General features: G+C 64.9%; 103 protein-coding genes and 2 pseudogenes (1 of these 105 only partly in view). 52 read left to right on the top strand and 53 right to left on the bottom strand.

Going from position 1 to position 114,435, the window contains the following annotated elements; translation table 11 throughout:
* Both P1U48_RS07920 and P1U48_RS07915 read left to right on the top strand, forming a co-directional pair.
* A protein-coding gene (locus P1U48_RS07920) for an ABC transporter ATP-binding protein (protein WP_301068404.1) crosses the window boundary here: on the top strand, positions 1-290 show its 3' end. Its footprint begins 484 nt before the window's first position; 290 of the gene's 774 nt are visible here — the last part of the coding sequence; its start codon lies off the left edge, out of view; it ends in the stop codon at positions 288-290.
* Complete coding sequence (locus P1U48_RS07915; protein WP_301068403.1) at positions 287-994, top strand: ABC transporter ATP-binding protein; 708 nt, start codon at positions 287-289, stop codon at positions 992-994. The genes P1U48_RS07920 and P1U48_RS07915 overlap by 4 nt, the downstream gene beginning before the upstream one ends.
* Before the next feature lie 104 nt (positions 995-1,098).
* Here P1U48_RS07915 and P1U48_RS07910 read toward each other — a convergent pair whose 3' ends face one another.
* Both P1U48_RS07910 and P1U48_RS07905 read right to left on the bottom strand, forming a co-directional pair.
* On the bottom strand, positions 1,099-1,854 hold the full coding sequence (locus P1U48_RS07910) for a phytanoyl-CoA dioxygenase family protein (RefSeq protein WP_301068402.1): 756 nt from the start codon (positions 1,852-1,854) through the stop codon (positions 1,099-1,101).
* A gap of 67 nt (positions 1,855-1,921) precedes the next feature.
* Positions 1,922-2,539, bottom strand: coding sequence for a PAS and helix-turn-helix domain-containing protein (locus P1U48_RS07905; protein ID WP_301068401.1), 618 nt, complete (start codon positions 2,537-2,539; stop codon positions 1,922-1,924).
* 78 nt (positions 2,540-2,617) lie between these two features.
* On the opposite strand from P1U48_RS07905, the gene P1U48_RS07900 reads away from it, so the two are divergent.
* From P1U48_RS07900 to pbpC, 13 genes are all read left to right on the top strand, one after another.
* Entirely contained in the window at positions 2,618-3,904 is a 1,287-nt protein-coding gene (locus P1U48_RS07900) for an acetylornithine deacetylase/succinyl-diaminopimelate desuccinylase family protein (protein WP_301068400.1), read from the top strand.
* Positions 3,905-3,943: 39 nt separating this feature from the next.
* Positions 3,944-5,434 carry an ABC transporter substrate-binding protein gene (locus P1U48_RS07895; RefSeq protein ID WP_301068399.1) on the top strand — a complete coding sequence of 497 codons (1,491 nt, stop codon included), beginning with the start codon at positions 3,944-3,946 and terminating at the stop codon, positions 5,432-5,434.
* A 148-nt stretch (positions 5,435-5,582) separates the two neighbouring features.
* On the top strand, positions 5,583-6,530 hold the full coding sequence (locus P1U48_RS07890; RefSeq protein WP_301068398.1) for an ABC transporter permease: 948 nt from the start codon (positions 5,583-5,585) through the stop codon (positions 6,528-6,530).
* Positions 6,527-7,408, top strand: coding sequence for an ABC transporter permease (locus tag P1U48_RS07885; protein ID WP_301068397.1), 882 nt, complete (start codon positions 6,527-6,529; stop codon positions 7,406-7,408). The genes P1U48_RS07890 and P1U48_RS07885 overlap by 4 nt, the downstream gene beginning before the upstream one ends.
* Positions 7,405-8,997 (top strand): ABC transporter ATP-binding protein, encoded by a 1,593-nt coding sequence (locus P1U48_RS07880; RefSeq protein ID WP_301068396.1) that lies wholly within the window; start codon positions 7,405-7,407, stop codon positions 8,995-8,997. The genes P1U48_RS07885 and P1U48_RS07880 overlap by 4 nt, the downstream gene beginning before the upstream one ends.
* A 100-nt stretch (positions 8,998-9,097) precedes the next feature.
* The gene (locus P1U48_RS07875) at positions 9,098-10,201 is read left to right on the top strand and encodes an aldehyde dehydrogenase family protein (protein ID WP_301068463.1); all 1,104 of its coding nucleotides are present in this window, start codon (positions 9,098-9,100) and stop codon (positions 10,199-10,201) included.
* Between the two features lie 12 nt (positions 10,202-10,213).
* On the top strand, positions 10,214-10,954 hold the full coding sequence (locus P1U48_RS07870; protein ID WP_301068395.1) for an SDR family oxidoreductase: 741 nt from the start codon (positions 10,214-10,216) through the stop codon (positions 10,952-10,954).
* A gap of 96 nt (positions 10,955-11,050) precedes the next feature.
* A complete protein-coding gene (locus tag P1U48_RS07865; protein ID WP_301068394.1) occupies positions 11,051-12,229 on the top strand; it encodes an MFS transporter in 1,179 nt (392 codons plus the stop codon).
* A 79-nt stretch (positions 12,230-12,308) separates the two neighbouring features.
* Positions 12,309-13,331 (top strand): aspartate-semialdehyde dehydrogenase, encoded by a 1,023-nt coding sequence (locus tag P1U48_RS07860; RefSeq protein ID WP_301068393.1) that lies wholly within the window; start codon positions 12,309-12,311, stop codon positions 13,329-13,331.
* A gap of 168 nt (positions 13,332-13,499) precedes the next feature.
* Entirely contained in the window at positions 13,500-15,548 is a 2,049-nt protein-coding gene (gene recQ, locus P1U48_RS07855; protein WP_301068392.1) for a DNA helicase RecQ, read from the top strand.
* Positions 15,549-15,577: 29 nt separating this feature from the next.
* On the top strand, positions 15,578-16,354 hold the full coding sequence (yaaA, locus tag P1U48_RS07850) for a peroxide stress protein YaaA (protein WP_301068391.1): 777 nt from the start codon (positions 15,578-15,580) through the stop codon (positions 16,352-16,354).
* Positions 16,355-16,728: 374 nt separating this feature from the next.
* Positions 16,729-22,185, top strand: a complete 5,457-nt coding sequence (locus tag P1U48_RS07845; RefSeq protein ID WP_301068390.1) for an alpha-2-macroglobulin family protein — start codon at positions 16,729-16,731, stop codon at positions 22,183-22,185.
* Complete coding sequence (pbpC, locus tag P1U48_RS07840) at positions 22,182-24,233, top strand: penicillin-binding protein 1C (RefSeq protein ID WP_301068389.1); 2,052 nt, start codon at positions 22,182-22,184, stop codon at positions 24,231-24,233. The genes P1U48_RS07845 and pbpC overlap by 4 nt, the downstream gene beginning before the upstream one ends.
* 91 nt (positions 24,234-24,324) lie before the next feature.
* Here pbpC and P1U48_RS07835 read toward each other — a convergent pair whose 3' ends face one another.
* Together P1U48_RS07835 and P1U48_RS07830 are read right to left on the bottom strand one after the other, a co-directional pair.
* The gene (locus P1U48_RS07835; RefSeq protein WP_301068388.1) at positions 24,325-25,503 is read right to left on the bottom strand and encodes an acetyl-CoA C-acyltransferase family protein; all 1,179 of its coding nucleotides are present in this window, start codon (positions 25,501-25,503) and stop codon (positions 24,325-24,327) included.
* A gap of 88 nt (positions 25,504-25,591) precedes the next feature.
* Positions 25,592-26,350: a metallophosphoesterase gene (locus P1U48_RS07830; protein WP_301068387.1), complete on the bottom strand. Its 759-nt coding sequence runs from the start codon at positions 26,348-26,350 to the stop codon at positions 25,592-25,594.
* A gap of 226 nt (positions 26,351-26,576) precedes the next feature.
* Here P1U48_RS07830 and P1U48_RS07825 point away from each other — a divergent pair, with 226 nt between their 5' ends.
* A complete protein-coding gene (locus P1U48_RS07825; protein ID WP_301068386.1) occupies positions 26,577-26,951 on the top strand; it encodes a hypothetical protein in 375 nt (124 codons plus the stop codon).
* A 64-nt stretch (positions 26,952-27,015) separates the two neighbouring features.
* Here P1U48_RS07825 and serA read toward each other — a convergent pair whose 3' ends face one another.
* Both serA and P1U48_RS07815 read right to left on the bottom strand, forming a co-directional pair.
* Positions 27,016-28,611, bottom strand: a complete 1,596-nt coding sequence (gene serA, locus P1U48_RS07820; protein ID WP_301068385.1) for a phosphoglycerate dehydrogenase — start codon at positions 28,609-28,611, stop codon at positions 27,016-27,018.
* A gap of 84 nt (positions 28,612-28,695) precedes the next feature.
* Positions 28,696-29,841 carry a phosphoserine transaminase gene (locus P1U48_RS07815; RefSeq protein ID WP_301068384.1) on the bottom strand — a complete coding sequence of 382 codons (1,146 nt, stop codon included), beginning with the start codon at positions 29,839-29,841 and terminating at the stop codon, positions 28,696-28,698.
* A gap of 224 nt (positions 29,842-30,065) precedes the next feature.
* On the opposite strand from P1U48_RS07815, the gene P1U48_RS07810 reads away from it, so the two are divergent.
* The 6 genes and pseudogenes from P1U48_RS07810 to P1U48_RS07785 all read left to right on the top strand — a co-directional run bounded on the left by P1U48_RS07810 (position 30,066) and on the right by P1U48_RS07785 (position 38,087).
* Positions 30,066-30,674: a CatB-related O-acetyltransferase gene (locus P1U48_RS07810; protein ID WP_301068383.1), complete on the top strand. Its 609-nt coding sequence runs from the start codon at positions 30,066-30,068 to the stop codon at positions 30,672-30,674.
* A gap of 51 nt (positions 30,675-30,725) precedes the next feature.
* Positions 30,726-31,601 (top strand): phosphoserine phosphatase SerB, encoded by an 876-nt coding sequence (gene serB / locus P1U48_RS07805; protein WP_301068382.1) that lies wholly within the window; start codon positions 30,726-30,728, stop codon positions 31,599-31,601.
* A 24-nt stretch (positions 31,602-31,625) separates the two neighbouring features.
* Positions 31,626-32,276 (top strand): annotated as a pseudogene (locus P1U48_RS07800) (IS3 family transposase); the annotation flags it as partial.
* A gap of 262 nt (positions 32,277-32,538) precedes the next feature.
* Positions 32,539-33,081 (top strand): molybdenum cofactor biosynthesis protein B, encoded by a 543-nt coding sequence (gene moaB / locus P1U48_RS07795; protein ID WP_301068462.1) that lies wholly within the window; start codon positions 32,539-32,541, stop codon positions 33,079-33,081.
* Positions 33,082-33,215: 134 nt separating this feature from the next.
* Positions 33,216-34,676: an HlyD family efflux transporter periplasmic adaptor subunit gene (locus P1U48_RS07790; protein ID WP_301068381.1), complete on the top strand. Its 1,461-nt coding sequence runs from the start codon at positions 33,216-33,218 to the stop codon at positions 34,674-34,676.
* A 3-nt stretch (positions 34,677-34,679) separates the two neighbouring features.
* A complete protein-coding gene (locus tag P1U48_RS07785) occupies positions 34,680-38,087 on the top strand; it encodes an efflux RND transporter permease subunit (RefSeq protein ID WP_301068380.1) in 3,408 nt (1,135 codons plus the stop codon).
* Here the strand turns inward: P1U48_RS07785 and P1U48_RS07780 are convergent.
* Positions 38,084-38,911, bottom strand: coding sequence for a protein-disulfide reductase DsbD domain-containing protein (locus P1U48_RS07780; RefSeq protein ID WP_301068379.1), 828 nt, complete (start codon positions 38,909-38,911; stop codon positions 38,084-38,086). The two genes, P1U48_RS07785 and P1U48_RS07780, sit on opposite strands and share 4 nt — an antisense overlap.
* A 185-nt stretch (positions 38,912-39,096) precedes the next feature.
* On the opposite strand from P1U48_RS07780, the gene P1U48_RS07775 reads away from it, so the two are divergent.
* Positions 39,097-39,675, top strand: a complete 579-nt coding sequence (locus P1U48_RS07775) for a YqgE/AlgH family protein (protein ID WP_301068378.1) — start codon at positions 39,097-39,099, stop codon at positions 39,673-39,675.
* A gap of 19 nt (positions 39,676-39,694) precedes the next feature.
* Here the strand turns inward: P1U48_RS07775 and P1U48_RS07770 are convergent, their stop codons facing one another.
* Entirely contained in the window at positions 39,695-40,642 is a 948-nt protein-coding gene (locus tag P1U48_RS07770; RefSeq protein ID WP_301068377.1) for an L-threonylcarbamoyladenylate synthase, read from the bottom strand.
* Positions 40,643-40,789: 147 nt separating this feature from the next.
* On the opposite strand from P1U48_RS07770, the gene P1U48_RS07765 reads away from it, so the two are divergent.
* The 5 genes from P1U48_RS07765 to P1U48_RS07745 all read left to right on the top strand — a co-directional run bounded on the left by P1U48_RS07765 (position 40,790) and on the right by P1U48_RS07745 (position 44,881).
* On the top strand, positions 40,790-42,505 hold the full coding sequence (locus P1U48_RS07765; protein ID WP_301068376.1) for an acyl-CoA dehydrogenase: 1,716 nt from the start codon (positions 40,790-40,792) through the stop codon (positions 42,503-42,505).
* The gene (locus P1U48_RS07760) at positions 42,502-43,542 is read left to right on the top strand and encodes an MBL fold metallo-hydrolase (protein WP_366142871.1); all 1,041 of its coding nucleotides are present in this window, start codon (positions 42,502-42,504) and stop codon (positions 43,540-43,542) included. Before P1U48_RS07765 ends, P1U48_RS07760 begins: the two co-directional genes overlap by 4 nt.
* A gap of 2 nt (positions 43,543-43,544) precedes the next feature.
* Positions 43,545-44,024 (top strand): DUF6173 family protein, encoded by a 480-nt coding sequence (locus P1U48_RS07755; protein WP_301068375.1) that lies wholly within the window; start codon positions 43,545-43,547, stop codon positions 44,022-44,024.
* Positions 44,025-44,125: 101 nt separating this feature from the next.
* Positions 44,126-44,260: an aa3-type cytochrome c oxidase subunit IV gene (locus tag P1U48_RS07750; RefSeq protein WP_301068374.1), complete on the top strand. Its 135-nt coding sequence runs from the start codon at positions 44,126-44,128 to the stop codon at positions 44,258-44,260.
* A gap of 108 nt (positions 44,261-44,368) precedes the next feature.
* Positions 44,369-44,881 carry a hypothetical protein gene (locus tag P1U48_RS07745; RefSeq protein WP_301068373.1) on the top strand — a complete coding sequence of 171 codons (513 nt, stop codon included), beginning with the start codon at positions 44,369-44,371 and terminating at the stop codon, positions 44,879-44,881.
* Positions 44,882-44,884: 3 nt separating this feature from the next.
* Here the strand turns inward: P1U48_RS07745 and P1U48_RS07740 are convergent, their stop codons facing one another.
* Together P1U48_RS07740 and P1U48_RS07735 are read right to left on the bottom strand one after the other, a co-directional pair.
* Entirely contained in the window at positions 44,885-45,211 is a 327-nt protein-coding gene (locus tag P1U48_RS07740) for an AzlD domain-containing protein (RefSeq protein WP_301068372.1), read from the bottom strand.
* Positions 45,208-45,945: an AzlC family ABC transporter permease gene (locus P1U48_RS07735; protein WP_301068371.1), complete on the bottom strand. Its 738-nt coding sequence runs from the start codon at positions 45,943-45,945 to the stop codon at positions 45,208-45,210. Before P1U48_RS07735 ends, P1U48_RS07740 begins: the two co-directional genes overlap by 4 nt.
* Positions 45,946-46,049: 104 nt before the next feature.
* On the opposite strand from P1U48_RS07735, the gene mobA reads away from it, so the two are divergent.
* Positions 46,050-46,667, top strand: coding sequence for a molybdenum cofactor guanylyltransferase MobA (gene mobA, locus P1U48_RS07730; RefSeq protein ID WP_301068370.1), 618 nt, complete (start codon positions 46,050-46,052; stop codon positions 46,665-46,667).
* Here the strand turns inward: mobA and P1U48_RS07725 are convergent.
* The 3 genes from P1U48_RS07725 to greA form a co-directional block, all read right to left on the bottom strand.
* Positions 46,664-47,149, bottom strand: coding sequence for a lytic transglycosylase domain-containing protein (locus P1U48_RS07725; protein WP_301068369.1), 486 nt, complete (start codon positions 47,147-47,149; stop codon positions 46,664-46,666). The two genes, mobA and P1U48_RS07725, sit on opposite strands and share 4 nt — an antisense overlap.
* 102 nt (positions 47,150-47,251) lie before the next feature.
* Positions 47,252-48,277, bottom strand: coding sequence for a hypothetical protein (locus P1U48_RS07720; protein ID WP_301068368.1), 1,026 nt, complete (start codon positions 48,275-48,277; stop codon positions 47,252-47,254).
* Positions 48,278-48,331: 54 nt separating this feature from the next.
* Positions 48,332-48,802, bottom strand: coding sequence for a transcription elongation factor GreA (greA, locus tag P1U48_RS07715; RefSeq protein WP_301068367.1), 471 nt, complete (start codon positions 48,800-48,802; stop codon positions 48,332-48,334).
* A 370-nt stretch (positions 48,803-49,172) separates the two neighbouring features.
* On the opposite strand from greA, the gene P1U48_RS07710 reads away from it, so the two are divergent.
* The 3 genes from P1U48_RS07710 (at position 49,173) to P1U48_RS07700 (ending at position 53,484) form a co-directional block, all read left to right on the top strand.
* Complete coding sequence (locus P1U48_RS07710; RefSeq protein ID WP_301068366.1) at positions 49,173-50,822, top strand: electron transfer flavoprotein-ubiquinone oxidoreductase; 1,650 nt, start codon at positions 49,173-49,175, stop codon at positions 50,820-50,822.
* A gap of 129 nt (positions 50,823-50,951) precedes the next feature.
* Positions 50,952-52,652: a tetratricopeptide repeat protein gene (locus tag P1U48_RS07705; protein ID WP_301068365.1), complete on the top strand. Its 1,701-nt coding sequence runs from the start codon at positions 50,952-50,954 to the stop codon at positions 52,650-52,652.
* The gene (locus P1U48_RS07700; protein ID WP_301068364.1) at positions 52,639-53,484 is read left to right on the top strand and encodes a 4-(cytidine 5'-diphospho)-2-C-methyl-D-erythritol kinase; all 846 of its coding nucleotides are present in this window, start codon (positions 52,639-52,641) and stop codon (positions 53,482-53,484) included. Before P1U48_RS07705 ends, P1U48_RS07700 begins: the two co-directional genes overlap by 14 nt.
* A gap of 4 nt (positions 53,485-53,488) precedes the next feature.
* Here the strand turns inward: P1U48_RS07700 and P1U48_RS07695 are convergent, their stop codons facing one another.
* The 4 genes from P1U48_RS07695 to P1U48_RS07680 are packed head-to-tail and all read right to left on the bottom strand — an operon-like array spanning position 53,489 to position 56,400.
* A complete protein-coding gene (locus P1U48_RS07695) occupies positions 53,489-54,094 on the bottom strand; it encodes a pyridoxamine 5'-phosphate oxidase family protein (protein WP_301068363.1) in 606 nt (201 codons plus the stop codon).
* Positions 54,063-54,824 carry a lysophospholipid acyltransferase family protein gene (locus tag P1U48_RS07690; protein ID WP_301068362.1) on the bottom strand — a complete coding sequence of 254 codons (762 nt, stop codon included), beginning with the start codon at positions 54,822-54,824 and terminating at the stop codon, positions 54,063-54,065. The genes P1U48_RS07695 and P1U48_RS07690 overlap by 32 nt, the downstream gene beginning before the upstream one ends.
* Positions 54,821-55,726: an FtsX-like permease family protein gene (locus P1U48_RS07685; RefSeq protein ID WP_301068361.1), complete on the bottom strand. Its 906-nt coding sequence runs from the start codon at positions 55,724-55,726 to the stop codon at positions 54,821-54,823. Before P1U48_RS07685 ends, P1U48_RS07690 begins: the two co-directional genes overlap by 4 nt.
* The gene (locus tag P1U48_RS07680; RefSeq protein WP_301068360.1) at positions 55,723-56,400 is read right to left on the bottom strand and encodes an ATP-binding cassette domain-containing protein; all 678 of its coding nucleotides are present in this window, start codon (positions 56,398-56,400) and stop codon (positions 55,723-55,725) included. Before P1U48_RS07680 ends, P1U48_RS07685 begins: the two co-directional genes overlap by 4 nt.
* Positions 56,401-56,561: 161 nt before the next feature.
* Between P1U48_RS07680 and P1U48_RS07675 the strand changes: the two genes are divergently transcribed.
* Positions 56,562-57,608, top strand: coding sequence for a zinc-ribbon domain-containing protein (locus P1U48_RS07675; RefSeq protein ID WP_301068359.1), 1,047 nt, complete (start codon positions 56,562-56,564; stop codon positions 57,606-57,608).
* Positions 57,609-57,682: 74 nt separating this feature from the next.
* Here P1U48_RS07675 and P1U48_RS07670 read toward each other — a convergent pair whose 3' ends face one another.
* From P1U48_RS07670 to argH, 5 genes are all read right to left on the bottom strand, one after another.
* Positions 57,683-60,325: a TIGR02302 family protein gene (locus P1U48_RS07670; RefSeq protein WP_301068358.1), complete on the bottom strand. Its 2,643-nt coding sequence runs from the start codon at positions 60,323-60,325 to the stop codon at positions 57,683-57,685.
* Positions 60,326-60,379: 54 nt separating this feature from the next.
* Positions 60,380-61,645: a diaminopimelate decarboxylase gene (gene lysA / locus P1U48_RS07665; RefSeq protein WP_301068357.1), complete on the bottom strand. Its 1,266-nt coding sequence runs from the start codon at positions 61,643-61,645 to the stop codon at positions 60,380-60,382.
* A 124-nt stretch (positions 61,646-61,769) separates the two neighbouring features.
* Complete coding sequence (locus P1U48_RS07660) at positions 61,770-62,084, bottom strand: DUF2834 domain-containing protein (protein WP_301068356.1); 315 nt, start codon at positions 62,082-62,084, stop codon at positions 61,770-61,772.
* Positions 62,084-62,236: an argininosuccinate lyase gene (locus P1U48_RS07655; protein WP_301068355.1), complete on the bottom strand. Its 153-nt coding sequence runs from the start codon at positions 62,234-62,236 to the stop codon at positions 62,084-62,086. The genes P1U48_RS07660 and P1U48_RS07655 overlap by 1 nt, the downstream gene beginning before the upstream one ends.
* A 12-nt stretch (positions 62,237-62,248) precedes the next feature.
* Positions 62,249-63,637 carry an argininosuccinate lyase gene (gene argH, locus P1U48_RS07650; protein ID WP_301068354.1) on the bottom strand — a complete coding sequence of 463 codons (1,389 nt, stop codon included), beginning with the start codon at positions 63,635-63,637 and terminating at the stop codon, positions 62,249-62,251.
* Between the two features lie 21 nt (positions 63,638-63,658).
* Between argH and P1U48_RS07645 the strand changes: the two genes are divergently transcribed.
* Both P1U48_RS07645 and P1U48_RS07640 read left to right on the top strand, forming a co-directional pair.
* Positions 63,659-64,237 carry a TlpA disulfide reductase family protein gene (locus tag P1U48_RS07645; RefSeq protein WP_301068353.1) on the top strand — a complete coding sequence of 193 codons (579 nt, stop codon included), beginning with the start codon at positions 63,659-63,661 and terminating at the stop codon, positions 64,235-64,237.
* Between the two features lie 427 nt (positions 64,238-64,664).
* A pseudogene (locus tag P1U48_RS07640) lies at positions 64,665-65,189 on the top strand (DDE-type integrase/transposase/recombinase); the annotation flags it as partial.
* 100 nt (positions 65,190-65,289) lie between these two features.
* Here P1U48_RS07640 and P1U48_RS07635 read toward each other — a convergent pair.
* Positions 65,290-66,696 (bottom strand): hypothetical protein, encoded by a 1,407-nt coding sequence (locus P1U48_RS07635; protein ID WP_301068352.1) that lies wholly within the window; start codon positions 66,694-66,696, stop codon positions 65,290-65,292.
* Positions 66,693-67,550 (bottom strand): IclR family transcriptional regulator, encoded by an 858-nt coding sequence (locus tag P1U48_RS07630; RefSeq protein WP_301068351.1) that lies wholly within the window; start codon positions 67,548-67,550, stop codon positions 66,693-66,695. The genes P1U48_RS07635 and P1U48_RS07630 overlap by 4 nt, the downstream gene beginning before the upstream one ends.
* A 176-nt stretch (positions 67,551-67,726) precedes the next feature.
* On the opposite strand from P1U48_RS07630, the gene P1U48_RS07625 reads away from it, so the two are divergent.
* Positions 67,727-69,109 (top strand): MmgE/PrpD family protein, encoded by a 1,383-nt coding sequence (locus tag P1U48_RS07625; protein WP_301068350.1) that lies wholly within the window; start codon positions 67,727-67,729, stop codon positions 69,107-69,109.
* A gap of 145 nt (positions 69,110-69,254) precedes the next feature.
* The gene (locus tag P1U48_RS07620) at positions 69,255-70,817 is read left to right on the top strand and encodes a CoA-binding protein (protein ID WP_301068349.1); all 1,563 of its coding nucleotides are present in this window, start codon (positions 69,255-69,257) and stop codon (positions 70,815-70,817) included.
* Positions 70,818-70,906: 89 nt separating this feature from the next.
* Here the strand turns inward: P1U48_RS07620 and P1U48_RS07615 are convergent, their stop codons facing one another.
* Complete coding sequence (locus tag P1U48_RS07615) at positions 70,907-72,100, bottom strand: acyl-CoA dehydrogenase family protein (protein ID WP_301068348.1); 1,194 nt, start codon at positions 72,098-72,100, stop codon at positions 70,907-70,909.
* Between the two features lie 179 nt (positions 72,101-72,279).
* Complete coding sequence (katG, locus tag P1U48_RS07610) at positions 72,280-74,475, bottom strand: catalase/peroxidase HPI (RefSeq protein ID WP_301068347.1); 2,196 nt, start codon at positions 74,473-74,475, stop codon at positions 72,280-72,282.
* A 140-nt stretch (positions 74,476-74,615) separates the two neighbouring features.
* Between katG and P1U48_RS07605 the strand changes: the two genes are divergently transcribed.
* On the top strand, positions 74,616-75,530 hold the full coding sequence (locus tag P1U48_RS07605; RefSeq protein ID WP_301068346.1) for a hydrogen peroxide-inducible genes activator: 915 nt from the start codon (positions 74,616-74,618) through the stop codon (positions 75,528-75,530).
* 127 nt (positions 75,531-75,657) lie between these two features.
* Entirely contained in the window at positions 75,658-75,840 is a 183-nt protein-coding gene (locus P1U48_RS07600) for a hypothetical protein (protein ID WP_301068345.1), read from the top strand.
* Positions 75,841-75,882: 42 nt separating this feature from the next.
* On the opposite strand, the gene P1U48_RS07595 is transcribed toward P1U48_RS07600, so the two are convergent.
* From P1U48_RS07595 to P1U48_RS07515, 17 genes are all read right to left on the bottom strand, one after another.
* Complete coding sequence (locus tag P1U48_RS07595; protein ID WP_301068344.1) at positions 75,883-77,082, bottom strand: CoA transferase; 1,200 nt, start codon at positions 77,080-77,082, stop codon at positions 75,883-75,885.
* A gap of 104 nt (positions 77,083-77,186) precedes the next feature.
* A complete protein-coding gene (locus tag P1U48_RS07590; protein WP_301068460.1) occupies positions 77,187-77,969 on the bottom strand; it encodes a DeoR/GlpR family DNA-binding transcription regulator in 783 nt (260 codons plus the stop codon).
* A 45-nt stretch (positions 77,970-78,014) separates the two neighbouring features.
* Positions 78,015-79,145 (bottom strand): CaiB/BaiF CoA-transferase family protein, encoded by a 1,131-nt coding sequence (locus P1U48_RS07585; RefSeq protein ID WP_301068343.1) that lies wholly within the window; start codon positions 79,143-79,145, stop codon positions 78,015-78,017.
* Complete coding sequence (locus P1U48_RS07580) at positions 79,145-80,308, bottom strand: acyl-CoA dehydrogenase family protein (RefSeq protein WP_301068342.1); 1,164 nt, start codon at positions 80,306-80,308, stop codon at positions 79,145-79,147. The genes P1U48_RS07585 and P1U48_RS07580 overlap by 1 nt, the downstream gene beginning before the upstream one ends.
* A 124-nt stretch (positions 80,309-80,432) precedes the next feature.
* Positions 80,433-81,569, bottom strand: coding sequence for an ABC transporter permease (locus tag P1U48_RS07575; RefSeq protein WP_301068341.1), 1,137 nt, complete (start codon positions 81,567-81,569; stop codon positions 80,433-80,435).
* Positions 81,566-82,543 (bottom strand): ABC transporter ATP-binding protein, encoded by a 978-nt coding sequence (locus P1U48_RS07570; RefSeq protein WP_301068340.1) that lies wholly within the window; start codon positions 82,541-82,543, stop codon positions 81,566-81,568. Before P1U48_RS07570 ends, P1U48_RS07575 begins: the two co-directional genes overlap by 4 nt.
* Positions 82,540-83,490, bottom strand: coding sequence for an HlyD family efflux transporter periplasmic adaptor subunit (locus P1U48_RS07565; RefSeq protein WP_301068339.1), 951 nt, complete (start codon positions 83,488-83,490; stop codon positions 82,540-82,542). Before P1U48_RS07565 ends, P1U48_RS07570 begins: the two co-directional genes overlap by 4 nt.
* Complete coding sequence (locus P1U48_RS07560) at positions 83,483-84,127, bottom strand: CerR family C-terminal domain-containing protein (RefSeq protein ID WP_301068338.1); 645 nt, start codon at positions 84,125-84,127, stop codon at positions 83,483-83,485. The genes P1U48_RS07565 and P1U48_RS07560 overlap by 8 nt, the downstream gene beginning before the upstream one ends.
* A 68-nt stretch (positions 84,128-84,195) precedes the next feature.
* Positions 84,196-86,793 (bottom strand): bifunctional lysylphosphatidylglycerol flippase/synthetase MprF, encoded by a 2,598-nt coding sequence (gene mprF, locus P1U48_RS07555; RefSeq protein ID WP_301068337.1) that lies wholly within the window; start codon positions 86,791-86,793, stop codon positions 84,196-84,198.
* A 362-nt stretch (positions 86,794-87,155) separates the two neighbouring features.
* A complete protein-coding gene (locus P1U48_RS07550) occupies positions 87,156-88,286 on the bottom strand; it encodes a DUF1513 domain-containing protein (protein ID WP_301068336.1) in 1,131 nt (376 codons plus the stop codon).
* A 1-nt stretch (position 88,287) separates the two neighbouring features.
* A complete protein-coding gene (locus P1U48_RS07545; RefSeq protein WP_301068335.1) occupies positions 88,288-89,304 on the bottom strand; it encodes an imelysin family protein in 1,017 nt (338 codons plus the stop codon).
* On the bottom strand, positions 89,301-90,869 hold the full coding sequence (locus P1U48_RS07540; RefSeq protein WP_301068334.1) for a di-heme oxidoredictase family protein: 1,569 nt from the start codon (positions 90,867-90,869) through the stop codon (positions 89,301-89,303). Before P1U48_RS07540 ends, P1U48_RS07545 begins: the two co-directional genes overlap by 4 nt.
* Before the next feature lie 235 nt (positions 90,870-91,104).
* Positions 91,105-92,118 (bottom strand): porin, encoded by a 1,014-nt coding sequence (locus P1U48_RS07535; RefSeq protein WP_301068333.1) that lies wholly within the window; start codon positions 92,116-92,118, stop codon positions 91,105-91,107.
* A 78-nt stretch (positions 92,119-92,196) separates the two neighbouring features.
* Positions 92,197-93,459: an imelysin family protein gene (locus tag P1U48_RS07530; protein ID WP_301068332.1), complete on the bottom strand. Its 1,263-nt coding sequence runs from the start codon at positions 93,457-93,459 to the stop codon at positions 92,197-92,199.
* Positions 93,460-93,472: 13 nt separating this feature from the next.
* A complete protein-coding gene (locus P1U48_RS07525; protein WP_301068331.1) occupies positions 93,473-93,841 on the bottom strand; it encodes a hypothetical protein in 369 nt (122 codons plus the stop codon).
* Positions 93,838-94,002: a hemin uptake protein HemP gene (locus tag P1U48_RS07520; RefSeq protein WP_301068330.1), complete on the bottom strand. Its 165-nt coding sequence runs from the start codon at positions 94,000-94,002 to the stop codon at positions 93,838-93,840. Before P1U48_RS07520 ends, P1U48_RS07525 begins: the two co-directional genes overlap by 4 nt.
* Positions 93,999-94,163 (bottom strand): hypothetical protein, encoded by a 165-nt coding sequence (locus P1U48_RS07515; protein ID WP_301068329.1) that lies wholly within the window; start codon positions 94,161-94,163, stop codon positions 93,999-94,001. The genes P1U48_RS07520 and P1U48_RS07515 overlap by 4 nt, the downstream gene beginning before the upstream one ends.
* Positions 94,164-94,495: 332 nt before the next feature.
* Between P1U48_RS07515 and P1U48_RS07510 the strand changes: the two genes are divergently transcribed.
* From P1U48_RS07510 to phoB, 9 genes are all read left to right on the top strand, one after another.
* Positions 94,496-94,783, top strand: a complete 288-nt coding sequence (locus P1U48_RS07510; protein WP_301068328.1) for a metalloregulator ArsR/SmtB family transcription factor — start codon at positions 94,496-94,498, stop codon at positions 94,781-94,783.
* Positions 94,780-95,838, top strand: coding sequence for a permease (locus P1U48_RS07505; protein WP_301068327.1), 1,059 nt, complete (start codon positions 94,780-94,782; stop codon positions 95,836-95,838). The genes P1U48_RS07510 and P1U48_RS07505 overlap by 4 nt, the downstream gene beginning before the upstream one ends.
* A 46-nt stretch (positions 95,839-95,884) precedes the next feature.
* The gene (locus P1U48_RS07500; RefSeq protein ID WP_301068326.1) at positions 95,885-96,121 is read left to right on the top strand and encodes a thioredoxin family protein; all 237 of its coding nucleotides are present in this window, start codon (positions 95,885-95,887) and stop codon (positions 96,119-96,121) included.
* 232 nt (positions 96,122-96,353) lie between these two features.
* Positions 96,354-97,391: a substrate-binding domain-containing protein gene (locus P1U48_RS07495; RefSeq protein ID WP_301068325.1), complete on the top strand. Its 1,038-nt coding sequence runs from the start codon at positions 96,354-96,356 to the stop codon at positions 97,389-97,391.
* A 71-nt stretch (positions 97,392-97,462) separates the two neighbouring features.
* Positions 97,463-98,839 (top strand): phosphate ABC transporter permease subunit PstC, encoded by a 1,377-nt coding sequence (pstC, locus tag P1U48_RS07490; RefSeq protein ID WP_301068324.1) that lies wholly within the window; start codon positions 97,463-97,465, stop codon positions 98,837-98,839.
* Between the two features lie 10 nt (positions 98,840-98,849).
* The gene (gene pstA / locus P1U48_RS07485) at positions 98,850-100,151 is read left to right on the top strand and encodes a phosphate ABC transporter permease PstA (protein WP_301068323.1); all 1,302 of its coding nucleotides are present in this window, start codon (positions 98,850-98,852) and stop codon (positions 100,149-100,151) included.
* A 22-nt stretch (positions 100,152-100,173) separates the two neighbouring features.
* Positions 100,174-100,971, top strand: coding sequence for a phosphate ABC transporter ATP-binding protein PstB (gene pstB / locus P1U48_RS07480; RefSeq protein ID WP_301068322.1), 798 nt, complete (start codon positions 100,174-100,176; stop codon positions 100,969-100,971).
* Between the two features lie 10 nt (positions 100,972-100,981).
* Positions 100,982-101,698: a phosphate signaling complex protein PhoU gene (gene phoU, locus P1U48_RS07475; protein WP_301068321.1), complete on the top strand. Its 717-nt coding sequence runs from the start codon at positions 100,982-100,984 to the stop codon at positions 101,696-101,698.
* The gene (gene phoB / locus P1U48_RS07470; protein ID WP_301068320.1) at positions 101,698-102,390 is read left to right on the top strand and encodes a phosphate regulon transcriptional regulator PhoB; all 693 of its coding nucleotides are present in this window, start codon (positions 101,698-101,700) and stop codon (positions 102,388-102,390) included. Before phoU ends, phoB begins: the two co-directional genes overlap by 1 nt.
* 400 nt (positions 102,391-102,790) lie before the next feature.
* Here the strand turns inward: phoB and dtd are convergent, their stop codons facing one another.
* On the bottom strand, positions 102,791-103,234 hold the full coding sequence (dtd, locus tag P1U48_RS07465; protein WP_301068319.1) for a D-aminoacyl-tRNA deacylase: 444 nt from the start codon (positions 103,232-103,234) through the stop codon (positions 102,791-102,793).
* 162 nt (positions 103,235-103,396) lie between these two features.
* Between dtd and P1U48_RS07460 the strand changes: the two genes are divergently transcribed.
* Positions 103,397-103,813: an Hsp20/alpha crystallin family protein gene (locus P1U48_RS07460; protein ID WP_301068318.1), complete on the top strand. Its 417-nt coding sequence runs from the start codon at positions 103,397-103,399 to the stop codon at positions 103,811-103,813.
* 6 nt (positions 103,814-103,819) lie between these two features.
* Here P1U48_RS07460 and P1U48_RS07455 read toward each other — a convergent pair whose 3' ends face one another.
* The 9 genes from P1U48_RS07455 to P1U48_RS07415 form a co-directional block, all read right to left on the bottom strand.
* Complete coding sequence (locus P1U48_RS07455) at positions 103,820-104,503, bottom strand: nitroreductase (protein ID WP_301068317.1); 684 nt, start codon at positions 104,501-104,503, stop codon at positions 103,820-103,822.
* On the bottom strand, positions 104,500-105,588 hold the full coding sequence (locus tag P1U48_RS07450; protein ID WP_301068316.1) for a TFIIB-type zinc finger domain-containing protein: 1,089 nt from the start codon (positions 105,586-105,588) through the stop codon (positions 104,500-104,502). Before P1U48_RS07450 ends, P1U48_RS07455 begins: the two co-directional genes overlap by 4 nt.
* Positions 105,589-105,601: 13 nt before the next feature.
* Positions 105,602-106,729: an SPFH domain-containing protein gene (locus tag P1U48_RS07445; RefSeq protein WP_301068315.1), complete on the bottom strand. Its 1,128-nt coding sequence runs from the start codon at positions 106,727-106,729 to the stop codon at positions 105,602-105,604.
* A 35-nt stretch (positions 106,730-106,764) separates the two neighbouring features.
* On the bottom strand, positions 106,765-107,715 hold the full coding sequence (locus tag P1U48_RS07440) for a DUF2927 domain-containing protein (RefSeq protein WP_301068314.1): 951 nt from the start codon (positions 107,713-107,715) through the stop codon (positions 106,765-106,767).
* Between the two features lie 10 nt (positions 107,716-107,725).
* Positions 107,726-108,922, bottom strand: coding sequence for a toxic anion resistance protein (locus P1U48_RS07435; protein WP_301068313.1), 1,197 nt, complete (start codon positions 108,920-108,922; stop codon positions 107,726-107,728).
* A gap of 5 nt (positions 108,923-108,927) precedes the next feature.
* Positions 108,928-109,833, bottom strand: coding sequence for a 5-bromo-4-chloroindolyl phosphate hydrolysis family protein (locus tag P1U48_RS07430; protein WP_301068312.1), 906 nt, complete (start codon positions 109,831-109,833; stop codon positions 108,928-108,930).
* A complete protein-coding gene (locus tag P1U48_RS07425; protein WP_301068311.1) occupies positions 109,833-110,030 on the bottom strand; it encodes a hypothetical protein in 198 nt (65 codons plus the stop codon). Before P1U48_RS07425 ends, P1U48_RS07430 begins: the two co-directional genes overlap by 1 nt.
* A gap of 77 nt (positions 110,031-110,107) precedes the next feature.
* A complete protein-coding gene (locus P1U48_RS07420; protein WP_301068310.1) occupies positions 110,108-110,926 on the bottom strand; it encodes a tellurium resistance protein TerC in 819 nt (272 codons plus the stop codon).
* Positions 110,927-111,071: 145 nt separating this feature from the next.
* The gene (locus P1U48_RS07415; RefSeq protein ID WP_301068309.1) at positions 111,072-112,022 is read right to left on the bottom strand and encodes a pseudouridine synthase; all 951 of its coding nucleotides are present in this window, start codon (positions 112,020-112,022) and stop codon (positions 111,072-111,074) included.
* A gap of 76 nt (positions 112,023-112,098) precedes the next feature.
* On the opposite strand from P1U48_RS07415, the gene P1U48_RS07410 reads away from it, so the two are divergent.
* The 3 genes from P1U48_RS07410 (at position 112,099) to P1U48_RS07400 (ending at position 114,302) form a co-directional block, all read left to right on the top strand.
* On the top strand, positions 112,099-112,551 hold the full coding sequence (locus P1U48_RS07410) for a nucleoside deaminase (protein WP_301068308.1): 453 nt from the start codon (positions 112,099-112,101) through the stop codon (positions 112,549-112,551).
* A 75-nt stretch (positions 112,552-112,626) separates the two neighbouring features.
* On the top strand, positions 112,627-113,409 hold the full coding sequence (locus P1U48_RS07405; RefSeq protein WP_301068307.1) for a thioesterase family protein: 783 nt from the start codon (positions 112,627-112,629) through the stop codon (positions 113,407-113,409).
* A 107-nt stretch (positions 113,410-113,516) separates the two neighbouring features.
* Positions 113,517-114,302: a thioesterase family protein gene (locus tag P1U48_RS07400; RefSeq protein ID WP_301068306.1), complete on the top strand. Its 786-nt coding sequence runs from the start codon at positions 113,517-113,519 to the stop codon at positions 114,300-114,302.
* The last annotated feature ends 133 nt before the right edge of the window (positions 114,303-114,435 follow it).

Genomic DNA, 114,435 nt, shown 5'->3' with positions numbered 1-114,435 from the left:
CCATCGCCGGTGGCGCCGAGGTCATCATGCTGGACGAACCGACGGCCGGCATGTCGCATTCGGAAACCGACCGGGCGGTGGCCCTGATCGAAAAGGCGTCCAAGGGCAAGACCCTGCTGATCGTCGAACATGACATGGGCGTGGTCTTTGGCCTCGCTGACCGGATTTCGGTTCTGGTCTATGGCGAGATCATCGCGACCGGCAAGCCCGAGGAAATCCGCGGCGATCCCAAGGTGCGTGAAGCGTATCTCGGCGAGGAAGCTGATGAAATCGAGGGAGCAAGCGCATGAGCGAACCGATGCTTCAGGTCACCGACCTGCACGCTTATTACGGCAAGTCCCATGTTCTGAACGGCGTGAATATGGAAATCATGCCGGGCGAGGTCATCGCGCTTCTGGGTCGCAATGGCGTGGGCCGTTCGACCACCGCCAAGGCGATCATGGGTGAGGTGGCGCCGGTCGGGTCGGTGCGCTTCAAGGGGCAAGAGATCGGTGGCATGCCAAACCACAAGATCTCGCGCCTGGGCCTTGGCTATGTGCCGGAAAGCCGCGACATCTTTCCGACGATGACGGTGCGCCAGAACCTGATGCTCGGGGTCAAGGATCTGCGCAATCCGGGTAAATATACGGTCGATCAAATGCTCGACATGTTCCCCAATCTGCGCGAGCGGGCCGACAATATGGCCGGGGTTCTGTCGGGTGGTGAAAAGCAGATGCTGACCATGTGCCGGACCCTGATGGGCGACCCGGATCTGATCATCATCGACGAGCCGACTGAGGGGCTGGCGCCGAAGATCGTGCATCAGGTCGGCGAGATGATTGCCGAAATCGCCAAATCCGGCGTGTCGATCCTGCTGGTCGAACAAAAATTGTCGATCGCGTTGAAGATCGCGGATCGGGTCTATGTCATGGGCCATGGCGAAATCGTCTATTCCGGCACCCCGGAGGATTTCAAAACCCGCGACGACATCCGCAAGGAATGGCTTGAGGTCTGATTGCGGAGCTTGCGACGCGCTGAGAAAAACATCAAAGCCGGGCGCCAAAATCGCCCGGCTTTTTCATTTTCATCAGACCGGCAGTGATGCTCAGTCAGGACCAGCTAGACCCGGAACACATATTCCTTGTCCTTCTGCCGGTCGATATCGGGCGGGTAATTCGCGTATTTGTCGGCGTAATACTGGATCATGTGGTCGCCCTTGGAGGCGCCGTTATAGGTCGCGTAATAGATCCGGCGGATGTCATCGCTCAGATTCGGCTCCGAGGAATGCGGTGCGTAGCTGTCGAAAAAGATCACATCACCCGGCTCGGTCGGCACCGGCACGAATTCCATCCCCTCCATCTCGGATTCGCTCAACGGTTCCCAGGCCATTTTCAGCCCCTGCTTGTGATGGCCCCCGGCCATCTGCAAACAGCCGTTTTCCAGCGTTGACCGGTCGATACTGACCAGCGCCGAGATGAACATATCGGCGTAATTATACCACCCGGCCTGACTGTCCTGATGCGGTTTGAAGCCATCGCCACCGGGCATCTTGAAGTTGACCTTTTCCTTGAACAACACCGCCGGTTCGCCCAGCAGTTGTGCCATCGGCGCCTTGAGTGCCTCGGTCAGCTCGGCGAACCCGGCGTGAAACGGTGCGATCTTTTCGATCCGGCTGATCAGATCAGCGCCGTCTTTCTGGCTTTTCTCGTGATAGACCCAGTGCCGGCCCGAAACTTCGGGCATCGCCACCAGCTCTTCGGTCCAGGTGGTGATCGTCTGCATGTCTTCGGGCGAAAAAGCCCCGCGTTTGACCAGGTAACCGTCGCGTTTGAATGCAGTCAGATCGTCGCTGTCGAGTGTTGGAATTTGTAGCATCTTCTTCTTTCCCTAGGGTATCCCGGCGAGGATAGCTAAACTGACCGGGGTTGTCATCGGGTTGCGATTATCGTGATATCCCGGGGGCAGTGAGCCGGGTCAGCAATGCGGCGGCGTTGCGCACCCCGAACTTGCGCAGCAGCCGGGCGCGCACGTCCTCGACGCTGCGGGGTGACAGGCCCAGATGCTGGGCAATTTCCTTGCTGGTTTCGCCGCGCGCCAGGCCCGCCACCACATCGCGTTCGCGGGCCGTCAGGCTGGTTGGCTGCGGGCTGGGCATTTGCAGTGCGGCAAAGCTCATCACCAGCCGGGCCAGTGGGTTGTCCGGGGTCAGGGTGCGCGCCCGGAACCGGCACCAAAGCCGGTCACCATTGCGCCGCCGGATCATCCGTTCATCAGAATAGACCCCGTCCCGGGTCAACCGCGAGAGGCCGATATCGCGGATGGTTTCGAACTCCTGCTCGGTCTCGTAGAGCAGGCGAAAGCTCTGCCCGTTCAGCGCCTCACGCGGCCAGCCAAACAGATCGGCGAAGGTGGCGTTGCAGATCCGGATGATTCGATCCTCGGTCAGAACAAGGCCGACCGGTGCCTGATCAAAGGCGGTAATCAGGGCCTTTTGCGCCTCAACTGCCATCAATTCGGGATTGGCTGGCAGGGTGGACTCTGGCCTGGTGTCATCGGTCATTGCGGTTGGCCCCGTGGTTCTACGGTATCGACACCGTAGCGAGAGCCATGCAGGCTGGTCCAGTTGAAAGGGATCACCATGGACAAGATCGCCGACCTCACCCGCGCAATCGATTCCCGCCGGGAGGAGCTGATTGCCCTGACCCAGGACCTGATCCGGATCCCGACGCTGAACCCGCCGGGCGAGAATTACCGCGAGATTTGCGACTATCTGGACGCCCGCCTGTCGGCGCGCGGGTTTCAGACCGAATTGGTCCGCGCCCATGGCAGCCCCGGCGACAGCGACCGATACCCGCGCTGGAACATCATCGCCCGGCGCGAGGGCGCGCATCCGGGTGACTGCGTGCATTTCAATTCGCACATCGACGTGGTCGATGTCGGGCGCGGCTGGACCAGGGATCCGTTCGGCGGTGAGCTGGCCGATGGCAAGATCTATGGCCGGGGGGCCTGCGACATGAAGGGCGGGCTGGCGGCCTCGATCATCGCCGCCGAGGCGTTTATCGAAATTTGCCCGGACTTCGCCGGCGCAGTCGAGATTTCCGGCACTGCGGATGAGGAATCCGGCGGCTTTGGCGGTGTCGCCTATCTGGCGCAAGAGGGCTGGTTCAACCCCGACCGGGTGCAACATGTGATCATCCCCGAGCCGCTGAACAAGGATCGGATCTGTCTGGGCCATCGCGGCGTCTGGTGGGCCGAGATCGAGACATTCGGCGAGATCGCCCATGGCTCGATGCCGTTTCTGGGCGATTGTGCGGTCCGGCACATGGGCGCGGTGCTGAGCGAGATGGAAACCTCGCTGTTCCCGGCGCTGGCGGCCAAACGCACCGATATGCCGGTGGTGCCGGACGGTGCCAAGCAATCGACGCTGAACATCAATTCGCTGCATGGCGGCCAGTCTGAAATCTTGAAACCGGGCACCGGATTGCCCAGCCCGGTGGTGCCGGATTCCTGCCGGATGGTGATCGACCGGCGCTTTCTGATCGAGGAAAACATCGACGATGTGCAGGCCGAGGTCACCGAGGTACTGGAGCGGGTGAAATCCGGGCGGCCCCGGTTCGATTACGACATCCGCGAAATGCATCGGGTGCTGCCAACCATGACCGAACGCGACGCGCCGGTGGTCAGCACCGTCGCCCAGGCGATTCGCGACACCCTGGGGCGCGAGCCGGATTACGTGGTTTCGCCAGGCACTTATGACCAGAAACACATAGATCGCATCGGAAAGCTGAAGAACTGCATCGCTTATGGCCCCGGCATTCTGGACCTTGCTCACAAACCCGATGAATATGTCGGCGTGGATGATATGGTCGATTCCGCAAAGGTCATGGGGCTGAGCCTCCTGACCCTGCTCGGATCAAAGACTTGAAGCGCCGCTCAGACGCGGCGCATTAGCAGGGAGCCATCGATGAAACCCTTTACCTTTCTGACCCGCGCCGGACTCGCCTCGGCGATTGCCGTGACGGCTTCGCTTGCGATGGCCGCGCCGCGCACCGATCTGACCTTGGGCCAACAACTGGAACCGCCGCACCTCGATCCGACCTCGGCCGCTGCCGGGGCGATTGATGCGGTGGTCTATTCCAACATCTTTGAGGGGCTGACCCGCTTTGCCAGTGACGGGGCGGTGATCCCCGGCCTGGCGCGCAGCTGGGAGATCTCCTCCGACGGGCTGACCTATACCTTCCATCTGGCGAAGGGCGTCAAGTTTCACGACGGCAGCAGCATGGACGCCGAGGATGTGAAATTCAGTCTCGACCGCGCCCGCGCCGAGGATAGCGCCAATGCGCAAAAGGCGCTGTTCGCCGGGATCGCATCGGTCGACGTGGTCGATCCGATGACCGTCAAGGTGACGCTGAAAGCGCCGCAGGGCAATTTCCTGTTCAACATGGCCTGGGGCGATGCGGTGATCGTCGCACCCGAGTCGATTGAGAACATCAAGACGATGCCGGTCGGCACTGGCGCCTTCAAATTCGCCAACTGGGTGCAGGGCGATCATATCGATATCGTCAAGAACCCTGACTACTGGGGCACCCCGGCCAAGCTGGACAAGGTGACGTTCAAGTTCATCAGCGACCCGACCGCCGCCTTTGCCGCGGTGATGGCCGAGGATGTTCAGGCCTTTGGCGCCTTCCCGGCCCCGGAAAACCTGCCGCAATTCGACGCTGATCCGCGTTTCAAGGTGCTGGTTGGCTCGACCGAAGGCGAAACCATCCTGGCGATCAACAACAAGATGCCGCCGTTTGATAACGTCAAGGTGCGCGAGGCGGTGGCCCATGCGATCAACCGTCAGGAAATCATCGACGGTGCGCAATTCGGCTATGGCACCCCGATCGGCACCCATTTCGCGCCGCACAACCCGGACTATGTCGACCTGACCGCGCTGTCGAATTACGACCCTGAAAAATCGAAAGCGCTGTTGAAAGAGGCCGGGGTGAAGACGCCGATCAAGGTCAAGATGACCCTGCCGCCGCCGTCCTATGCCCGCCGTGGCGGTGAAATCATCGCCGCGCAGCTGCGTCAGGTCGGGATCGAGCCGCAGATCGAAAACGTCGAATGGGCGCAATGGCTGGAAGGCACGTTCCGGGGCAAGGATTTCGCCCTGACCATCGTTTCGCACACCGAACCGATGGATATCGGCATCTACGCCCGCCCGGATTACTACTTTCAATATGACAATCCGGCGTTCCAGGAGCTGATGACGAGTCTCGATTTTGAAACCGATCCGGCCAAACGCTCGGCCTTGCTGAAAACGGCGCAGGACATCATCGCCAAGGATTACGTCAACGCCTATCTGTTCGAACTTCCTTACCTGACCGTCGCCAATGCCAAGATCGAAGGGATGTGGGTGAACGCGCCAACCCAGGCCGCGGACATGACTGCGGTCTACTGGACCGAGTGACCCTGACGTGCCGGGTACATCCGTGCTTCTCGTGACCCCGGCCGTCCCGCGGCGCGCAGCCTGTGCAAGGGCTGAGCGCCGCATCGCGCGACATCGGCGGGGCGCCGCGCGCGGCCTGCCGGACACTCTCTTGCGATCCTGATCCTGGATGGTGCGTTATACCCTGAAACGTCTGGTGTCGCTGGTGATCAGCCTGGCCGTGGCGTCGGTGGTGATCTTTCTGGCCATCGAGGTGCTGCCGGGTGATCCGGCGGCCTATATGCTGGGCGTCAATGCCCAGGAGGACACGCTGGCGGCGCTGCGCGATCAGCTGGGTCTGAATGGCACCGCCTGGGCGCGCTATTCCACCTGGATCGGCGGCATGTTGCAGGGTGATTTCGGCACCTCTTACACCTATCGCACCCCGGTTGCGGAAATGATCGGCGACCGGATGCAGGTGTCACTGCCGCTGGCTCTGATGGCGCTGACCCTGTCCACGGTGATCGCCTTTCCGGCGGGGATCTTGGCGGCCTCACGGCGCGGGTCGTTCGCCGATGTGTTGATCATGGGGATCACCCAGCTGGGGGTTGCGATCCCGAATTTCTGGTTCGCGATGCTGATGGTGCTGGTGTTTGCCATCAACCTGCGCTGGTTCGGCGCCGGTGGTTTTGCAGGCTGGGAGGCAGGGTTGCTGCCGGGGCTCAAATCGCTGACCCTGCCGGCGATCGCGCTGGCGCTGCCGCAGGCCTCGATCCTGGCGCGGATCATGCGCTCATCGCTGCTCGACACGTTGACCGAGGATTTCATCCGCACCGCCCGTGCCAAGGGGTTGAGCCGCGCCCAGGCGCTGCGCCGCCATGCGCTGCGCAATGCGCTGATTCCGGTGCTGACCATCATCGGGCTGCAATTCTCATTCCTGCTGGCCGGGGCGATCATCATCGAAAACGTGTTTTTCCTGCCCGGCCTCGGGCGGCTGATCTTTCAGGCGATTTCGTCGCGCGACCTGATCGTGGTGGAATCGGTGGTCATGCTCCTGGTGTTCGCGGTGGTGATGGTGAATTTCGCCGTCGAAATCGCCTATGCGCTGGTCGATCCAAGGCTGCGGGCGTCGCGATGAGCGATCCGCGCACCCATATCAACCCGAAGGGCGTCGATCTGCGGCTTTGGCGGCAGGTGTTCAGCTCGCGGTCGCTGGCGCTGGGGCTGGTCCTGACCCTGATCTTTACCGGCGCCGCGCTGCTGTCGCTGATCTGGACCCCATATGACATTGAAACCCTGAACATCGCCAACAAGATCAAGACCCCGAGCGCCGCGCATTGGCTGGGCACCGATCATTTCGGTCGCGATATCCTGTCGATGATCATGGTTGGTGCCCGCACTTCGATCGCGGTCGCGGTGGTGGCGGTGGGCATCGGCATGACCTTCGGGGTGCCGCTGGGCCTGTTCGCAGCGGCGCGCAAGGGCTCGGTGCTGGATGAGCTGATCATGCGGGCCAATGACCTGATCTTTGCCTTTCCTGCACTGCTGATCGCGATCATGATCACCGCGACTTTCGGCGCCTCGGCGGTGAATGCGATCATCGCCATCGGGGTGTTCAACATCCCGGTCTTTGCCCGGCTGACGCGATCCGGCGCGCTGACCCTGTGGCAACGCGAATTCGTGCTCGCGGCGCGGGTGGCGGGCAAGAACGCGGCGCGGATTTCGTTTGAGCATATCCTGCCCAATGTCACCAACCTGCTGATCGTGCAGGGGACGATCCAGTTCTCGCTCGGGATCCTGGCCGAGGCCGGGCTGAGCTATGTCGGCCTGGGTGCGCAACCGCCGATTCCGTCCTGGGGACGGATGCTGGCCGACAGCCAGACGATGATTTCCTTTGCCCCGCATATGGCGCTGTTTCCCGGCCTCGCGATCCTGTTGACGGTGCTGGGGCTGAATCTGATGGGTGACGGGCTGCGCGATCTGTTTGATCCGAAACTCAGGCGGGCAAGGTCATGAGCCTGCTTGCGATTTCGAACCTCGATCTGGAGATTCACGGCACCCCGATCCTGCGCGATGTCTCGCTCTCGGTCGATCCCGGCCAGATTGTCGGGATCATCGGTGAAAGCGGATCCGGCAAGTCGATGACCGCCTTTGCGGTGCTGCAGCTGTTGCCGAACGGTGCCGCGTGCCGAGGCCGGGTGGCGCTGTCGGGCCATGACATGCTGGCCCTGTCCGAACCGGCGCTCTGCGCCCTGCGTGGCAATGAGGTCGGGATGGTGTTTCAGGAACCGATGACCGCGCTCAACCCGATCCGCACCATTGGCGATCAGGTGGCGGAAACCATCCTGATCCATGAGACGGTCAGCCGGGACGAGGCGATGAAACGGGCGCGCGATGCGCTGAACCGGGTCGAACTGCCCGAGGATCGGTTCCCGCTCAGCCGCTATCCGCATGAGCTTTCGGGGGGGCAACGGCAACGGGTGGTGATCGCCATGGCCATCGCCCTGCGCCCCAAGCTGTTGATCGCGGATGAACCAACCACCGCGCTGGATGTGACGACGCAGGCGCAGATCCTGGATCTGCTGACCCGGCTGGTGCGTGAGGACGGGATGGGCATGCTGATGATCACCCATGACCTGGCGGTGGTCGCGGGCATGGCCGATGAGATCGTCATCATGCAGCGGGGGCGGGTTGTCGAACGCGGGGCTTGTCCGGCGATCTTTTCGGCGCTGAAACACCCCTATTCGCAGGCGCTTCTGGCGGCGTCGTCGCATCACCCGGACCGCGACGCGCATCAGGCCGCGCCGCCGCTGCTGGAACTGCGCCGGGTGGTCCGCGACTACCGCCTGCCACGCAAGACCCTGTTCGGCCCGCCGCAGGTGATCCATGCGGTGCGCGACGTGTCATTCGCGGTGGAACGGGGCGAAAGCCTGGGCCTGGTCGGTGAATCCGGCTGCGGGAAATCGACCCTGACCCGGGCGATCCTGGGGCTGGAACAGGTGCAGGGCGGCTCGATCACCCTGGACGGTCAGCCGGTGTTTGACGGCCAGGTGGTGAATCGCGCAGTGCGCCGCCGGATGCAGGTGGTGTTTCAGGACCCCTACGGGTCCTTTAACCCGCGCCACCGGGTTGCGCGGCTGGTTGCCGAACCGTTCCATCTGCTCGAGTCCCCGCCGCAGGGCGCGGCGCGTGAGGCGGCGATTGATGTGGCGCTGCTGTCTGTGGGTCTGACCGCGGATGACAAACACAAGTACATCCATGAATTTTCCGGCGGTCAGCGCCAGCGCATCGCCATCGCCCGCGCTCTGATCATCAAGCCCGATCTGATCATCCTGGACGAGGCGGTTTCAGCGCTCGACGTGCAGGTGCACGCGCAAATCCTCGATCTTCTGGCCGATCTGTCGACGCGCTTTGGGTTGACCTATCTGTTCATCAGCCATGATCTGTCGGTGGTGCGTTCGATCACCGACCGGGTGCTGGTGATGAAATCCGGCGAGATCGTCGAGCAGGGGCCGACCGCAGAGGTGTTTGACGCGCCCCGGCACCCCTATACGCAACAATTGATCGCGGCAGCGCCGAAACTGCCCGACAGCACCGCCGCCTGAGGAGGGCGCAGGATGGCAGACCCGCTTTCGCTTTGGTTCGACCCGTCAAAATGCCTGATCGGTGGCGACTGGGTCGCCCCGGCTGGCGCTGGCGCGCTATATGGAATTCTATGGCGGTGCGGCGGACAAGCTGATGGGTGAAACCATCCCCTATCTCGACGGCTATACCGTCTACACCCTGCGCGAGCCGCATGGGGTGACCGGCCATATCGTGCCGTGGAACTACCCGATGCAGATCATCGGCCGCTCGGTCGGCGCGGCGCTGGCCACCGGCAACGCCTGCGTGCTGAAGCCCGCCGAGGATGCCTGCCTGACCGCGCTGGCCTTTGCGTCTCTGGCGAAGGAGGCCGGATTGCCGGACGGCGCGCTGAACGTGGTGCCGGGGCTGGGCAGTGAGGCGGGCGCGGCGCTGTCGGCGCATCCCGGGGTGCAGCACATCAGCTTTACCGGGTCTGTCGCCACCGGGGCGGCGGTGCAGGCGGCGGCGGCGGCAAATGTGGTGCCGGTGACGCTGGAACTGGGCGGGAAATCACCGCAGCTGGTCTTTGCTGATGCCGATCTGGACGCGGCTTTGCCGTTTCTGGTGAATGCGGGCATCCAGAATTGTGGGCAGACCTGTTCAGCCTCGTCCCGGATATTGGTTGAGCGGTCGCGCTATGACGAATTGCTGACGAAAATGGCAGAGCGGTATGCTGCGCTCAGGGTCGGGCGGGCGGTCGACGATTTCGATGTCGGGCCGCTGATTTCCGCCAAACAACGCGACCTCGTCGCGGGGTTCCTCGATCAGGGCAGTGATCTGGAGGTCGCGGCGCGCCCGATCCTCGGGGATCTGCCCGAGGCGGGCTATTACATCGCCCCGACCCTGTTTGCCGGGGCCAGCGGCGACCACGCGCTGGCGCAGCAGGAAATATTCGGCCCGGTGCAGGTGGTCATCCCCTTTGATGACGAGGCCGAGGCGGTGCGCCTCGCCAATGGCACCGATTACGGGCTTGTCGCCTCGGTCTGGACCCGCGATGGCGCCCGCCAAATGCGGCTGGCCCGGGCGATCAAGGCCGGGCAGGTGTTCATCAACAATTACGGCGCGGGGGGCGGGGTGGAATTGCCATTCGGCGGCGTCGGGAAATCCGGGCATGGGCGGGAAAAAGGGTTTGAGGCGCTGTATGGCTTCACCACCCTGAAAACCGTCGCGGCCTGTCATGGCTGAGGGAGAGAGCGCATGAGACTGCAAGGAAAAACCGCCATTGTCACTGGCGCGGCGCAGGGGTTTGGCGCCGGTATTGCCCGCCGGTTCGCCGAACAGGGCGCAAGGGTGATGGTCGCGGATATTCAGGGTGAGGCCGCCGCGAAAATGGCGGCTGAAATCGACGGCATCGGCTGCGCGGTCGATGTCGGTGACGGGGCCAGCGTGCAGGCGATGGTGGAGGCCGCCAACGCCGCCTTTGGCCAGGTCGACATTCTGGTGAACAACGCCGGGATCAGCCATATGCCGAAACCGATGGAGGAGGTCACCGAAGAGGAATTCGACCGCGTCCTCAGGGTGAATGCCAAATCGGTCTACCTGACCGCCCGCGCCCTGGTGCCGGCGATGAAGGCCCGCAAGAGCGGCGCGATCTGCAACATCTCGTCGACCGCCGGGATCAGCCCGCGGCCGAACCTGAACTGGTATAACGCCTCAAAGGGCTGGATGATGACCGCGACGCAGACCATGGCGATCGAACTGGCCCCCCTTGGCATTCGCGTCAACGCGGTGAACCCGGTGGCGGGCGAAACCCCTCTGCTGCCGACCTTCATGGGCGAAGACACCCCCGAGATGCGCGCCAAGTTCCTGTCGACGATTCCGCTGGGGCGGCTGTCGACACCGCTGGACATTGCCAATGCGGCGCTGTTTCTGTGCAGCGAAGAGGCGTCGATGGTGACAGGCGTCTGCCTGCCGGTCGATGGCGGGCGCTGTATCTAGGCTGAAAAAGAGACTGAATTGACATATCTCGATGACATTTGCCCCGGGTGCCCGCGCGCCGGGCTGAGGGGCGTGCTGCTGGTTGGGCGACTTTAGATGCGCAAGGATATCGTCCTGCTCGGGCTGGCCTATGTGCTGTCGCAATTCTACCGCAGTTTTCTGTCGGTCCTGACGGTGCCGTTGCAACGCGACCTTGGCGCCACCCCCGAGGAAATGGCCAATGCCTCGGGTTTGTGGTTCCTGTTCTTTGCGCTGTCGCAGATCCCGGTCGGCGCGATGCTCGACCGGATCGGACCGCGCCGGACCGCGGCCTGGCTGCTGCTGTTTGGCGGCGGCGGCGGCGCCGCGACCTTTGTGGTGGCGACCGCGCCCTGGCACATATCGCTGGGCATGGCGCTGCTGGGCATCGGCTGCGCGCCGGTGCTGATGGCGGCCTATTACATCCTGGCCCGCGAATACCCGCCGTCGCGGTTTTCAACCTATGCCGGGCTGATCGTCGGTATCGGCACCACTGGCAGCATCTTTTCCTCGCTGCCGCTGGTCTGGGCGGTCGATCTGTTCGGCTGGCGCGGCACGATGGCCGTGCTGGCCGGGCTCAGCATTGCCGCCGCCCTTGGTATTCTGGTGGTGGTGCGCGATCCGGCGCGGGTCACAGTGGAAAAACACGGATCGATCTTTGACATCCTGCGGATTCCGGCGATGTGGCCGATCCTGCCACTGATGACGGTCTGCTACCTGCCCGCGGGCGGGTTTCGCGGCGTCTGGACCGGCCCCTACCTGACCGAGGTCTATGGCGCCGATTTCGCCACCATCGGCACCGTGGCGCTGATCCTCGGGGTGGCGGTGGTGGCCGGCACCCTGGCCTATGGTCCGGGCGAGTTGGTTTTTCGCACCCGGAAATGGCTGGCGGCGGTTGGCGTCGCGATTGCCACCCTGACCTGCTTTGCCCTGATTGTGCTGCCGCCTAGCGGCATCTGGCAGGCGGCGATCCTGATCGCGGCGCTCTGTTTCTTCTCGTCCTGCTATTCGTTGCTGATCTCGCATGGCCGGGCCTTTGTGCCGCCGCATCTGATCGGGCGCGGGGTGACGCTGCTGAACCTTTGCGGGATGATGGGGGTTGGCGGATCACAATTGATCACCGGGCGAATCTATGCCGCCGAAGCCGCTGCCGGCAGCAGCCCGGCCCAGACCTATGACGCGATATTCCTGTTCTATGGCGTGGCCCTGGCGCTGGGTTTGGTGGCCTATCTGTTTTCCCGTGATCGCCTGGACTGATTGCCACCATCAGCAGAAGTCGCTTTCGTCGGGAATGCCCTTACTTTAAGACCCGTTCGGAATGAATGGAGTCGATCCTATGGGCTATAAAGTCGTCGTCGCGGGTGCCACCGGCAATGTGGGCCGCGAAATGCTGAATATTCTGGCCGAACGGGAATTCCCGGTCGATCAGATCGCCGTGCTGGCCAGCCGCCGGTCACTGGGTACCGAGGTGAGCTTTGGCGACAAGACGTTGAAGGTCCAGGACCTCGCCACGTTCGATTTCACCGGCTGGGACATTGCCCTGTTCGCGGTCGGATCCGGCCCGACCAAGGAATTCGCGCCGAAGGCCGCCAAGTCGGGCTGCGTGGTGATCGATAATTCGTCGCTCTATCGCTACGATTCGGATGTGCCGCTGATCGTGCCGGAGGTGAACGCCGCCGCGATTCATGGCTATGCCAAGAAAAACATCATCGCCAACCCGAATTGTTCGACCGCACAGATGGTTGTGGCGCTGAAACCGCTGCATGACCGGGCGCGGATCAAACGGGTGGTGGTGTCGACCTATCAAGCGGTCTCGGGCGCCGGCAAAGAGGGGGCGGACGAGCTCTGGGATCAGACCAAGTCGATCTACAATCCCGTGACCGAAGTGCCGCCGAAGAAGTTCCAGAAACAGATCGCCTTTAACGTGATTCCGCAGATCGATGTCTTCATGGAAGACGGATCGACCAAGGAAGAATGGAAGATGGTGGTCGAGACCAAGAAGATTATGGACCCCGGCATCAAGCTCACCGCGACCTGTGTGCGGGTGCCGGTGTTCGTCGGCCATTGCGAAGCGATCAATGTCGAATTCGAGGATTTCCTCGACGAGGACGAGGCCCGTGATATCCTGCGCGAGGCGCCGGGTTGCATGGTGATCGACAAGCGCGAGGACGGCGGCTACGTCAGCCCGGTCGAATGCGTCGGCGATTTCGCCACCTTCATCTCGCGGATCCGCCAGGATTCGACCATCGACAACGGCCTGAACCTCTGGGTGGTCTCTGACAACCTGCGCAAGGGCGCGGCGCTGAACGCGGTGCAGATCGCCGAAGTTCTGGGCCGGGACTGCCTGAAAAAAGGTTGAGGCCTGGGTCCGCCTGAGGTGGGCCGGCACGTCGTTTGAACAGGTCTGCCCGACCGGATGGCCGGGCACGGCTCTCTGCTTAGCTGACAAATCGCCCGGACTCTTGTGTCCCGATTCTGAGTGTGGGACACTCCGACCAACGAGCGGATCAACCAGAAAACAGGCCTGATGAGCGACGCTGCCCAGCTTCTTCGCGATGTATTCGGATTCGACGGCTTTCGCCCTGGTCAGGCTGAAATCGTCGACGCGGTCTCGGCCAATCACAATGTGCTGGCGATCATGCCGACGGGGGGCGGCAAGTCTCTGTGCTTTCAGCTCCCGGCGTTGTTGTCGGAAGGGGTGACCGTCGTCATCTCGCCGCTGATCGCATTGATGCGCGATCAGGTGCGGGCGCTGCGTGAGGCCGGGGTCGAGGCCGGGGCGCTGACTTCGGGCAACACCCAGGACGAAACCGATTACGTCTGGGACCGGATCGAGGCCGGGGCGCTGAAGCTGCTCTATCTCGCGCCGGAACGCCTCGCCGCTGACGGCACAATGCGGATGTTGCGGCGGATTGGGGTCACACGGGTCGCGGTGGACGAGGCGCATTGCGTCAGCCAATGGGGCCATGATTTCCGCCCCGATTACCTGCGCATCGGCGAATTGCGCCGGGCGCTGAACGTGCCGGTTGCCGCCTTTACCGCCACCGCCGATGCCGAGACCCGCGAGGAAATCATCGCCCGGCTGTTCGACGGGCAGGCGCCGACGACTTTTCTGCACGGGTTTGACCGTCCCAATATCCACCTCGCCTTTGCCGCCAAGGACAACCCGCGCCGCCAGATCCTCGACTTCGCCGCCGCCCGCAAAGGCCAGTCCGGCATCGTCTATTGCGGCACCAGGGCCAAGACCGAGACCCTGGCCAGGGCGCTGGGCGAGGCCCGGCATCTGGCCATCCATTACCATGGCGGGATGGACGCCGAGGATCGGCGCATCGCGGAAACCAGGTTTCAGCGCGAGGACGGGCTGATCGTTGTCGCCACCGTCGCCTTTGGCATGGGGGTCGACAAGCCGGATATCCGCTGGGTTGCCCATGCGGATCTGCCCAAGAGCATCGAGGCCTATTATCAGGAAATCGGCCGCGCCGGGCGCGATGGCGTCGCGGCGGAAACCCTGACCTTGTTCGGTGCCGATGACATCCGCCTGCGCCGCTCGCAGATCGACGAGGGGCTGGCACCGCCAGAGCGGCGGATTGCCGATCACGGGCGGCTGAATGCGCTGCTGGGTCTGGCCGAGGCGCTGGGCTGTCGCCGTCAGGTGCTGCTGGGGTATTTCGGTGAAACCTCGGAACCCTGCGGCAATTGCGACCTCTGTGATCGCCCGCCCGAAGTGTTCGATGCGACCGAGGCGGTGCGCAAGGCGCTGTCGGCGATCCTGCGCACCGAGGAATGGTTTGGCGCTGGGCATCTGACCGATATCCTGACCGGCACCGCCACCGACAAGGTCCGGGCGCGCGGGCACGATTCACTGCCGACCTTTGGCGTCGGACAGGAATTTTCGCGCCGCGAATGGGCGGCGGTGTTCCGGCAGATGATGGGCCGCGATCTGATCCGCCCGAATCCCGACCGTCACGGCGCGCTGACCATGACCGAGGCGGCCCGCCCGATCCTGCGCGGCGAGGCCGAGATCGCCCTGCGCCGCGACAGTATTGACCAGGCCGGCAGCAAATCCCGGCGTCCGGCGGTGAAAACGCTGGTGTCGGAAGAGGACGAGCCGCTGTTGTCGGCGCTGAAGGCGAAACGCCGGGCGCTGGCCGAGGCGGCGCGGGTCCCCGCCTATGTGATCTTCCCGGACCGGACGCTGATCGAAATGGTCGAAACCCGGCCGCAGACTCTGGATGATATGGCGCGGGTCGGCGGTGTCGGCGCGAAAAAGCTGGAACGCTATGGCGCCACCTTTCTGGCGGTGATCACCGGCGAAAGTGATGACGTGCATCCGGCGCGGCGCAAACTGGCCGGGCGGACCTCAGGCGATCTCTATGACCGGCTGATGCAGGCGCAGACCGATCTGACGCGCGGTTCCGACGGCATCGACAAACCGCTCAGCTGTTCGGCAGCGCTGCTGGCCAAGGTGGCGGCGGCGCGCCCTGACAGTGAGGACGGGCTGACCCGGATCCTGGGTGAGCGGCGCGCGGAACGGTTCGGCGCGGCGTTTCTGGACGTGCTGCGCGCGGCGGGCTAAATCATCGGCTAAAGCCAAGGGGGCCTGCCATGCTGATCGTGATTTCACCGGCCAAAAAGCTGGACTGGAGCGCCCGGGACGGCGCCATGACCACCCCGGATTTCATTGCCGAGGCCAACAGTCTGGCCCGGACCATGCGCAATCTCAGCCTGCGTGATCTGCGCGGCTTGATGAGTCTCTCCGACGATCTGGCGCGGCTGAACCGGGATCGGTTCCGCGCCTTTGCCGATGCGCCCGAGGCGGAGACGCTGCGCCCTGCCGCCCTGGCCTTTGCCGGGGACACCTATCAGGGGCTGCGGGCGGGTGATTTCAGCGCTGAAGAGATGGCAGCGGCGCAGGCGCGTCTGCGGATCCTGTCGGGGCTTTATGGGGTGCTGCGACCGCTGGACGGGATTCAGCCCTATCGGTTGGAAATGGGCAGCCGATTAAAGACCCGGCGCGGGGCCACGCTCTATGACTTCTGGCGCGACCTGCCGGCCCGGACGCTCAGGCAGCAGGCGGATCAGATCGGCACCGATACGCTGGTGAATTGCGCCAGCCAGGAATATTTCGGCGCGGTCGACCTGAGGCGGCTGGGGCTGAATGTGATCACCCCGGTGTTCCTTGAGGCCGAGGGGGACTCGGCCAAGATGATCAGCTTTTTCGCCAAACGGGCGCGTGGGGCGATGGCGCGCTGGCTGATCGTCAACCGGGTGACGACACCTGCCGATCTCATCGGTTTTGACCTCGACGGCTATGGCTTTGACGCGGCCCGCTCCGAACCGGGGCGCCTGGCATTTGTGCGGGCACGCCGCGCCGTCGCCTGAGCTGTCAACGCGATCACCGGCACAGGCGCCCTGACCCTTGCCGGCCTCTTCGATACGGATGCGTCGGGTTGCCGCTTTGCCGACGATGATCGGCATCGAGATACCCATGAATATCATGTCTGGCCGTAGGTCACGCCCGGCCTGGAGCGCCTCTTCTCCGTTGCTGACGAAATGCAGCCCGACCCGGGCGGAGGTAAGGGGTGTCTGAAACACCCTGCGGTTGGTCGGATGTCGCCAAGCTGGCTGAGCTTGGTGAACAAAGCGTTCACATTTGGGTCCAGAGCGAGGGAATCGTTGCCATCACGATGCTGTCTTGCAAGACTTACAGCTATTTCCGCCGTCCAGTTTCGCCGTCCATCTACAAAGGTTTTGCCATGGTTCGCCTTGTCGCCGCGCTTTTCTCCCTGGTCCTGTGCATCGGTACCGCAACCGCCCAAACCGCCACCGAACAACCGTTGCCAAAAAAGCGGATGATCGTGACGATGAACACCGACTTCCCGGGCGCTGATCTGCAAAGCCTGTTCGACACCACCTTCGAGGCCTGCCGCAAGACCTGCGAAACGCTGGACCAATGCACGGCCTTTACCTTCAACGCCAAGGCCAACGCCTGTTTCCCGAAAAGCGCTGTCAGCAGCCGGGTGCCATTCGACGGGGCGCATTCGGCGCAAATGATCACGCTGCCGGCGCAGGTGGCGGGCCTGGCGGCGGAACGGGTCGGCGATGTCATGTTCCTTGGCGAGTCGACCCTGCGTGCGGCGCGCAACCTGGCCGAACAGATCGGCTGGATCCACCCTTCGGGGCAGTTTGCCCTGCAGACCATGCTGGACAATTCCCGCGCGCAGCGTGCCTCGGGTGACCTGCTGAACGCGATGCGCTGGATGGGCGGCGCGGTGGCGCAATCCGATGACGCCAGCCAATGGGCCGAATTCGCGCGGCTGCTGCTGATGATCGAGACCGATAGTTCGACGATCCGCAATCGCTATCGCAACCGGGCGCTGAGTGCGGCCGCCAATGCCTATCTGCGGGCCGATCAGGTGCCGATACGGGTCAATGCGTTGATGGTGATGGCGGATGCACTGCGGATCACCAACCGGGGCCGCGACATGATCCCGGCGCTGCGGCTGGCCGAGCGGCTGCAACCGCGCGAAGACATCTCTGCGGCGCTGGATGATGCGATTGCGAAATTCGGCTTTCGGATCACCGAGCACCGGATCGACAGCGATCAGGCGCGGCCGCGGATCTGTGCCGAGTTTTCTGAGCCGCTGGCCAAGGAGGGCGTCGATTACGCCACCTATGTCAAACTGCCGGATGCCTCGATGGCGATCGAGGCGGATGGCAATCAGATCTGCATCAACGGCGGTGCCCATGGTGAACGCTATACCGTGACCTTCCGCGAAGGGATGCCCGCGCGCTCGGGCGAGAAACTGGTCAAGGATGTCGAGCTGCGATTTTACATCCGCGACCGGTCGCCGGTCGCGCGCTTCCCGGGCCGTGCCTATGTGCTGCCCGCCAGCGGCGCCGCGGCCCTGCCGATCGAGACGGTGAACACCGACAAGGTGTCGCTGAAACTGCGCCGGGTGATCGACCGCAACCTGCTGCGCGCCATTCAGGACAGCTATTTCGGCCGCCCGATCTATGGCTGGGAAGAAGAGGATTTCACTTCGGATATCGCCGAGGACGTCTGGCAGGGCATCGGCGAGGTGCAGAATGAGCTGAACCAGGAGATGCTGACCCGGCTGCCGCTGGGCGATGTGTTGCAGGGGTTGGAACCGGGCGCCTACGCGCTGACCGCGACGATTCCGGATGCCGAGAAATACGATTACGAACCGGCCACCCAATGGTTCATCCTGACCGACCTCGGCCTGACCACGATGTCGGGCAGCGACGGGTTGCATGTGTTTGTGCGCGGGCTGGGCGATGCGGCGGCGCGGGACGGGGTCGAGGTGCAGCTTTTGTCACGCTCGAACCGGGTGCTGGGTAGTGCGCTGACCGATGAGGCGGGCTATATCCGCTTTGCCGATGGTCTGACCCGTGGCGCGGGTGGCGCCGCTCCGGCGTTGATCACCGCGCGGGCGGGGGACAATGATCTGGCGTTCCTGTCGCTGACCGATCCGGCCTTTGACCTGTCAGACCGCGGCGTTGAAGGCCGCCCGTCGGCACCGCCGATCGATGTGTTCCTGGCCACCGACCGCGGTGCCTATCGCGCTGGCGAGGTGATCCATGCGACGGCGCTGGCCCGCGACGGGGTGTCCAAGGCGATTGCCGGGCTGCCGCTGACTGCGGTGCTGACCCGCCCGGACGGGGTGGAATATGCGCGGATGACCTCGGGCGCCGATCTGGCAGGCGGCCATGTCTGGGATATGCCGGTGGCCGCCAGCGCGCCGCGCGGCACCTGGCGGATCGATATCCATGCCGATCCCAAGGCGGCGGCGCTGGCCTCACGCGATGTGCTGGTCGAGGATTTTCTGCCCGAGCGGATCGACTTTGATCTGGCCCTGCCCGAGGGACCGATGCGGTTTGACGATGTGCCGCCGCTGACCCTGAGCGCGCGCTATCTGTTCGGCGCTCCCGCTGGCGGGCTGGGGATCGAGGGCGATGTGTTTTTGTCGGCCACCCGCCGCCTGGCCGCCTGGCCCGGCTATCTGTTCGGGCGCCATGACGAGAAGATCTATCGCCGGATGGCCGGGCTTTCCGGTGCCACCACCGCCGAGGATGGCAGCGCCAGCCTGCAGCTTGACCTGCCCTATATCGAGAATCTGGACCGCCCGGCCGAGGCCGAGATCGTGGTGCGGGTGCGTGAAGGCTCGGGTCGGCCGGTGGAGCGGGCGATCACCCGGCTGGTGGCACCTGCGGAACCGATCATCGGCATCCGCAAGGATTTCGATGACGTGGCTCAGGAGAATTCCGAGGCCGGATTCAAGCTGATCGCGATTGGCCCCGACCTCGATCCGGTGGATTTGCCGGTGACCTGGCGCATCAACCGCGTGGAAACCCATTACCAATGGTACCAGCAATACGGCCAATGGAACTGGGAACCCTTCACCACCCGCACCGAAGTGGCCGCAGGCGCCGCGACTCTGGGCGGCGATCCGGTGTCCGTGTCGGCACCGGTCACCTGGGGGCGCTATGAGATCGTTGTGGAACATGACGGCGCAGAGGTTCCGCTTGCCTCATCGGTCAGCTTTTTCGCGGGCTGGTATGCGCCTGCGGACAGCACCACCTCACCGGACACGCTGGAACTGTCACTGGACCGCCCCGATTACGCGATTGGCGACACCGCGCAGGTCCGGGTTGTGCCGCGTTACGCGGGCACCGCTTTGGTGACCGTGCTGTCGAACCGGCTGATCGACATGAAGGCGGTGGCGGTTCACGAAGGTGAAAACCTGATTGATCTGCCAGTGACCGCCGACTGGGGGGCCGGGGCCTATGTCACGGTCTCGGTGATGCGGCCGATGGATGTGGCCGCCGGGCGTAATCCGGCCCGGTCGATGGGGCTGAGCTATGCCAAGATCGACCCCGGCGCCAAGGCGCTGGCGGTCCGCTTTGACGCGCCCGCCGAAAGCGATCCACGCGGGCCGCTGGTGGCCGCGGTGCAGGTTGACGGGGTGGCTGAGGGCGATGTGGCCTGGGTTACCGTCGCGGCGGTGGATCTGGGCATCCTGAACCTGACCGGGTTCAAGACGCCGGATCCGCAGGCGCATTACTTTGGTCAGCGCCGTCTGGGGATGGATATCCGCGACCTCTATGGCCGCTTGATCGACGCCAATAACGGCGCGATGGGGGCGGTGCGCTCGGGCGGCGATGCGTCGGACCGGCAAAGGCTGCAGAGCCCGCCGCCGACCGAAGAGCTGGTCGCCTATTTCAGCGGTCCGGTGCAGGTCGGCGCCGATGGCCGGGCCGAGGTGCGTTTTGATATTCCGGAATTCAACGGCACCGTGCGGTTGGCGGCTCTGGCCTGGTCGGCGACCGGGGTCGGATCTGCCGAGACGGATGTGCTGGTGCGCGACCCGGTGGTGGTGACCGCGACCCTGCCACGCTTTATGGCGCCGGGGGATCAGTCGACCCTGCTGCTGGAAATCGTGCATGCCTCCGGTCCGGTGGGCCGGGCCGGGCTGGATGTGACAGCCAGTGGCGTAACCCTGGACGGGTCCGCGCCCTCGGGCATTGATCTGAGCGACAAGGGCAAGACAGTGCTGCGTCTGCCGGTGACGGCGGGTGAGGTAGGCGATCACAGCATCCGGGTGGCGCTGACCACGCCGGGCGGCAAGCAGCTGACCAAGACGCTGGCGCTGCCGGTGCGGGCCAATGACCTGCCGATCTCGACCACCCGCCGCTTTGATCTGGCGGTGGGCGCAACCTTTACCTTGGATGCCAATGTCTTTGCCGGGCTGCGTCCCGGCACCGGTCAGGTCATCGCGTCCGCCGGGCCGCTGGCGCGGCTGGATGCGCCGGAATTGCTGGCGACGCTGAACCGCTATCCCTATGGCTGCACCGAACAGGTGACCTCAAAGGCGATGCCGCTGCTCTATCTTTCGGCGGTGACCGAGGCGATGGGGCTGGCCAGCAAACCGCAGGTCGATCAGCGCATCACCCAGGCGGTGACCCAGGTTCTGGCCCGGCAGGCATCGAACGGTGCCTTTGGGCTGTGGCGTGCGGGATCTGGCGATTTCTGGCTGGATGCCTATGTCTCGGATTTCCTCAGCCGGGCGCGGGCCGAAGGGCATGTGGTGCCTGACATTGCCTTCCGCAATGCGATGGACAATCTGCGCAACCGGGTCAATTACGCCCCCGATTTCGACGCCAGCACCAATGGTGGCGGTGAGGACCTGGCCTATGCGCTGCTGGTTCTGGCGCGGGAGGGCGCGGCCAATATGGGCGATCTGCGCTATTACGCTGATGTGAAGGGCGAGGATTTCGCCACGCCGCTGGCGGCGGCGCAGCTGGGCGCGGCGCTGGCCTCTTATGGCGATCAGGTGCGTGCCGATGCGATGTTTGCCATTGCCGGGCGGATGCTGGCCGAACGCCAAGAGATGAGCGAAGCGGCGGTCTATCGTGTCGATTACGGCACCAACCTGCGCGACACCGCCGGGGTGCTGTCGCTGGCGGTCGAATCCGGCTCAAACGCGGTCGACCGGGCGCTGCTGGCCAGCCAGATCGGCGCCGCCGAGGGGCCAATGTCGACCCAGGAAAGCGCCTGGACGCTGCTGGCGGCCAAGGCGCTGGTCGATGATCCCAGCGTCGCGGGGATTTCGATCAATGGCGCTCTGGTCGAGGGGCCGATGGTGCGCGCGCTTGAGGCCGAGGCGGCGATCGGCATGGCGATCCGCAACGAGGGCGCGCGCACCACCGACATCACCCTGACCACCATCGGGGTGCCGGATCATCCGGTGCCTGCCGGTGGCTATGGCTATGCGATCGAGCGGCGCTACTACACGCTGGAGGGTCAGCCGGTGTCGCCATCGCAGGTCAAGGCCGGAACCCGGTTGGTCACGGTGCTGAAGGTGCAACCGTTTGAAAAGACCGGGGCGCGGCTGATGGTGGATGATCCGCTGCCCGCCGGGTTTGAGATCGACAATCCGAACCTGCTGCGCGCCGGCGATATCGCCGGGCTGGATTTCGTCAAGACCGTCGAGATCCAAACCACGGAGTTCCGCTCGGACCGGTTCCTGGCGGCGGTCGACTGGCGCTCGGACAAGCCGTTTGAACTGGCCTATATCGTGCGCGCGATCTCGCCGGGCAGCTACCATCACCCGGCGGCGGTGGTCGAGGATATGTATCGGCCGCGCTACCGCGCGCGCAGCGATGCGGGCCGGATCACGGTCACGCCATGAGCCGCCGCGCCGGGCGGGCCCTGGCGGCGCTGACCCTGGTGCTGGGGCTCGGCGCCGCCGGGCGCGATGGGTTTGACGATTGGGTTGGGCGCACCGAATTGCCCGGGCTGGCGCCCGCCACCTCGGTTGAGATGCTGGACCGCAATGGTGTGCTGTTGCGCGCCTATACGGTGGCGGATGGTATCTGGCGGATGGGCGCCGACCCGGGTCGGGTCGATCCGCTGTTCCTGAAGATGCTGATCGCGTTCGAGGATCACCGCTTTGCCGATCATTCCGGCGTCGACCCCCGCGCGGTGCTGCGCGCCGCCTGGCAGGCGCTGCGGCATGGCCGGGTGGTGTCGGGCGGATCGACTCTGACCATGCAGGTCGCCCGGCTGCTTGAGGCCAGCGGCACCGGGAACTGGGCGGGCAAGCTGCGTCAAACCCGGTTGGCGCTGGCGCTGGAGCGGCGGTTGAGCAAGGACGACATCCTGCGGCTCTACCTGACCCTGGCGCCTTATGGTGGCAATCTGGAGGGCATCCGCGCGGCCTCTCTGGCCTGGTTCGGCAAGGAACCGGCGCGGCTGACCCCGGCCCAGGCGGCGCTGCTGATCGCGCTGCCGCAGGCGCCCGAGGCGCGGCGTCCGGACCTGGATCGGACGGCGGCACGGGTGGCGCGGAATCGCGTACTTGACCGTATGGTGAGCGCTGGCTTGCTGAGCCGCGGCGCCGCCGAGGCGGGATTCAGCGAACCGGTTCCGGCCGCGCGCCGCGCCTTTCCAGCATTGGCGCCGCATCTGACCGACCGGGCGCTGGCCGCCGCACCGGAACGGGCGCAACATCTGCTGAGCCTCGATGCCGGGGTGCAGACCGCGCTGGAGGCATTGGCGGGCAAGGCGCTGCGTGGCACCGGGCCGGGGCTGTCGGTGGCGATGGTCGCGGTGGATCACAAGACCGGCGAGATCATCGCCTCGGTTGGATCCGGTGGCTACAGCGGGGCGGACTCCCGGCAGGGGTTCGTCGATATGACCCAGGCGCTGCGCTCTCCGGGATCGACGCTGAAACCGCTGGTCTATGCCCTGGCCTTTGACGCCGGGCTGGCGCATCCCGAGACCCTGATCGCCGACCGGCCGATCGCCTTTGGCAGCTATGCGCCGCAGAATTTCGATGGCGCATTCCGTGGCGACATCCGGGTGGCCGAGGCGCTGCGGCAATCGTTGAACATCCCCGTGGTGATGCTGACCGAGGCGCTGGGGCCGGAACATCTTATGGCTGGGTTGGTCCGGGCCGGGGTCAGGGCGGTGCTGCCCGGCGGCAAGCCGGGGCTGGCGCTGGCACTGGGCGGGGTCGGGGTGACGCTGGAGGATCTGGTGGCGCTCTATGCCGGTCTGGCCGAGGGCGGCCAATCGCAGGCGCTGAGCTATCGGCTGGATGGCGCTGTGGGGACGCCGCGGCGGATCGTGTCGCGGGCGGCGGCCTGGCAGGTCGGACATATCCTGGCCGGTCTGACCCCGCCGCCGGATGCGCCGATGAACCGGCTCGCCTACAAGACCGGGACCAGCTATGGCCACCGCGATGCCTGGGCCATCGGCTTTGACGGGCGCCATGTGGTCGGGATCTGGATTGGCCGCCCGGATGGCACCCCGGTGCCCGGCGCCTTTGGCGGCGACAGCGCGGCGCCGCTGCTGTTCGACGCGTTCCAGCGGCTGAAGCCACAATTCGATCCGCTGCCGCCGCCACCGCCCGAGACCCTGCTGATCGGCGCCTCGCAATTGCCGGAGCCGCTGAAGCGGTTCCGCAGCCGCAGCGCCGAGATCGCGGCGGACCGTGATGCACCGGTGATGGCGTTTCCGCCGGATGGCGCGGTGCTGGAAAATGCCGGGGACGGGCTGCCGGTGAAGGTCCGTGCCGGGCGGGCACCGTTCACCTGGCTGGTCAGCGGGCGTCCGGCAGAGGTCGCGGTGCGCCAGCGCGAGCTGTTGTTGCAGGGGCTGGGGCCGGGATTTTCAGAGATCACCGTGATCGACGCCGAGGGCCGGGCGGCCCGGGTGCGCGTGCAATTGCGCTAGCCGCGGCGGTGACGGACCCGGGGGCTGTCTGCCCCCGGACCCCCGAAGATAGTTTCGACCAGAAGAAGCCGGGGGCGGCCTCTGCCGTCGATCAGATCGTTTCGATTGCCAGGGCGATGCCCTGACCGCCGCCGATGCACATGGTGATCAGCGCCTTGCCGCCGCCAATACGCTCAAGTTCGTACAGCGCCTTGATGGTGATCAGCGCACCGGTGGCCCCGACCGGGTGGCCGAGGGCAATAGCGCCGCCGTTCGGGTTCACCTTGGCCGGATCGAGGCCGAGTTCCTTGTTCACCGCCAGCGCCTGAGCGGCGAAGGCTTCGTTGGATTCGATCACCGCGAAATCGCCAACTGTGAGGCCGGTTTTCGCCAGCAGTTTCTTGATGGCGGGCACGGGGCCAATGCCCATCACCTCGGGGCGGACCCCGGCATGGGCGTAGCCAATGATCCGGGCCTTGGCTTTCAGCCCGGCTTTTTGGGCCGCTTCGGCGGTCGCCAGCACCATGGCGGCGGCGCCGTCATTGATGCCCGAGGCGTTGCCGGCGGTGACGCTGCCGTCCTTTTGGAAGGCGGGGCGCAGCCCGGCCAGCCCCTCGAGCGTGGTTGCGGGTTTGATATGTTCGTCGGTGTCAAAGGCGACGAGGTCGCGCTTGACCTTGACCTCGACCGGCACGATCTGCGATTTGAAGCGCCCGGCCTCGATCGCCGCAATGGCGCGTTGCTGGCTGAGCAGCGCGAAGTCGTCCATCGCGGCGCGGCTGATGTCATGCTCGGCGGCGACGTTTTCCGCCGTCACCCCCATATGGCCGGTGCCAAACGGGCAGTTCAGCGCGCCGAGCATCATGTCGCGCACCTTGATATCGCCCATCTTCTGGCCGAAGCGTTCGGCCTGATTGATATAGGGCGCGCGCGACATGTTTTCGGCGCCACCGGCCAGGCCGAAATCGGCGTCGCCCATGACCAGGGATTGCATGACCGAGACGATGGCCTGGGCGCCCGAGCCGCAGAGCCGGTTGACGTTCATCGCCGGGGTGCTGTCGGGAACCCCCGCCTGGATCGCCGCCACCCGCGACAGATACATGTCGCGCGGTTCGGTGTTGATCACATGGCCAAAGGCGACATGGCCGATCTGTGCGCCCTCGACACCGGCGCGTTCGAGCGCGGCCTTGGTGGCGGTTGTGGCGAGGTCGATCGGAGCGGTGCCCGTCAGGCTGCCACCGAAGGTGCCAATGGCGGTGCGGGCGCCGTCGAGGATGACGATGTCTTGCATGTTGTCTCTCCTTGCTGGTCGGCGCCACGCGCCGGATTGTTTCAGAAACCTCATGCCCGGATGTGCCGCCAGTTGCAACCGGCGCGGATCAGGCCCAGGGGGCGGGTTCGTCCGGGGCAAGCGGGGTGACGGGCAGGATTTGGCGGCCCTCGGCGGTGAGCATGTGGCAGATGCCATCCTCGAACACAGCCGGAAACAGCTCGCGTCCCATCCCGGCACCGCCGTCCAGGTCGATATGATTGCCGAAATGGCGGGGGGCGGGCAGGGCGGTGTGACCATGCACCACCAGCCAGGGATGCGGATCGGGATGGTTCAGGAACTCTCCGCGAATCCAGACCAGATCATCCTCACTCTGATCGGCAAGGGCGATCCCGGGGCGAATGCCTGCATGCACGAACAGCAACTCGTCGCGGATCAGGGTGAGCGAGAGCGTCGCCAGGAAATCGACATGCGACCGGGGCACCGCCGCGACCAGTGCTGCGTGCAGCGCTTCGGGGGATTGCGCGGCCGTCGGATCCACCCCGTAAGAGCGGAAGGCGGCGCCGCCGAACCGGTTGTGAGTCCAGGGAATCCCGGATTTCACCGCCGCGTCGGTGGCGGTTCCGTCCAGCAGGTAGCGGCGCATCATCCGGTCGTGATTGCCCATCAGAAAGGACCAGTTGCGTCCCGCTTCGCGGCCCTGTGACAGGATCTCGATCACCCCGCGCGAATCCGGGCCACGATCAATGAAATCGCCCAGAAAGATCACCTCGTCCGCGTCCGTGGCGCCGTCTGACGCGATCCGGCGCAGGGCCTGTTCCAGCATCGCGCGGTGGCCGTGAATATCGGGGATCACATAGATTGGCATGGCGGCATCTGGCCAGAAGCTGCTGCGGATCTCAAGTGGCAAATTGACGTCTGTCGCGCGTCACAACGGGAGTCTTGTGATGTGCCGCTGAACGGCTTTGGAGCGCGGAGAGCCGCGGCTGCAGCGGAAGAATCTTGAGGATTACCTTAGGTTAAGTAATGTGGAAGGGTCGCCACGAGAGAGGCCTGGCAAAAAGGCGGGCCGGACTGGCCGAGGAAGGATTACTATGAAAGGTATCGCTCTGATATTTATGATCGCGAGCGCGGTCTGTGCCCTCGCTGGAATGATCTGGGGTATCCAGATGTCGATCAGTGGCAATCACACGCTGGCCTCGGCGCATGCCCACCTGAACCTGCTGGGCTGGGTGAGCCTGGCGATCTTCGGGTTCTATTATCACCTGGTGCCGCAAGCTGCCGCGCAGGCTCTGGCCAAGGTGCATCTGGTGGTGGCGCTGGCCGGGGTGGTGATGATCGTGCCGGGGATCGTGATGGCGATCCGAACGACCGGAGAGACGCTGGCGAAGATCGGGTCACTGCTGACAATCGTGTCGATGCTGATCTTTCTGGTGGTTCTGCTGACAAGCAGCCGTCGCGCGGCGTGAGATACGAAATCGGCCGCCCCTTGCTGGGACGGCCGTTCCGGTGTGTAGCAAAGACGTGGTGCGCTTAGCCCAGGTCGAATTCCAGCGGTTTCACCTGTTTGAAGATGCCGGTATCCGTCAGCGCTTTCAGCATCTCGGCGCTGGGTGCCTCGTCGAGATAGAGCAGGGCAATCGCCTCGCCACCATAGCTGGCGCGGCCAAGCGTAAAGTTGGCGATGTTGGCGCCCGCCTTGCCCAGGACCGAGCCCAGGATGCCGATCACACCCGGCGCATCGTTGTTGGTGGTATAGAGCATGTGGTTGCCGACTTCGGCGTCGATATTGATGCCCTTGATCTGGATGAACCGCGGCTTGCCGTCGCTGAAGCAGGTCCCGGCGACCGAACGCTCGCGTTTTTCAGTTACCACCGTCACCTTGATATAGCCGTCAAAGGCGCCGGATTTGGACTGATTGGTGGTCGAGATCTGGATGCCGCGCTCCTGCGCCGCAACCGGGGCCGACACCATGTTCACATCCGGGTTCACCTTTTTCATGATCCCGGCGATCACCGAGCAATTCAGCGCCGCGAGGTTCATTTCGGCAACGGCGCCGTCATACAGAATGTTGATCGCCTTGACCGGCTCGTCCGTCATCTGGCCGATGAAGCTGCCCAGATGTCCGGCCAGCGCGACCCAGGGGCCCATCACCTTGGCCTCTTCGGCGGTCATCGACGGCATGTTCAGGGCGTTTTCGACCGCGCCGTCCAGCAGGTAGTTCGACATCTGCTCGGCCACCTGCAGCGCGACGTTTTCCTGTGCCTCGGTGGTGGCCGCGCCCAGGTGCGGCGTGCAGACGACATTGGGCAGGCCAAAGAGCGGGTTCTCGATGGCCGGCTCGACGGTAAAGACGTCAAAGGCGGCGCCCGCCACATGGCCGGATTTCAGCAGCTCGGCCAGTGCTTCCTCATCCACCAGACCGCCACGGGCGCAGTTGATGATGCGCACGCCCTTCTTGGTCTTGGCCAGGTTTTCCCGGCCGAGGATGTTGCGGGTCTGATCTGTCAGCGGCACATGCAGGGTGATGAAATCGGCCCGCGCCAGAAGCTCGTCGAGCTCAACCTTTTCGACACCCATCTTGTCGGCTTTTTCGTCGCTCAGGAACGGATCATAGGCGATGACCTTCATCTTGAGGCCACGGGCGCGGTCGCAGACGATACCGCCGATGTTGCCGGCACCGATCACACCCAGGGTCTTGTTGGTCAGTTCGACCCCCATGAATTTCGATTTTTCCCATTTGCCGGCATGGGTGGAGGCGGAGGCCTCGGGCAATTGCCGGGCGACGGCGAACATCATCGCGATGGCGTGTTCGGCGGTGGTGATCATGTTGCCGAAAGGCGTGTTCATCACGATCACGCCCTTTTTCGACGCCGCTTCCCTGTCGACGTTGTCGACACCGATCCCGGCGCGGCCGATGACCTTGAGCCGGGTCGCGGCGGCCAGAACCTTGTCGGTGACCTTGGTGGCCGAGCGGATGGCGAGACCATCGTAATTGCCGATGATTTCAAGGAGCTTTTCCTTGTCCTTGCCAAGTTGCGGCTGGAAATCGACCTCGATGCCGCGATCCTTGAAGATCTGAACGGCGGCATCGGAAAGGGCGTCAGAGATAAGTACTTTGGGGGCCATGTTGTGGCTCCTTGTGATACGAGCGACGGGGGAACCCGCGCTTTGGATGTCGGAGAGGTGCGTGCATGGCACGCACCGTTTGATTCAGGATTGCGCGGCGATCTCGACGGAAAAGGCCCATTCGACCCAGGGCATCAGCGCCTGAACATCGGCGGCTTCCACCGTGCCACCGCACCAGATGCGCAGACCCGGAGGCGCGTCGCGATAGGCGCCCAGATCCAGCCCGACACCTTCGGCCTCAAGCCGCTTGGCAACGGCCTTGGCAAAGGCGGCGCCGTCCTTGATCCGGTCGTCGCTGAAGGTCAGGCAAACGCTGGTGTTGGACAGGGTTGCCGGATCCTGCGCCAGGAAATCGATCCAGTCGTGCAGTTCGACGAAATCGGCAATCGCCTTGGTGTTGGCATTGGCCCGCTTCATCAGCCCGTTGAGGCCGCCGACCGAGCGCGCCCAATCGAGTGCCACGAGGTAATCCTCGACCGCCAGCATCGACGGGGTGTTGATCGTCTCACCTCTAAAGATGCCCTCGATCAGCTTGCCGCCCTTGGTCAGGCGGAAAATTTTCGGCATCGGCCAGGCGGGGGTATAGCTTTCCAGCCGCTCGACAGCGCGGGGTGACAGGATCAGCATGCCGTGGGCCGCCTCGCCGCCCAGCACCTTCTGCCAGGAGAAGGTGGTCACATCCAGCTTGTCCCAGGGCAGGTCCTGGGCAAAGGCGGCGCTGGTCGCGTCGCAGATGGTCAGCCCGGCGCGGTCAGTCGGGATCGCGTCGCCGTTGGGAACCCGCACGCCCGAGGTGGTGCCGTTCCAGGTGAAGACGACGTCAGTGTCGAAATCGACGGTTTTGAAATCAATGATCTGGCCATACTCGGCCTCGCGGATTTCCGCGTCGATCTTCAGCTGCTTGGCCACGTCGCTGACCCAGCCAGAGCCAAAGCTTTCCCAGGCCAGCATCGTCGCCTTGCGGGTGCCGAGCAGCGACCACATCGCCATTTCCATCGCCCCGGTGTCAGAGGCGGGCACGATGCCGATCTTGTAATCGGCAGGGATGCCCAGCACCTCGCGGGTGCCCTCGATCGCGGCCTTCAGCTTGTCCTTGCCGATGGTGGCGCGGTGCGAGCGGCCAAGCGCGGCATCGGACAGCTTGTCGAGTGTGAATGTGGGGATTTTGGCGCAGGGGCCAGATGAGAATCGCGGGTTTGCCGGCCGCGCTGCCGGAGCTTCAATAGCCATGAATGCTATCCTTTCAGATAAGCGCCCCTCGTTGGGGAGGGGTGTCCCGCTGCCGGATATATGGCGGATCAGCCAACCTTGCAATGAAGCAGATGTTGCAATCATACGAATGCTTGCCGTATTTTTTCTTGAACCGGTCGTGCCCTGTCGCCTATCGGAAACCTTTGTTGTGTTTTCCGAGGCCCCGCATGCTTCCCGATCCATCCGATTCGACGCCGATGAAAATGCCCGACGGGACCAGCGTGCCGAGCGTGTTTCAACTGACCGGCGTCAAACAGCACCCGAATATCAGTGTCGGCCGCTATGCCTATGCCAGCGACAATGCGCTGCCCGCCGATATCCTGCAGACCATCGCGCCCTACCTGTTCCCCGGGGCGCCGGAAAAGCTGAGCATCGGGCCGTTTTGCCAGATTGCCGAAGGGGTGCGGATCATCACCTCATCGGCCAATCATCCGATGGACGGCGCCACCACCTATCCTTTCGCGATCTTCAACCCGGCGCGGATGGTGTCCTATGCCTTCGAGGTCGGGCCGAAACCGGACACCGTCATCGGCGCGGATTGCTGGATCGGGCGCGACGCGCTGATCCTGCCGGGGGCGGTCCTGGGGCATGGGGTGATCGTGCAGGCCGGGGCGGTGGTGCGCGGCCATGTGCCCGATTACGCCATCGTCGGCGGCAACCCGGCGCAGGTGATCCGGATGCGGTTTCCGGATCCGGTGATCGCCCGGTTGCTCGATCTCGCCTGGTGGGACTGGCCAGAGGCGGCGATCATCGCGGCCATTCCGGCGCTCGAGGCCAATGATATCGACGGGCTGGCGGCGCTGCGCCCCTAGCGAAACCGCGCCGCCTGTGAAATATGACCGCAGGCATCGCCCGGAGGTCCCATGTTCGTCGCAACCCTGCTCACCTCACCCAAGGTTCCCGCCCTCGATCCGGCTCTGGTTGCAGCGCTGCGCAACGCCTGGAGCGGCGGTGACGCGGTCTGGTTGGCGCCGGATGAGGCGGCGGAATTCGCGCTGCCGCGGATGCCTGTCAACCTCTGGGAGGTCTGGGGCGACCTGCAGGCGCAAGGCGTCGATCTGGTGGTGCAGCGCGCCGACGGGCGGCGCAAGAAGATGCTGCTGGCCGATATGGACAGCACCATGATCGAACAGGAATGCATCGACGAACTGGCCGAAGTGGCGGGTGTCGGGGCCCGGGTCAAGGAGATCACAGCGCGGGCGATGAATGGCGAGCTGGATTTCGAGGGCGCGCTGATCGAACGGGTGGCATTGCTGAAGGGCCTGCCGGTCAGCCTCATCGATCAGGTGCTGGACACACGGATCAGCCTGATGCCCGGTGGCCCTGTGCTGCTGGCGACAATGAAGGCGCAGGGCGGTTACGCGGCGCTGGTCTCGGGCGGCTTCACCGCCTTCACGTCGCGGGTCGCCGCAGTTCTGGGGTTTGATGAAAATCGCGCCAACACCTTGCTGAGCGCTGCGGATCTGCTGACCGGCGAGGTCGCCCGCCCGATCCTGGGTCGCGACGCCAAGGTGCAGGCGCTGACCGAGATCACCGCCCGGCTGGGCCTCAGCCCGGATGAGGTGATTGCGGTGGGCGACGGGGCCAATGACCTCGGGATGCTGAAACTGGCGGGCGCCGGGGTGGCCCTGCATGCCAAGCCGATGGTCGCGGCGGAATGCGATATCCGGATCAATCATGGCGACCTGACCGCGCTGGTGTATCTACAGGGCTATGGCCGCGCCGATTTCGCCGCCTGAGGCGCCTCCCTAATTAACGCTTGCTATCTGCGCCAGGAGGGCACTGTCGTAGGACGCCATCGCGTGCGTCGCCTGATGGCCAGAATGGGTCTGGAGGCGATTTGCAAACGCCCCGGAGCGAGTCGGCCGCATCCGCAGCATCCGGTCTGTCCGTATCTGCTGAGGAAGCTGGTGATTGACCGCCCGGACCAAGTCTGGTGCGCCGACATCACCTTCGTTCCAGTTCGGAACGGGTTCCTGTATCTGGTCGCCAGCATGGATTGGGCCACGCGCAAGGTTCTGACTTGGCGGCTCTCGAACACGATGCATGCCGACTTCTGTGTCGATGCGTTGAACGAGGCCATCGCCAAACACGGCCCGCCCGATATCATGAATACGGATCAAGGCGGCCAGTTCACCGGATCGGCATGGATCACGACATTGACCGAGGCCGGGGTGCGCATCTCGATGGACCGGCGCGGACGTTATCTGGACAACATCTTCATTGAGCGTCTCTGGCGAAGCCTGAAACAAGCGGCGATCTACCTCGAAGAAATCAATGATGGCTTCCAGGCCCGGCGTGTCATCAAGAGCTGGATGACATACTACAATACCAAGCGGCCCCATTCCGCGCTTGATCGGTGCCCGCCGGACCAAGCATACCGGACCGGCTTGGAAGAGCAAAAAGCAGCATGAAACCTAAACCCGATACACCTTGGAAACGCTGCGAACCTGTCCGAAAAGATGGGACCACCCCGGTTTTGCGTGCCGCATGACGCGGAGAGACGGCCCACGGGGCACATGTCGAGCCGCCAAAGGGCATCGCGATCAGGCAAAACAGCCCTGATGCGGGGACAGCCTTCCTGATAAGGGGCTGTTTCGGCACCCTGTCAGGCCCGATTTGTCGCAAGACGCCGATCCGGGGCGGCGCTAGGATATGGGCAAAGCCAAAGGGGGCATCATGCCGGACGAGACCAGTAAAGATTTCATTCCGGTGCGGATCGCGGTGCTGACCGTTTCGGACAGCCGGACCCTGGCGGAGGATCGGTCGGGCGACACCCTGGTCGGGCGGATCGAGGGCGCGGGCCATGTGCTGGCCGCGCGCGATATCCTGCCGGACGAACGAGACGCCATCGCAGCCAGGCTGCGCGCCTGGATCGCCGATCCGGCGATTGACGCGATCCTGACCACCGGCGGCACCGGGCTGACCGGGCGCGACGTGACGGTCGAGGCGCATCGCGATGTCTATGAAAAAGAGATCGAGGCCTTTGCCACGGTGTTCACCATCGTTTCGATGCAAAAGATCGGCACCAGCGCGGTGCAATCGCGGGCCACTGGCGGTGTCGCCGGGGGCACCTATCTGTTCGCCCTGCCGGGCAGCCCGGGCGCCTGCAAGGACGCCTGGGATGAAATCCTGGCGGCACAGTTCGATTATCGGCACCGGCCCTGCAACTTTGTCGAGATCATGCCGCGTCTGGATGAACATCTGCGACGGAAATAGCCGCGCCGCCCGTATCACCTGAGTGAACAAGTGGAATCTGTTGCCAACGTCACGCTGATGTGGCTTGGCTACGGCCATTGAGCGACGCTAAAAGGTTCTGTCGGGCCATTGGGTCGGCTCTGGGGAAGATGCCTATGCGGTTTTTGCGGCACAGCCTGACCGGGCTGTTTCTTATGTCTCTCACTCTGGGCCTGCTGCTCTATGCGGGCAGTCTGGTGTTTCAGGCGGTGAGTGACCGGCTGGCGCAGGACCCCAAGGTGCCACCGGCGCGGGAACGGGTGTTCACCGTCAATGTGGTGGCAGCGCAGCCGGAAACCATCACCCCGATTCTGACCGCCTTTGGCACGGTGCAGAGCCGGCGGACATTGGACATCCGGTCGTCGAGTGCCGGGCAGGTGATTGAGCTGCATGACAATTTTCAGAACGGCGGGCTGGTCGAGGCGGGCGCGGTCCTGGTCCGGATCGACCCGGTCAATGCCCAATCCGCGCTGACCCGGGCAGTGACCAATCTGCAGGATGCCGAAGCGGCGCAGCGTGACGCTGTGCGCGGGCTGGAAATCGCCCGCGACACCCTGGTTGCGGCCAAGGATCAGGCCGATCTGCGCGACCGTGCCCAGCAACGGCAAGTCGGGCTGCGGGATCGTGGCGTCGGCACCGAGGCCGCCGTCGAGGCGGCGGAACTGGCGGCCTCGGCGGCCCGTCAGGCGGTGCTCTCTGCGCGGTCGGCATTGGCAAATGCCGAGGCCCGCGTCGATCAGGCGGCGACAGCGCTCGACCGTGCCCGACTGGCCCGGGACGAGGCGCAGCGCGCTTTGGACGACACCACGATTACCGCTGAATTCTCTGGCACGCTGAGCGAGACCGCCGCCGTCGAGGGCGGGCTGGTTTCGGCCAATGAGCGGCTGGCGCAGTTGATCGATGCCGAGGCGCTGGAAACCACGTTCCGGGTGTCGACGGCGCAATATGCCCGGCTGCTGGATGATGACGGCGCCCTGCGCGCCGCACCGGTGACGGTCACCCTGGATGTGCAGGGGATCGGCCTGACCGCGACCGGCCGGATCAGCCGCGCCAGCGCGGCGGTCGGTGAGGGGCAGGTCGGGCGCCAGGTGATTGCCCGGCTCGATGAGGCGCGCGGGCTGAAGCCCGGCGATTTCGTCACTGTCGCCACCGAGGAACCGCCGTTGGAGCGGGTGGTGCGCCTGCCGGCCACCGCGGTGGATTCGGCTGGAACGGTGCTGGTGGTCAGCCAGGACGACCGGCTTGAAGTGCTTGAGGTGCAGCTCGAGCGACGCCAGGGCGACGATGTGCTGGTGCGCGGGCGGGGACTGGCCGGGCGCGATGTGGTGCGCGAACGCTCGCCGCTGCTGGGCGCGGGCATCAAGGTCCGTCCGATCCGCCCCGAGGCGGCCACGGCAGCGCCCGCCGCCCCGGCGATGGTCGAGTTGAGCGATGAGCGGCGCGAAAAGATCCGCAGCTTTATCGAGGCCTCGACCCGACTGCCGGATGAGGTCAAGACCCGCATTCTGGCGCAATTGGCGCTGCCCGAGGTGCCTGCGCAATTGATCGAGCGGCTCGAATCCCGGATGGGGGGCTAGGCGATGACCCAGCCGATGCAGAAAGCGGCGGGCGGGGTGTTGTCCTATTTCACCCGCCATGCCACCGCCGCCAATCTGCTGCTGGTGATTTTGCTGGTGCTGGGCCTGACGGCGGGGCCACGGATGCGGTCGCAGTTCCTGCCCGATATCGTCTCTGACACGATCCGGGTGAGCGTCGTCTGGGACGGGGCCGGCGCCGAAGACATTGACGCGGCCATCGTGCAGGCGTTGGAACCGGCGCTGCTGGCGGTCGAAGGCGTCGAAAGCTCAACCTCGCGCTCACGCGAAGGCTCGGCGGTGATCACCCTGGAATTCGAACCGGGCTGGGACATGGGCCGCGCCTCGGACGATGTCGGGACGGCGGTCGATGCGGTCACGACCCTGCCCTCCGAGGCCGAAGAGCCGGAAATCACCCGTGGCGGCTGGCGTGATCGGGTGACCGATGTGGTGATCACCGGCCCGGTCGGCACCGAACAGCTGGGCCGCTTTGCCGATGAATTCGTCACCCGGTTATTTGCCCGGGGCGTCACCCGCACCACGATCCGCGGGGTGTCGCCGAGTCAGACGGTTGTCGAGGTGCCCTCGTTCAACCTCGTCGCCCATGATGTGACCATGGCGCAGATCGCCGCTGCGATTGCCGAAGAGGTCGACACCGACCCGGCTGGCGATGTCACCGGCGCCAATGCCAGGGTGCGCACCGGGGTCGAGAAACGCAGCGCCGACCAGATTGCCGCGATCACCCTGAGAACCAAACCCGACGGGACCGAACTGACCATCGGCGATGTCGCCAGGATCCGGGTCGAGGGGATCGACCGTGATCGCACCTATTTCGTCGGCGAGAACCCGGCGATTTCGATCCGTGTTGACCGGTCCGATCAGGGCGACGCCATCGAGATCCAGCGGATGGTCGAAGAGGTCGCTCGCGAGCTTGAGGCGACCCTGCCCGCCGGCACCTCGATCGACCTGATCCGCACAAGGGCCGAGGCGATCACCGGGCGCCTGGATATCCTGCTGGACAACGGCGTGCTGGGACTGCTGCTGGTGGTGGCTCTGCTGTTCATGTTCCTCAATGCGCGCACCGCGATCTGGGTGGCGGCGGGGATTCCGGCGTCGATGCTGGCGGCGGTGGCCTTCATGTATTTCTTTGGCCTGACGCTGAACATGATTTCCCTGTTCGCGTTGATCATCACCCTGGGGATCGTCGTCGATGATGCCATCGTGGTCGGCGAACATGCCGACGCGCGTTATCGCAAGCTGGGCGAAAGCCCGGTGGTGGCGGCCGAAAACGCCGCCCGCCGGATGGCGCTGCCGGTGTTCAGCGCCACCCTGACCACGGTGATCGCGTTTTTCGGGCTGACCGCGATTGGCGGACGCTTTGGCGAGATGATCAATGATATCCCGTTCACGGTGATCGTGGTGCTGCTGGCCTCGCTGATCGAATGTTTCCTGATCCTGCCGCATCACATGTCGCATGCGCTGGCGCATACCAAGCAAAGCCATTGGTATGATCTGCCGTCGCGGGTGGTGAACCGGGGCTTTGTCTGGTTCCGCCGGACGATCTTTCGCCCGCTGATGGCGGGGGTGGTCTGGTTCCGCTATCCGGTCCTGGCCGGGGTGCTGCTGGTGTTTGCCTCGCAGGTGGCGCTGTTCGCGCGCGGCGATGTGCAATGGCGGTTCTTCAACTCGCCCGAACAACCGTCGGTGTCGGGCAACTTTTCCATGGCTCCGGGGGCGACCCGCGCCGACACCCTGGAAATGATGCGCGAAATGCAGCGCGCCACCGATGAGGTGGCCAAGAAATACCAGGCCCAATATGGCAGCAGCCCGCTGGATTATGTGATCGCCGAAATCGGCGGCAACACCGGCAGGGCCTTGGCCAGCGCCGAAACCAAGGACGCCGATCAGCTGGGATCAATCGCGATTGAACTGATCGACCCCGATCTGCGGGACTATTCCTCTTATGCCTTCGTGGCGGATCTGCAGGATGCGGTGCGCCGTCATCCGCTGGTCGAGGAAATTTCGTTTCGCGGCTTTCGCTCCGGTCCCGGTGGCGATGCGCTGGACGTGCAATTCTACGGCGCCAATGCCGAAGGGCTGAAGGCGGCGGCAGAGGCGCTGAAGGTTGCGGTGCTGCGCTATCCCGAGGTGTCGGCGGTCGAGGACAACCTCGCCTATGACAAGGAAGAGCTGATCCTTGAGCTGACCCCGCAGGGCCGGGCGCTGGGCTTTACCATCGACGCGCTGGGCCGGGTGCTGCGCAACCGGCTGAACGGGATCGAGGCGGCGACCTACCCCGAGGGACCACGCTCGGCCGAGATCCGGGTGGAGCTGCCAGCGGACGAGCTGACGGCGGATTTCCTGGAGCGCACCCAGATGCGGATGCCCTCGGGCGATTATGTGCCGCTGGCCGACATCGTGCGGGTCGAACGCCGCAATGGGTTTTCCACCGTGCGTCGTGAAAACGGGCTGCGGCTGATCAGTGTCACCGGCGACATCTCCGAAGACGATCCGGCCAAGGCGACCGAGATTCAAAAGGCGCTGCAGGATGAAATCCTGCCGGCCATTGCCAGCGCGTTTCAGGTCGATTGGCGCACCGCAGGCCTGTCCGAACAGGAGAACGAATTCCTCGACGATGCGCTGAGCGGGCTGATTCTGGTGCTGCTGGGGATCTATCTGGTGCTGGCCTGGGTGTTCTCGTCCTGGTCCCGGCCCATCGTGGTGATGGCGATTATTCCCTTTGGCCTGGTCGGCACGATCTATGGTCATGCCATTTGGGAGGTTCCGCTGTCGATGTTCACCGTGGTCGGGCTGCTCGGCATGTCGGGAATCATCATCAACGATTCCATCGTGTTGGTGACCACGATCGACGAATATTCCGAGGATCGCGGGCTGATCCCGTCGATCATCGACGGCACCGCCGACCGGCTGCGCCCGGTGTTCCTGACCACCGCGACGACGGTGCTGGGGCTGGCGCCGCTGCTCTATGAACGCTCAAGCCAGGCGCAATTCCTGAAACCGACGGTGATCACCCTGTGTTACGGCCTTGGCTTTGGCATGGTGCTGGTGCTGCTGGTGGTGCCGGCGCTGCTGGCGATTCAGACCGATATCGCCCGGCAGATCACCGCGTTGCGCCGGGCGCTCAGGGCGCCCAGGCGCGCGCGCGGGCTGCGTGGCATGGCCTGGCTGGCGGTGGCGGCGGTGCTGGCTTGGCTCGGCGCGACGATGGGGGTGACACTCTGGACCGGGGCGCTGCCCGACTGGCTGGCGTCGCTGCCAATACTGCAGGGCCGGGCACCGCTGCCGGTGGCGCTGGGGCTGTTCATTGCCGGGATCGGGCTGGCGATCCTGCCGGTCTATGCCGCCTCGGCGGTGACCTATGTGTTGCAACGCCGACGGTCGCAGCGGGCCTAGTTTCCGCAGCCGCTGATCTCGACCGCATATTGGCCGCCGAGCACGGTGATCGTCAGGGCCGAGCGGTCGAGCGCAAAGGCGCCGCCCGAGCTGTGGAACAGTTCGGTCTGGGCGCTGATCTGGCCGCCGCTGCGGTGGCTCCGGGAATCCGAGGCCCAGATCTGCGGGTCGCTGGTTTCGACCACGATCACCTCATTGCCACCGGTGCTGGGCATCGCGATATTGACCGACAGCGCCATGCCGTTGCGCGCCGGCGCAATGGTGCAATCGACGGCGCGGACCTTGGCCTCGCGGGGGGAATAGGGCCGGGCGGCCAGGGCTGCGGCGATCGCCGGGTCGCGCTGTCCGCCGCTGGCTGGCAGGGTGCCGGTGAGATGCAGATCGAGGGGCACGCAGACCTCGTCGCAAATGCCCAGGCTGATCGCGCCGTTCAGTTCCACCGGCGCCCCGGCCGTGGCAGGGGTGATGATCAGCGGCAGCACGATCCGGTCGGCATAGCCGATCGAGCGCAGGCCGTTCTGGTCAAACACCTCGGGCCGGGGCCAGATCACCTGAAGATTGGCGAGATTGCCGGATCCGGCCCAGGAAAACAGCGGCGGCACCCCGGACTCACCAGGGCTGCGCCAATAGGTCTTCCAGCCTTTGGCCAGGCGCAGTTCCAGCCCCGCCACATGGCGCCCGTCGGCGCCGCGCCAGCCGGGCAGAACCCGGGCGGTCAGATTGTCGGCATAGGGGTTGGCGGTCGCCGTGCCCGGCGCCAGCGCCAGGCCAAGGGCAAAGGGCAGCGCGCTGAGCAGCGTCTTGAGGCGGGTTTTGCGTGACATAGCCCTGCATGGCGCAGCCGGGGCGGGCTTGCCAACTCACAATCCGGCGACGTTGCAGAGCCTCGCGCTGACGTGATCCGCAGACCACAGCTGGTGGCGCTCAATCCGGTCTGCTGGCTTGCATGTGGCGCGGGCGGAGGTCATGGTCGGGTCAGAGCACATTTCATAGAACACGGGGCACAATTATGGGTGATCCCACCGATTTAACAGGCGAATTTACCGGCAAACTGCTGATCGCGATGCCGGGGATGGCCGATCCCCGGTTCACCAATGCGGTGGTGTTCCTCTGCGCCCATTCTGATGACGGCGCCATGGGGCTGATGCTGAACCGGCCGACCAAGGGTGTCACCCTGGCCGATCTGTTCGATCAATTGTCGATCGAGGACAAGGCCGACACCCGCGACATCGCGGTGATGGTCGGTGGCCCGGTCGATGAGGAACGCGGTTTTGTGCTGCATTCGTCGGATTATGCCTCGGCGCTGTCGACAATGAACCCGATTCCCGAGATCGCGATGACCGCAACCATGGATATCATGCAGGATATCGCCGCCGGGCGCGGGCCGCGCCGGAGGCTGGTGACCTTGGGCTATTGCGGTTGGGGCGGTGGCCAGTTGGAGCGGGAATTGTCGGAAAACGCCTGGCTGACCTGCGATGCCTCGCTGGCGCTGGTGTTTGACACCAAGCCGGCGGCAATCTGGGAAGCGGCGCTGAACAGCCTCGGGGTGTCACCGGCGCTGTTGTCGGCGACACCGGGGCGCGCCTGAACCTGTTTCGGTCCGCCGTTCAGGGGCGCGGCGCAGCGGCGCGGCGCAGCCGGTCGTTGATCGCCCGCCCCAGCCCGTGCTCTGGAATCGGCGCGACGGCAATGCGGGCGGCGCCGCTGGCATCCAGGGCGTGGAGCTGGCGAAACAGCGCCGCTGCCGCCTCATGCAGATCACCGCTGGCCGAGAGGGTCAGATCGCCGGTCACGGGGCCAAAGCCCAGCAGGGTCTCGCCTGGTCTGGCCTCGGTCGCGTTCAGCCGCAGTTGTCCGCGCGGCGCATAATGCGATTCCATCTGGCCGGGGGCGGTGATGCCGGCGCCTTTGGCCGTCAGCAGGGCGGTGCCAAGCGCGGCCTCGATCGCTTCGATCGGGATGCCGCCGGGCCGCAACAGCCGCGCCGTGCCATCGGCATCAAACCCGACGATGGTCGATTCCACCCCGACACCGCAGCTGCCGCCATCGACAATTGCCTCGATTCGCCCGCCAAGCCCGTCGCGCACATGCGTCGCCTCGGTCGGGCTGATCCGCCCGGACAGGTTGGCCGAGGGCGCCGCCACCGGCCCGGCATAGGCGCGCAGCAAGGCCTGGGCGATGGGGTGATCGGGCACCCGCACCCCGAGCGTTGTCAGCCCGGCAGTGACCAGCGGCGCAATGCCGGATCCTTGGCGCAGCGGCAGCACCAGGGTCAGCGGCCCGGGCCAGAAGGCGGCGGCCAGCGCAGCGGCCTCGGGCGACATTTCCACCAGATCGCGCACCGCCGCCGCATCGGCGACATGCACGATCAGCGGGTTGAAACTGGGCCGTTGCTTGGCCGCGAAGATCCCGGCCACGGCGCGATCATTGCGCGCATCGGCCCCCAGCCCATAGACGGTTTCGGTGGGAAACGCGACGCGCCCGCCCGCCGCCAGCAGTGCGGCGGCGGCAGCGATGTCGGGGGCATCGGCGCTCAACAGGCGGGTTTGCGGCATCTTGGCCTCTGGTCTTTTGACGCGGCGTTGGTCTTGCTGGCCCCGCTGGGTTCGATAGTTTAGGACCGAGCCAAGTGCATAAGGCTGCCGAAAGGCAATGCCAAGCCTCTGCGCCAAGTCACTGCTTTTTCACGGAGGTTTCCCCCGATGCCCTATCGCGCCCCAGTTTCCGAATTCCGCTTTATCCTTGACCATGTGGTGGGTTTTTCACAGGTGTCCGACACCGAACGCTTTGCCGAAGCCACCCCCGATACCGTCGAGGCGATCCTGACCGAGGCCGGGCGGATGTGCGAAGAGGTGTTCGCGCCGCTGAACCGCAATGGCGATCTGGACCCGGCGCGGCTGGAAAACGGGGTGGTGCGCTGCTCCAAGGGTTTTGCCGGCGGCTACCAGGCGATTGTCGATGGCGGCTGGATGGGGATTTCGGCGCCGGAGGAATTTGGCGGCATGGGCCTGCCGCATACGCTGACCACCGCGTTCAACGACATGACCTCGGCCTCCTGTCTGGCATTGGGGCTGAACCCGCTGCTGACCCAGGGCCAGATCGAGGCGCTTGAGGCGCATGCCCCGGACTGGATGAAGGCGCTTTATCTGCCCAAACTGATTTCCGGCGAATGGACCGGCACGATGAACCTGACCGAACCGCAGGCCGGTTCGGATGTCGGGGCGCTGGCCTCAAAGGCGGTGCCGAATGGCGACGGGACCTATGCGATCACCGGGCAGAAGATCTTTATCTCCTGGGGCGATCATGACGTTGCCGAAAATGTCTGCCACGCGGTTCTGGCGCGACTGCCGGATGCGGCACCGGGCACCCGCGGGATCAGCCTGTTCATGGTGCCCAAGATGATCCCGAATGAGGATGGTAGCCTTGGCGCGTCCAACAGCCTCAGGGTGGTCAGCCTGGAGCACAAGATGGGCCTGCACGGCAGCCCGACCTGCGTGATGAGCTATGAGGGCGCCACCGGTTGGCTGATCGGTGAGGAAAATAAGGGCATGGCGGCGATGTTCACGATGATGAACAACGCCCGGCTGGCGGTCGGGGTGCAGGGGGTCGGCGTCGCTGACGGCGCCTATCAGCATGCGCTGGCCTATGCGCTGGAGCGCAAACAGGGCAAGACCCCGGTGCAAGGCAGCGGCGCGATTGTCGATCATGCCGATGTCCGCCGGATGCTGCTGACGATGAAGGCCGATCTGTTCGCCGCGCGGGCGATTGCGATGGCCAATGCGGTGGCGCTGGACATGCAAAAGGCGACCGGCAGCGGCGAATGGATTGCCCGTGCCGCACTGCTGACCCCGATTGCCAAGGCCTTTGGCACCGAAATCGGGGTGCGGGTGGCCGAGTTGGGGGTGCAGGTGCATGGCGGGATGGGTTTCATCGAGGAAACCGGTGCTGCGCAATACAGCCGCGATGTGCGGGTGACGACGATTTATGAGGGCACCAACGGCATCCAGGCGATGGATCTGGTGGCCCGCAAGATGATGGACGGCGGTGAGGCGGCCTATGAGCTGCTGGAGGAAATCCAGTTGCTGGCCGAATTCGCCCGCAAGGATTTTGCCGAACTGGGCGGCCCGGTCTGGCAGGCGGCGGAATCACTGCGCGAGGCCACCGAATGGATGGTGGCAACCGATGACATGAATGCGCGATTTGCGGGCGCGGTGCCTTATTTAATGGCATTCGCGCGGGTTCTGGGTGGTCATTTCCATTTGAAAGCGGCTATGGAAGAAGCCGATGAGGGTCCGCGCCGTAAATTGGCACGGTTCTATATTGCCCGGCTGCTGCCGGAACATATCGGCCTGCTGACCCAGGCCATGGCGGGCGCCAAAGACCTCTACGCGCTGACGCCGGAGGAAATGAGCCAATGATGGACGGCGCCGCCGCTTCGATACGATACCCGCTGGAAACGCCACCTGAGATGAACGAGGCGATTGAAGTCGCCGAGGGCGTGCTGTGGCTGCGCATCCCGATGCCGACGGTTCTGAACCACGTCAATGTCTATGCGCTGGACGATGGCGACGGCTGGACCCTGGTCGATTGCGGCCCCTATCGCCCCGGCGCGGTGGCGCAATGGGAAGGGCTGCTGACCGGCCCGCTGAAGGGCAAGCCGGTGACGCGGGTGCTGATCACCCACCACCATCCCGATCATGTCGGCATGCTGGGCTGGTTCATGGAACGCGGGGCGGAACATTGGACCTCGCGCACCTCTTACCTGCTGTCGCGGATGCTGGTTCTGGATGTCGAAGTCGAGGCCAACCAAACGACGGTGGATTACTGGCGCTCGACCGGTATGCCGAGCGAGATGATCGAGGAACGCCGCGGCACCCGGCCGTTCAACTTTGCCGATATCGTGCATGCGATCCCGCCGGGATTTCGCCGCCTGCAAGAGGGCGAGGTGTTTCGCGCCGGTGGTCGCGACTGGGATGTGCGGTTGGGGGGCGGTCATGCGCCCGAGCATGTGACCCTGTGGTCGCGCGACGACAATCTGGTGCTGGGCGGCGATCAGCTGTTGCCGTCGATCTCGCCCAATGTCGGGGTGCAGCCGGCCGAACCGATGGCCGATCCGCTGGGAGACTGGCTGGAGGCCTGCGAACGGCTGGCCACCTATGCCCATGAGGATCATTATGTGATGCCGGGGCACAAGCTGCCCTATATCGGCCTGCCGACCCGGCTGAACCAGCTGATCAGCAACCATCACACCGCGCTAAACCGGTTGCAGGCGCATATCGAGACGCCGCGGGTGGCGGTGGATTGCTTCTCGCCGCTGTTCAAGCGCAAGATCGGACCGGATGTCTATCATCTGGCGATGATCGAGACGATGGCGCATCTCAACCACCTGTATTTCTTGGGTCGGGCAACGCGTGAACTCGACGCCGACGGGGTGATCTCTTGGCGGGCGGTGTAGCTATGAACTGCGACACGATCAGCACCGCCGCCGAGGCGACTGAGGCGGACGCAATCCCGCGTCGTCATGATGTGCATGCCGACGAGGCCGCCAGTAGCGACCAGCCCTGCCAGCTGAACGCCACCAAACCGGTCGAGGCGAAAAGCCCGGCGGAATGGGCCTATGAACGGCTGATCATCTATATCCAGAACTTTGAACAACTGCTTGATTCCGAACATGAAGTGGCGATCGGATTCGCCGGTTCGGATGCCGGGGTGATGCGCATCGAAGGGATGGGATTCTTTGATCCCGATATCGTTACCTTTTACGGCACCGATGCAGATGAGGCGCGGGTGCAGCTGGTGCAGCATGTCAGCCAGTTGAATGTGATGCTGCGCGCGCTGCCGAAACAGGTGAATTCGATGGCGCCGCAGCGGATCGGTTTCCGTCTGGCCGCCGATCTGGAACGTCAGGGGCAGACGCTAAACGAAAATCCCGAATAGTCACTGCCGATTGCGGCCATTTTGCGCGCTTAGGTATCGTGACAGCGCCGCAGAAATCGGCTAGCACCGGGATAACACGAATTCGCAAGGGGACGCGGAACATGGCCGAACACAAACACGGCGAAATGGATATCACCGATCAGGAACAGACCTTTGCCGGCTTTATCAAGGCGGCGATATGGGTTGTCGGGATCTCGATCTTTGTTCTGATCTTTCTCGCTGTTTTCAACTCTTAAACGGACGCTGGCGGTGCTTTCAGCGTCATTGGAATAAACATTATGCATGGATTTCTGGCTGTCATGGCCGTTTTGGCTTTGGCAGCCTGCGCCGGTGAAGGTGAGCGAATGTGGTCCGCCACACCGGAGGAAGCTGCGCGCGCCGCGTATCACCATCCCGGGCCTCCGGCGCTGACGCTTTACACCATTGTCAGCAACGAAACCGGCTCCGGCGTGCACACCTCCTTGATGGTGAATGCCAGCCAGAGAGTGCTTTTCGATCCTGCCGGTTCCTTTCATCACGAATCGGCGCCGCGGGTTGGCGATGTGATCTATGGCATCACCCCGAGTTTCGAAAAGGCCTATGAATCGATGCATGCCCGTGAGACCCACCATGTGGTCGCTCAGCGGGTTGAGGTGACGCCAGAGGTGGCGGAAACCGCGCTGCGTCTGGTCACCAGCAACGGTGCGGTGCCGCAGGCCCAATGTGCCGCCAGCACCGCCAGCGTGTTGCGTCAGGTTCCGGGCTTTGAGGCCCTGCGCCAGACCACGCTTCCGAAACTGCTGCGGCAAAGCTTTGCCGAGGTGACCGGGGTTGCAGGCCGCACCTATTACGAGGAATTCACCCCGCCCAGCGGCTGATCCCTAGCCCAGCAGCGCCATCGCGGTGAACAGAACCGCCACCCCGGTGGCGATCCCGGCAAATACATTGCGGGTCAACATGCCGATGGCCAGGGTGGCAAAGGTCGCGATCAGCCGCGCCGGATCGGGCGTGCCGCCCGTGACTGCGGGCCAGGCGACCAGCGGCGCCACCAGCGCCGGCAGCACCGCCACGGCGGTATAACGCAGGTGACGCAGCAGCCAGTCCGGCATCTTGCGATTGCCGATGATCCCGAGAAAGGCAAAGCGCAGGCCGAAACTGCCCAGTGCCAGCAGGATGATCACCAGCCAAAGGTCGAAACGCGCAATCACAACTCGGCCCCTGTGTGGCCCAGCGGGGCGGTCATGTGTCGGTCGCGCCAGACCTCGGTCGCCGCGCCGGCCATCATCCCGCCGATTCCGGCCAGCAACAGCCCCAGGTTCAGCGGCAACCAGACCAGCAGCAGCGCCAGGGTCACCGCGACCAGGCAGGCGGCCAGATGCGGCAGCGACCGCAGCATCGGCGCGATCATCGCGATAAAGGTGATCGGCATCGCGAAATCCAGCCCCAAGGCGGGCGGGATCGCCTCACCGATCAGGGCCCCGACGACGGTAAAGACATACCAGAACGGGCAGATCGGCGTCACAACGCCAAAGAAATAGGCCAGCCGCTGCGACAGGCTCCAGCCCGGGTTCTTTTCAAAGGCGATCATCGAACAGGCAAAGCTCTGATCGACGGTGAAATAGGCCACCAGTCCGCGTTTCCAGAACGGCGCCGCGCCCAGGTAAGGGGTGAGCGAGGCCGAATACATCGCCATCCGCAGGTTCACCGCCAGGGCGGATATCAGCGCGATCATCACCGGGGCGTCGGTTTGCAGCAATTGCAGCGCGGTGAGTTGCGCGGCACCGGCGATGACGGCGACGGAAAAGACCAGCGCCTCGAACACGTTCAGCCCGGCCTCGGTGGCAACGACGCCGAACAGCAGCGCAAAGGGCGACACCACCAGAAAGAAGGGGGCGCCGTCACGGACGCCCTGCCAATAGGTGGATTTCACGGTGGTTGTCATCCGGCAGGCGCCTTAAGGTTCGGATCCGATACCTCTATCGCCGCCCTGAAGGGGATGCAATTGCAGCGCCGAATTTCCTGTTATCGTGTCGCATGGTTATGCGGATGAGAGCCCCGCTGGGCCTGATCCTGGCTGGTGGCGGCGGGCATCGCCTGGGTGGCGTGGACAAGGCGTTTGTCCCGCTTGGTGGCACCGCGTTGCTGACCCGGGTGCGCGACCGCTTTGCGCCGCAGCTCGCGGGGCTGGCGATCAGCGCCAATGGCGATGCGGCGCGGTTTGCTGATTACCGGCTGCCGGTCCTGGCCGATGCTGGTTCTGATGCGGGCGGGCAGGGGCCGCTGGCGGGGATCCTTGCCGGGCTCGACTGGGCGGCGGCGCAGGGCGCCTTCACCCTGGTCAGTGTCGCGGTCGACACGCCGTTTCTGCCGCCCGATCTGGTGCCGCGCCTGTTGCTGGCGGCTGAGGGGATGCAGATGCCACTGGTGGTGGCCAGCGGCCCGGATGCTGGTGGCACCCGGCTGCACCCGGCCTGCGGGCTGTGGCCGGTGGCGCGGCGCGAGGACCTGCGCGCGGCTTTGCGACAGGGGGTGCGGCGGCTGGGTGGCTGGGCGGCAGAGATGGGCGCGCGACAGGCGTTTTTTGCCGATGGTGAGGTGGCGTTTTTCAACATCAACCGGCCCGAGGATCTGGCGCGGGCTGAGGCGTTGCTGACCGGCCGCTAGATCAGGCCGGTTTCTTTCCGCATGCCGCGCCGCTTGGCCTCGTAATAATACCCCTTGGCATACCACATCACCGCCCGGTCATAGCTGCCATCCGACAGCATCCAGGCGCCACGCAGGTATTTCACCGCGTATTTCAGATTGGTCTCGGCATCCAGCAGATCGTTGGGCTGACCGCGAAATCCCATGGTGCGGGCGGTCTGTGGCAGGATCTGCATCAGCCCGTAATAGGGGCCGTTGCGTGCGGCTGGGCGGTGGCTGCTTTCGCGCAGGATCACCCGCTGCACCAGATCGACGGGAACCTCGTAAAGGGCGGCATATTTCACGATCAGCGCCCGCAATTGCGGGGTTTCATTCGGATAAAGCGCGGGATGTGAGGTGGTCCCGCTGCGCCGCTCTTCACGCCTGGCACGGCGGCCAGAACAGGCGGCCAGCGGCAGCGCGGCGGCGCAGATCAGCAAGTTTCGGCGGGTGAGATGCGGCATGGCGGGACCTTCTGCTGGCGCGTCCGGAGTCTAGCCCGGTGTGGCCGCCGCCGCCAAGCCGTCGCAGCCGGCATCAGCGCCGGTCCGCCGGTTGGCGCTGCCTCAGTCGAAAATCCCGGCAACGCGGCCGAGCAGCATGAAGGCGCGGGCGGTGCGGGTGTCGGCCAGATCCGAGATTTCGGAATCATCAGCGGTGGGTTCGAATTCCTGAAACATCCGGTCGAACAGGCGCAGGAAGTGATGGGTGGCGTCGCGAAAGATCGGATCCTGGCGCATCCGTCCGGCGGTCAGCGCCAGCGAAGACCGGTCGCGAATGCCACCGAGAGACGCCACCGATTTGCCGCGCGCGCCTTCGGCGAATTGCCGCCAGACCTCGGGGCGCGCCATGTCCGGGCGCAGATCGTCCATATAGATGCCGTCCTGGCTGAGCAGGGTCAGCACATCCTGGCTGGCGCGGATCAATTGCGAGGCCTGACGGTCCTTGAGGGCGCGACGCAGGGCGGCGAAACCGGCCTCGTCCTCGCTGGTTTCGGGGAAATGCAGGGCGCGGATGAAATCCGACCGTTCCAGCGCCGGGGCCAGTTCCTCGGCCGGGGTGCCCAGTGGCAGCGGCGCCTGATCCTCGACCGGCTCGCTCGGTCGCGGCTGCGGCATCGGACGGGACCGGTCGCGCGACGAGGAAAAGGTCGCCAGCGCGGTTTCAGTCTTGCGCGCCGCAGCGGCGATTTCGTCGAGCTTCTTGGCCACCCCTGATTCGGTGCCGACGCTTTGCCGCTGCACCTGCGCCACATAGGAGTGCCGAATGGCGTCGATCGCGGCCTGCAAGCGGGCGCTTTCCTCGCGCATCACCCGGGCTGAGCGGGCGGCGGTGGCGGCCACCCAGATCATCGCCACCGGCATGAACACCGCCAGCAGGGTCATCACGAAGCGCAGATTGTCGACCTGCAGCCCGGCCGGGGGGCCGTCCGGGCTTTCTGGATCGACCAGCACCACAAAGAACACCGCCGCGCCGATCAGCCAGAGCACCGACAGGGCAAAGGCGATGATTTCGACCGCCGACAGGCGGTTGCGTTGAGGCCGGTCGTAGATGCCCAGCGGCGTGGGCTGTGACTGCTGTTGTTCGCTCATGCGCTCATCTGTTTGGTGGCGCGACCCTGGCGGTGGATTCGCCAAAGACCCTGCTCAGTTATAGACGATTTTCAGGATTTCGTAGCTTCGGTCGCCACCGGGGGCGCGAACTTCGACGGAATCGCCTTCTTCCTTGCCGATAAGGGCCCGGGCCAGGGGGGATTTGATGTTCAGCATTTTGGCTTCGATATTGGCCTCATGTTCGCCGACGATCTGCCAGGTCTTTTCCTCGTCGGTGTCTTCGTCGACCAGGGTGACGGTGGCACCGAACTTGATCGCGCCGCGCAGGGTGGCCGGGTCGATCACCTCGGCCAGGCCAATCACGCTTTCCAGCTCCTTGATCCGGCCCTCGATGAAACTGTGTTTCTCGCGGGCGGAATGATATTCGGCGTTTTCGGACAGGTCGCCGTGTTCGCGGGCCTCGGAGATGGCATTGATGATCGCCGGACGTTCGACTGACTTCAGCTGCTTCAGCTCGGTCTCCAGCTTGACATACCCGGCACGGGTCATCGGTAGTTTTTCCATTGGATTCCCCCTTCGGGCAATAACTTAGGGGGCCGTAAGGCCCCCGTTCCGGATATTTCCGTCGCGATACCTGACCCAAAGCCGCGGATGATTGCAAGGAAAACCGTTCGGGCCCCCGGTTCCGGGCGAGGGGGCGCTGCCCCCGCCGCGCCCTGCGCGGCCCCCCGGAATATTTCCGGCAAGATGAAGCGGGTGCGGCGGCGCGGGTTGTCAAGTCTGCGCTGAGAATATGCGATACCGGTGTGATCGGCCAAAAATGCGTGCCTTGGGCGATGAATGCTTTATGCTGGCGATTGACCGCTTGGCAGGTAGCGTCTAATTCCCTGCGCAACATAATTACCGATTTTCCACCCAAGGAAGGAAAGCCAGAATGTCCGAGATCCAGCGCGAAGCCATGGAATACGATGTGGTCATCGTCGGGGCCGGACCGGCCGGCCTGTCCGCCGCGATCCGCCTGAAGCAGCTTGATGCCGAGCTCAGCGTCGTTGTTTTGGAAAAAGGCTCTGAGGTCGGGGCGCATATCCTGTCGGGCGCGGTGCTCGACCCCAGCGGGCTGACCCGGCTGATGCCCGACTGGAAAGAAAAGGGCGCGCCGCTGAACGTGCCGGTGAAAGAGGACAATTTCTATGTCCTCGGCGAGGCCGGGCAAATCCGACTGCCGAATTTCATCATGCCGCCGCTGATGAGCAACCATGGCAATTACATCGTCTCGATGGGCAATGTCTGTCGTTGGATGGCCGAACAGGCCGAGGAGCTGGGGGTCGAGATTTTCCCCGGCATGGCCTGTTCGGAACTGGTCTATGACGGTGACCGGCTGAAGGGCGTGGTCGCCGGTGTCTTTGGCCTGGAGCCGGATGGGTCCTATGGCGAGAACACCGAGCCGGGGATGGAGCTGCATGGCAAATACGTGTTCCTCTCCGAGGGCGTGCGCGGCTCGCTGTCGAAAGAGGTGATTGCCAAATTCGGGCTCGACGACGGCTGCGATGTGCCGAAATTCGGCCTCGGGATGAAAGAAATCTGGGAGGTCGATCCGGCCAAGCACAACGAGGGCGAGGTGACCCATACGATGGGCTGGCCGCTCGGGTTCAAGAACGGCGGCGGATCATTCGTCTATCACCTTGATAACAATCAGGTCTATGTCGGCTATATCGTCGATCTCAGCTATAAGAACCCCTATCTGTTCCCCTATATGGAATTCCAGCGCTTCAAGCATCATCCGAAGATCGCCAAGCTGCTTGAGGGTGGCAAACGGGTGGCCTATGGCGCCCGCGCGGTGACCAAGGGTGGCTATCAGTCGATCCCGCAGGCGGCGTTTCCGGGCGGCGCCTTGCTGGGCTGTTCCGCCGGGCTGGTGAACCTGCCGCGGATCAAGGGCAACCACAACGCCATGCATTCGGGGATCGAGGCCGCGGAGGCCGCGCATGCGGCGATTGCTGCTGGCCGCTCGGGTGACACGCTTGAGGCCTATAACGCCTCGCTCAAGGCCGGGCCGATCGGCAAGGACCTGAAAACCGTGCGCAATGTGGCCCCGCTGAATGGCAAGCTGGGGCCGCTGGGCGGTTTGCTGGCCGGCGGGTTCGACATGTGGTTCCAGACCATTTTCAAGTTTTCCCTGTTCGGCACGTTGAAACATGGCAAGACCGACGCCCAGGCCACCGAATTGGCCAGCAAGCACAAGCCGATTGATTACCCCAAGCCGGATGGCAAGCTCAGCTTTGACCGGTTGACCAATGTGTCCTTCAGCATGACCAATCACGAGGAAAGCCAGCCCGCGCACCTGCGGCTGACCGACCCGGATGTGCCGGTCAAAGTCGATCTGGCGCAATATGGCGGGCCGTCGTCGCGCTATTGCCCGGCCGGGGTTTATGAATTTGTCGAGGAAGAGGGCAAGGATGCACGGTTCGTGATCAACTTTCAGAACTGCGTGCATTGCAAGACCTGCGACATCAAGGACCCGGCGCAGAACATCACTTGGACCACGCCGCAGGGCGGCGACGGGCCGAACTACCCGAATATGTGAACAATGCCGCCGGATTCGGCGGATCATCTCTGTATCGTGACGCCGGATGGGTTTTGGCCTGTCCGGCGTTATTGATTTGACCCTGCGGGGCCGATACCATTGCCGGAACCAACAAAACGGGGTCCGGGCATGTCATCCAAGCAGTTTCGTGCGGTCGTTGCCGCCGCTCTCATCGCGGCCATTGGCGTGCCGACCCTGGCACAGGGCACCTCCGGCGACTACCTGGCGGCGCGGCAGGCGCGTCTGGCCAGCGATTACCGCGCGGCGGTGCATTACTATATCCGGGCGCTGGGCAGTGATCCCGAGAATGCGCAGATGCTGGAAGGCGCGGCGCTGTCGCAGCTGTCCCTGGGTGAATTGGAGCGGGCGGTGTCGATCGCCCGGCGGATGGATGACGCCGCCATTCGCAGCCAGGTCGCCAGCATGGTGCTGATCGCCGATGACGTGGCCGCCGGTCGCTGGCAGGGGGTGCTGGACCGGGTGGCGGCGGACAAGGGCATCGGACCGCTGATCGACGGATTGCTGAGCGCCTGGGCACGGGTCGGTCTGGGCGACATGACCGGCGCCCTGGCAGGTTTCGATGCCGTGGCCGAACAGCGCGGGTTGGCCAGTTTCGCACATTATCACCGGGCGCTGGCCCTGGCGATGGTGGGCGATTACGAGGCCGCAGAAGCGATTTATGCCGGGCAGGACGGCGGTTCGCTGCAGATGACCCGGCGCGGTGCCATGGCCCGGATCGAGGTGCTGAGCCAACTCGGCCAACCGGGCGAGGCGCTGAAATTAATGGCGGCGCTGTTTGGCGGCGATCTGGACCCGGCGCTGGCGGCGATGAAGCAGGCGCTTGAGGCCGGTGAGGTGTTGCCGTTCAGCCATGCACGGAGTGCGGCCGACGGGGTGGCCGAGGTGTTCTATTCGGTTGCCGTCGCTTTGCGCGGTGAGGCGGGGTATGATTACACGCTGCTTTATTCCCGGGTCGCCGAATACCTGCGCCGCGATCACATCGACGCGCTGCTGATGTCGGCCGAATTGTTGGAGGATCTGCACCGCCCGGAACTGGCGGTCGAGACCTATCGCCGGGTGCCGCGCGATAATCCGGCCTTCCATGCGGCTGAATTGGGCCGCGCGGCGGCGCTCCGCGCAGCGGGGCGCGATGACGCGGCGCTTGAGGTGCTGGCACAATTGGCCACCACCCATGGCGATCTGGCGATCGTGCATGCGACCATGGGCGATATCCTGCGCACCGGCGCGCAATATGAAGCAGCGATTCGCGCCTATGAGGCGGCGCTTGAGCTCTATGCGGTTGACGACAATGGCCGCTGGTTCGCACATTACGCGCGCGGCATCTGCTATGAGCGGCTGGGCGAGCGCGCCGATGCCGAGGCCGATTTCCGCGCCGCATTGGAATTGCGCCCGGATCAGCCGCAGGTGCTGAATTATCTCGGCTATTCGCTGGTTGAGGCCAATGAAAAGCTGGACGAGGCGCTGTCGATGATCGAACGCGCCGCCGCCGCGCAGCCGGACAGCGGCTATATCATCGACAGCCTGGGCTGGGTGCTCTACCGGCTTGGTCGCTACGAAGAGGCGGTCGGGCATATGGAACATGCGACCGAGCTGATGCCGGTCGATCCAGTGGTCAATGACCATCTGGGTGATGTCTATTGGGCGGTGGGCCGCGAGATGGAGGCGCAGTTCCAGTGGCAGCGCGCCCTGTCGTTCGGCCCCGAAGAACCGGAGGCCGCCCGGATTCGCCGCAAGATCAAGGTCGGGCTGCATGCGGTGCTGGCCGAAGAAGGGGCCGAACCCCTGACCGTGGCCGGTGACGATCGCTGATCGCGAGGGCGCCGCGTCGACGGTGTTTGCCCCGGCCAAGGTCAATCTGGCGCTGCATGTCACCGGGCGGCGGAATGACGGCTATCACCTGATCGATTCCCTGGTGCTGTTTGCTGATATTGGTGATGGCCTGACTGTGCAGCTGTCGGAAACCTCCCATCTGCAGGTCACCGGGCCACGGGCGGCAGGCGTGCCGCTGGACGGGCGCAACCTCTGCCTCAAGGCGGCGGCGTTCTTTGGCGCCGATGCTGCGATCTGCCTCGACAAACACCTGCCTGCCGAGGCCGGGATCGGCGGAGGTTCCTCTGACGCGGCGGCGGTGCTGCGGGCGCTGGCGGCGCTGACCGGGCGGGCGATTCCGGCGGGTATCGCGACGCTGGGTGCCGATATACCGGCCTGTCTGCATGGCCAGGCCCTGAGGATGCGCGGGATCGGCGACAGGATCGATCCGGTTCATGACTGGCCACCGCTGGCGGCGCTGCTGGTCAACCCGGGGGTGGCGCTGCCCACGGCGACGGTGTTTCGTGCGCTGACAACGGCGGAAAATCCCGGCCTGCCGACCTTGCCAGCCGCGCCCGATGCACCGACGCTGATCGCCTATCTGCGCCGCGCGCGCAACGATCTGGAACCAGCGGCGCGGGCGCTGGCACCGGAAATCGGCGCGGTGCTGGCGGCGCTGGCGGCGCAGCCGGGCTGTGATCTGGCGCGGATGTCGGGATCCGGGGCCACCTGTTTCGGATTGTTCAGCGATGCGGCGGCAGCGGCGCGGGCGGCAGGCAGACTCAGCGCCGCCGAGCCGGGCTGGTGGGTGCAACCCGCCACATTGACCTGAAGCATCACCACAGCGATTTGGCCGCGCGCTCCGGCCAGTCGCGGTCATAATCCGCGCCGCCGACCGCGCCATCGGTCAAGGCCGCCAGCAGGGCACCTGCACTTGGCAGGCCCGCGCTGTCATCCGCGCCGGACCAGAGCCGCGAACGCAGCAGCGCCCGGGCGCATTGGAAATATACCTCGTCGATCTGCAGCACCACCACGCTGCGCGGCTGTTTGCCTTGCCGCTCAAAGCTTTGCCGAAGCGTCGCGTCGGCGGTCACCCGGGCGCAGCCATTCACCCGGACCACATTGTTCGATCCGGGCACCAGGAACATCAGCGAGGCCCGGTCGTCGCGCAGGATATTGCGTAGGGTGTCGATGCGGTTGTTGCCGGCCCAGTCGGGCAGGGCGAGGTGGCGATCATCCAGCGCCCGGACCACCGGGCCGTCATCGCCGCGGGGGCTGGCATCGGTGCCTTCGGGCCCGACTGTCGAGATCACGCAGAACCGCGAAGCCATGATCCAGTCGCGGTACTCCGGCGTCAGATGATGCGCGACCTTGCGCAGCGAGGTTTCACCAGGGGTGCCATACAGCGCCTCAAGCGCCGCGATCGTGGTCAGGAACTGCATCGGGATCGAACCCTCCTTCGCGCATCAACGCATTGGACCCGGCCTCGATCCGGGCCTCCAGCAATTCCAGGAATTTGCGGCGCGGCAGGCCCGGCGGGATCGGTTCGAGAAATTCGATCACCGCCAGCCCGGGTTTGCGCAGCAGGCTGCGCTTGGGCCAGAACAGGCCGACATTGGTGGCCACCGGAATGCAGGTCTGGTTCATCTCGCCATAGAGCACCGCCGCCCCGACCTTGTAGGGCTCATGCTGACCTGGCGGGACCCGGGTGCCCTGCGGATAGATGATCAGCTGGCCGCCCTGATAGACACCAGCCTTGACCCCATCCATCATCTCGCGGATCGCTTCGGCCCGACGCCCGCGGTTAACGGTGATGGTGCCGATGCGCATCGCATACCAACCGAGGACCGGCGCGTATTTCAGGATCGACTTCATGATGAATTTCGGCTTTGGCACCGCGTTGAAGATCAGCATCACATCCAGCAGCGACTGATGCTTGGCGCAGATCAGAACCTCGCCGGTGGGCACGGTGCCGCGTATTTCGGTGCGAATGCCGATCATCCAGCGCGCGCTCCAGCGCACCGCTCTGGTATAGGCATGCAGGGCCTGCAACGCGCCATCGCGCGAAACGATCGCCCAGGGCAGATAGAGCAGGCCATAGATCGGCATCATCAGGTAGAACAGGAAGATATAGAGAATGGAGGCGATGTATTGGAGCGGTCCCCGTCTCATGGCATCGACCTCAGACTGCGTTGCGCGGCGTTGCGGGTTGCGACAAAGGCGACGGCCCCGGCGGCGGGCGGCAGCACCAGCGGCCAGAGCCAATGCCAGCCCTGGAAGCCAAGGCCGGTGAGAAAGCCGCCCTCGTCCTGCGCGGCGGGCAGCAGCAGAATCGCCAGCGCCCCCAGCACCATGCCCGCCCCGGCCCCGGCCAGGGCGCGCAGGGTGAAGCGGCGCACAAAGGCGTTGCTGATATAGATGTCGCGGGCGCCGACCAGGCGCAGCACCGCGATCACCTGGGCATTGGCGGCCAGCGCCGCCTGGGCGGCCAGGGTGATCATCGCCGCCATAGCCGCGCCGATCATAAGGATCGACACCAGTCCCAGCATCCGCAACCGGCTGGCGGCGCGCACCAGCGGACGCCGCCAGCGGGTGTGATCATCAAGCACGGCACCGGGCACCTCGGCCTGCAGGCGCAGCCGCAGACCGGCGGCGTCATAGCCCTTGGCATCCTCGATGATCTCGATCAGCTGCGGGATCGGCAGATCCTCGACCGGCACGTCCGGGCCGAACCAGGGCGCCAGCAGGGCGCGTTGCTCTTCGGCGGTCAGGGCCCGGGCCGAGGCGACGCCCTCGGTGGTGTTCAGCACCCGCAGCGCCGCCTGGGTCTGTTCGGCGATCTGTTCGACCGGCGCCGATATCCGCAGGGTGGAGGAGCGGGCAAGCTCGCTCGACCAGCGCTCGGCCAGACGCCCGGTGGCCAGTGACAGCGCCAGGGCAAAGACCGCAAGAAAGGTCATCACCGCCGCCGAGAACAGGGTCAGATGGGCGGTGAAGCCGGTCGGCGGCACCACCCGGTCGGCCTGGGCATCGCCCGCCATCAGGGTGGCGAAACGTGACAGCGCGCCAATCATAGGTCCGCCCCCGCCAATTGCACCCGGCGGGCGGCAATCCGCAGCACCCGGGCCTGGACCTGGGATTTGGCGGCGCGGATCAGGCCCAGGTCATGGGTGGCGACCATCACCGTCTTGCCCATCCGGTTCAGCTCGACCAGCAGGGTCAGCAGCCGTTGTGACATGTCCCAATCGACGTTGCCGGTGGGTTCATCCGCCAGGATCACGTCCGGCGACATGATCACCGCCCGGGCCAGTGCCGCGCGCTGGCGTTCACCGCCCGACAATTCCGGCGGCAGCGCATTGGCGCGCTGGCTGAGCCCGACCCAGGACAGCAGGTCCTTGAGATTGGCCTGTTCCGCCAGCGCATCGCGCCCTGACACCACCAGCGGCAGAGCCACGTTTTCGGCAATCGACAGATGGTCGAGGAATTGGCAATCCTGATGCACCACCCCGATCCGGCGCCGTGCCAGGGCAATGCCGTCGCGGTCCATCTCGCGCACATCCCGGTCAAACAGCGTCGCATGGCCCGAGGTCGGGATCAGCGCCGCGTAGCAGAGTTTCAGCAAGGTGGTTTTACCCGAACCGGAGGGGCCGGTGAGGAAATGGAACGAGCCCGGCGCAACCTTCAGGGTCACGTCGCTGAGAAGCTCTCCGCCGCCGTAATTATAGGCCACGTTTTCAAGTTCTATCACCGCAAGCCCCCCAAAGGCCGTTGGCCCCCTTTTGCACAAGTGTCACGCCGCTTTCAATGTCGAAAGCCCGGCCGGGTTTGCTCTTTTCTGTGAGCCGATAACAACATATGGTAGGTGCAATGGGGTCACTTGGCTTGCCGTCCCACCGGCAAGGAGGATTGATGCGGCTGGTTTGCCCGAATTGCGGCGCACAATATGAGGTGCCCACCGAAGTCGTTCCGACTGAGGGGCGTGATGTCCAATGCTCAAATTGCGGGATCACCTGGTTCCAGTACCATCCTGACAACACGCCCGAGACCGATGAAGAGGCTGGCGTTGATGAGGCGCTCGATGCGGCGTCGGCCGGGTCCGAGGCATCAGCTGCGGCGCCGGACGACGAGGCCGGTGAAGACGCAGCGGAATATGACGCCGCCGCAGAGGCCGATGAAGCGTTCGACATGATGCTGTCGGATTCCGCGGACGACTCCGACTCTTATGAGGACGAAGACGAAGATGCCTTTGATGCCGGTTTCGACGGTGGTTTCGAAGGCAGCCCGGATGACGCGCTGTATGGAGCCGATACGGAGGACGCGGCGCCGGAGGAGGACAATCCCGGCCTCGATGACCTGCCGCCGATCCCGCCGACCCGGCGTGAGTTGAAGCCCGAAGTGAAATCGGTCCTGCAGGAAGAGGCGGCGTTTAACGCCAAGGTGCGCGCCAGGGCGCCCGATCCGCTGGAAAGTCAGCCGGACCTGGGCCTTGGCGATCCGGAAAACGAAGTGCAGCGCCGGGAACGCGAAAGCCGCGAACACGTGGCCAAGCTGCGCGGCATGCCGGTGCCACCGCCGTTACGGCACCCCGATGCCAGCGGCAGCGCCGTGGATGGTGAGGCGCAGGTCGAATCGCGGCGCGAATTGCTGCCCGATATCGAAGAGATCAATTCCTCGCTCAGAACCAAGGACGCAGAGCCGGAGCGCCCGCCATCCGAAGAGGTGACGGATGCCCGCGAACAGCGGCGCAGTTTCCGCACCGGATTTGGGCTGGTTCTGTTGCTCACCGCGATGCTGGTGCTGATCTACCTGCGGGCCGATTGGATCGCGCTAAAGGTTCCGGCGCTGGCCGACGAGGTCCAGACCTATGTGGCCGTGGCCAATGACTTTCGGTTCTGGCTGGACGGGCAGGTTGGCAAGCTGCTGGTCTGGCTGAATGAGATGAGCGCCGACGGTTGAGCCGGTGATCTTGTGCCGATGGATCGCCGGGTGCTGATCGCCGGTCCGGCATCCCCGCCTCGAGCAGTCCCCGTCTAGAACCGCTCCATCAACCGCCGCAGGTAGTCCAGCTCGATCTCGGGACGGGCGCCTTCGCCCGAGCGGCGGCGGATTTCGTCCAGCAATTCACGCGCCCGGCGATACACGTCCTCGCCCTGCAACATGTTCTGATCATTGCCCAGCTGGCCGTTGCTGCCAGCGTTGCGGCCAAGCGGGTCGTTGCGCTCACCGCCGACATTGCCCTGCATATCGCCCTGGCCGCCGCGCATCTCGCGCTGCTGTTCGGCCAGCGCCTCGCCCAGGTTGCGCATGCCTTCGCGCAACGCATCCATCGCTTCGGCCTGTTTGTCGATGGCCGCGGCCAGATCGTCGCCTTTCAGCGCGTCCTCGGCGTCGCGCATCGCGCCCTCGGCGCGGTTCAGCGCCTCGCGCGCGGCGCGACCGGCCTCGCCACCGATATCGGGAAGGCCGCCGCGCTGACGCTCAAGCTCGCGGCGCAGCTGTTCCTGGCGCTGGGCGAGCGAGCGTTCGTCATTGCCGCCACCGTTGGCCTGACCCTGCTGGCCCTGACCGGACTGGTTCTGGCCGTCGCTGCCCTGGCCCTCATGCGATTGACCTCGGCCCTGGCCGCCATTGCGGCCCTCGTTGCCCTGGCTCTGGCCGGCATTGGCCCCGGGGTTGAATTGCTCCTGCAGGTCGCGGAAGGCCTGATCGCTCAGCCCCTGCTGGTCGCGCAGGGTTTCGCTCAGCCCGTCCATCGCCTGATCACCGGGGGATTGACCCTGGCCACCCTCGCCTTGGGTGACGCGCATGTTTTCCATCATCCGCTGCAATTCGTCCAAGGCCTGCTGGGCCTCGGCCATCTTGCCTTCTTCCATCAGCTGCTGGATCCGGTCCATCATCCTTTGCAGATCGTCCTGCGTCATCCGCAGGCGGTCCTGCTGCTGCTGGTTCTCGGCGCTTTCGCTGTTGCGCTCTTGCTGGTCGCGTTGGGCTTGTTGCGACAATTGCCGCATGTAATCCTTGGTCGCGTCGCGCAATTCTTGCATCAGCCGGGCGATTTCCTGATCCGAAGCGCCGTTCTTCATGGCTTCGGTCAGCTTTTCCTGTGCGGCGCGCATCCGTTCCATCGCGTCGCCGATGTCGCCTTCTTCGATCAGCAGCGCCAGATCCCACATCGCCTCGGCGATTTCGTCGCGTTTCGCGGTGGTCAACGCATTGTGGCTGCTGACCGTATTCAGCCGCCGCATGATGGTGCGATAGCGCAGATAGGCGGTTTCCTTGCGGAACAGCCCGTCGGGCTTCCACGACACCGCCTTCATCAACTGCACCACCCGGCGGGCATTGGCGCGGTTCCACAGCAGATCACGACGCAGTTCGATCACCGTCGCGGCCAGCGGGTCAAAGAAGCGGCGGGCGGCGAGGGTGATTTCCAGCGCCTCGGCGCGGCCGGTCTGCTCGGCCGCGTCCAGCGCCGACAGGTCGATCCGTACCGGCATGTTGGCCCAGGGGTGTTTTGAGAAATCGTCGATCAGATTCTCTTCGAATTGCGACCGCGACCCGGCGATCGGGATCGGCAGCGGCAAAACGATCGGATCGCGGGCCTCAGGCGGCAGGGCCAGCCCATAGCGGCGGTCGATCCGGTCCAGATCCAGGGTGATCACCGCTTCGCCGCCGGTGATACCATAATCGTCAGTGGCGCTGAACGGCAGGGTCATCCGGCCTTCGAAATTCGTCTCGGCCTTGCCGGAGAGGGCGATGGTCGGCGTGGTGTCGTGGATCACGATCAAATCCCAGGCACGGCCACCGGGGCCGTCGATGGTCAGCTCGCCAGTGCGGGCGATGGTGAAATCCTGCGCCGGGTTGGTCGGATCGGGCTTTTCGCCGACCCGGCCCGAGACCGTTTCATCGACGCTGAGGGCGCCGACCTGGCCGTAAAACCGCAGGGTCAACCGGCTGCCCTCGGCAACCGCGAGGTCGCCCGCGTCGATATCGTTGAGATAGATCACCGGCAGCCCGGTATAGGCGGGCGGTTCGACCCAACCTTCCCAGCTGGGCCCAGCGGCCAGCGCCGATCCGCCCGGCGTCATGCCGACAACCGAGCTGACTCGCCAGACCGACCCGAACAGCAGCGCGACAAAGAGCGCGGTCAGCGCCACATAGCGCATACCAAAGGGATCAAACCGGGCGACCCGCAGATCGGGCTCTACCGCCTTGGCATCTGCCGCGCGATCCGCCATCCGGCCCTGATGCACCGCCCAGATCCGGGCCGAAGCGGCATCGCCCGCCCCCAGCGCCTGGGCATCGCGCAGGGTGGTCAGCGGCCGTCCGACCAGCGAGGCATCGAGGCGTTGAAAGGCGTCTTCACGGCTGACCCAGCGGAATTTCATGAACCCGCGTACCAGGAACCACAGCGCCGCCATCAGCGACAGCACCCCGGTGGCCCAGACGGTTTCGACGCTGGCCAGATCCTGCAGCCCCAGCATCAGCACTGCCAGCACCGCGATCAGCAGCGTCCACAGCGGCCAGAAGGCGCGGGCGCCGCGTTCGGCGAACAGCCCGATCCGGGTCAGCGCCAGCGGCAGGCGCAGACGGCGCAGGGTCCGGCGCAGCAAGGCCAGGCTTTGCGGATCGGTCTGTTGCGCCGTAGCGCTGCGGTTCGGTGTCTGGTCAGCCATGCCCTGGTCCTGGCCGGTTGCCGGCTGCGGCGGCCAGCTGCCACCGCTTCTGCCTCACAGCCATGGCGGAAGCGTATCGCGCTTTATCATCTCGTCAAAGCTCGGCCTTGGACGGATGACAGCGAATTGATCGCCATTGACCAGAACCTCGGGGATCAATGGGCGGGAATTGTATTCGCTGGCCATCACCGCGCCATAAGCCCCGGCCGAGCGAAAGCCGACCAGATCGCCAGCGGCCAGCGGCGTCAGCCGCCGCGCCTTGGCAAAGGTATCACCGCTTTCGCAGACCGGGCCGACCACGTCATAGGGCTGACGTTCGGTGCCGGGGGCGGGTTGGATCACCGGCACGATGTCGTGATGCGCGTCATACATCGCCGGGCGCAGCAGGTCGTTCATCGCCGCGTCGAGGATCAGGAAATCGCGGTCTTCGCCGGATTTCACATAGATCACCTGGGCCACCAGCAGCCCGGCATTGCCGACCACCAGACGGCCCGGCTCGATCTCGATCTCGCAGCCCTTGTCGCCAAGTATCTCTTTGATCAGATTTCCATATTCCAGGGGCAAAGGCGGCGCCTGATTGTCCTGGGTATAGGGAATGCCAAGGCCGCCGCCGAGGTCGAGACGGCGGATGTCATGGCCATCGGCGCGCAGGGCGTCGGTCAGTTCGGCGATCTTTTCAAAGGCGGTGCGATAGGGGGCCAGCTCGGTCAGTTGCGATCCGATATGCACGTCGATGCCGATGACATCGAGGCCGGGCAGAGTGGCGGCCTCGGCATAGACGGCACGGGCGCGGCTGATCGGGATGCCGAACTTGTTTTCCGATTTGCCTGTGGCGATCTTGGCATGAGTCCTGGCATCGACATCCGGGTTCACCCGAATCGCGATCGGCGCTTTTACGCCCAGCGATTGGGCAACCTCGTTCAGCGCCCGCATTTCCGGTTCGGATTCGACGTTGAACTGGCGAATCCCGGCGCTGAGCGCGGCGTGCATTTCGATGCGGGTCTTGCCGACGCCAGAGAACACGATCCGCTCACCAGGCACCCCGGCGGCGATGGCGCGGGCGTATTCCCCGCCCGAAACCACATCCATCCCGGCGCCGAGATCGGCCAGGGTTTTCAGGATCGCCTGGTTCGAGGCGGCCTTCATCGCGTAGCAGACCAGATGCGGCATCGGCGCCAGCGCCTCGTCGAACAGCCGGAAATGCCGGGTCAGGGTGGCGGTGGAATAGACATAGAACGGGGTGCCGACACTTGCCGCGATTTCGGCCAGTGGCACGTCCTCGGCATGGAGGCTGCCGTCGCGGTAGAGGAAATGATCCATTATTGTCGTCCCTGACCTTGTTCGCAGCGGCATTTAGCAGGTTGCCGCCGGGGCGGGAAGGTGGTTGCCAATGTCGGGTTTCGCGCCGACCGCCTGCCATCCCGGGCGCGGTCTGGCGTGGCGGTCAGACCGGGCGGGTGCGCAGGAACAGATAGAGCGGCAACCCGCAGCCGAGCCCGATCAGGAATGTCGCCGGGATCGCCAGCAGCGCCGTCCAGTTGCGCCGCACCAGCACCTCGGCGATGATCCAGATGCTCAGGGCAATCCCGGCAATCGCCAGATCCCAGAGCAACCCGGCGCTGGCGGCATTGGCCTGCCAGGCGGCGATCAGGCCGGAGAGGCTGAGCCCGTTCGCCGAGAACCAGGCGATGACATAGGCCATCGGATGCACCGCCCCCCAGAGCGCCAGCCCCAGATAGATCAGCCGCAGCGGCGACATCAGAAGGTTTTCACCACGCCGACACGGGCCTCGCCGGAAATCCGGATCCCATCACTGGGCGCGGCCTTGGCGCGGGTTGGTGGGATCGGTTCGCCATCGACACCACAGGCGGCAAGCAGGGCGACAAGCGCCATCGCGATCAGTGATTTCATTATCCGGCTCTCCTACAGTTTTTCGGTCCAGCGGGCGACCTGGGCGCGCACCTGCTGCGGCGAGGTTCCGCCATAGGAGGCGCGGCTGGCAACCGAATTGTCGACACCCAGCACCGAATAGACCTCCTGGGTGATATCCGGATGCACACTCTGCAATTCCTGCAGCGACAGATCCGGCAGGTCGCAGCCCTTTTTCTCGGCCATGGCGACCAGCGCGCCGGTGGCGTGATGCGCCTCCCGGAACGGCAGGCCGAGGGCGCTGACCAGCCAGTCAGCCAGGTCGGTGGCTGTCGAGAACCCGGCAGAGGCGGCGCCGCGCAGAACCTCGCGATTGGCGCTCATGTCGCCGACCATGCCGGTCATCGCCGCCAGCGCCAGCATCAGGCTGTCGGCTGCGTCAAACACCTGTTCCTTGTCCTCTTGCATGTCCTTGGAATAGGCCAGCGGCAGCCCTTTCATCACCATCATTAGCGCGACATTGGCGCCGAAAATCCGGCCGATCTTGGCGCGGATCAGCTCGGCCGCGTCGGGGTTCTTTTTCTGCGGCATGATCGAGGACCCGGTGGAAAACCGGTCCGACAGGGTGACAAAGCGGAACTGCGCCGAGGACCAGATCACCAGCTCTTCGGCCATCCGCGACAGATGCATCGCGCAGATCGAGGCGCAGGAGAGGAATTCCAGCGCGAAATCCCGGTCCGACACCGCGTCGAGCGAATTCGCCATCGGCCGGTCGAATCCGAGCGCCTTTGCGGTCATCTCGCGGTCAATCGGGAACGAGGTTCCGGCCAGCGCGGCGGCGCCCAGCGGGCTTTCGTTCATCCGGGCGCGGGCATCGGTAAAGCGTGACAGGTCGCGGGCGAACATTTCGACATAGGCCAGCATGTGGTGGCCCCAGGTCACCGGCTGCGCGGTCTGCAGATGGGTAAAGCCGGGCATCACCCAATCGGCACCGGCCTCGGCCTGGGCCAGCAGGGCGGCAATCAGCGCCCGCAGCCCGCCGGTGGCCGCGTCGATCTGATCGCGGACCCAGAGCCGGAAATCGGTGGCGACCTGATCATTGCGCGAGCGCCCGGTGTGCAGCCGCCCCGCCGGTTCGCCGATCAGATCTTTCAGCCGCGCCTCGACATTCATATGGATGTCTTCCAGCGCGGTGGAGAAATTGAAATTGCCGGCCTCGATCTCTGACAAGATCGTGAGCAGCCCTTCCCGGATCGCCTTGGCATCGCTATCGCTGATGATACCCTGCGCCGCGAGCATCGCGGCATGGGCGCGAGAGCCTGCGATGTCCTGCGCCGCAAGCCGCTGGTCGAATCCGATCGAGGCGTTTATCGCCTCCATGATCGCATCCGGTCCGGCGGCAAAACGGCCACCCCACATCCGGTTCGAGGTCTGATCGCTCATCGGGCACCTTTCGGAGGTCACATGAAGTTTTTGAAACTAGCGCTGCTTTATACGGGCTTGATGCTTGGTGCAAACGCCGCCCTCGCCGGACCGATGCAGGAGGTTATCGCCACACACAAGGGCGAGGCGTTGAAAGGCCTGGCGGTGCACGGCGCGCCGCGCCCGTTGCCAGAGGCGGAATTCGATGCGCCAGGCGGCAAGGCCGGACTGGAGATGTATCGCGGCCAGATCGTGGTGCTGAACTTCTGGGCGGTCTGGTGCGCGCCCTGCCGCGAAGAGATGGCGACCCTGTCGGCGCTGGAGGCCGAATTCGGCGGCGAGGAATTCGCGGTGGTGACCCTGGCCACCGGGCCCAACGCCTTGCCTGCCATCGACAAATTCTTTGCCGAGGTGGCGGTGGACAACCTGCCGAAATACCGCGATCCGCGCTCGGTTCTGGCGCGTGGTGCCGGGGTGTTCGGCCTGCCGGTGACGATGATTCTGGACCGGGAGGGCCGGGAATTGGCGCGGCTGGTCGGGCCGGCGGATTGGCATTCGGAGGCGGCGCGGGCGCTGGTCGCCGGGCTGATTGCCGCGCCGGCGGGTTCCGATTTTCGTTGAAAATCGAAAAACCTCCGGCGGGGATATGAGAGGTGGCTCGGTTGATCTGAACAGGTTCCGGGCGTTTTCCAAGTGGTTTTCCGCCCCGGTTGCACCGCCACCGCCACCGCCACCGCCTCGGGCATCGGCGGGTTGAAGTCAGACTGGTCGGGCGTCCGGCCGTCACGCGATGCATGCGGTCGGCGGCTGTTGTAGAAGTCGGGATAGCGGCCGATCCCGGCGCGGGCTTCGGGCCGCCACCGAACACCCCGGTCGCGCCCTCAAGCAGCTGGTCGCGCCACTGCTTGATCTGCTTCGGATGGCTGTCGAACTCCTGCGCCAGTTCGATCAGGGTCGTCTTGCCATGGTCTTCTCCCTGCTCGCAGCATCCTGCCGCTGTTGCACGGAAAATCCACTTGTCCCGGCCGTTCAGATGTCCGGAGCCACCTCTCCATGCCCGTTGGACAAGCTGAAGCAGCCGTTCCGTGTGCCCACGCCGAACATGCTCTGGGTCAGCGATTTCACCCATGTCGCCACTTGGAGGGCGCGCGTCCATGTCGCTTTCGTCATCGACGCCTACGCACGCTGGATCGTCGGCTGGCGGGCGAGCCAGACAGCGCATGCAGGCTTCGTGCTCGACGCCCTGGAACAGGCCGTTCACGACCGGCGTCCGGTCAAAGGCGCGGGCGCTTGTCCACGATTCCGACCGCGGTCTCAATACCTGTTGATAAAATACACCGAGAGGCTGGGCGAGGCGGGCATCGCCCCCTCCGTCGGCAGTGTCGGCGACAGCTCTGACACCGCCCTGGCGGGGACGATCAACGACCTGTTCAAGGCCGTGGTCATCCATCGTCGCAGGCCCTGGCGCAATTTCGAGGCCGCCGAATACGCCACCCTCGACTGGGTCAATTGGTTGAACAACCGCCGCCTGCTCGAGCCGGTCGGGAACATCCCGCCAGCGGAAGCGGAGGCAACTTCTACGCGGTTCTGGAAACTGAACACATGGTCGCGGAACGAACCGAAATCAGCCGCCGGCAAACACGGGGTGGTTCAGAACATCACCCGGGCGCGGATCAGAGCAGTGCCAGGCGCAGCCGCGCCAGCAACTCAAGCAGCAGCGCCGTCGCCGGGGCGATGGCCAGCACCAGGCCAAGGTTCCAGCCGACGGTGACGGTGGTTGAGGATCGCCCGATGATCCGCGACAGCATCAGCCCGATGATGGTGAATGGGCCCACGGTGGTGGTCAGCCCCCAGGCCAGCATCAGCCCGGCGAAATGCGCCTGCGGGTCGATCCCGGTGGTCGCCGGTGGCAACGTATGCGCCAGCAGCAGGGCCACCAGCGCCGGATGCAACCCGGCAATCGCCGTGCCGCCGATCACCGTGACGCAGAACAGGAAAAACAGCCCCGCCGAGCCCAGCATCAACCCGCCCGCTATGGCGGCGACATCGGTGGGGATCACCCCGGCGACGGCAGAGGAGGCCAGACCGGCGCCAAGGAACAGCAGTGCCTCGCTGGCGAATCCGGGGAACCGGTCGCGGGCGTCGCGCAGCACCAGCAACGGCGGCGCGACATCGCGAGGGTGGCCCTCGACCCAGGCCCAGAGCATCGCGGCGAAGCTGGACAGCAGCACGATGATCCCCGACACCGGCAGGCCCAGCAGCGCGGTGGCGCCCAGCATCACCGGCACCACCAACGTCAGCACCAGGAACAACCGCGCCGCCATCGCGGCAAAGCCTTCGGGCAGCGGGCCGCGTTTGATGCGGTCGCGCCGGCTGGCCTCGAACAGCACACTCAGAGTCACCATCGCCAGCGACATGCTGAGGTTGAGCGGCAGGATCTGCGGCCAGTCGAGCCCGTAGATCGCCAGCATCAGCGCCATGTTGCCCATCATCGGCGTCCAGGCGATGGCCCCGCAAAAGCCGCGCAGGATGGCGGAAAAGGCCAGCCGTTTCTGCGCCTCTGATCCGTCTTCGCCAAGGTCGCCCGCCACCGCCGAGGACAGCACCGTGATTCCGGCCAGCGACAGGCCCCCGGCCATCAGCTGTGACAGATAGGCGACCGGGCCATACCGGCCCTGGCGCGCCGCTGCGCCCAGTTTCTTGCCGACCGCGCGCACCGATTGGCTGGCCTCGGCCCGGGCGCCCAGCAGCGACACCGCCGAGATGATCGACAGAAAGGCGACGGTGGTGCGCAGCCCGCGTTCGGCCACCGCCTGCGGATCCTCGGCAAAGCCCAGGACCACGGCGGCGATCACCAGCATCGCACCGCCGGTGCGCCAGACATTGCCGGGAATGCTGTGGGCACGCAGCAGCACGAACAGCGCGGTGCTCAGCCCGCCGGCCAGCAGCACCGGCCCATCGGCACCGGCGGCCACCGCGACGCTGGTCGCCATGATCGACACCATCAGCAGGGTGGCGAGGATGGCGCGCGGGCTGGAACGGGTTGCGCTGTGGGTCTGCTCGGCCTGGGTGTCGCTCACGTGGTGTCCTTTCTGGGGTGTGGCAGTGCGGCGCGCAGGCTCTGGGTCATCTCGATCAGCGCGGGGGCGATTTCATTGGTGATCAGCGCATCGTTGAACTGGGCCGCCGGGCCGCCGCAATTCAGGGCATAGATCCGACTCTGCTCTGGCGTCGCGCCGGGCAGTCGGAACGCCACCCCGCAGGAGGCGACGCGCGGGTGGAAATAGCCTCGGTTCACCAGATAGCCATGGTTGCGATACTGGGTCATGGCGGCGTCGATGGCCGGGCCAAGCTGATCCCAGCGCTCGGCTTCGTCGTGGCGCAGCATTTCGATCAGCGCGGCGCGCGGCGCCTCGGCCAGTTCGGCCAGATAGGCCCAGCCGAGGGCCGAAGACAGGATCGGCATCCGCGATCCCACCGGGATATTCATCAGCATGGTCGAGGGGCCCTGCACCCGCATGGTGACGATCATTGCATCGCCGTCGCGTTCGGCCAGGGCCAAGGCGCTGGTAAAGCGGTTGGCCAGGCGCTGCATCAGCCCCTGGGCGACTTGGGTCATCGGCTGGGTGGCCAGCACCGCATGGCCAAGCGCCAGACAGCCGGCCCCCAGCCGCATTCGCCCGCTGTCACCATCCGGGACCAGATAACCGGTTTCCAGCAAGGTGTGGCAGGCGCGCCAGACCGTCGGTTGCGGCAATCCGGTCAGCCGGGCGATCTCCGAGGTGCCAAGGGTCGGGCGTTCGGCGCTGAAACAGCGCAGGATCCGCAGGCCCCGGGCCAGGGCGGCGACAAAATGCCGATCCTTGCCGGGGGCGTGAGGTGGCAGAGCGGCCGTCGAATCGGACGCAGGGTCAGGATTTCGCCCCTCTGTCATTTGCGGATCCGGGCTTGCGGCGGCATTTCTCGGCCTTTCAGTGGCTTAGCGAGTCAACGGCCTGCGGCGCGCCTGCTTTACAACAGCGGTCTCCAGAGCCTAGGCTAATTGCGTATACCTTATTCGCAATGCGAATAGCAACGAGCCGGATGACACTGCCGTGGAGGGGCAGCACGATGACTGGACTGACGGTTCAATACGGTACTTTCGTGGCCGGGCTGGCGTCGGGGGCGATCCTGGTGCCGGACGATTGCACGGCGCTGATCAAGACCGGGATCGCCGATGCGGTGGGCGTGATGCTGGCGGGCATTGACGAACCGATCACCCAAAAATTGCGGGATGTCCTGCCCAAGGGTGGCCCTGAATCGACCATCCTGATGGGCACGGAAAAACGCGGGGCCTTTGACGCGGCGTTCATCAATGGCGCCGCCACCCATGCGCTGGATTACGACGATGTCACCATGCGTGGTCACACCTCGACGGTGCTGGTGCCCGCGATCTTTGCCGAGGCCGAGGCGCTGGGCTCAACCGGTGCACAGATGATCGCCGCCTATATGGCGGGCTATGAAATCTGGGCCGATCTGGCCTATCGCGATGCCGGGCAAATCCAGCACAAGGGTTGGCACCCGACCGGGGTTCTGGGTGCGATTTCCGCCGCTGCCGCCTGTGCGGTGCTGCGCGGGCTGGACGCCGAACGCGCCACCCATGCCATTGCCATCGGCGCCAGTCAGGCGGGTGGCCTGCTGGCCAATTTCGGCACCATGACCAAGCCGTTCCATGCCGGGCGTTCCGCCGCCTCCGGGGTGCTGTCGGCGCGGCTGGCCGAGGCCGGGATGACCGGCAGCCCGGATGCGATCGAACACGATCAGGGCTTCCTCAAGGCGATTTCGCCGGAAAACGACGTAGACCGCAGCACGCCTGCGGATCATCTGGGACGCGACTGGCGGATGCGCCGCTACGGGATTTCTGTCAAGAAATACCCGGTCTGTTATTGCGGCCACCGGGCCACCGACGCGATCCTGCAGATCATGCGCGATCACAGCATTGATCCGGCCCAGATCGCCAGCATCGATACCTTCACCTCGGATCTGCACGCGATGACCCTGCGCAATGCCCGCCCGCAGACCGGGCTGGAGGCCAAGTTTTCCATGCAATTCGACATGGCCGCCGGGGTGCTGGCAGGCAAGGTCGGGCTGGCCGAGCTGACCGACGCGTTTGTGCAACGTGCCGATGTGCAGGCGCTGATGGCCAAGGTGAGTGTCACCGCCTCGGTCGACTACGACCCGGATCTGCCGGGCTACAACCGTGCCGACCGGGTCACTGTCACCCTCAACGATGGTTCCGTGATCGAAGGCCTTCCCGTCACCCGCGCCACCGGCCATGCCGACCTGCCGCTGGGCCCGTCCGAACTCTGGACCAAATTCGCCGATTGTGCCGCCGCCGCAGGCTGGGCCGAGGCCCGGGCGCGCCGCCTCTATGACGCGCTGATGGCGCTGGATGCGGCTCCCGGGATCGCCGCGATCCTGGCCCAGGCGCAAGCGGTGCCGGAACCCGCGTGAGCGGCGGCAAACTGTTTCTCCCGTCGGGGCACCTCAGTTGGTGTTCCGGTGACTGCCCTGCCGGGGATATCAGACCCTGGCAGGGCTTCTTTGTCCCGGCGCCCCGGGCCAGATCCAATCATTGATCCAATCAGGAGCCCCTGAAATGACCCAGGCCCGTGGCATCGACATGTCGCTGTTCACCCCGCGTTCGATTGCCGTGGTTGGCGCCTCGTCGAACCCGACCCGGTTCACCGGGCGGATCGTGCCGTCGCTGCTGCGGCATGGGTTCCCCGGCGCGATCTATCCGGTCAATCCGAACCGCGAAGAGATCGCCGGGCAGCGCTGTTATCCATCGGTGCAGGACCTGCCCGACAGCGTTGATTGTGTGATCTACGGGCTGGGGCCGGGCAACGTGCTGGATACGCTCGACGGGCTGGCGAGCAAGGGGGTCAAGCTGATGTTCTGCGGTGCCGCGGGCTTTGCCGAAACCGGCGAAGCCGAAGGCATCGCGCTGCAACAGGCGATGGCCGACAAGGCGCGCGGGCTGGGCATCCGGGTGCTGGGGCCGAATTGCATCGGCTTTGCCAATTTCCATGACCATATCGGCGCGGCGGCGGCGGCGGCGATGGAATGGCCCGATATTCCGGCGGGCGATGTCGGCGTGTCCTCGCAGAGCGGCGGGCTGGCCTTTGCCTCGATCATCTATTGCGGGCTGACCGAGGGCGTCGGGTTCTCGCATATGATTTCCACCGGGAACGAGGCCGATCTCGACGCGATCGAATGTGCCGAGGCGCTGATTGATGACCCGCACACCAATTCCATCGCGCTGGTGATCGAGGCGGTGCGCAATCCGGCGGCGTTTCTGGCCTTCCTCGACCGGGCTGGTCGGGTCGGCAAGCCGGTGACGATTCTGAAAACCGGGCGCTCGTCGCTGGGCAAGGTGATGGCGCAGAGCCACACCGGGGCGCTGGCAGGATCTTCGGACCTCTTTGACATGGTGGCGCGTCGCTATGGCGTGGCGCTGGCCAAGGATATCGACGATCTGTTCCGGCTGTCCTCGATGTTCGCGCGGTTGCGTCGGGCGGGCAAGCTGGCCAGCTACAGCAATCCCGGTGCCCATTGCGCCTCGTTCTGTCTGTCAGGCGGGCATGTCGGGCTGATGGCCGACCATGGCACCTTTGCCGGGCTGACCTTTCCGACGCCGCCGGCAGGTGCCGATGCGCTGTTTTCCGAGGCGGTGGACTTTCCGCTCAGGGCGCAGAACCCGCTGGACACCACTGCGCAGGTGGTGGGCGGTGATGCCTTTTGGGGCCGCTGCACCGAGATTTTTGCAGGCTTTGACGATGTCCAGGTGGTGATCCCGTCGCTGACCGTGGCACAGAGCTATAAGGGGCCGCTCGACGATCTGGGCCGGATCGCGCGCGAGCGGGATGAGATCGTGATCGCCTGCTGGCCGGGCGGCAGTTTCGACAAAGGCGATTACGCCCTGCTTGACGCTTACAACCTGCCCTATTTCCCGATGCCGCATCAGGCCGCCGCCGGGGTTGCGGCGCTGGATGCCTGGTGCCGGGTCTGGAACACTGGCGGCCCGGCGCAGCTGGAGGTGGTCAACGGCAATTCCCTGCCCGAGGTGCGCGCGGCGCTCCTGGAGGCTGCAGGGCGCGGCGAAACCATCGTCTCGGAACGCAGCATGAAGACGCATCAGGAAACCTGTTGCAGCCGCTGACCGAGGCCGAACGTCAGGCGCTCTGTCGGTTGATCCTGAACCTGACCGCGCATCTGGGTCAGCCCGGCTGCGGCGCCGGGCCGACAGAGTCAGCGGCGACCGCTGAGCAGGTTGCGCGCCACCACCATGCGATGCACCTCGGAGGGGCCTTCGCCAATGCGGTGAATGCGCAATTCGCGATACCAGCGTTCGAGTGGCAATTCCTTGGACAGGCCGAGCCCGCCCATGATCTGGATTGCCCGGTCGACGATGCGGCCGGCGGTTTCGGTTGCGGTGACCTTGGCGATCGAGGCTTCAAGTTTGAAATCCTCGCCCAGATCGCCTTTCCAGGCGGCGTCATAGACGATCAGCCGGGCCGCGCGCAGCTCCATATCGCTGTCGGCGAGCATCCATTGCACCGCCTGTTTGTCAGCCAGTTTAGAGCCAAAGGTCTCGCGTTCCTTGGCCCAGGCGATGGCGATGTCGAGCGCGGCGCTGGCCACCCCGAGGGTCCCGGCGGAATAGGAAATGCGGTTGTCCACCAGCCATTTCTCGGCCAGGGCAAAACCCTGACCCTCTTCGCCCAACCGGTTCTCGATGGGAATTTCGACATTGTCGAAATGCAGCTCGAACGGCGAATAGGCGCGAATGACCGGGATTTCCTTGACCGTCAGGCCGGGGGTGTCGCGGTCGACGATGAACGAGGTGATGCCAGAGCGACCACGTCCGCCGGTGCGGGCATAAACGATGCCCCAATCGGCCTTGTCGGCGCCGGTGATCCACATCTTGGAGCCGTTGAGAATGTATTTATTGCCAACCTGTTCGGCCTTGAGCTGAATCGCCCGCCCCGGATCGGCCCCGCCCGAGCTTTCCGAAATCGCGACGAAACACTTGCTGCCCTTGTCCACACCCGGCAGGCCGTATTTCTCGATCTGCTGGCGGTTGCCCTCCCAGATCACATTGGGCGGGTCGATGCCGAAGGCCCCCATCGCCGGGTTATAGAGGCCCATACGCACTTGCTTGGCCTCTTCGGCAAAGACCGCCTGTCCCAGCAGGTTCAGCCCGGCACCTCCGAATTCGGCGGGGGTGCGCACGCACCACAGGCCCAGCGATTTGGCCTTGTCCTGCAACGGCTTCAACTTGTCGGACGGGCAATAGGTGGCGTCATGCGGCAGCGTGTCTTCGACCGCTTTGATGTCGCTCTGCACAAAGCGGCGCACGGTGGCCTGCAATTCGCGATATTCGTCGGGCATCGCCCATGCGCCAAAACTTTTGGCGGTTTTTTCTGCTGTGTCGTCGATCATTTTCATCCTCTCCGAGTCCGGCCGCGTGACGGCGTTGCTCAATGGTGTGACCATTGATTTGCCCGGAGTCAATGCCGGGCGCGCGGCTGCTCGATATGCGGCAAAGTGGGGAGGGGTGGCCAAGGGCCGGGGGCGGACGCGGCCTGCGAGGGGCCGCGTCCAGCAGAGGTCTTGTCAGATCAGGCGAGGTCGAAGCGGTCGGCTTGCATTACCTTGACCCAGGCCTTGACGAAATCCTGAACGAATTTCGCACTGGCATCGTCGCTGGCATAGGCCTCGGACAGGGCGCGCAATTGCGAGTTGGATCCGAACACCAGATCGACACGGGTGCCGGTCCATTTCAGCGCGCCGCTGTCGCGGTCACGCCCCTCGAACAGCGTGGCGCTGTCGTCGGTGGCTTTCCATTCAGTGCCCATATCGACCAGATTGACAAAGAAATCGTTGGTCAGGACGCCGGGCCGGTCGGTGAGCACGCCATGCGTGGTGTTGCCATAGGTCGCGCCCATTGCCCGCATACCGCCGACCAGCACCGACATTTCCGGCGCGGTGAGGCCCAGCAATTGCGCCCGGTCGATCAGCATCTGTTCCGCGGGGACGGTATAGGCTGCCCTGGTGTAATTGCGGAAGCCGTCGGCCTCAGGCTCCAGCGGATCAAAGGACTCTGCGTCGGTCTGTTCGGCGCTGGCATCCATCCGCCCGGGGGTGAACGGGACCTCGATAAAGCTGCCGGCTGCCTTGGCCGCCGCCTCGATGGCCGCACCGCCGCCGAGCACGATCAGATCAGCCAGCGAGACCTTCTTGCCGCCACTCTGGGCTGCGTTGAAGGTGCTCTGCACCTCGGTCAGCTTGGCCAGAACCCGGGCCAGCTGATCGGGCTGGTTCACCTCCCAGCCACTTTGCGGGGCCAGCCGGATGCGCGCGCCATTGGCGCCACCGCGTTTGTCCGAGCCGCGGAAGGTCGCGGCCGAGGACCAGGCGGTATAGGTCAGTTCGGCCACCGTGAGCCCAGTGTCGAGGATCCTCGCCTTCAGTGCCGCGATATCGGCGGCATCGATCAGCGGATGGTCGACGGCGGGGATCGGATCCTGCCAGATCAGGTCCTCCTGCGGCACATCGGGGCCGTGGTAGCAGGCCTTGGGGCCCATGTCGCGGTGGGTCAGTTTGAACCAGGCGCGGGCAAAGGCATCGGCGAATTCATCCGGGTTTTCCAGGTACCGCTTGGCAATCGGGCCATAGATCGGATCATAACGCATCGACATGTCGGCGGTGGTCATCATAGGCCGGTGTTTCTTGGACGGATCGAAAGCGTCGATAACCATGTCCTCGTCGTCGACATCCTTGGCCGCCCATTGCTGTGCGCCCGCCGGGCTTTTCACCAATTCCCATTCGTATTTGAACAGAACCTTGAGATACCCCATGTCCCAGGTGGTCGGGTTGGGTTTCCAGGCGCCTTCGACGCCGCTGCCGATGGCGTCGCCCGCGACGCCGCTGCCATAGGCGGACCGCCAGCCCAGGCCCATTTCCTCAAGCGGTGCCGCCTCGGGCTCCGGTCCGACCAGCGCCGCGTCACCGGCGCCATGGGCCTTGCCAAAGGTGTGGCCGCCGGCGGTCAGGGCGACGGTTTCCTCGTCGTTCATCGCCATCCGGGCAAAGGTTTCGCGCACATCGCGCCCCGAGGCGACCGGGTCGGGATTGCCGTTCGGCCCCTCCGGGTTCACATAGATCAGGCCCATCTGCACCGCCGCCAGCGGGTTTTCCAGTTCGCGCTCACCACTATAGCGGCCATCGGCCAGCCATTCGGTTTCATTGCCCCAATAGATGTCTTGTTCGGGTTCCCAGATATCTTTGCGCCCGCCGCCAAAGCCGAACGGCTTCAGCCCCATCGATTCGATGGCGCAATTGCCGGCCAGGATCATCAGGTCGGCCCAGGACAGCGATTTGCCGTATTTCTTCTTGATCGGCCAGAGCAGGCGCCGGGCCTTGTCCAGGTTGACGTTGTCGGGCCAGGAGTTCAGCGGTGCAAAGCGTTGCGAACCGGAGGTGGCGCCGCCGCGCCCGTCGCCTGAACGATAGGTGCCAGCGCTGTGCCAGGCCATGCGGATGAACAGCGGCCCGTAATGGCCGTAATCGGCGGGCCACCAATCCTGACTGTCGGTCATCAGCGCGATCAGGTCGGCCTTGACCGCGTCGAGGTCGAGCTGTTCAAAGGCCTTGGCATAGTCGAAATCATCGCCCATCGGATCACCGGCGGGCGGGTTCTGATGCAGCATCCCGAGGTTCAACTGGTTCGGCCACCAATCGCGGTTCGACCGCGCGCCCGAGGTGGCGTGCATCACCGGGCATTTGCCTGCGTTGGCTGAGTCGTTTCCGTCCATGTCTGGTTCTCCCTGAATCTGCGGTTGCGCAAGCTGCGCCTGCTGCGGCCGGTTGGACCGGCTGCGGTATCGCCCTGATATAGGGGCTTCGCGGTGAGGGTTTAAGTTGCATCTCCTGATTACGGATATAAGAAATTCTTATGCTAAATGTGACATTCAAACAGCTTCGCTACTTCGATGCGCTGGCGACCCAGGGCCATTTCACCCGCGCCGCCGAGGTCTGTGCGATCTCACAGCCTGCGTTGTCGATGCAGATTCGTGATCTTGAGGCGACGCTGGGCCATGCGCTGTTTGAACGTGGCGGCCGGGGGCTGCGGCTGACCCGTTTCGGACAGGATTTCGTCCTGCGGGCGCGCGACATCCTGCGTGCGGTCGCGGATCTCGAGGATCTGGCCCGCGCCCAGGGGCCGGGGCTGGCCGGGCGGCTGAACCTGGGGGTGATCCCGACCATTGCCCCCTATCTGCTGCCGCGTCTGGTCGGCAATCTCAGGCAGGCGCATCCGGGGCTCGACCTGCATTTGCGTGAGACCGTCACCGCAAGGCTGATCGAGGAATTGAGCACCGGGCGTCTGGATGCGGCGATCGTGGCGCTGCCGGTTGATGAACCGACGCTGACCGAGGTGACGCTGTTTTCGGAATCCTTCGTGTTGATCCGCGCCGCTGCCGAGGCCGCCAAGCCGGTGCCCGACCGCGAGGCGCTGGCGCAGGAAAAGCTGTTGCTGCTGGAAGAGGGTCATTGTTTTCGCGATCAGGCGCTGGCCTATTGCGGCACCAATCCAGGCGCGCAGCGCGATGGGCTGGACGGCACCTCGCTGGCGACATTGGTGCAGATGGTGGCCGCCGGGCTGGGGATGACCCTGATCCCGGAAATGGCGATCCCGGTGGAAACGCGTCACACCGCCGTCAGCATCGCCCGCTTTGCCGGGGCACAGCCGGGGCGCCGGATCGGCATGGTCTGGCGCCGCCGCAGCCCGCTGACCGCGCAGATGCACGAGCTTGCCGCGTTGGTGCGGCGGGCGGCGGGCGCCCCTGAGGACGGTCGACCTGCAGGTTGAGACCGTCACCGAGGCGCGGCGCAGCACGATTGAGGAATGCCAGCTATTGCGCGCCCAGTCAGGCGCTGGTGCGCAGCGTCACAAGGCCGGTCGAGATCGGCGGCACCACCATTCCTAAGGGCTGGCGGTGGCTCTGAGCTTCTTGTCGGCGAATTTCGACGAGGCGGTGTTTGACATTCCGCAAGAGTCTGACCCCGACCGCAGTCCGACCCGGCACCTGTGGTTCGGCATCGACCCGCCGAACTGTGCTGGCCAATCGCTGGCCAAGTTGCCGTTGCGGATCGTGCTGAACCGGCTGCGCCGGGGGTGATCCGCTTTCGCTGGCGGACCGGTCCGGCGCTATTGTCCTGCGCTATTTCTGTGGCCGTCCAAAGGCCCCGGACTGCGCCAGTGCCGCGATTTCATCGGCGCTGAACCCGGCCTCCCCCAGCACCCTGGCAGTGTCCGCGCCGAGGCGCGGCGCTGGTTTTTCCGGCTGTGCAGGGCTGCGTGAGAATCGCGTCGGCACCGCCATCGAGCGGATCGCCCCTTCGCTCGGGTGCTCGACATTCTCAAAGAAACCGGTGGCGACCAGATGCGGGTCTTCCAGCGCCGAGGCGTAGCTGTGCATCGGCAGGGCGGGCACGTCGGCGGCGTCAAACAGCGCCAGCCAGTCGGCGGTGCTGCGGGTCAACAGGATCTCGCCCAATTCGGCATAGACCGCATCGATATTCTGCATTCTGGAGGCAAAGGTCGCATAGCGCGGATCGGCGGCGGGCATCTCGGGGCGGCCAATCGCGGCAAAGAACCGGTTCCAATGGCCATCGTTGTAGATCAGCGCGCAGATATAGCCATCGCTGGTCTGGTAGGGGCGCCGGTCGGGAGACAGGTGGCGGGCATAACCACCCTGATCCATCGGCGGATCATAGGTCAGCCCGCCGAGGTGATCGCCAAGGATCATCGCCAGCATGGTTTCAAACATCGGCACCTCGACTTGCTGACCGAGGCCGGAGCGGTCGCGTTCCACCACCGCCGCCAGAATCGCATTGACCGCCGCCAGGCCGACGATCCGGTCGGCAATCGCCGCCGGCACATAGGAGGGGCGCTGACCGGCACGCACAAAGCTGTGGGCAATGCCCGATCCGCCCTGGATCAGGTCGTCATAGGCCGGACGGTCGGCATAGGGGCCGCGCTGGTCAAAGCCGACGAGAGCGGCATGGATCAGCCGGGGGTTCTCGGCCGACAGCGCCTCATATGAGAGGCCCAGCCGTGCCATCGCCCGGGGCCGGATGTTGGACACCACCACATCGCAATCCCGCGCCAGCCGGATCGCCACATCCCGGCCTTCCGGGGTTTTCAGATCCAGCGCCACGCTGCCCTTGGAGCGGTTGGTGTTCAGGAACACCGCCCCCATCCCGGCGTTTCGTGTCGGCCCGATCTGGCGGGTCACATCGCCTTCGGGGGCCTCGACCTTGATGATGTCAGCGCCGAAATCGCCAAGAATCTGGGTCGCATAGGGCCCCATCAACACCGATGTCAGATCGAGCACGCGCAGCCCTTGAAGTGGTCCCAAATCGTCTCTCCTCTGCTGCGGATCGTTGCGATTCGCCTCATTTCCGGGCGCAACTTGGTCAGGAACTGGTGGTCATGTCAAACAGAGAGGCGCGGCGGGACGGGCTAAGTTGCGGCGTCATCCTCAGGGGGGCAGATCTGCAACTGGGTGCCCCAGGTCTCGCATCTTTCGACCAGGGCCCCGGGCACCGGACGGTCGGTGAACAGGGTGTCGATCGAGGCCAGCGAGTCGATCACCATCGGCGCGCTGCGCTGGAATTTCGAGGCATCGGCGACCAGCAAGGCGCGTTTGGACTGACGGATGATGGTCTGGCTGACCACCACCTCTTGCAGGTCGTAATCCATCAGATCGCCGTCTTCGTCCAGGGCCGAACAGCCGATGACGGCATAGTCGAACTTGAATTGTTCGATGGTGCGGATCGCCAGAACCCCGACCAGCCCGCCGTCCGACCGGCGCAGCGATCCGCCGGCGACGATGACCTCGCAATTCGGATTGCCGGCCAGGATATTGGCGACGTTGATATTGTTGGTGACCACCAGCAGATCGCGGTGGTTCAGCAATTCCCGCGCCACCGCCTCGGTCGAGGTGCCGATGTTCAGGAACAGCGAGGCGCTGTCCGGGATTTCGCCGGCGCAGGCACGGGCAATGGATCTTTTCGCGTCAGCATGCAGGTTGGTGCGCGCGGTATACCCCATATTGGTGGGGCCCGCAGGCAGCACGGCACCGCCATGCACGCGGTTCAACTGGCCGCTCTCGGCCAGCTCTGACAGGTCGCGGCGGATGGTCTGGACAGCGACGCCGAAATGGCTGGCCAGGCCCTCGACGGTCACTTTTCCTTCGGCGCGGGCGATTTCCAGAATCGCGGGCAGTCTGAACGCCTGTGACAGCTGAATGTTCCAAGTTCTGGCACTGAGGTGCGGTGAAGGCCTCGATTATTGTTTATTTGGCGGCGCATCACAAGCTGCCTGCGTGCCTGACCCAAGGGCAGGCACCGGGCCGAGGGCGCGCGGCGCATCGGTGAAAATCGCCGCCGGGGCGGGGAAATGCACCGGTCCTGCCGGGGTGGCGACCTCGACCCGGCGCAGATGCGGATGCCGGGCCAGACCCTCCATGTCATTGACGCTGGCAAAGGCGACATCGGCGCGGGTCAGCAGATCAATCGCCGCCGCCGTGCTGTGGCGCAGAAAGGCGGCGCCGACCAGCGCGTCGGTCTCCGCGCGATTCTGCACCCGGGCGACATTGCTGGCAAAGCGCGGGTCGCTGATCGGGCTCTTGTCCTGCAGGAACTCGGCACAGAACTTCGCCCATTCCCGCTCGCTCTGGATCGAGATCAGGATTTGCCCACCATCCGCCGCGCTAAAGACCCCGTAGGGGGCAATCGACGGATGCGCCAGGCCGATCCGGGTCGGGCTGCGCCCGGCCTCGTGGTTCAGCAGCGGCACGGTCAGCCAATCGGCCATCACGTCAAACATCGAAATCCGGATATCGGCACCTTCGCCGGTGATGCCGCGCCCGATCAGCGCTTCAAGCACCGCCGCATGGGCGGTGGCACCGGTGGCGATATCGACCACCGAGATCCCGACCCGCGCCGGTTCCTCCGGCCCGCCGGTGATCGAGGCCAGCCCGGTTTCGGCCTGCACCAGCAGGTCATAGGCCTTGCGATTGGCATAGGGGCCGCTGTCACCATAGCCGGTGATGGCGCATTGGATTAGGCGCGGATAGCGGGTGCGTAGCCGCTGCGGGCCAAAGCCGAGCCGGTCAAGCGCCCCGGATTTGAGGTTCTGTACCAGCACATCGGCACCGGCCAGCAGTTCGTCGAGCGCCCGCTTGCCCGCCTCTGATGCGAGGTCGAGCACATGCGATTCCTTGCCCCGGTTGAGCCAGACGAAATAGCTGGACTGGCCCTTGACGGCAGCGTCATATCCGCGCGCAAAATCGCCCTCGGGGCGCTCGATCTTGATCACCCTTGCGCCAGCATCGGCCAGCCTTGCGGTGCAGAACGGCGCCGCAACCGCCTGCTCCACAGCGACGACGGTCAGCCCCGCCAGCGGCAGCGCCGTCATCAGAACGACCTTGGCAGGCCGAGGATATGCTCGGCCACATAGGACAGGATCAGGTTGGTCGAGATTGGCGCCACCTGATACAGCCGGGTTTCGCGGAATTTGCGTTCGACATCGTATTCGGCAGCGAATCCAAAGCCGCCGTGGAATTGCAGGCAGGCATTCGCCGCTTCCCAGCTGGCCTTGGCCGCCAGGTATTTCGCCATATTGGCCTGGGCGCCGCAGGGTTCACCGGCATCGAACAGGCGGCAGGCCTCGAACCGCATCAGATTGGCGGCCTCGACCTCGATAAAGCTTTCGGCAATCGGGAATTGCACCCCCTGGTTCTGCCCGATCGGCCGCCCGAATACCTCGCGGTCCTTCACATAGGCGCTGACCTTGTCGATGAACCAATAGCCGTCGCCGATACATTCCGCCGCGATCAGCGACCGTTCGGCATTCAGCCCGGTGAGGATGTATTTAAAGCCCTGGCCTTCTTCGCCGATCAGGTTTTCGGCGGGAATTTCGAGATTGTCAAAGAACAGCTCATTGGTCTCGTGGTTGACCATGTTGAGGATCGGTTTGACCTCCATGCCCTTGGCTCGGGCTTCCTTGATATCGACCAGAAAGATCGACAGCCCTTCGGATTTCTTTTTGACTTCGGACAGCGGCGTGGTGCGGGCCAGCAGGATCATCAGATCGGAATGTTGCACCCGGCTGATCCAGACCTTCTGGCCGTTGATCACATAGCGGTCGCCCTTTTTCACCGCCGTGGTCTTGATCTTGGTGGTGTCGGTGCCGGTGGTCGGTTCGGTCACGCCCATGCTTTGCAGGCGCAATTCGCCTGAGGCGATCTTGGGCAGGTATTTCTGCCGCTGCGCCTCTGAGCCATGCTGCATCAGGGTGTTCATATTATACATCTGGCCGTGACAGGCGCCGGAATTGCCGCCCGCGCGGTTGATTTCTTCCATGATCACCGAAGCTTCGGCAAGGCCGAGGCCAGAACCGCCATAGGCTTCGGGAATCAGTGCCGCCATCCAGCCATTGCGGGTCAGCGCATCGACAAAGGCCTCGGGATAGCCGCGTTCCTCATCGACCTTGCGGTGATATTCGGCCGGAAATTCGGCGCAAAGGGTGCGAACAGCATCGCGGATCTCGTCATATCCAGCCCCAATTGTTGATTGCATCGCATCCTCCTGATGGCAGTGGCGCGCCCCGGCGAACCGCCCGGCGCTGGTTTCGCCGCGCAAGCTATCTGGGCGCGACGGAAATTGCCAACCGCCAGCCGAAGTTTTGAGACGTTTATGTTGTTTAGTCGAGGGTGCGGCGGAACCGGAACAGCGACAGCAGCGACAGCAGGACAACAAACCCGCCCAGGGCCAGAAAGGCGCCAGAGACGAATTGCGCGTCGGCGCCTTTCAGCATCACCGCGCGGATCAGCCGCAGGAAATGGGTCAGCGGAAAGATTTCGCCCAGATATTGCGCCCACATCGGCATGCCCCGGTAAGGGAACATGAATCCCGACAACAGCAGCGAGGGCAGGAAAAAGAAAAAGGTCAGCTGCATTGCCTGCATCTGGGTGCGCGACACCGTCGAGATCAGATAGCCGAGGATGACGAGCGCCAGCACGAACACGAACACCCCGGCCAGGATCAGCGACAGGCTGCCGACAAAGGGCACCCCGAACACCGCCCGCGCCGCGACCAGCACCACCGCCACCTGAACCGCGCCGACCGCCAGATAGGGCAGCACCTTGCCCAGCATGATTTCCAGCGGGGTGGCGGGCATCGACAGCAGGTTTTCCATGGTGCCGCGTTCGGTTTCGCGGGTCAGCGCCATTGCCGTCATCATCACCATGGTCAGCTGCAGGATCACCCCGAGCAGGCCGGGCACGATATTGTATTGGGTGATCCCTTCGGGGTTATAGCGGCGGTGCACGACGATCGAGACACCGGCGCCCCCCCGGTCTGCCCCGGCCATAGCGGTCCCGGCCTCGCGCGCCAACGCCTCGGCGGCAACGGTGCCCAGCGTCGATATCGCGCCCGAGGCGACGGCGGGATCGGTGGCGTCGGCCTCGATCAGGATGGTGGCATTGTCATTGCGTTCAATGCGGCGGCCGAAATCCGACGGCACCGTCACCACAAAGGCGGCATCGCCGCGGGCGATCATCGCCTCGGCCTCGCCGACCGTCGCATTGGGGGCGATGAAGCGGTAATAGCCGGTCAGCTCCAGCGCCGAGACCATCGCCCGGGTGAACCGGTCCTGGGTCGGGGCGACCAGCGCGGCGGGCAGTTCCTTGGGGTCGGTGTTGATGGCAAAGCCGAACAGCATCAACTGCACCAGCGGGATGCCCAGCATCATCCCGAAGGTTAGCCGGTCGCGGCGCATCTGGATGGATTCCTTGACCAGCAGCGCCCGCAGGCGGCCAAATGACAGAAACCGGCTCATTGCATATTGTCCTGTGACTCGCCCATCAACTGGATGAACACATCCTCAAGGCTGGTGTCGGCGGCGGCCATTTCGACCCCGGCGGCCTTGGCGACCCGGCTGACGGTCTTGCGCAGTGCCGCGCCGTCGTGTCCGACCACATGCAGGGTCTGTCCAAAGGGTGCCACCTGATCGACGCCCTCGGCACCGGTCAGATCGCGGGCAACCTGGGCGATGCCCTTGCCCGACAGCACCAGGGTGGTCAGCCCGGCGTCGCGGACCACCTGCCGGGTGGTGCCCTGGGCGACCAGCTTGCCATAGGAGATATAAGCGATGCGGTGGCAGCGCTCGGCCTCGTCCATGTAATGGGTTGAAACCAGAACCGTCAGCCCGTCCTGCGCCAGCGCATGAATCTCGTCCCAGAAATCCCGTCGCGCCTTGGGATCGACCCCGGCGGTCGGCTCATCGAGGATCAGCAGCTTGGGGCGGTGCATGATGCAGGCGGCCAGCGCCAGCCGCTGTTTCCAGCCCCCCGACAGCGACCCGGCCAGCTGATCCTTGCGGCTGCTCAGCCCGAGATCGGCGAGGGTGTCGCTGACCACCCGGCGCGGTGAGGCCATGCCATAGAGCCCGGCGACAAAGCGCAGGTTTTCGGCAATGGTCAGATCCTCGTAAAACGAAAATCGCTGGGTCATATAGCCGACTGCGCGCTTGATCGCGCGCCGGTCGCTGCGGATGTCATGACCCAGAACCCGCCCCTCACCGGCATCGGGTTCAAGAAGCCCGCACATCAGCCGGATGGTGGTGGTCTTGCCCGATCCGTTGGGGCCGAGAAAGCCCATGATCTCGCCCGCCGCAACATCCAGCGTCACCGCGTCGACCACGGTTTTGTCGCCAAAGCGTTTGGTCAGGCCGCGCACCGAAATCGCCGGTTCCGCTGCCGGGGCAGAGGCCGGATCAGGGGCCGGATCAGAGGCCTGACCGGGCGCGGTCATGGCCGGTTGCCGGGCAGGGCGACATCGACGATCTGGCCCGGTTTCAGATCGCTGCTCGCTTCCGGGCGGGCCTCGATCAGATAGACCAGCTTCTGCCGGTTCTGCAGCGAGTAGATCACCGGCGGGGTGAATTCCGGCGCATCCGAAATATAGGTGATGCGGGCGGTCAGCCCCGCTGCGCAACCATCACAGCTGACGCGGAGCCGATCCCCCACCGCGATTTCGGAAAAGGCGGTTTCCGGCACATAGAGCCGCAGTTTGACCGCGCCATCGCCGAGCACCGACAGGATCGGCGCCGAGGGTCCGGCGATTTCGCCCTCGGTGCGGATCACGTCAAAGACGGTGACCGGTTCGGACAGGCTCAGGCTGCGCTGATCCAGATGCCAGGTGGCGCGGGCAAGCCCGGCCTCGGCGCCCTTGACCGCCGCTTCGGCCTCGGCGATGGCCTGCGCCCGGGCCGGCAGGCGGGCGACGGCCAGTTCGGCCTCGGCCTGGGCAACCTTGGCCGAGGCGATTTCAAAGGCGGTGATCGCGTCATCGCGCTGGGCGACGGTGGCGGCGCCGCGGCTGGCCAGGCTGATCACCCGGTCGCGGGTGCGCTCTGCCTCGGTCGCCTGGGCCCGGGCCGAGGCGAGGTTGGCCTCGATCACTCCGATCTCTTCGGGGCGCTTGCCCTCCTGCAGATCCGCCAGCCGGGTCAGGGCCTGGGCCAGCGCCGCCTCGGCCTCGGCCTGGGCGATTTCGGCGTCGCGCTTCTCCATCTCGACCAGCACCGTGCCGGCCTCGACACGGGTGCCACGGGTCACCAGCACGGTCGCGACCTGGGCCACCGCGACCGGCGCGACCAAGGTGAATTCGCCCTCGACATAGCCGGTGGCAAAGGGCGCGGCTGGGGCGCAGGGGGCATAGAGGCTGGCCACCAGAGCAAAGCTGCAGAGATCAATCATGTCGGTGCCTTTCAAGGGTGTCGCGCAGATTGGCGATGACCAGATCCGCGACCCGCCGGGTTTCATCCGGTCCGATGCCGTCCCAGCCCATCCGCCGGGCCACCAGCGGCTGGGCAACCCGGAAATAGAGGATCTGGCCAATCATCGCGAAGATTGCCAGCTTGACCGCCTCATCCTCGGGGTCGCGGCCGGTCGCCTTGGCCCAGAGGTCGCAGATCGCCCGGTGGCGCGGTTCCAGAAATTCGGCATAGATCACGTCCACAGCATCGCCCTGATCGGTCAGTTCGCGCAGCATGAACGTGACCATATCCTGGGCCTGCGGGGTGCCGACAACCAGCCGCACCAGCGCTCCGACCATCCGTTCGATCTGATTTTGCGCCGCTTCGGCCGTGGCGGGTGGCTGCGGCGCGCTCTCGGCGTCGAGCAATCCTGCGATCAGGTCGGCCACCGATTTGACACAGGCCGCGCGCAGCCCGGCCTTGCCACCGAAATGATAGGCGATCGAGGCGACATTGGTGTTCGCATGGGCGGCCAGCTCGCGGGTCGAGGTGCCCTCGAAGCCCTTGCGCCCGAACAGCTGTAGCCCGGCCTGGATCAGGCTGGCATCGGTCTTGGGTTTTTGCGGCGTGGTGGTCATGGCAAATTTTTAATCAATCGTTTGATTGAGTCAAGGCGTGATCAGATCCACCCGCCGTGTCGCGCAGCCTATTTGCCGACAATGCCGCGCGCCGATCCGGCGATCAGCCGGGCGGCATCGGTCAGCGGTCCGACCGGTGGCAGGGCCGAGCGGCAGCAAAAATAGCGCGGCTGCCAGATCGGATCGAATTTGGCCTTGAACCGGCGCAGCCCGTCAAAGCTGTAGAACCGGTCGCCATGCGCATAGACAAGGTTGCCGAACCGCGCCCACAGCGTTGCGCCGCGCCGTCCCGGCAGACCCGCAAACGGCACCATGCCAAGGCTGAAGAACTGCCGGCCCTCGGCCTTGAGCTGCAACAGCAGGTCGGTGAACAGGAATTCCATGGTCGCGGCCGGGGCGTCGGGGCGATGACGCATCAGATCGACGGCGCCGCTGCGGTCGGATTCCATCAGATTGGCAAAGGCGCAGATTTCGCCGTTCAGCCGAACTATCGCGATCCGGGTGCGGTTCAGCCAGGCCGGATCGAAACGGCCCACGGAAAACCGTTTCTCCCGCGCCGCGTGCTGCATCAGCCAGCCCTGCGAAATCACCGCCAGCGCGTCGATCAGGGCCGGGTCATGCGGCGCTGGCATGATCTCGACGCTGAGCCCATCGCGCTGCGCCCGGTTCCAGGTGGTGCGCAGCTTCTTGCGCTCGGGCCCGTCGAGGCTGAAATTGAGCAATGGCACCACCGCCTCTTCGCCCATCTTGTGCAGGGTCAGCCCCATGTCGATGGCCTGTTCGGCAAAGCCCATCGGCGCTTCATAGAACACTGGCCGTGCCCCGGCGGCGCGGGCGGCGTCATGGAACGCCCAGGCCAGATCCTCGACATCTTCTTCGCTGCCGACCGGCGCGCCCATGGCGATCCAGGACCCGCCCTTGACGCCATAGGACAGGACCGAACGGCCTGCCGGGCCGAACATCAGCGCCTTGTCACCAGTCAGGGCGATGGCGTCCCCCCCCTGGCCGAACTCGGCAATGATCCCCTGTGCTTTCGCAAGCGCCTCTGGATCCGGGGTCGAGGTGCCTAAGCGGGCGACGCGAAAGCCGGAATAGAGCAACGCGGCGCTGAGGATCACCCCGGCGGTCAGCGCCGCCCGCCAGGCGACCACGGCAGGGGCGTCCCCGGCCACCTGCCACCAGGTCAGATCGCGGGCGGCGCTGTCGGCATGGACCATATACCAGGTCAGCCCGAGTGAGGTCAGCGTCGCCAGGGTAAAGACGATCCAGCGCACCGACATGACCCCTTGCGACAGCCGGGCACGGCGATAGAATTCGCGCCGACAGGGCCAGAGGATCAGCGCCATGACACTCAGGATCAGCACCCGGTCCAGGTCTTGGGTCTTCAGCGCCGCCACCGCGATCCCGCTCAGCAGGACCGCAAAGACTCCCCAGAACGCCAGATGCGAGCGGCGAAACACCGACACCGACAGCACCGCCATCAGTGATCCGATGATCGAGGACAGCAACGGCCCGCCCTCGACCATGGTCAGCGGCAGCAATGTCTCAATCTCTTCGGCGGTGATCCTGGCATTGGGCAACAGCCCGGCGAACATCATCGCCAGGCCCGAGCCGAGCACGAGCACCCCGGTGGCCATCGGGATCAGCGACCGCCCGGCCTTGACCACCGGCATCAGCGGGCCAAGGGCTGGCAGTTTCTGCCCGGCGGCGCCCCAGACCTCGGTCAGCGACAACAGCAGCAGTGCCAGCACGAAGGGCAGCAGGAAATAGATCAGACGGAACAGCAGCAGCGCCGTCACCGCGTCATTCACCGGCACCGTGGCGGGCAAGGCGGCGATAACGACACTTTCGAACACCCCGATGCCGCCGGGCACATGGCTGGCGACCCCGACCATGGTCGCGATGGCAAAGACCGCCAGCATATTGGCAAACGGCATCGCCCCGGTCGGCAGCAACAGATGCAGGGCCAGGGCGGCCATCGAGATATCGACCGAGGTGATCGCCAATTGCCGCAGCAGGTCGCCACCACCCGGCGCGGTCAGGGTGAACCGGCCAAGGCGGAGGGCGCCGCCCCGGTGGGCGATCACCACCATCACCAGGACCAGCGCCAGAACCGCAGCCAGCGCCAGCAGCCGCAGATGCGCCGGTGGGATTGCGACGAATCCCGACAGCGCCGCCGGGTGAATCGCCAAGGCCCCCAAACCGATCAAGGTGGCGCCGATCCCGTAGGACAGCGCCGCAAAGGTGGAAATCGCCGCGACGTCATAGGCATCAAGCCCAAGTGCCGAATAGATCCGATAGCGCACCGCGCCGCCGGAAACCGCGCTCAGCCCGATGGTATTGCCCAGGGCATAGCCAAGGAAGCCGCCCAGGGCGACAGAGGCTGGCGGTGCCGATTTGCCGATATAGCGCAGTGCCGACCAGTCATACCCGATCAGCGCGGCATAGCCGACCGCAGTGGCCGCCAGGGCGGCGGCGATCAGATGCGGCGGGGTGGCACGCAATTGCGCCAGCACCACCCGCATGTCGAGCGGTGCGAGCAGGTGATACAGCGCATAGATCCCGGCGACGAACAGCAGCCCGGTGACCAGCAGCGGCGCATGTTGGCGCAGCAGCGCCGCCACCGGTTGACGGGGCAGGTCGTCGGTCTTGGGTTCCTGACGCATTGATCGAGTCGCTTTCTCGTTCTGGTAACCGGCATCCGCCCCTCTGGCCATAGCCCAGGTCGGGGCGTGAGCCAACGCGCTATACCGGCGCGGTGCGGAAATGCTGGCCACCGCTGCGATGCGCAATGGCGTGGGGCGCGGTCGGTGGCGGGCAGGGCGGTATGGCCCCGTGGCTCGTCGCGGCCTGCTAGGTCGTGGAACCGGTGGGTGAACACCACCAATGGCGGCACCAGTGAAATGGCCTTTGCCACCCGGCCCCGCCATACCCGCCCGGCTGCGGGGGGGGGCGGTCAAAGTTGATGGGGCCGCGTGAACCGACAACACCGGCTTCGGCCCAGCAATTTCAACGTCAATGCACTGGATTATAGTGCGATCAGGTGGTTGTCCCACATCAGGTTCGAATGGGTCACCGAAACGCCGCGTCGCCCCCCCAGATGCCGGATTTCGCCGGTTCCCGAGGTCACGGTAAAGCCGTCGCCCTGCAGTACCACCCCGCAGACATCCGCGATTTCGTGGGTTTCAAGCAGCGCCAGGGTTGCCGCCGCGTAGATCTGGGTCTTGCCGCCGCGTGGCGACGTCACTGCCAGGGTCGCGCCGTCCGAGGACACCGCGATGCTGCCGATATAGCCCTGCATGTCGCGCAGATGCGCCGCGTCCGAATGGCTGAGGGTGATCGGCTCTCCACGCCGATGGCTGCCGACCAGTCCCGACACCGCGCCCGCGCCCTGCCATTGCATTCCAAAGGCGACCTCGCCAGTGCAGCCAAGCGCCAGGTGCCGGATCGAGTTCTTGTGCAAGGCCGCAGGCAGGCTGGCGGTTTCCAGCACCTGCCCCTGCTCCAGATAGGCGAGATTGGGGCGCATCGTCGGAATGTTGAGCTTGGTTCGGCCCGAATCCGGGTGGGTTTCGATGCCGCCATTGGCGACAACCAGGACCTCGCTATCGGGCAGCCGCTTGATGTCATGCGGGCCGACTCCGCCGCTGGCCCAGTCATCGACCCGGGCATAGCCCCGCGCGGCATCCCATACACCGATCCGACCCTGACCTGCCTCGCATTCGTTCTCAGTGGTGAACAGCAGATCGCCATCCGCCGAAAAGGCGCCGTGGCCATAGAAATGGCGTCCCTCGGGAGCGCGCAGCACCGCCTTTTGGGCCCCGGACCGGCAATCGATCACCACCGCATAGGTGCCCGGCCGACGGGCAAAGGCGACGGCCTCGGGGCGGGTCGGATGGGCGGCGGCGGCATGGCCGCGGGCGGGCAGCGGGAACTGAAAGGCGACGGCGAGATCGGCGCGAATCCCCGCCAGAATATGGGCACCATCCCGGGTGGCGGCGGCCGAAAGGAAGGTTGGCGACCCGACATCGGCCCAGCTTGGCCGCGGGATCAGCCCGGCGGCCAGCAAGCCACCAAGGAACTGGCGACGACCGGTGTTGTGGCCGGTATTGGGGTTGGCAGTCGGGCTGGCAGTGGGACCGGAGGCTCGGGGGCTCATCTCAATCTCCATCCAGCGCATTGAACCCGGCACTGACGCCGAGGGTCGGGCCAAGCCGCGTGCGGACCGTGTCGCGGATGCCGATGAGTGTTTGCTGCAGGCTTTCGATCCGGATGCGGGAAAGCGGATCGGCAACACCGGCAAAGGCGGGATCGTTCAGCGCCGCCACCTGTGCCAGGGCGGCAGCAAAGCGGTTGTCGAGGTCGGCGGCGAGATCGGGTTCGGGGGCGGCCAGACGCAGGGCCAGATCCTTCAGCGCGCTCAGGCTGAGGCTGACATGCCGGGCAGAGCGCTGTGACCGGCGCGCCTCGGCGCGGTTTGGACGCGGGCGGTCATAGCTGCCGAGCGGGCGACCAAGGCGCGAGTCAGAGGTGAATTCAAGGCCAGCGGTCAGGGCCTTGAACAGCTCTTGCAGGGCCTCCTCGGGGCTGTGGTAGACCGCCTCTGGCCCCGGGTTCCGCATCGTATCGGCATAGCTGGCCTGCCAATCGTCGCGGATCGCGGTGGCGGTGGTGGCGATGTCACGGCTGATCGTCTGGACCAGGGTGCAATGATAGGCGGCGTCGCCTGCGCCCATCAGCCTGTCGTCATAGAGCAGGATCTCCAGCGCATAGAAACCGCGCGCGGCGATCGACACCTCGCGATACTGCGTGGGCGATGTGGCGATCGGGTCTTGCGCGGCGATCAGCCCGGCCAGGGCGCGCGGCGTCGCGCCACGGCTGTCGGGCCAGAAGGCCAGGGCAAAGGCGCGGTCGTCTGTTTCACTTGGGCCGAACCGCAGGTGGCTGGTTGAGATCCAGGCGTCAAAGGCGGTGCCGAAAGCGCGGCGAAGCGCTTGCGATTCCGGCGCGCATTCGGTGGCGGCGACCTTGGCCAGGGCTTGCGTTTGTTCTGCCAGAGCCTCGATCCGTGGCAAGATATGGCTGGTCAGGATGTCCTGAACCGCCGGATGCGCCGGTTCTGCGATTGGTCTGGCCGGCAGGCTCAGAAGGGTGACGATCAGGGCAATCCGTCTCATAGGCTCTCCAGAAATGCGATCAGGGCGTTGCGGTCGGCTTTGCTCATCTCGACGACGCGGGCGCGCTGGGCGCTGGCCTCGCCGCCATGCCAGAGCACCGCCTCAAGCAACGAGCGGGCGCGACCGTCATGCAGGAAATAGCTGTGGCCGCTGACCTGCTCGGTCATCCCGACACCCCAGAGCGGCGGCGTGCGCCATTCCTGGCCATTGGCCCGCGCCTCGGGGCGGTTGTCGGCCAGGTCGGGGCCCATGTCATGCAGCAGCATGTCGGTATAGGGCCAGATCAGCTGAAAGCTTTGCTCGGGCTGGTCGGTCAACCGGTGGGTCACGAAACTGGGCCGGTGACAGGCCGTGCAGCCGGTTTCATAGAACAGCGCCTTGCCGCGCAGAACCTCTGGATTGCCGACGTCGCGCCGTGCGGGCACCGCCAGGTTGCGGCTGTAAAAGGTTACCAGGTCCAGCCCCTCGATATCGATCTCGGTGCCGCGCGCATCGCCATCGCCATGCGGCGCGTTGAGGCAAGCAGTTTGCGCCGAGGTGCAATCCCCCGCAGGGGCCGGGAACAGCGGGTTGGAAATGCCGATATCACCGGCAAAGGCAGCGGCGGATTGTTCCCGGATCGTCGGCTTGCCCGCCTTCAGGCCAAAGCGGCCCAGCATCGGCTGGTTGAACTCTGCCGACCAGACGACATTCGGGCGTCCGCTGATCCCGTCGCCGTCGCGGTCCTCGGGATCGGCCAGGGCCAGGATATCGGCGGCGGGGATCGCCTCGAGCAGGCCAAGGCCGATCATCTGTTGCGCGACCCGCGGACTCAGCATCGCGTCAGGATGCAGCGGCCCATAGCCGAGGTCGGCGGCGGTATAGCTGGGATGGCGCAGCGACACGACGCGGCCATCGGCGAGGTGAACCGGTTCTTCCTCATAAGTGATGGAAAGCCGGTATTCGGCGGGCTGGCCGGGGGCGGCGAAATCCTGCAACTGGGTGCCGTAATTCGGGTCGGGCAGGGTGGCCAGATAGCCTTTGATCGCGGCGATGGCGGCTGCGTCAGCCTCCGCGCCTTCCGGGCTGGGGATCGAGATCCGCAGGAACATCGAAATCGCGTTGTCCTCGGGCCCCTCGGGCGGATGGCCGCGTCCGTCCTTGATATGGCAGCGCTGACAGGACCGGGCGTTGAACAACGGGCCAAGCCCGTCAGAGGCCAGGGTGGAGGACGGCGCCGACACCCAGACCTTGCGGAACAGGCCATTGCCGACCTTGAAGGTCAGCTCATCGGCAAAGCTGACATTGGCCGAGGGTTGCGAAAACGCATTGTCATCGGGCCAGACCCGCACTGTCGCCGCCCCGGCCGGGCGGTCCTCGAACCGTTGCGGCGCCGAGAAGTCACTGGTCAGGGCGGTGACCGTGGCAATCCGCGCCGCCTCTTTCGCCGTGCGCGGCACGATCGACAGATGCGGATCGCCCTGCGGCCAGTCGATTGCTGTGGGGCGCTCCTGTGCCGTGGCCACCGAGCCCGCCAGCAAGCTGGCGAGCAACAGGTTGCGCGGTGTTGTCCGGTTTCGATGCATGGCGCGCAGCATAGATTTCTTGGCGGAATTTGGCCAAGTTCTCCGGCGCGCGTCGCTCGGCCACTGGTTCGCTATCTGGTGGGGTGAGGCGAGGGCGCAGCCGCGGACCCTGGCATCACCGCCTGAACCAATCTGGAGCGGGAAAATCGGCCTGCAACCGACATGAGACACGAGGTCCTGCGGCGCAGAAACCGCGCGATCTCTGATGTCGTTGCATTGGCCGATGATCATTGGTTTAGCCTCCGAAGGGGATCACCAGGGCAAGCCCGAGCATGGTTGATTTCTGACCGGCTTCATTGGCGAATCCGACCCCCGCCGACAGGCTTTGCCCGCCTCGGAATTCATAATCCACCCCAAGCGACAGCAACCGGTCGGTGCCGGTGCTGGTGATGCTGCGATGGGTGAAGGAGGCGTTATAGGTGATCGGGCCGCTGGCAAGGCTGGCGCCGAGCGTGACATAGGTGGCATCGTCGGCGCTGCCGCCAAAACCCTCGAACCTGGCGATTTCACCGATCACCGTGATCCGGTCATTGATCGCATGGCTGAGGCCCAACGCCAGCCCGGTTTCGTTCGACACATCCCCGACCCCGGCGGACATGAACCGCCCCGAGGCAGAGAGGCTGGTGGCGCCAAGGCTGACGTCATATTGCAGCGCGACATTGTTCAGCTTGCCGGTGTTGCCCGCACCGCCACTGGCCCGGGTCAAGCGCCCGCGGCTGGTGCCCAGCGAGTCACTCAACACGGTGGTGTCGGCAAAAAACACCGCCGCCGACAACGTGCCGCGGCCCAGTTCGGTTGTGGCGCTGATGCCGATCATTTCGCTCAGCTCGTAATCCTCGGCATAGGCGCTGCCATAGAATCCCGGGGCCTGATCCCAGGCGATGCCAAAGGCGGGGCTGATCTTGCCCGTGGCAATTTCGGTGCTGCCAAGGCTGAAGGCCAGTCCCAGTTCGCCGACATAGGCGCCGATATCGCCAAACAACCGGTTTCCGGTAGGGTCCAGCACTGATTCAACGCTGATGCCTGCGAAGGCACGCAGGCTTTCGTTGAAGGCAAAACCAAAGGTCAGCTCGGCGGAGCCGTAGATATCGCTCAGTTCGGCGCCGGGAATGTCGGATGAGACGGTGGAATCGATGCCGAGTTCCAGCGCGCCCTCCCAGGTAAAACCGGTGCTGCTTTCAGCCTTTGCAGCTGTAGACGCCAGCACCAGGGCGCAGGTCATCCCTGCTAGGTGAATCGATTTGGTCATTCTGTCTTCCTTTGAGCACCGGCCTTTCAACTCCGCTGGCGTCTGGCGTGCAGGGTTGAAACGGCCGGGATGCGGGTTTCATTCAAAAACGGCGGAGGGGGTGTCGAGGCTGTCGGAGCCTTCAAAGGCGATCTGGTCGAGGCCGAGCTTGCTAACGATCCGCTCGATGGTCTTGGTCTGGTCGATCAGCCCATTCACCGCGCCCATGATCAGCGCCTCGCCGTTGGCGTTGCCGCGTTCCAGCATCTGGTCATAGGCAAACCCGGCCTCGGCGGCGGTCTTGATCCGGCCGAGCGCGCGCATCGTCGTCGCCAGCCTGGTCTTCATCTCAAGGTCGAGACCGGCATCGCTCGCCACCACCAGATCGGACAGGGACGGGCCGGAAACCAGCCTGCCGTCAATGCCGACATAGGCGCCGAGATAGACGTTCTGCACCCCGAGCCCGTCGTAGTAATGGCTGTTATGGGTGTTGTCGGAAAAGCAATCATGCTCTTCTTCGGGATCATTCAGCATCAGGCCAAGGCGCATCCGTTCCCCGGCCTGTTCGCCGTAGGACAGCGACCCGATGCCGGTCAGGACCGCAGCCAGGCCGGTGTCTTCATCCGCCAGCAAGGCGGCGCGCCCGGCGCCGCCTTCGCCCCATTGCGCCGACATCCAGTGCAGATCGCTGACCAGCAATTCGGTCGCGGCGGCCAGGTATTGACCCCGGCGGTCGCAATTGCCGCCGGTGCAGGCCGCGCCGTGGGCGTAATCGGTCCAGGGACGCTGACCGGCGCCGGTGTCGTGACCGTTCAGATCCTGACCCCAGAGCAGGAATTCGATGGCGTGGTAACCGGTCGCGACATTGGCCTCGATCCCGTCGGCCTCGTGCAGGGTATCAGACAGCAAGGCCGGGGTGATCACCCGCGCGTCGATGGCTTTGCCGGACAGGGTAAACTGCGGGCTGGCCACGACATTGAGCACCGCCAGCGCGTTTTCATCCGAGGGCCCGCCATAGGCAGAATCGACGTAGTCGATCAGGCCCTCGTCCAGCGGCCAGGCATTCACCTGGCCCTCCCAGTCATCGACAATGGCATTGCCAAAGCGGAACACCTCGGATTGCTGATAGGGCACCCTTGCGGCCCGCCAGGCCTGCCGGGCCGCCGTCAGGTTTTGCGCCGAAGGGCTGGCCAACAGGGTGGCAACAGCGGTTTGCAGACGCTCTGCGGTGGTGGCGCTGTCCTGATAGATGGCGGCGGCAATATCGGCGTAGCTGCCCAGCACCTCTGATTTTTCGACCGCCATTGCGGGGGTGGCGAGGGCCAGGGCGAATCCCGCCGATTGGAGAAGGGGTGATTGCATGGAACTGTCCTTGTCAGTGAAATGTGGTCTTTGGGTGATCGGTTCTGGCGACCTTGATCCGTCCCGGCGCGCAGGGCCGCATCCGGTTCAGCGCAGGGCCGAAGTCGGCCGCCAACGACGCGATCATCGGTGCCACCTCGGGTCGCAGCAGCGGCCGGTGGCCAAAGCGGGCACAGAGCCCGCTGAGGTCCTCGAACGATGGCAACCGCTTGCGGCCAAGATCTGGCCCGAGGCTCGGGACCAAATCAGTGCAGACCTGCGCCTGGGCCTCTGGCCCGTCACGGCAGGGCTGAAGATAGACCACCGCTGCGACCTCGATCTCAACCAACTCGGAGACAAAGCCAACCGGCGCGGCGCTGCGTTTCTCTTGATCACGGCTCATTTGGTCAGGATCAACTTGCCAGCCCGGGTGATCCGCAGCGTGTAGCTTTGCCCGTCCAGCACGATCCGCGCCAATTCGCCACCATTGGTGAGGTCGCGCGCCGAATGGCTTGGCACGGGGTCGGCGGGCATTGGTTTGGGCGGCGGCGATGGCTGGCTCATGGCGCCCGGCGCTCGGCGTCTGGGCGCAGTTCGAGCCGCCAGTGCTCGGCGGAGCCTTCGGCTTCGGGCGCGGCGCTGAGAAGCGCAAGATCGTCAACCTGTCTGCTGCGCGGGGTCTGGCGCTCGTCGAGCTCAGGCAGTGGTTTTCTGGTGGGCGGCATCGGGAAGTCCTCACAAGATCGCGTGTCGGGCTTCCCCTGCAGTGACCTGGCGCTGCAGGACTGTGGGGTGGCTTGACTTGTCATATACCTGAGTTAAGCAGTCAAGATTGTCAATCCGATTGTTTTAGTCGGATATGAAGTCCGGCGGACATGGTGCTGAGAGCGGGCCGCGATGTCCGGACCTCGGCCAAGATCGAGGGGGCTTTGCCCCCTCGTGCTCCCCCAGGATATTTATGACCAGAGGAAGAGGGGGCAGGGGACTCGCCTGCGCAATTGACCCCGGTTGATATGAATCAAGGCGCATATGCGCCCGGGCGCATTATCAATCTGGCATGCAGGACCTCTTGACCGCCCTTTGTGATTCGACCCGCCGCTCCGCGCTGGCGCTGCTCTGGGGCGGCGGCGAGCATTGCGTGTGCGAATTGATGGTGCGGCTCGATGTCAGCCAGAGCCGGATGTCACGGCATATGAAGGTGCTGCGCGAGGCCGGGCTGGTGCTGGATCGACGCGATGCGCAATGGGTGCGCTATCGCCGCAACCCGGATCTGGCGCCGCAGCTGGTTGGCGTGATCGACGCGGTGCTGGCCGCAGAACAACAGAATCAAAGGAAAGCCGGATGAGTGTTGAAACCCCTGAGGCCCTGCCGCCGCGCGGCGCGCCTGACTGGCTGTGGTATCTGGGCGTGGCCAGCATCGGCCTGGCGCTCTACCTGGTCTATGGCCAGCTGATCCCGTTTTCGGAATGGGCGACCGCGCTGTTTCCGGTCGCGCGTCACAGCCACAGCGGCGAGGCGATTGCCTTCTTCCTCTATGATGTGCCCAAGGTCCTGCTGCTGCTGACCGGCATCGTTTTTGTCACCGGGGTATTGCGCAGCTGGTTCAGCCCGGAAAAGACCCGCGCCATCCTTGCTGGCAAGCGCCAGATCTGGGGCTATCCGCTGGCCGCGTTTCTCGGGGTGTTGACGCCGTTCTGCTCCTGCTCCTCGGTGCCGCTGTTCATCGGCTTTGTCTCGGCGGGGATCCCGCTGGGGGTGACGTTTTCGTTTCTGATCGCCGGGCCGATGGTCGGGCCAGTGGGCCTGGGGCTGCTTTACGGGCTGGTGGGTTGGAAGATTGCCACCATCTACCTGGTTTTTGGATTTTCCATCGCCACGCTGGCCGGGTTCGTGATGGGCCGGATGGGGCTGGAGCGCTATCTGCAGGACTGGGTGCGCGAGATGAACGCCGGCCCCGTCGGTGATCTGCCCGAGGAGCGCCTGACACTGGTGGACCGGCTGAAGATCGGTGTCGAACAGGTACGCGAGATCGTCGGCAAGGTCTGGATCTGGGTGCTGGTCGGCATCGGCATCGGCGCCGCGATCCATGGCTATGTGCCTGAGGCGATGATGCTGAAAATCATGGGCGGTGAGGCCTGGTGGTCGGTGCCCGCCGCCGTGGTTGTAGGGGTGCCGATGTATACCAACGCCGCCGGGGTTATCCCGATTGTCGAGGCGCTGCTTGGCAAGGGGGCGGCGCTGGGCACCGCGCTGGCCTTCATGATGTCGGTGATCGCCCTCAGCCTGCCTGAAATGATCATCCTGAAACAGGTGCTGACCTACCGTCTGATCGGCATCTTCATCGCCGTGGTGGCGGCGGGCATCCTCGCCACCGGGTATCTCTTCAACTTCCTGCTCTGAACCGTTGCGGACCCGCCGCAACGCCATTTCCCGAAAGGACATCCCGATGAAGAACATCAAGGTCTATGGCCCTGGCTGCAAACGCTGTGACGCCACCGAGGCGATGATCAAGGACGCCGCGACAAAGCTTGGCATCGAGGTCGCCATTGAAAAGGTCAGCGATGCGCGCGCCATCGCCATGGCCGGGGTGATGTCGACCCCCGGCATCGCGATCGATGGCAAGCTGGTGCATGCGGGCGGCCTGCCGGATGCGACCAAGCTCGGCCAGTGGCTCAGCGCCTAGGCGAGGCCGGGTCTGTTCGGCATCTGCCCTGCCGGGACACCGGCGGGGCGGGGCTGGCGCGCGCCGGGGCACCTTTTTGGCCCTGGTTTCCGCGACGAAATCTCACACTTTTGCCACGGCAAGGCGGGCTGTTACAAAACCGTCATCTGATTTTTGCATAAGCATCACAGAATCGATCTAGCGACGCAGCAGAGGCCGAAACCACCGGCCCTCGTGAAAATCAGGAGATACCATGTCTTTCACAAAGCTTTCCGTGTCGGCTCTGGCCCTCGTTGCCGTCTCGGCAACCACCGCGGCCGCGCGCGATGAAATCCGCATCGTCGGGTCGTCGACCGTGTTCCCCTACACCCAGGCTGTCGCCGAACAGTTTTCCAACAACACCGGCGCCGCGTCGCCTATCGTCGAATCCACCGGTACCGGCGGCGGCATGAAGATTTTCTGCGGCGGCATTGGCGAAAGCCATCCCGACATCACTGGCGCCTCGCGGGCGATGAAGGCATCGGAATACGAACTCTGCCAGAAAAACGGCGTGACCGACGTATCCGAGGCGCTGATCGGCTTTGACGGCCTGTCGATGGCGATTTCGCGCAGCAACGACTACGACTGGAACCTGACCCTGGGCGAGATTTACCTGGCACTGGGTGCCCAGGTTCCGGTTGACGGCGAATGGAAAGACAACCCCTACAAAATGTGGAACGAAATCAACGCCGACCTGCCGGCTGTTGAAATCCTCGCCTATGGCCCGCCGCCGACCTCGGGCACCCGTGACGCCTTTGTCGAACTGGCGATGCATGCCGGTTGCGAAGAGCTGGCCTATGTTCATGACGGCGGCTTTGACGGCAAATGGGTCAAAGAAAACTGCTCGCGCATGCGCACCGACGGACCGTTCGTCGAAGCCGGCGAGAACGACAACCTGATCGTTCAGCGGCTGGAAGCGGATTCCAACGCCGTCGGCATCTTTGGCTATTCGTTCCTTTACGAGAACCTGGACAAGCTGAAAGGTGTGAAGATCGAAGGCGTCGCACCGAGCACCGACACCATCGCCGACAAATCCTATCCGGTGTCGCGTCCGCTGTATTTCTACGTCAAGAATGCGCATCGTGGGGTGATCCCGAACCTCAACGAATTCATTGAGGAATACATGTCCGACGACGCGCTGGAGGCCGGTGGCTATCTGTCCGAACGTGGCCTGGTTGCCCTGTCCGACGATCGCCGTATCGAGCTTCAGGACGCGGTTCTGGATGGCAAGCCGATGACCGCGCCGAATTAAGCTCCGCAGTTTACGCTAAAGCCCGGGGCGCATTCACGCGGCCTGGGCGACCTCTTGGAAAGAACAGGCCAATGTCAGCACTTCCCTTTCTCCTGCTCATTGGCGCGGTCTGCGCCGGTTACATCCTGAACCGGGTTGCGGCCAAATCGATCCGCGACCGTGGCGACCGGCTGCATTCGATGACCTCCTATCATGGCTTGTTTTCGGCGCTGCTGATCCTGGTTCCGGTGCTGACCTTCATTCTGTTCTGGCTGATGCTTCAGGGGCCGGTGATCGACCGCCTGGTGATGGCCGGGTTGCCGGACGGGGCGCTGGGCGAGCGCGGGGCCGGGGCCACGCAGCTTGTCCTGGCCGAGATCAAATCCCTGTCCCGCGGCCAGGTGTTCGGCTCTCCCGAAGAATGGAAGGTCGCCGCCGCCAGCCACCTGTCGCAGCTGCACCAACGTGCTGACTGGCTGCTGATTGTCGCGGTCGCCGCACTCTCGCTGCTGCTGATGGGCCTTGCCCGCGCCCGGGTCAGCGCCGATTTTCGTGCCCGCCAGGGTGTCGAGGGCATCGTTTCCGGGCTGATGGTGTTCTGCTCGGTCGTCGCGATCTTCACCACCATCGGCATCATCGTTTCGCTGTCCTACGAAACCCTGCGCTTTCTGAAACACGTGCCGCTGTCGGAATTCCTGTTCGGCATGAACTGGGAGCCGCAGATTCCGCTGCGCGAGGATCAGATTGCCGCAGCGGGCGCCTTTGGCTGGCTGCCGGTGTTCCTGGGCACCATGGTGATCACCGTGGTCGCCCTGGTTGTCGCGGTGCCGGTCGGGTTGTTCTCGGCCATCTACCTCAACGAATTCGCGCCGCGCCGGTTGCGGGCAGTGGTCAAGCCGGTGCTTGAGATTCTGGCCGGGGTTCCCACTGTGGTCTATGGGTTTTTCGCCATCCTGGTGGTCGCCCCGGCGATCCGCAGCCTGGGCCAGTCCTTCGGCCTTGATGTCGCGCCGAACACCGCGCTGGCGGCGGGCGGGGTCATGGGGATCATGCTGATCCCGTTTATCTCTTCCTTCGCCGACGATGCCCTGTCAGCAGTGCCGCGCACCCTGCGTGACGGCGCGCTTGGCCTTGGCGCAACCCGGGGCGAGATGATGACCACAGTGTTGTTTCCAGCAGCCCTGCCGGGGATCGTCGGTGGCGTGTTGCTGGCGGTCAGCCGGGCCATCGGCGAGACGATGATCGTGGTGATGGCGGCGGGTCTGATCGCCAAGCTGACGATCAACCCGCTCGACAGTGTCACCACCGTGACGGTTCAGATCGTGACATTGCTGATCGGCGACACCTCTTTTGACAACCCCAAGACCCTGGCGGCCTTTGCCCTGGGGATGATGCTTTTCCTCGTCACCCTGATGATCAACATCATCGCGCTGCGCATCGTGCGCAAATACCGCGAAGCTTACGATTGAGGCGATCGACATGACCGATGCAACCATGCCGACCGGCACCCCCCGCAAGGCGAGTTCATCCGAATTGGTCGCGGCCTCGCTGAAACGCCGCCGCCGCAAACAGACCCGGCTGCAATGGATCGGCCTTGGCGCCATCTCGATCGCCTTTGGCATGCTGTTTATCCTGGTCGCCTCGTTGGTGTCCTCGGGCTGGACCGCCTTTACCCAGACCCACATCACCCTGTCGGTCTATGTCGACCCAGAGGAGGTGCCGCTGAAACGGCTGCCGCGCGGCGGCTTTGACGATGTTCTGGCGGTCTCGGTGGCCAAAATGCTGCCCGGCACCGATATGAGTGTCCGCGCCACCGCCAAATCGGTCGAGGGTATCCTGTCGAAAGGCGCACAGTTCAAGCTGCGCGATATGGTTGTCGCCGACCCGGGGCTGATCGGCCAGAGCGTGACCCTGAAAGTCCCGGTCTCGGACCCGTTCGACCAGCTCAACAAAGGCCTGATCGACCGTGACACCCCGGATGAATTCCGCCGGGTAAAAAACACCGAGATCGCCTGGTTCGACACGCTCAAGGACCAGGGCGCGATTTCGAAACCGTTCAACTGGGCGCTGTTCACCAATGCGGATTCACGTTTTCCCGAACTCGCCGGTCTCAAGGGGGCCCTGGTCGGGTCGTTCTGGGCGCTGCTGACCTGTTTCCTGATCGCCTTTCCACTGGGCATCGGCGCCGCGATCTATCTTGAGGAATTCGCCCCGCGCAACCGGTTCAGCGATCTTATCGAGGTCAATATCAACAACCTGGCGGCGGTGCCCTCGGTGGTGTTCGGGCTGCTGGCGCTGGCGGTGTTCATCGGCTGGTTCGGCCTGCCGCGCTCGGCGCCCTTTGTTGGTGGCCTCACCCTGGCGCTGATGACCATGCCGACGATCATCATCGCCACCCGCGCGGCGCTGAAAGCGGTGCCGCCCTCGATTCGAGAGGCCGCGCTTGGCCTTGGCGCATCGAAACAGCAGGTGGTGTTCCAGCACGTGCTGCCGCTGGCGATGCCCGGCGTGTTGACCGGCACCATCATCGGTCTGGCCCAGGCCCTGGGCGAGACCGCGCCGCTGCTGCTGATCGGGATGAACGCCTTTATCACCTCGGCCGCCAACAGCCCGTTTGACAGCGCCACCGCCCTGCCGACCCAGATCTTCATCTGGGCCGACAGCCCGGAACGCGGTTTCGTTTCGCGCACCTCGGCGGCGATCCTGGTGCTGCTTGGTTTCCTCGTCATGATGAACGCGGTGGCGATCTACCTGCGGCAGAAATTCGAACGCAAATGGTAAGCGCTCCGGAAAGGACAACGCCATGAACGACATGCGAAAAATCGAACGGGACGTGAAGATGACCGACACCAAGATCACCGCGCGCGGCGTCAATGTTCATTATGGCGACACCCATGCGATCAAGGATGTGGATGTCGACATCGCTGACAAGACGGTGACCGCCTTTATCGGCCCGTCGGGCTGTGGTAAATCGACCTTCCTGCGCTGCCTGAACCGGATGAACGACACCATCGATATCTGCCGGGTGCAGGGCGATATCCGGCTGGACGGGCAGGACATCTATGACAAGCGGGTGGACCCGGTGCAGCTGCGCGCCAAGGTCGGCATGGTGTTTCAGAAACCCAACCCGTTTCCGAAATCGATCTATGACAATATTGCCTATGGGCCACGGATTCACGGTTTGGCCAGGAGCAAGGCCGACCTCGATGTGATCGTCGAAAAATCGCTGCGCCGGGGCGCCATCTGGGATGAGGTCAAGGATCGACTCGACCAGCCGGGCACCGGGCTGTCGGGGGGCCAACAGCAGCGTCTCTGCATCGCCCGCGCGATTGCCACCGAGCCCGAGGTGCTGCTGATGGACGAACCCTGTTCGGCGCTTGACCCGATCGCCACCGCCCAGGTCGAGGAACTGATTGACGAGTTGCGCCGGGACTATTCGGTGGTGGTCGTCACCCATTCGATGCAGCAGGCGGCGCGGGTCAGCCAGAACACCGCGTTCTTTCATCTCGGGCATCTGGTCGAGTTCAATGTCACCGACCAGATTTTCACCAACCCGCAGGACAGCCGCACGGAAAGTTACATCACTGGCCGGATCGGGTAGGAACAGAGCCATGCATGACAAACACATCGTATCGTCGTTCGACCGCGACCTCGAAGGCATTCAGGCCGCCGTCATGAAGATGGGCGGGCTGGTCGAACTGGCGCTGTCCGAAGCCGCGACCGCGCTGAAAAGCCGGGATATCGAACTGGCCGCCAAGGTGCGCAAGGGCGACCGGCTGATCGACGACCTTGACCAGACGATCAAGACCGACACCGCCAAGCTGCTGGCGCTGCGCTCGCCGACCGCCGGGGATCTCAGAACCGTCCTGTCGGTGATGGAGATCAGCTCGCATCTGGAACGCTGCGGCGACTATGCCAAGAATATGGCGAAGCGGACCATCGCCATGGCCGGAAGCCCCGATATCGGCGCTTCGTTCTCTGCCCTTGGGCGGATGTCGAAATTTGTCGAGGCGATGGTCAAGGACGCCCTCGACAGCTACATCCAGCGCGACCCCGATAAAGCCCTGGAAATTATCGAGCGGGATACCGAAGCCGATCAGATCTACAACACGATCTTTCGCTCGCTGCTCACCCATATGATGGAAGATCACCGCAATATCGCGGTGGGCATGCATCTTCATTTCATCGCCAAGAACATCGAACGGGTCGGTGACCATGCGACGGGCATTGCCGAACAGACCATCTATCTGGTGACCGGCGAACTGCCCGACGACGAGCGTCAGAAAGAGGACCGTACTTCGCTCGAACTAGGGGAAATGGACAGCTGATGCCCGCAGACATGCAGCCCTCGGTTCTGGTCGTCGAAGACGAAACCGCCCAGCGTGAAATCCTGACCTACAACCTTGAAGGCGAAGGCTTTCGGGTGATCCAGGCCGCAGACGGCAACGAGGCGCTGCTGCTGATCGAAGAGGAAACCCCCGATCTGATCCTGCTGGACTGGATGCTGCCCGGCGTTTCCGGTATCGAGATCTGCCGTCAGATCAAGGTGAAACCGGCGCTGCGGATGATCCCGGTGATCATGCTCTCGGCCCGTTCCGAAGAGGTTGACCGGGTGCGTGGGCTGGAAACCGGTGCCGATGATTATGTCGTCAAACCCTTTTCGGTGATCGAGCTGATGGCCCGGGTCAAAGCCAACCTGCGCCGTTCGCGCCCGTCTACGGTCGGGGAACGGCTAATCTTTGACGACATCCTGCTCGATTCAGAAACCCACAAGGTATTCCGAGGCGAACATGAGGTGCGGCTCGGGCCGACGGAATACCGGTTGCTGACCACCTTTCTGGAAAAACCCGGAAGGGTCTGGAGCCGTGAACAATTGCTGGATCGGGTCTGGGGCCGGGATATCTATGTCGACACCCGCACCGTCGATGTCCATATCGGCCGCCTGCGCAAGGCGTTGAGCCGTCACGGCGGCGACGATCCGATCCGCACCGTGCGCGGCGCGGGCTACGCTCTGGGATGACCTCGCGGTTGCGTTGAAATCGTTCTGATCCAGGCCCTGCGACCCGGCGTTCAGCCCGCGGGCCGCTGAGGCGCTCCCGGCGCCTCTGGCGCAGGCCCGGAAAACCACCAGTGACGCCGGTCACAGGTGGTGATGGCAGGGCTCAAGCGGCAGGCGCGGCCCATCTGATACGAGGAAATCTACCTGCGGGCATGCCAGCGGGTCCGAAGGCCGCGCCGGGATCGCCCGCTATCCCGGCGTCTACAACAGCCGCCGACCGCATGCATCGCGTGACGGCCGGACGCCCGATCAGGCCGACTTCAACCCGCCGATGCCCGAGGTGCTGGCGGTGCAACCGAGGCGGAAAACCACTTGGAAAACGCCCGGACCCTGTTCAGATCAACCGGGCCAGCTCTCACATTCAGGTTTCGCTGTCGAGCCAGAGAGTCACCGGGCCGTCATTGGTGAGGCTGACCTGCATGTCGGCGCCAAAGCGGCCAGTTTCGACCTTGGGGCCGAGAGCGGCGAGGGCCCCGGCGAAGGCCAGATACAGGCGCTCGGCCTCGGGAGGGGCGGCGGCGGCGGAAAAGCCGGGCCGATTGCCGCGGCTGGTATCGGCGGCCAGAGTGAACTGGCTGACGACCAGCGCGCTGCCGCCGGTGTCGAGCAGGGCGTGGTTCATCTTGCCGGCCGCATCGCTGAAGATCCGCAACTTGGCGATTTTCAGTGCCAGTTTTTCAGCGGTTTCCTCGGTGTCGCCGGGCATCGCGCAGACCAGAATCAGCAGCCCGGCGCCGCAGTGACCGATGGTGGCGCCCGCGACGCGCACCTCGGCCTCGGTTACTCTCTGAATCAGGGCGCGCATCTGTCATCCTCCGGTGTTGGCTCGGGGATTTTTTGCCGGACCGGTGTCGAACGCAAGGCGGATTTGACCGGTGTCAAAGTGCCGGGGGGCCGATCTGGTCAAGATCCCGGCACCGCGGCGCGCGAATCTGTGCTGCGTTGGATCAAGGAAAGGAACGACGATATGGTTGAGAAATCGCATGGCGCGGGCCTGTGGCCCAGCCTCTATGACCCGTTTCGCAATTTTGGCGCCAAGGTGGCGGATTGGCTGGCCCCGGCGTCGGATGCCGCCTCGGATACGGAGGGCTATCGCATCGCCATGGAATTGCCCGGTGTCGAGGAATCCGACATCGACATCTCGGTGCATGACGGGGTGGTGACGGTAAGGGGCGAAAAGACCGACTCAAAGGAAGAGAAGGGCGAGGATTATTTCTTTTCCGAACGCCAATACGGCGCCTTCAGCCGGTCGTTTCGCCTACCGGGCGACGCCGATGGCGACAAGGTGTCGGCGGATTTGAAGGACGGGGTTCTGACCATCAAAATCGCGCGTCTCGCCGCCCAGGCGCAAACCGCCAAGAAAGTGACCATCAGCAAGAGCTGAGCCGGTTCAGCCGCGCAGGTCGAGGATTTCGTCCAGCGGCGCCCGGTCGGTGCGAAACGCATTGGCCGGGTGGTCGCGATCCTCATAACCGAAGCTGAGCGCGCAGAGCACCATCCGGTCGTCTGGAATCGCAAAATGATCGTGCAGCAGCGGTGACATGCCTGCCACCGCCGCCTGCGGCACGCAGCCCAGCCCCAGCGCCTCGGCGGCCAGGCAAAAGGCCACGATGAAACCGCCGCAATCCATCGCGCCATAGGGGCCAAGCTCGGTCCCCGAGGTCAGGATTGCTGTATGCGGTGCGCCGAACAGGTGGAAATTCTGCAGCGCCTGCGCCATTGATCCGGCGCGGTCGCCCTTTTGCACCCCGACCGCATCATAGAGCTGCCAGCCGCAGGTGCGGCGGCGGTCCTGATGCCGACCGCTATAGCCTGAGGGGAAGGGCAGATCGGGCGCGCCAGCCTCGGTCGATGTGGCCTTGGCAATCAGTTTGCTGCGCAGAGACTCGGTTTCGGCGCCCTTGGTGATGATCACCTGCCAGGGTTGCGAATTGCACCAGGACGGCGCCCGGCCCGCGGTTTCGACGAGTTGCCTGATCTGCACATCCGGCACCGGATCGGGCCGAAAGGCGCGGCAGGAATGGCGGCGCTGCAACAGCGCGGTCAAGGCGTCGAAATCTGATGTATCTGTCATTGGTTCTGTCCCATGAAATAGAAGATCACCCCAGCCAGGATCAGGCTCGCGATGACGGCAAAGGTGATTTTCCAGGCTGACCAGGGCCGTTCGCCCTGGACCCGGCCGGTGCGGCCATTGACCACAAAGCGATAGGTCTTGCCGCGATATTTATAGGCGGCCAGCCAGACCGGCAGCAGGATATGCTTGAAGGTCACATCGCTGATCTTGGTGTCGATGTTATGTACGCGCTGGGCGTCGCCGCCGATGTCGAATTTCACATCGCGCTCGATCACCCGGTCCATTTGGGCGCGAGCCTCGTCATAGCCTTCGGCCAGTTCGACCTGATAGGCCTCGGCCCGGAACCCGGCGAGGAAATCCGGGCGATACGGCTCAAGCGCCGCGAGGTCCCAGGGTTCCAGCGCGTCGGTGTAGCGTTTCGGCAGGCTGCGCGAGGCCAGAACCAGCACATCGTCAAAAAACCGCGCCACCCGGCCCGAGGCCGGGCGCCAGCGGATTTTCTGGACTTGCACCTGCCGTGACTTGCCGTCGCGGATCACCGTTCGGGTTTCGTAATAGATGGTGCCGCGTTCGCCCTGATAGCGCGACTTGGTGTCGGCATCATAGGTCCAGAACGGCACATAGATACCTTCCATCTTGCGGCCTTTGCGGGCGTAATCCTGCAAGCCGTTCGGCGCGAACCAGAGCCGCCCCAGCCAATCGGTCATCGCCTTGCGCGCGGCGGATTCGTTCAGTGCAAAGGGCAGCACCCCGCGCGGCTTGATCTGCCGGTGAACCCCGGTATCGGTGACCACCGGGGTGGCGCAGAACGGGCATTCGGTGGCGTGGATCGTCGCGTCGAATTCCACCAGCGCGCCGCAATTCGGGCATTTGGTGGTGCGGGTTTCCTCGGTCTCGGCCTCGGGCAGCCGCGCCTCGATCGCGGTGCGGAAATCCAGCTCGTTGATCGCCGGGTGGCCTTCGTCGGCACCTTCGATGGGCTCACTATGGCCACAGAAATCGCAGGTCAGCAGCCCGGCAACCGGATCGAAGCGATAATCGGCGCCACAATTCGGGCAGGGAAATCTATGTTCGCGGGCATTCATCTCAGGCGTCCGCTCAGCTTCCCGGCGGCGGTGGCGGCAGGATGGTGAACAACTGCGCCAGTTCGGTCACGTCCTCGGCTTTCTTCCAGCCGTCCTGACCGGCGGTCCAGACAAAGGTTTCGCGCGACAGCGATCCGTCCGCCACCATCCGGCCCAGCGTCGCCTTGGAGAAAGGGCCGGTGGTCTTGCCGTTTTCTGCGAGGTGCCAGACATGTTCGACTGGCGGCGGTGGCGGCGGCGGCGCCACGGCGGCGGGCGGTTGCTGGCTGACCGCAGGCGCCTGGCCCCATGGCCCCTGCTGACCGAGGGCGGCGCCCATCGCCATGCCGATTCCGGCACCAATCCCGGCGCCCATGCCGGAATTCGGGGTCGCGGCGGCCTTGCCCAGTGCCTCGGCGGCGGCGAATTGGGTGAATTTGCCAAGATCGCCGACGATCCCCATCGAGGTGCGCTTGTCCAGCACCTCTTCGACCGCGGGCGGCAGCGAGATGTTTTCGACGTAGAGCTCGGGCATTTCCATGCCGTATTCGCTCAAGGTGCCGCTGATTTCCTTGGCAACCAGCCGACCCACATCACGGGTGTTGGCGGCCATGTCGAGCACCGGAATGCCAGAGCTGGCGATCACCCGGGAAAATTCCTGGACGATGATATTGCGGATCTGGAAACTGATCTCGTCCATGGTGAATTCGCCGTCGGTGCCGACGATCTCGCTCATGAAGCGGGCGGGTTCGGTGACCCGGACGGCATAGGTGCCAAAGGCGCGCAGGCGCACCGGGCCGAACTCCGGATCGCGGGCCATGATCGGGTTCTTGGTGCCCCATTTCAGATCGGCAAACCGGGTGGTATTGACGAAATAGATCTCGGATTTGAACGGCGATTTGAAGCCGTGATCCCAGTGCTGAAGCGTGGTCATCACCGGCATGTTGTTGGTTTCAAGCATGTAAAGGCCGGGGGTGAAGACATCGGCCAGCTGGCCCTCATGCACGAACACCGCCGCTTGCCCCTCACGCACCGTCAGCTTGGCGCCATATTTGATCTCGTGGCCCTCACGCTCGAACCGCCAGACCAGCGTGTCGCGGCTGTCGTCCACCCAGTGGATGACGTCAATGAATTCACCGCTCAGGAAATCGAAAATGCCCATGGTGGGGGTCCTTTCCAGATGATTATGGGTTCAGCTCAGCTCGGGCCGCCAACCAGCGTGTTGGCGAGGGACTGAATGATCGGGCGCGCCGTGTCCGGGGTCATCCCGGGGCGCAGGCGTGGGTCATAGAGCATCCGCAGCAGCATCTCGTCATGGCTGGTCAGCAGCGCGAACTCGTCGTCGTCGTTGAAGATCGAAGGCCGGGCCGAGGGGCTGTCATTGGCCAGGCCCAGGCCCTGCGCCATTTCCTCGTGAAAGCACGAGCGGCGCATCAGATCGGGATGTTCGGCGCGCACAAAGGCGATGGCGCGGCGGTATTCGTAATCGGCACTGCTGCCGGAAAACGCCACCACCAGGCAATGGATCGAGCGCGGCAGGTCGCGAAAGATCCCCAGCGAACTGTCCGAGATATTCGGCACCAGCTGTCGGATCCGGGCAATGGCCGCCGCCCGGTCGTCCTCGCCCATCACCAGCACATGGAAATTCGCGCCGGGGCCGGGGGTATAGGTTAGCGGATGGCCGGTCAGTCGCGCCAGCCGGGCAGTGTAGCTGACCACCTCGTTGCGGTCGAAATTGCGCTGCGCGACAGGCACCGTGGCGCCGAATTCCACCGCGACCCGCACCGGCACCACCCAGCGGCGCAGATGCGACGGCGCGTTCGAAGTCTGCAAGCCCCCACCTCGGGCGTATTCGTCATAGAGCGCAATACGTTCGAAATTCTGCGCCAGCATCTCGGCGCTGAACGGGGTGTCGATGCCGCCGCCTTCTTGGCGCAGCAACCCCTGGGCCAGCAGATCGGCCTGCACCTGGGCGTAATAGCGCCGTAGATCGGTTGAAGCGGCGCTTTCGGGGCGGGGCGAGGCGGCAATCGTCGCTGGAACCGCGCGACGCGGTGGCGACACGCCATAGCCGTCCGACCCGTCCTCACAGGCGGTCAGCAGCGTCAGCGCCATCAGCGCCGCAGCCAGCGTTTGTGTGCCGCGCACCGCGCCGACCTCAGCTCTGCGACGGAACCGCGGTCCCGGCGGCGTCGCCCAGCCCGGTTGCCTTGGCCTTGGCGGCGGACAGGGTGTCGCGCAGCTCGGCCTCCATCTTCTTCAGCTCGACTTCGGCGGCGGCGCGCTTGGCCTTGCCCTCGTCGGCGATTTGCAGGCTTTCCTGAATGGTGCCGATCAGATCGGCATTGGCCTGTTTCACCGCTTCGATGTCGAACACGCCGCGCTCCATCTCGGTGCGGATCATCTTGTTGCTATCGCGCAGGTTCTTGGCGTTGCTGGTCAACAGCTCATTGGTCAGGTCATTGGCGTCGCGCACGGCGGCGGCGGCTTCGGCCGAGCGTTGAATCGTCACCGCTTGCGCCAGCTGGGTCTCCCAGAGCGGCACGGTGTTGACCAGGGTCGAGTTGATCTTGGTGACCAGCGATTTGTCGTTTTCCTGCACCAGCCGGATCGAGGGCAGCGATTGCATCGTCACCTGGCGGGTCAGTTTCAGGTCATGCACCCGGCGTTCCAGATCGTCGCGGGCGGCGCGCAGGTCGCGCAATTCCTGCGCCTTCATCACCTGTTCGTCTTCGGGCGCGGCGTTCACCGCCGCCTCTTTGGCCGGGATCTCGGTGCTGTCGATCTCTTTCAACTTCTCTTCGCCCGCCGCGATATAAAGCGCCAGCTCGTCGTAAAAATTGAGGGTCTTGTCATAGAGCATGTCGAGCGATTTGATGTCTTTCATCAAGCTGTGCTCGTGCTTCAGCAGGTCGTCGGTGACCCGGTCGATCTGGCCCTGCACCTGCTCGAAATGCGCGGTGAACTTGGCAAAGGGCGCGGCGCGGCCGATCAACCGTTCCCAGAACGAGCGTTTGCGGCGCACGTCCAGCTCGCTGACCGAAAACCCACGGATGGTGGTGACGATGCTGCGCAGGCTGTCACCCGCCGGGCCGACATCCTTGTTGCGCACATCCTGCAACATCGCCTGGCTGATTTCCTGCAATTCCGCCTGCGCGGAGGACCCGAACGACACGATCGAATTGGTATCGCCCATGTCCAGTTCGGCCATCCGGGTGCGGATCGCGTCAGCCGTTACCGGCTCGGCCTGTTCCAGGGCAACGATTTCGCCACTGGGTTCAGACAGCACCACCGCCGTCACCTCTTCGACCAGTTTCACAGATTCCGCGGCTTTGGCGCGTACGGTGTCCGACATGTTGCTTACTCCGTTGTTTTGGGGGCCCGGACCCCCTCGCGTTGCAGTCGTTCCCTGAGAACGTCGATTTCGACGGTCAGGTCGCTCCGGTCGTCAAGCATCAGCTTTTCGGTCCGGGCGGCGAAGTTTTGTTCCAGATCGGTGAGCAGCGCCTCATAGGCGGCGCGTGCATCGGCACTGTGATTGCGGCCATAGACATCGGCGAATTTCACCGTCGCGTCGCGGGCCCCCATCAAATAGACGCCGAGGAATTTGCGCGCTGAGGTCAGATCGCGCGGGTCATTCTCGACGGTGCGGATCATCTCGCGGGCGGTGGTGACAAAACCGGCGACCCGTGCGCTCAGCGCCCGATCGCGCAGGGTGTCGATCTGCGCCTGCATGGTTTTCAGATGCGCCTCGGCCGCGACCACCACCCGGGCGACCCGGTCCTGCTGAAAGTTGTCGATGCCTTCGACGCTTTTGTCGCGCAACGGGTCGGGACCGAAGGCGGCCAGGTGCAGCGCCCCGGTGATCACCGCATAGAGCCCGGCAGGCAGCAGGCTGGCGCCGTGCACGGTGGCGGCCAGGCCGGTGCCCAGGGCGATGGCGAAAGAGCCGAGGATCTTGCGCGGCAGCGCCGGCCGGCGGGCCACCTTGCGGTCATGATAGGCGGCTTCGGCGCGCAGCCCCTCGCGGGTCAGCCAGGCGGCGAGTGCCCAGCTTGCGGCGCCGACCAGGCCGATGGCCAGCCCGACCGCCCCCGCCGCGATCGAGGTCGCCGCCAGGATCAGCGGCGGCACGAACAGGAAGTTCGAGCGCGCTCCGGCGGGGTCGGGACGGGCCAGATTGCGGCGTGGCCTGTGGTTGCCTGCAGGCGGCTTTGGCTGGTTCTCACCATCGGGGCTGAAATCGCCGCCGTAACGCTGTGCCATTAGTCGGCCCCCAGCCAGCCGGTCGCGACACCGCCCATCACCACCATCAACAGCACAAAGGCGACTTTCTGGATGGCGTTCGAGCGCCGCACCGGGACCGTCTCAGCCCCCGCCGGACGACCCCAGGCCGCCGCAACCAGCGAGGCCGCAGCGACCAGCGCAGAAATCAGCACAATAATGAGGATCAGCCGGGACATAGCCCCCTCCAGCGACCATTTTCAGACCTGAACATAAGCACCCCGCATGGATTGCGCCAGTGTGCAGTCATGTGCCGTCATCGGCTCTGGGTGGCGCGACGTTCGGCCTTCAGTTTGCGCGAATAGCCCGATTGGATGATCTCGACCAGGAACAGCACCACCACCGAGAAATAGAAGGTGGTCTTCGACATCGGGATCACCTCATGGTCAAAGAACCGCAGCGCCAGTGCCGGATCATGGGTGGCATGGGCGGCGGCCTGACCGGCCTCGCCCAGCAGCACCACCCCGACAATCAGCAGGATGAACAGGCCCAGAACCTCATACATCCGGTTGGACTCCAGAAACCGGGTGACCCCGTCGGCCAACACCAGCATCGCCAGGCCCGACAACAGGATGGCGGCGGCCAGAATCGGGAACACCTTGGTGATGGCAATCGCCGACAGCACCGAATCAAAGCTGAAGATCAGGTTCATGAACACGATCAGCGTCACCACCCCGGCGGCGGATTTGCCGCCCTTTTGCTGCACATCGGTTTCCAGATGATCCAGCGACAGCATATGGCCGATTTCCTTGACCGCGGTGTAGATGATGAACACGCCGCCAAAGACAAACACCACGGTGGCGAAATTCACCCCGCCAGTCAGCACCCCGTCCCAGGCAAAGGTATAGAAGGGCTCGGTCAGTGCATCCAGCAGCTGGATCATCGCGAACAGCAACACGATTCGCAGGGCGACGGCGATGATGATGCCCCAGTATCGCACCGCCTTTTGCTGCGCCACCGGCGCGCGCTGGCTCTCGATCGAGATATAGAGAAGGTTGTCAAACCCCAGCACCGCCTGCAAAAAGCACAGCATCAGAAAGGTGCCAAGGTTGGCGAAAGTCAAAAGATCAGCCATGGGTCCGGGTCCATCAAATTTGCGTCATGTTATCGCGCCAATGTGACGCGTTGTCGGGCTCTGGACAAGTTGGGCCTGACGTCAATGCCAGCCGGCTGGCGCAGTCGGCGCGGTTTCGCAGCCAGGCCGGTGACGTCGAGCGCGGTCAGGAATTGCGCGGGCGGCGCGGCTGGCGGGTCGGTTTCTGGCTGGGGGAGGCCTCGGCGAGGCCCAGCTGATCGCGCAGGATCTTGGCGCGCACCTCTTCGACCGCGCCGGGCTGCAACTGGCCCAGCTGGAAGGGCCCGTAGGAAATCCGGATCAGCCGGTTGACGCTAAAGCCGATCGACTCCATCGCCCGGCGGATCTCGCGGTTGCGCCCCTCGCGCAGCCCGACCGTGGCCCAGGCGTTGGCGCCCTGCTGGCGGTCCAGGGTGACCTGCATCGGCTGAAACTTCTCGCCGTCAATCTTCAGACCGGCACGCAGCGGCGCGAAATCCTCGTCCTTGGGAATGCCGCGCATCCGCACCCGGTAGCGGCGCAGCCAGCCGGTGGCGGGCAGTTCCATTCGCCGCTTGAGGCCGCCGTCATTGGTCAGCAGCAGCAGGCCCTCAGAGGTGAGGTCAAGTCGGCCGACACTCATCACCCGGGGCAGATCCTCGGGCAGCGCCTCGAATATCGTCTGGCGGCCCTTTTCGTCGCGGGCGGTGGTCACCAGCCCGGCGGGCTTGTGATAGAGCCACAGCCGCGGCGGCTCCGGGGCATTCAGCGGCTTGCCGTCGACCTCGATCCGGTCCGCCGCGCTGACATTCAGCGCCGGGCTGGTCAGCTTGCGTCCGTTCACCGAAATCCGGCCCTCGACGATCATAATCTCGGCGTCGCGGCGCGAGGCGATTCCGGCGCGTGACAGCACCTTGGCGATCCGCTCGCCTGCGGGCGTGGCGCCCGGCGCAGCGGCGGTGGCCGGTGCCGCATTCGGCTGCGATTTTGGTGCCGGTTTGGCGGCGGAGCTTGCCACGGCTTTCGCCAGCGGCTTCGTCCCGGAAGTCGACGGCGGTTTGGCCCCGGTCTTGGACGGGCGCGGCGGGCGGATCGTATGGGCGGGTTTGCGGGTCATGGCGCTGGCTTAGCCTGTTTTGCCCTGCGGCGGAAGCGGGCTTGCAGGCTGGGCGGGGCCGGGGCAGGAAGGGGCCATGACATTCGCCCCGCATATGGATGAGGCGCTGGCCGAAGCCCGCGCCGCTGCTGCCCGCGGCGAGGTGCCGGTTGGTGCGGTGCTGGTCGCCCCCTCCGGGCAGATCGTGGCGCGGGCCGGCAACCGCACCCGCGAATTGTCCGACCCCTCGGCCCATGCCGAAATGCTGGTGATCCGCGCCGCCTGCGCCGCGGCGGGCAGCGAGCGGCTGCCCGGTCATGTGCTGTTCGTGACGCTGGAACCCTGCGCCATGTGCGCCGCCGCGATCGCCGCCGCGCGCATCGCCCGGCTGGTCTTTGGCGCCGCCGACCCGAAATCCGGCGGCGTCCTGCATGGCGCCCGGGTGTTCAGCCATGCCCAGGCGCATCACGCGCCCGAAGTCATCGACGGCATTGGCGCCGAAGCCGCGGCGGCGCTGCTCAGCGGCTTCTTTTCCGCCCGGCGCGGTTGACTTACCCAAGCGCGGCGGACGAGAAGCGCGGCGCGGATAGCACAGTATCAAAAGACAACAACTGACGAGGCGGTCATGGCAAATTTGCGCGAGGTTCTGGACGGGTTCAGCGGCGAGGGCGCCGCGCAGAGCATCGCCGCGCCCGAGGCCTGGGGGCAGGGGCGCACGCTTTACGGTGGCATGACAGCGGCGCTCTGCTGGCATGCGGCCACCCGGGCCCTGCCTGATCTGCCGCCCCTGCGCGGCGCCCAGCTGGCCTTTGTCGGCCCGGCCCAGGGCCAATTGGAGTTTACCGTCTCGCTGTTGCGCCGCGGGCGCAATTCGGCGGTGGTTCAGGTGGCCTGCATCGGCGCGGCGGGTCCGGCGGCCAGCGCGATTTTCACCTGCGCCAATCCGCGGGACAGCCACGTCGCCCATGACCTGGTCCCCGCGCCCGCCGCCCCGGCGCCGGAAACCTGCGAGGTGTTCCACCGCAAGCCGCCAAAGCTTTTGTCGTTCCCGGCGAAATTCGACATCCGCCTGGTGTCGGGATCGCGCCCACTGAGCGGTGGCACACCGGAAATGCTGGTCTGGACCCGGCTGCTGGATGAGGCCGGGGTCGACCCGGTCACCGTGCTGCTGGCGACGGCCGATGTGCTGCCACCCGGTGCGATGGCCGAAATGTCGGCCTGGGCGCCGGTGTCGACGATGACCTGGGGGGTAGATTTCTTTCAGCCGGTCACCGCGACCGGCTGGCACCTGTTGCACACCTATTCCGATCAGGCGGCGGATGGTTATTCGCTGCAGGGCTCGGACATGTGGGATGCATCGGGCCGTCGGGTGCTGACCGCCCGCCAGATCGTCGCAATCTTCGGCTGAGGCGGGGCCGGGCCAGGGTCTTCACATATCTAGGCTTGCACGCCGCCGCATTGACCGCGCTGAGGGCTTTTGAAACCTCGCCCCGTTGGCGACGAAGGAGAGCAGGCATGGCAACCATCGGAGAGATTCTGGCCGATTGCACCGGAACGGGCATGGAAACCCGGGTCATGGCGCGGCCGGAATGGATGCAGGGGCGGACCCTGCTGGGCGGGCTGACGGCGCTGCTGCAGGTGCATGCGGCGCAGCGCGCCTTTCCCGATCTGCCGCCGCTGCGTTCGGCCCAGTTCGCCTTTTCCGGCCCGGCGGTGGAGGAACTGGTCTTTACCTGCGAATTGCTGCGGCGGGGCAAGAATTCGGCGGTGATCTCCGTCGATTGCCGCTCTGGCGAGACCCTCGCGGCCCGCGCTCTGTTGACCTTTGCCGCGCCGCGCCCCAGCACAGTGGTGCATGACCTGAAACCGGCGCCACAGGTGATCCCGCCGGAAGAGGCGCCGGGCTTTCACCGTCCGGGCCACACGCGCGCCTCCGGGTTCCCCGAGAATTTCGAGCTGAAACGCCTCGGCGGACGGCGCCCGCTCGAGGGCGGCGACTGCGAGATCTACATCTGGTCGCGGCTGGTCGATGACAGCGGCATCGACCCGGGGCTGATCCCGATTGCCCTTGGCGACGGGCTGCCACCGGCGGCGATGGTGCAGCTGCGCGACCGCGCCCCGGTGTCGACGATGACCTGGAGCATGGATTTCTTTCACCCGGTGGCGGCGCGCGGCTGGCACATCCTGCGCTCGGTCAGCGAACAGGCGGCGGATGGCTATTCGTTGCAGTACACCGATATCTGGGACGCCGAAGGCCGCCGGGTCGCGGTGGCCCGGCAAATGGTTGCGGTGTTCGGCTGATGCCTGCCCGGTCCCCTGGCTTCCTCTGGTCGAAAATATCCTGGGGGAGCGCGAGGGGGCAAAGCCCCCTCGCCCCGCCCCCCCCCCCGCCCCCCCCCCCCCCCCCCCCCCCCCCCCCCCCCCCCCCCCCCGC

Origin of the sequence: Pseudooceanicola sp. (assembly GCF_029213205.1) — a bacterium.
GTDB lineage: Bacteria > Pseudomonadota > Alphaproteobacteria > Rhodobacterales > Rhodobacteraceae > Pseudooceanicola.
This window is presented reverse-complemented; position numbering and strand designations above follow the sequence as displayed.

Bases quoted from the DNA above. Each gene is read 5' to 3' on its own strand.
- P1U48_RS07425 (WP_301068311.1), bottom strand. From the start codon at position 110,030: ATGTCCCGGCTGATCCTCATTATTGTGCTGATTTCTGCGCTGGTCGCT.
- mobA (WP_301068370.1), top strand. From the start codon at position 46,050: ATGAGAGCCCCGCTGGGCCTGATCCTGGCTGGTGGCGGCGGGCATCGC.
- P1U48_RS07410 (WP_301068308.1), top strand. From the start codon at position 112,099: ATGACATTCGCCCCGCATATGGATGAGGCGCTGGCCGAAGCCCGCGCC.
- dtd (WP_301068319.1), bottom strand. From the start codon at position 103,234: ATGCGCGCCCTGATTCAGAGAGTAACCGAGGCCGAGGTGCGCGTCGCG.
- P1U48_RS07450 (WP_301068316.1), bottom strand. From the start codon at position 105,588: ATGAATGCCCGCGAACATAGATTTCCCTGCCCGAATTGTGGCGCCGAT.
- pstA (WP_301068323.1), top strand. From the start codon at position 98,850: ATGACCGATGCAACCATGCCGACCGGCACCCCCCGCAAGGCGAGTTCA.
- P1U48_RS07435 (WP_301068313.1), bottom strand. From the start codon at position 108,922: ATGTCGGACACCGTACGCGCCAAAGCCGCGGAATCTGTGAAACTGGTC.
- P1U48_RS07720 (WP_301068368.1), bottom strand. From the start codon at position 48,277: ATGAGCGAACAACAGCAGTCACAGCCCACGCCGCTGGGCATCTACGAC.
- lysA (WP_301068357.1), bottom strand. From the start codon at position 61,645: ATGGATCATTTCCTCTACCGCGACGGCAGCCTCCATGCCGAGGACGTG.
- P1U48_RS07695 (WP_301068363.1), bottom strand. From the start codon at position 54,094: ATGCAGTTCCTGACCACGATCGCGGCGCTTGAGGCGCTGTATGGCACC.
- P1U48_RS07785 (WP_301068380.1), top strand. From the start codon at position 34,680: ATGACCCAGCCGATGCAGAAAGCGGCGGGCGGGGTGTTGTCCTATTTC.
- P1U48_RS07765 (WP_301068376.1), top strand. From the start codon at position 40,790: ATGCCCTATCGCGCCCCAGTTTCCGAATTCCGCTTTATCCTTGACCAT.
- P1U48_RS07830 (WP_301068387.1), bottom strand. From the start codon at position 26,350: ATGCCAATCTATGTGATCCCCGATATTCACGGCCACCGCGCGATGCTG.
- P1U48_RS07520 (WP_301068330.1), bottom strand. From the start codon at position 94,002: ATGAGCCAGCCATCGCCGCCGCCCAAACCAATGCCCGCCGACCCCGTG.
- P1U48_RS07780 (WP_301068379.1), bottom strand. From the start codon at position 38,911: ATGTCACGCAAAACCCGCCTCAAGACGCTGCTCAGCGCGCTGCCCTTT.
- P1U48_RS07430 (WP_301068312.1), bottom strand. From the start codon at position 109,833: ATGGCACAGCGTTACGGCGGCGATTTCAGCCCCGATGGTGAGAACCAG.
- P1U48_RS07510 (WP_301068328.1), top strand. From the start codon at position 94,496: ATGCAGGACCTCTTGACCGCCCTTTGTGATTCGACCCGCCGCTCCGCG.
- P1U48_RS07710 (WP_301068366.1), top strand. From the start codon at position 49,173: ATGTCCGAGATCCAGCGCGAAGCCATGGAATACGATGTGGTCATCGTC.
- P1U48_RS07505 (WP_301068327.1), top strand. From the start codon at position 94,780: ATGAGTGTTGAAACCCCTGAGGCCCTGCCGCCGCGCGGCGCGCCTGAC.
- P1U48_RS07405 (WP_301068307.1), top strand. From the start codon at position 112,627: ATGGCAAATTTGCGCGAGGTTCTGGACGGGTTCAGCGGCGAGGGCGCC.
- P1U48_RS07445 (WP_301068315.1), bottom strand. From the start codon at position 106,729: ATGGGCATTTTCGATTTCCTGAGCGGTGAATTCATTGACGTCATCCAC.
- P1U48_RS07875 (WP_301068463.1), top strand. From the start codon at position 9,098: ATGGAATTCTATGGCGGTGCGGCGGACAAGCTGATGGGTGAAACCATC.
- P1U48_RS07525 (WP_301068331.1), bottom strand. From the start codon at position 93,841: ATGAGCCGTGATCAAGAGAAACGCAGCGCCGCGCCGGTTGGCTTTGTC.
- greA (WP_301068367.1), bottom strand. From the start codon at position 48,802: ATGGAAAAACTACCGATGACCCGTGCCGGGTATGTCAAGCTGGAGACC.
- P1U48_RS07565 (WP_301068339.1), bottom strand. From the start codon at position 83,490: ATGATTGATCTCTGCAGCTTTGCTCTGGTGGCCAGCCTCTATGCCCCC.
- mprF (WP_301068337.1), bottom strand. From the start codon at position 86,793: ATGCGTCAGGAACCCAAGACCGACGACCTGCCCCGTCAACCGGTGGCG.
- P1U48_RS07735 (WP_301068371.1), bottom strand. From the start codon at position 45,945: ATGACAACCACCGTGAAATCCACCTATTGGCAGGGCGTCCGTGACGGC.
- P1U48_RS07725 (WP_301068369.1), bottom strand. From the start codon at position 47,149: ATGCCGCATCTCACCCGCCGAAACTTGCTGATCTGCGCCGCCGCGCTG.
- P1U48_RS07515 (WP_301068329.1), bottom strand. From the start codon at position 94,163: ATGCCGCCCACCAGAAAACCACTGCCTGAGCTCGACGAGCGCCAGACC.
- katG (WP_301068347.1), bottom strand. From the start codon at position 74,475: ATGGACGGAAACGACTCAGCCAACGCAGGCAAATGCCCGGTGATGCAC.
- P1U48_RS07585 (WP_301068343.1), bottom strand. From the start codon at position 79,145: ATGACGGCGCTGCCGCTGGCGGGGCTGACCGTCGTCGCTGTGGAGCAG.
- P1U48_RS07865 (WP_301068394.1), top strand. From the start codon at position 11,051: ATGCGCAAGGATATCGTCCTGCTCGGGCTGGCCTATGTGCTGTCGCAA.
- P1U48_RS07655 (WP_301068355.1), bottom strand. From the start codon at position 62,236: ATGAAATCACTGATCGCGATGGCGCTTGTCGCCCTGCTTGCCGCCTGT.
- P1U48_RS07690 (WP_301068362.1), bottom strand. From the start codon at position 54,824: ATGAGACGGGGACCGCTCCAATACATCGCCTCCATTCTCTATATCTTC.
- P1U48_RS07460 (WP_301068318.1), top strand. From the start codon at position 103,397: ATGGTTGAGAAATCGCATGGCGCGGGCCTGTGGCCCAGCCTCTATGAC.
- P1U48_RS07615 (WP_301068348.1), bottom strand. From the start codon at position 72,100: ATGATCGACGACACAGCAGAAAAAACCGCCAAAAGTTTTGGCGCATGG.
- P1U48_RS07770 (WP_301068377.1), bottom strand. From the start codon at position 40,642: ATGCCGCAAACCCGCCTGTTGAGCGCCGATGCCCCCGACATCGCTGCC.
- P1U48_RS07630 (WP_301068351.1), bottom strand. From the start codon at position 67,550: ATGACAGAGGGGCGAAATCCTGACCCTGCGTCCGATTCGACGGCCGCT.
- P1U48_RS07420 (WP_301068310.1), bottom strand. From the start codon at position 110,926: ATGGCTGATCTTTTGACTTTCGCCAACCTTGGCACCTTTCTGATGCTG.
- yaaA (WP_301068391.1), top strand. From the start codon at position 15,578: ATGCTGATCGTGATTTCACCGGCCAAAAAGCTGGACTGGAGCGCCCGG.
- P1U48_RS07745 (WP_301068373.1), top strand. From the start codon at position 44,369: ATGTGGTCCGCCACACCGGAGGAAGCTGCGCGCGCCGCGTATCACCAT.
- P1U48_RS07880 (WP_301068396.1), top strand. From the start codon at position 7,405: ATGAGCCTGCTTGCGATTTCGAACCTCGATCTGGAGATTCACGGCACC.
- P1U48_RS07545 (WP_301068335.1), bottom strand. From the start codon at position 89,304: ATGAGACGGATTGCCCTGATCGTCACCCTTCTGAGCCTGCCGGCCAGA.
- P1U48_RS07550 (WP_301068336.1), bottom strand. From the start codon at position 88,286: ATGAGCCCCCGAGCCTCCGGTCCCACTGCCAGCCCGACTGCCAACCCC.
- P1U48_RS07705 (WP_301068365.1), top strand. From the start codon at position 50,952: ATGTCATCCAAGCAGTTTCGTGCGGTCGTTGCCGCCGCTCTCATCGCG.
- P1U48_RS07915 (WP_301068403.1), top strand. From the start codon at position 287: ATGAGCGAACCGATGCTTCAGGTCACCGACCTGCACGCTTATTACGGC.
- P1U48_RS07540 (WP_301068334.1), bottom strand. From the start codon at position 90,869: ATGCATCGAAACCGGACAACACCGCGCAACCTGTTGCTCGCCAGCTTG.
- P1U48_RS07605 (WP_301068346.1), top strand. From the start codon at position 74,616: ATGCTAAATGTGACATTCAAACAGCTTCGCTACTTCGATGCGCTGGCG.
- P1U48_RS07530 (WP_301068332.1), bottom strand. From the start codon at position 93,459: ATGCAATCACCCCTTCTCCAATCGGCGGGATTCGCCCTGGCCCTCGCC.
- P1U48_RS07885 (WP_301068397.1), top strand. From the start codon at position 6,527: ATGAGCGATCCGCGCACCCATATCAACCCGAAGGGCGTCGATCTGCGG.
- P1U48_RS07660 (WP_301068356.1), bottom strand. From the start codon at position 62,084: ATGTCGCCGCTGCGGCTGATCTATCTGGGGCTGGCGCTCTGGGGGGCG.
- P1U48_RS07890 (WP_301068398.1), top strand. From the start codon at position 5,583: ATGGTGCGTTATACCCTGAAACGTCTGGTGTCGCTGGTGATCAGCCTG.
- recQ (WP_301068392.1), top strand. From the start codon at position 13,500: ATGAGCGACGCTGCCCAGCTTCTTCGCGATGTATTCGGATTCGACGGC.
- P1U48_RS07755 (WP_301068375.1), top strand. From the start codon at position 43,545: ATGAACTGCGACACGATCAGCACCGCCGCCGAGGCGACTGAGGCGGAC.
- P1U48_RS07580 (WP_301068342.1), bottom strand. From the start codon at position 80,308: ATGCAATCAACAATTGGGGCTGGATATGACGAGATCCGCGATGCTGTT.
- P1U48_RS07900 (WP_301068400.1), top strand. From the start codon at position 2,618: ATGGACAAGATCGCCGACCTCACCCGCGCAATCGATTCCCGCCGGGAG.
- P1U48_RS07620 (WP_301068349.1), top strand. From the start codon at position 69,255: ATGACCCAGGCCCGTGGCATCGACATGTCGCTGTTCACCCCGCGTTCG.
- P1U48_RS07815 (WP_301068384.1), bottom strand. From the start codon at position 29,841: ATGGCTATTGAAGCTCCGGCAGCGCGGCCGGCAAACCCGCGATTCTCA.
- pbpC (WP_301068389.1), top strand. From the start codon at position 22,182: ATGAGCCGCCGCGCCGGGCGGGCCCTGGCGGCGCTGACCCTGGTGCTG.
- P1U48_RS07775 (WP_301068378.1), top strand. From the start codon at position 39,097: ATGGGTGATCCCACCGATTTAACAGGCGAATTTACCGGCAAACTGCTG.
- argH (WP_301068354.1), bottom strand. From the start codon at position 63,637: ATGAGCGATCAGACCTCGAACCGGATGTGGGGTGGCCGTTTTGCCGCC.
- serB (WP_301068382.1), top strand. From the start codon at position 30,726: ATGTTCGTCGCAACCCTGCTCACCTCACCCAAGGTTCCCGCCCTCGAT.
- P1U48_RS07675 (WP_301068359.1), top strand. From the start codon at position 56,562: ATGCGGCTGGTTTGCCCGAATTGCGGCGCACAATATGAGGTGCCCACC.
- P1U48_RS07670 (WP_301068358.1), bottom strand. From the start codon at position 60,325: ATGGCTGACCAGACACCGAACCGCAGCGCTACGGCGCAACAGACCGAT.
- P1U48_RS07685 (WP_301068361.1), bottom strand. From the start codon at position 55,726: ATGATTGGCGCGCTGTCACGTTTCGCCACCCTGATGGCGGGCGATGCC.
- P1U48_RS07560 (WP_301068338.1), bottom strand. From the start codon at position 84,127: ATGACCACCACGCCGCAAAAACCCAAGACCGATGCCAGCCTGATCCAG.
- P1U48_RS07625 (WP_301068350.1), top strand. From the start codon at position 67,727: ATGACTGGACTGACGGTTCAATACGGTACTTTCGTGGCCGGGCTGGCG.
- pstC (WP_301068324.1), top strand. From the start codon at position 97,463: ATGTCAGCACTTCCCTTTCTCCTGCTCATTGGCGCGGTCTGCGCCGGT.
- P1U48_RS07870 (WP_301068395.1), top strand. From the start codon at position 10,214: ATGAGACTGCAAGGAAAAACCGCCATTGTCACTGGCGCGGCGCAGGGG.
- P1U48_RS07400 (WP_301068306.1), top strand. From the start codon at position 113,517: ATGGCAACCATCGGAGAGATTCTGGCCGATTGCACCGGAACGGGCATG.
- phoB (WP_301068320.1), top strand. From the start codon at position 101,698: ATGCCCGCAGACATGCAGCCCTCGGTTCTGGTCGTCGAAGACGAAACC.
- P1U48_RS07860 (WP_301068393.1), top strand. From the start codon at position 12,309: ATGGGCTATAAAGTCGTCGTCGCGGGTGCCACCGGCAATGTGGGCCGC.
- P1U48_RS07570 (WP_301068340.1), bottom strand. From the start codon at position 82,543: ATGACCGCGCCCGGTCAGGCCTCTGATCCGGCCCCTGATCCGGCCTCT.
- P1U48_RS07905 (WP_301068401.1), bottom strand. From the start codon at position 2,539: ATGACCGATGACACCAGGCCAGAGTCCACCCTGCCAGCCAATCCCGAA.
- P1U48_RS07790 (WP_301068381.1), top strand. From the start codon at position 33,216: ATGCGGTTTTTGCGGCACAGCCTGACCGGGCTGTTTCTTATGTCTCTC.
- P1U48_RS07845 (WP_301068390.1), top strand. From the start codon at position 16,729: ATGGTTCGCCTTGTCGCCGCGCTTTTCTCCCTGGTCCTGTGCATCGGT.
- P1U48_RS07825 (WP_301068386.1), top strand. From the start codon at position 26,577: ATGAAAGGTATCGCTCTGATATTTATGATCGCGAGCGCGGTCTGTGCC.
- P1U48_RS07535 (WP_301068333.1), bottom strand. From the start codon at position 92,118: ATGACCAAATCGATTCACCTAGCAGGGATGACCTGCGCCCTGGTGCTG.
- P1U48_RS07760 (WP_366142871.1), top strand. From the start codon at position 42,502: ATGATGGACGGCGCCGCCGCTTCGATACGATACCCGCTGGAAACGCCA.
- P1U48_RS07810 (WP_301068383.1), top strand. From the start codon at position 30,066: ATGCCCGACGGGACCAGCGTGCCGAGCGTGTTTCAACTGACCGGCGTC.
- P1U48_RS07500 (WP_301068326.1), top strand. From the start codon at position 95,885: ATGAAGAACATCAAGGTCTATGGCCCTGGCTGCAAACGCTGTGACGCC.
- P1U48_RS07910 (WP_301068402.1), bottom strand. From the start codon at position 1,854: ATGCTACAAATTCCAACACTCGACAGCGACGATCTGACTGCATTCAAA.
- pstB (WP_301068322.1), top strand. From the start codon at position 100,174: ATGAACGACATGCGAAAAATCGAACGGGACGTGAAGATGACCGACACC.
- phoU (WP_301068321.1), top strand. From the start codon at position 100,982: ATGCATGACAAACACATCGTATCGTCGTTCGACCGCGACCTCGAAGGC.
- P1U48_RS07895 (WP_301068399.1), top strand. From the start codon at position 3,944: ATGAAACCCTTTACCTTTCTGACCCGCGCCGGACTCGCCTCGGCGATT.
- P1U48_RS07575 (WP_301068341.1), bottom strand. From the start codon at position 81,569: ATGAGCCGGTTTCTGTCATTTGGCCGCCTGCGGGCGCTGCTGGTCAAG.
- P1U48_RS07645 (WP_301068353.1), top strand. From the start codon at position 63,659: ATGAAGTTTTTGAAACTAGCGCTGCTTTATACGGGCTTGATGCTTGGT.
- P1U48_RS07495 (WP_301068325.1), top strand. From the start codon at position 96,354: ATGTCTTTCACAAAGCTTTCCGTGTCGGCTCTGGCCCTCGTTGCCGTC.
- P1U48_RS07750 (WP_301068374.1), top strand. From the start codon at position 44,126: ATGGCCGAACACAAACACGGCGAAATGGATATCACCGATCAGGAACAG.
- serA (WP_301068385.1), bottom strand. From the start codon at position 28,611: ATGGCCCCCAAAGTACTTATCTCTGACGCCCTTTCCGATGCCGCCGTT.
- P1U48_RS07455 (WP_301068317.1), bottom strand. From the start codon at position 104,503: ATGACAGATACATCAGATTTCGACGCCTTGACCGCGCTGTTGCAGCGC.
- P1U48_RS07835 (WP_301068388.1), bottom strand. From the start codon at position 25,503: ATGCAAGACATCGTCATCCTCGACGGCGCCCGCACCGCCATTGGCACC.
- P1U48_RS07415 (WP_301068309.1), bottom strand. From the start codon at position 112,022: ATGACCCGCAAACCCGCCCATACGATCCGCCCGCCGCGCCCGTCCAAG.